Genomic DNA, 115,343 nt, shown 5'->3' on the forward strand with positions numbered 1-115,343 from the left:
TCACGGCCGAAATCCTTGCGGATGGCTTCTTTAAGCGACTCAAGGGTGTCCTGACCCAACTTCTTGGCGAGTTCATCGTCAATTTCAGCCGGTTTCTTTTCCTTGATTTCCTTCACGGTCACGTCGAACTCGGCGTCTTTGCCGGCCAGTTCGTCGGAACCATAATTTTCAGGGAAGGTCACCTTAACAACGGTTTCGTCGCCAGCATTGGCACCGGTCAGCTGATCTTCAAAACCTTCAATGAAGGTACCCGACCCAAGTTCCAGTTCGTAATCTTCAGCTTTACCGCCTTCAAAAGGCTCGCCGCCAACCTTGCCAAGAAAGTCAATGACAAGAACGTCACCAGACTTGGACTTGCGCTTGCGCTTCAGGGCTTCGGTGGTGCCCTGTGCAGCAGCGATACGATCCAGGGTTTCGGTAACCTTGGCATCGTCAAGCTCAACAACTTCACGGGTCAGGGTCAGCTTGGAGAAATCCATCGGCTCAATCGCCGGAATGACTTCAACAGAAATATCATATTCAAGGTCTTTGCCTTCATCAAAGGCAGTGACTTCGATTTTCGGCTGAACGGCCGGGCGCAATTCGTTGTCGGCCAGAACCTTGCTGGTGCTTTCGTTTACAGCAGCTTCAAGGACTTCACCCATAACGGATTTGCCATAACGCTGACGCAAAAGTTTAGCCGGAATTTTACCAGGGCGGAAACCCGGAAGCCGAACCTGGCTTTTGATTTCTTCCAGCTTGGCATTAACCTGCTCTTCGATTGTAGCGGCCGGCACAACGACCTTGAATTCGCGCGCCAGGCCTTCATTTTTGGTTTCTGTAACCTGCATGGATAACTCTTTTGCTTAGGTTCGAATAATGTCCGTTACGCGACGTCGTCCGGACGTCAGAAGTCAATATGACTTAACGAATAGCTTTGTTTATTTTCCGGTCTGCAATGGTACGGGCGAAGGGACTCGAACCCCCACGTCTTTCGACAATAGGACCTAAACCTATCGCGTCTACCAATTCCGCCACGCCCGCACAAATGCATACCTCCTGCACCGGTAAAACCGGTGTGGGTGCGCCTTAATACAAACTTCGATCCCCTCATGCAAGCGTCGCCTGATGTCTTAGGCGCAAAGCATGCAAATAAACCTGCTGTTCTTGCCCTAAAACAGGATCACAGCCCTGATTTACCCTGCGAGACGCCTGACATTGCCCGATGCGGCAATTTTTCCGGCACCAACATAATTTTCGTGATTTTTTTCAATCTCACCAGCCTGATACAAATAATTGACCATCAGACCGAACGATTGTTCCTGCCCCGCAGCCGAACTGTTGGCGTCAAGATTGATCCTTTCAACACGTGCTCCGTTGGTCAGATGAAAATGTGCCACCGGGTCCAGCGCGGTGTCCCGGCCGGGTCGCCGTTCATTTAGCAGATAATGTGCCGCAAGCCTTAACAAGGCCGTGCGCGATGCCATATCAATTGTGGCAACACCGCCCTTGGCCACGTCCTTGGCGGAACTTTGAACCACATCCGAGGAAACAAGTGGCGCGCAACATATAAGGTCTTCCCAAAGGGCATCGGGCAGGGAAACCGGCGGATTCATATCCGTATGCAGCGCAACCGCCTTGACGGCCCTGCCCGCCATGTCCTTGTCATTTGCCACAATCGCCTTGTCTTTGTCGTGCGTCTCGCTGTGAGGCAGCATATGCGACAGCCAGCGACGAAAACCGGGGATAGGCGACAGCGTGGCGAATTGCCGCAGATTAGGTAAATCCCGCTGTAATTCAGACACCACACGCTTGATCAGGAAATCGCCAAAACTAATCCCGGCCAAACCGGACTGGGCATTGGATATCGAATAGAAAATAGCCGTATCCGCCCGGGACGGGTCCGCCGTTTCGTCGTTTAAATCGCGGTCAATCAGCGTATCAATATTGTTGGCAATGCCTGATACCAATGCGACCTCAACAAAAATAAGCGGTTCATTGGGCATACCGGGATGAAAAAAAGCAAAGCAGCGCCGGTCCTGTGCCAGCCTGCTTTTTAAATCTTCCCAACTGCGAATCTGATGGACCGCCTCATAAGCGATCAGTTTTTCCAAAAGGGCCGCCGGAGAATTCCACGTAATCAGATGAAGTTCGAGAAAACCGATATCAAACCACCCAGCCAGGAGGGTTTTCAAATCCTGCTCCAGCAATGACAGGCCCGGGGCATCGCCGCGCCAGCGCAGTAAATCGGCCCTAAGATCAACCAGAAACTTCACACCTTGGGGCAGCGCATTGAATTCCTGTAATAATTTACGATATGGCGGCACCAGTTCCAAGCGCATCCTGCCTTCAAGCATGGTGCGTTCGGCCAAATCATCCGCCTGTTGCCAATCCGTCATCAGGGCTGCCAGCCTGCCGCGATCAACATCAAATTCGTTTAGCAACAAATGCAAAAACGCTTTGCGCCCATCGGCATCAAGGCGCAAAAAATCGTGGCCAAGTTCGGCCGCCCGCGACCGCGCCGACACCGCCCCGCCCCGATGCGCCAGACAATCGGCAACCTGTCGCCGCCAGTGTTCCTGACGGGCCGCCTCGTCATCAAGGCCAAAACTGCGAACAACAGAATTTTCACGTATATCGCGCCAAAGCTGGCGAATATTGTCAAAAGTCCGGTCAATGAAGGTCTGGTTCATTCAATTTCCGATCATGCATAAGTGCGGCGACAAGGTTTCACCAGCATCCCGCTAAAAATTGAAATCAAAAAGGCACCAGCAGGCAAGATAAAGGCCGTGTCGTTGCCGTGCGACAAATGCGGTTAACCTGCAATGCCTTGCTTGCCCGGTACACCACGCCATAACTGCGAAAGCAAGGCTGGTAACGCATCTGGTATGTCTTCGGCAATCAGGCCCGGGCCAAATTCATATCCCGACTGCCCATGCACCCAAACCGCCATTGATGCAGCCTCGAAGGCGGGCATGCCCTGTGCCAGCAACCCGATAATAATACCCGCCAAAACATCGCCACTGCCCGCTGTTGCCAGCCAAGGGGCAAAAACATCGTTAATCGCCACCCGCCCGTCCGGGGCTGCCACCACGGTATCTGCACCCTTTAACACAATTACGGCACCGCTTCGTTTGGCTGCGGCACGGGCACGGACCACCTTGTCGCCGGACATATCAGCAAACAGGCGGCTAAATTCGCCTTCATGCGGCGTCATCACCGTGGGTCCCTGGATGGCAAAAAACAGCGTACTTGGTTCATCGGCAAAGCTGGTCAAGGCATCGGCATCCAGCACACAGGCACGCGCGCAATGAAGCGCATAAACAACCCGCCGCCTTGTATCATCGCCGACACCGGCCCCCGGCCCGACCAGCACGCCATTGTGGCGGCAATCTTGCATCAGGTCTTCAAACCGGGCAATCGGGGCAACCATAACGCCCGGGGCATCCTGCGCATAAAGCGGCAAGGCAGCAGGTTCCGCCAGAACCGTTAGCAACCCGACCCCGGCCCGCCGTGCCGCCCGCGACGCCAGACGAATGGCACCTGTCGTTTGCGCCCCGCCCAATGCCAGCACATGTCCCCGGTTATATTTGTGGCCCGAAATGCCCGGCCACGGGATATGCCCCGCCCACAGATCGGGGTTATTGACGAACATATCAGGGTGCAGCGACGCAACAGTTTCGTCGCTAATCCCAATATCGGCAACAATCCGTTCACCACACATGCCACGACCGGGCAACAAATAATGGCCCGGTTTGGCACGGCAAAAGGTCACCGTCAGGTCCGCGTCAATCGCCACACCCCGCACAGCCCCCGATGCCCCGTCAACACCACTTGGCATATCCACGGCAACCACGCTGGCGGGGCTGTCATTTACGACCTGCACCAATTGAGCAATATCGCCCGTAATATCGCGCGACAGCCCTGCACCAAAAATACAATCCACAATCAGATCTGCGCCAACGATCAATGCCGGCGACAGAAGTTCGACCATGCCTTGCCATTTTTCGGCATTTAAGGCGGCATCGCCGGTTAAATCGGTAACATTGCCAAGCAGCCCCAAACGAACATTCCAGCCCTGAGCGCGCAACAGCCGGGCAATGACGAAACCATCGCCGCCATTATTGCCAGGTCCACACAAAACCGATACCGCACAGGGACGAAAGCGCGGCAAAATCGCATCGGCGACGGCCTGCCCGGCATTTTCCATTAAAACAGCACCCGCAAGCCCGTTTTCAATGGTGCGTTTGTCGGCGTCGTACATTTGCGCGATCGTCAGAATTTCGCTCATGAGAGCCCCGATTTTTTGAATTTTGCGACTTTGCCATAGGCAACATATAAGCCGGTTTTTAACAAGGCTGTTCCGCAGTGCCACCGGTAGCTATTTGTTTTCTCAATGCGTATATTGCCTCCGCGCATATGATTCTGCCATTCAAATCCACGCGAGCAAGGCAATTCCGGCATGCATGTTATTGTTTTGGGGGCGGGCGTCGTCGGGACGACCGCAGCCTACTATCTTTTGCAAAACGGCCATCAGGTAAGCGTTATTGATCGCCAGCCCATGGCAGCACAGGAAACCAGTTTCGCCAATGGCGGACAAATTTCCGCCTGTCATGCCCTGCCCTGGGCCAATCCGCAAACACCCTGGCAAAGCCTTAAATGGCTGGGCCGTGAAGATGCCCCACTGCTATTTCGATTGCGGTTTGATCCGCAATTATTTGCCTGGGGCCTGCGTTTTTTGCGCAATTGCGGCCCGGATCGCACCCGCAAAAATATCGAAAAATCCTTGCGTTTGGCTATTTACAGCCGTGACTGTATCAAGGAATTGCGCAAAAATCTTGGTCTTGAATATGACAATCTGTCAAAAGGCATTCTGCATATTTGCCGTGATAACAATGACATGAATAAAGTCGTCCAAACTTCTGAAATCATGCGAGAATTTGGACTGGAACGCCAGGTCGTCAGTGCGCGTGAATGCCTTGATATTGAACCGGCCCTGCGCCATGTTGCAAACCAGATTGTCGGCGGCAGCTTTTCGCCCGGCGATGAAAGCGGCGATGCGCAAAAATTCACGACAGAACTGGCAAAAACCTGTCGCGCGATGGGGGCTGTGTTTCATTATAACACCGCCATCCAGTCCATTGAAAAAGATGGACTCTCCATTGACCATATTCGTACCGACCAGGGGCCCGTACGGGGTGATCGCTATCTGGTTTGCCTTGGCAGTTTCAGCCCGCTTTTAACAAAACCGCTTGGTCTTCGTCTGCCCATTTATCCCTGCAAGGGGTATTCCATTACAATTGACACCAGCGGCCACGAAAACGATGCCCCGTCGGTCAGCCTGATTGATGACAGCGTGAAGATGGTATATTCGCGCCTTGGCAACCGATTACGAGCGGCAGGAACCGCCGAGCTGGACGGATATTCCTTGCGCATGTCACCACGACGCCAGAAAATGATCGCCGACAAAACCTTCGACCTTTTTCCATATTGTGGAAAACGCGAGGATATCAGCTTTTGGAGCGGTCTGCGGCCCGTTACGCCCGATTCTGCACCTGTGCTTGGCGCAACAAAATATGATAACCTTTATCTGAATACGGGGCACGGGACGCTCGGCTGGACCATGAGTTGCGGTTCCGGCAAAGCCATTGCCGATCTGATGTCCGACAAGACCCCGGAAATTTCATTGCACGGCCTGGAACTGGATCGTTTTTAATCTGAAATTTTTCGCCAACAGGGGTTTACGGTGAGCGCCAATAAATCGGAAAATTATTGCAGCACAGCCGGGGCAATCGCCAATATCCCCTTACTTGCAGCCCTGCCCTATGGTGCCGCCATTTGCCTGCGAGATGGCAAAATCATCCACTCCAATGGCGCACTAAGCCAAATTCTTGGCATCGGTGCAGAAGATTTGCGTCACCGCAAGGCATCGTTCCTGTCGCAGGGCATCGTTGACGACCTTGATCATATCTTTTCATCAGGACGTTTCTGGTCTGGCGATATTACCGTTTTAAATGCCACCCATCAAAACGTTCCCTGCCGACTGACGATTTCAGCACTGGAATGGATGACAGAGAACCAAAGTATTCCGGCGGTTTTGCTCACATTGATGGAAAATACCGAAAGCCGCATCGCCGAGCAGAACTTGCTAACACATCATCAGGACCGTAACGACGTTAACGCCACCAAAACCGATTTTTTGGCCAATATGGGTCATGAATTGCGGACGCCGTTAAATGCCATCATTGGCAATGCCGAACTGGTCGCCGAAGCCGTCCTGGGGGACCTGCCCTGCGCATATCGCGACTGTGGCCGCGACATTCACGACGCAGGAAGCCATCTGCTATCTTTGGTCAATGATGTTCTGGATTCCGCAAAAATGGCGGACGGCGCGATGACAATCAGGCGCGCGCCGCATGATATTGTCCCCATCGCACGCGAAACCATAAAAATGCTGGCCGACGACTATCAGCGTCGCGCGCATGTTTTGTCGGTGGATTTACCCGACCATGACGTCATTATCGATTGTGATCGCCTGAAATTAAAACAGATCCTGATCAATATCATGACCAATGCCGGAAAATTCACTCCGGACGGCGGTAAAATTTCACTGGTTCTGAAAACAACTTCGAATGAAGCCATTTTCATCGTGACAGATAACGGTGTTGGCATGGCCCCCCAGGATATTCCCCGTGCCTTGGCCCGGTTTTCCCAACTTCACCCTAAAGGGATCAAGGAAAGTACCGGTACGGGGCTGGGGCTGCCGCTGGCAAAAATGCTGACCGAACTGCACGGTGGCCGCTTTGTTATTGAAAGCGAACCGGGACGTGGCACATCTGTCAAAATATGCCTGCCAATGCGCCACGCCCGATAAAAACCCTGCCCCGCAATAGAGGCTACTCTTGGGCGTCTGCGGCCGCGTTCATTTGATCATTGCGCACGCGAATTTCGTCGGGCCAGCGGCTTTTGATATAGGAAAGAACGGCGACGATGTCATCATCAGACAAGGTTCCTTCAAACGCTGGCATCTCACTTTTATAGCCATTGCCCACCATTTTTGCCGGACCATATTTGGTCAGGGCAAACAGCATATCATCCGGATGATGCCATGTATGCCCGGTGGCATCATGGGGTGGTGCTGGCAAGACCCCATCCGGCCCGCGTTTTTGCCAATTTGCCTCGCCCTGTAATTTATTACCGTGGCAAGATGCGCAATTAACGTCATAAATTTTCTTGCCTGCCGCCACCAAATGCAAATCTGCGGCATCGATATTCACGGCTGGCGACGGCGGATGATCCGGTTTCAAAACCGCATATCCGACAACAGCAATTGCCACCACACCCAGCGCCCCGGCGCTGTAAACCAGTTTCTTGTTCAACGCTTATTTCTCTCTCTATTTAACCAACATCAGGCCTTAATGAGACCAACTCAGGCAGATCAGACGCGACAGCGCCGCTTGAATGTCAGGATACCGGGCGGGCCAGATCCTCGATAATCGGGCACTCGGGCCGGTCATCGCCGTGACATTGATGAACCAGCTGACGCAATGTCGTCTGAAGGCTTTTTAATTCCGCAATTTTCCGGTCAATATCGTCAAGATGAGCTTTGGCGATCTGGCGCACGTCGCCCGATGCCCGGTTATGGTCTTCGTATAACGACAACAGGGTGCGGCAATCCTCTATCGAAAAACCCAACCCGCGCGAACGTTGCAAAAACCGCAATTTATGAAGATCCTGCGCGTTGTAATCGCGGTATCCATTAGCAAGGCGCCCTGGCTGCACCAATCCGATTTCTTCGTAATACCGAATGGTTTTTGCTGGCAGGCCGCTATCTTGGGCGGCATCGGAAATATTCATTTTTGGGGTCCTTCCTTGCGCACATGCCAACGCCGCAACATCAGCGAATTGGTTACAACCGACACCGAACTTAGCGCCATGGCCGCACCGGCAATGGCCGGGCTTAAAATACCAAACGCCGCCAGTGGCACGCCGATCACGTTATAGCCAAACGCCCAAAACAGGTTTTGCGTAATCTTGCGCCGGGTGGCGATGGAAATATCAATTGCACCGGCAACCAATGCCGGGTCCGAGCGCATCAGGGTAATCCCTGCTGTTTCCATGGCAACATCAGTGCCGCCGCCCATGGCAATGCCAACGTCGGCCGCGGCGAGTGCTGGCGCATCATTAATGCCGTCACCCACCATCGCCACATGGCGGCCTTCCTTGCGCAGCTTTTCAACTTCACGGGCTTTGTCTTGCGGGCGAATGCGACCGCGCCAGCTTTCCATGCCAATCTTTTGGGCAACATATGCCGCCACATCTTGCGCATCGCCCGACAGCATGATGCTGGAAATTCCACGCTGTTTAAGATCCTTTACCGCCGCAATCGCACTGTCGCGGATTTTATCTTCCAGGGTCAGATAACCGGCAAAGTTGCTTTCCACAGCCACCAGCACAACCGTGCTGCCTTGCTGTTCTGCCGCCTCTATCGCTTTGGTCGTGGCATCATCGGGCAAGGTTGCGTCATTGTCGCGCAGCAAGGTTCGGGTGCCGATCAGAACCGACCGGCCTTCAACCGTACCGCCCACACCGGCCCCGGTCGTTCCTTTGAAATCATCCACATTGGCCAGTTTTATGCCATCATTCCGGGCGGCCTGCACCACGGCGTGGGCCAAGGGATGTTCGCTTGCCGCCTGAAGTGATGCTGCCAGACGCAACAATTCGGTTTTATCCCCAAATTGGGTCGCCACAACCACATCCTGAACGGTCGGCACACCTTCGGTCAGGGTACCGGTTTTATCGAAAACAACTGTATCAACATTGTGGGCCTGTTCCAGCGCGTCAAAATTCTTGATCAAAATACCGGCTTTTGCCGCAGCCCCTGTTCCGGCAACCAGTGCCGTTGGCGTTGCCAACCCCAATGCGCAGGGGCAGGCAATCACCAAAACCGATACAGCAGCAACAATTGCGGCTTCAATGCCAAACCCGGCGATCAGCCATCCCGAAAAGGTAATGATGGCGACCAGAATAATCACGGGGACAAAAATGGCGGCAACCTTGTCGACCATTTTTTGCACAGGTGCCTTACCGGTCTGGGCTTGCTCCACCAGCCGGATAATGCGTGACAATGTGGTGTCTTCGCCAACCGCATTCACCCGAATATCCAACCGCCCCGTCCCGTTAACCGCACCGCCAACAACCTCGTCACCGGTATGGCGCAAAACGGGCCGCGTTTCGCCCGTGATCAGCGATTCGTCAATCTCGCTTTCACCGGCAACCACTTCACCATCAATCGGCAATTTTTCACCAGGGCGCACGCGCACCACATCGTCAACATTCAAATCATCGACCGAAATTTCGGTTTCTTCACCTGTTTTTGCATCAAGGCGGCGGGCCGTACGCGGGCGCAACGCCATCAATTCCCGAATGGCGGCAGATGCCCCGCGCTTGGCGCGTTCTTCCATAATCTTGCCCCCCAGGATCAGGGTAATGATCGTGGCGGAGGCCTCGAAATAAAGATGCCCCTGGCCGCTAGCGCCGGGTTGCAACATGTTATAAAGGCTGAGGAAATAGGCTGCCGACGTGCCAAGTGCGACCAGCACATCCATATTGGCCGCCTTGTTGCGCAATGCCGACCACGCCCCGCGGTAAAACCGCCAGCCAATAATGAACTGCACTGGCGTCGCCAACGCCAGTTGAACCCAGGCAGGTATCTGGATATCAACGCCCAGATACATCCATATCATTTGGCCGATAAGCGGGGCGGACAATATGATCGAAGCGGCCAGCCACCACAGCGCATAGTCGCGTTTTTTGATCGGCTGATCGCCAGATGATGATTTTTGATTGCGCGAAACAGCATGATAACCAGCTTTTTCAATCGCTTTGATCACTTGACGATCAGTTACAGTGCCCGGAACGATAGAAATATCAGCACGTTCCATTGCCAAATTAACCGTGGCAGACGTAACACCATCAAGTTTTGCAAGTGCCTTTTCCACCCGCCCCGAACAACTGGCACAGGTCATACCATCAACATCATAGGAAAGGTTTTGTTCTGTAACACCGTAACCCGCGCTACGCACGGCAGAAACCACATCGCTGGCGGCAACTTTTCCATTTTCGCCAAAGCGAACATGCGCTGTATTCATCGCCAGGTTCACATCAACCTGCCCAATGCCATCAAGCTTGTTTATCGCCTTCTCAACACGCCCTGCACATGAAGCACAGCTCATGCCTTCAACCGTCAAAGTCAATTCACGGTCGTTTACACCTGACTTTGTGCCGGCGTCCGCCGGATGCTGTAATTTGGTAGCTGCTGTCATAGCGAATACCTCGCTTCCTTGATTATTCAGGACAGCATAGAGTTTCCAGTAACGGGAAGGTCAAGCATTCTATTTAGGTTATTTTTGCACAGACGACATAACACCCCGCCAAAATGAAAAGGGCCACCAAATCTGGCAGCCCTCTCTTGCGACACATACGATCTGGCAATTGGCCAGCCCGTATCACTGGCATGTTCCTTAACCGTGCGGGGTCGGTTCGCCCACGGCACGGAACTGGATGTAATTGGGAAGACCCATCATATCAATCAGACGAATTTGCTGTTCCAGCCAATGCGCGTGGTCTTCTTCGCTATCATCAAGAAGCTGTGTCAGGACATTACGCGTCTGATAATCGCCTTCAGCCTCGCTCAGCTTGATCGATTCTTTAAGATACTGGATAACCATATATTCGTGATCCAGGTCGTTCTTCATCATTTCAGGAACGGTCTGCCCGACATTGATCGGTGTCCGCGATGCCGTATCAGGCACCCCTTCCAGAAACAGAATACGTTCGATCAGCCGTTTGGCGTGATCAAGTTCTTCGTTTTTTTCATGATGCATGCGCTCGTAAAGAGCATGAAGCCCCCAATCGAGATACATCTCTGCATGCGTATTATACTGGTCCGCAGCGGACAATTCGGCGGTTAACTGCCGATTCAGAATATCAATAACCTTCTGGCTGCCTTTCATGGCGCACGCTCCTTAAATTGATTAATCGCCGTCGCCTGAACGGCTTTGAATATAATTCTGAACACCGACATTCGCGAGCTGCCACTGCTCGGTTTCGAGCCAGTCCACGTGTTCTTCCTGATCTTCAAGGAAGGAAACAAGCAAATCGCGCGTCACAAAGTCTTCTGCCTTTTCACAGGCCGAAACAGATTCTCGCAGCAAGGGCAACGCGGACAACTCGTACTTCATGTCGCATTCGACAATCTCGGCAACATTTTCGCCGATCAGCAATTTGTTGAGATTCTGCAAATTGGGCAAGCCATCAAGAAACAGAATACGCTCGATCAGATCGTCAGCGCGCTTCATTTCCTTGATTGAAAGTTTAAATTCATATTCGCCCATTTCCACGACACCCCAGTTTTTGAGCATCCGGGCGTGCAGAAAGTACTGATTAATCGCAGTCAACTGGTTGGTGAGGATGCGATTAAGGTAACCAATGATCTGCCGATCACCTTTCATATTGGGTCTCCTCCATTTGGCTGGGGCCTATTTTGGGAATTTCAACCAACTAATTCAAGGAAAAATGGCGTGATTGATTACCACTATCAATAACTTAGGCATTTTTTTCAAATTACGTCAAAGAAGTTGTCCAAGTAAAAATCAGTCTCAACAAATAACGTGCAAACAATTCTCGTTACGGTCATTCAAGTTCACTTTAACGCTAAAACAGCGCAACGAACACACCGAATCGGAAGTCGCTGCTTATCTACAGGCAGCAACAGGCAAGTGAGCCGCTATTTACATTGACCGGGAATATCGAGAAGCAGATACATTGCACTGTGAAAAGCACCCTTTTGGAAAACCAAAAGCCGCTGTGACGCACAGGTAAATAAAAGAAATATTGTTTAAGTGGCAGCATCCAGACATACAAAAAGCCGGGTCAAAATGGCCCGGCTTCTGCATACAGCAGCCTACTAGTTAGACGCTGTCGATGTTTTTCCGCTTGATTAGGCGATCGCGTCACGTGCCGCTTTGCGTGCAACGTCTTTGATCTGCCAGCGAGAAATCCCGACATCATCCAAATCACGGCTATCGAGATCGTAAAGTTCGTTCGCGACTGACCGTGCATAGGCCCAACGACGAACAGCAACGATGATACTGGACAAGAACATGTTGAACCTCCTGTGTTTCAAACTGATGAGCGCTCAAATCTCGGCTTCGTAATGTTGCCGGATGCGCTCTGCTCCGTTCTTCTGCATTGCAATATGACAAAATTGACCAAACATCTCAATCCACCAAGATTGCATATCATCTGTTCCATTTTGTCATAGTTGAATGGGTTCAACTTCGTTTTCAGCTATATTTCCGTCCATAAATACCCGGAAAATAAGTGTTTTCAGCCTTCAGGAACGCTATCGCACTGCACCCGCACCTTGCACAACCAATAACCAAACATGTTGAAATAACGACAATACACAGCCCACGGCCCTGTTCGGGAACCTTGTAAAACAGAAAACCTTCCATTTCCGGCTTGCGTTCGTCTCTAATGACAAACAGGCAATGGCTTGTACCGCTGGGCCGTGTGGAAATTCGTCACAAATGCCAAGAAACCTCGAATCTTTCCACAGGAAATGTTAGCGCTACCATTTTTTGTAACAATTTATTTCAGAATCGCATTTGGAAACGTTTCGTTACATCATTGGGGATGCAAAACCGCGCTGCCCGTCGCATGGTCGCTGCATTATAAAAATACGGGAGGAAAGAATGCATCCTATTCAATCACGATTTAGCACGAAAACACTTGGAACTGCTCTTTGCGCGACAGCGCTGGTTGCCTTTGCGCCAGCCATCGTCCAGGCCCAGCCGACAGTGGAAGTTTTGCACTACTGGACATCGGGCGGCGAAGCAAAGGCCGCCATTGCCCTTAAGAATGACTTTGAAGCCCATGGCGGCAAATGGATCGATAGCCCGGTTGCCGGGGGCGGCGGATCCGCCGCCATGACCGTGTTGCGCTCCCGGGTATTGTCGGGCGACGCCCCGACCGCCGTGCAATTAAAAAGCCCCTCGATCATGGAATGGGCCGAACAGGGCGCTCTTGCCAATCTCGACGATGTTGCCAAAAAAGAAAAGTGGGATGAAATCCTGCCCAAGCGCCTTAGCACCCTTATGAAATATGAAGGTCACTATGTCGCCGTGCCGGTCAATATTCACCGCACCGATATGATCTGGGCCAACCCCGACGTGCTGGCAAAAGCCGGGGCGTCCGAAGTACCGTCAAACTGGGATGACTTCAACAAACTGGCCGAAAAGCTGCAAGCTCAGGGCATCGTACCGCTAGCCCTTGGCGGGCAGCCATGGCAGGAAACCATTCTGTTTGAAAATGTGGTTCTGGGTATCGGTGGTACCGAGTTCTATCAAAAGGCCCTGATTGACCAGGACGAAGATGCCTTGAAATCGGACACCATGAAAAAAGTGTTTGACGAAATGCGCATTTTACGCGGATTTGTCGATGATGATTTTTCCGGTCGTGACTGGAACCTGGCAACGGCCATGGTCATGAATGGCAAAGCCGCCATGCAGATCATGGGCGACTGGGCAAAAGGCGAATTCATGGCCGCCGGGAAAGTCCCCGGCAAGGATTTTCTCTGCACGGCCACACCATCAAACCACGGTTATCTGTTTAATACAGACAGCTTTGCGATGTTTCATGTTGAAGGTGCCGACAAGGTCGAAGGTCAGAACCTGCTTGCAAGTTTGATTCTGGGCCAAAAATTCCAGGAAACCTTTAACCTGCTTAAAGGTTCCATCCCGGCCCGCCTTGGCGTCCCGATGGACAAGTTTGACGATTGCGCCCTGCAATCGGAAAAAGACATGCAGGCATCGCAGGCATCCGACGGTTTCTTGCCATCAATCGGCGTTGACATGGCCCTGCCCGGCAACCTGACCGGCGCTATCGTCGACACGGTCACAGCGCACTTTAATTCTAAAATGTCGTCGCAAGAGGCTATCGACAGACTGGTTCAGTCTCTTGAACTGGCAAAAGAATAAAGTTTGATACCGGTTCGCCGCAAGGGACCATAGCCTGTTCGTGGCACAAATCCCGACCGGCGAACCACCCTGTTTCACCGACAACGCTCTATCCCTGTCCTGCCCCGCATTTTTGCCGGAGGGATAAAGAAAGAGACGTTATCCTCCGCATTTATTCCACAGCGTATAAACAGCAATTCTGCAAAATGCTCTAATCAGACGGCTATATTTGCATTTAGATACAGATCATAATGTTATTATTGTAACAGTGTGTTTCAAACACTAGGTCTGGAAACGACCTGTTACAGTTTTATGGATGCAATATAGGCCCTCTCGCAGCATGGTGTCGCTGCAATTGGTTTAAAACCAGGGAGGAACCCTAAATGAAACTTAACAAATCCATTCTTGCTGCCGGTGTCGGTATTGCCGCACTTGCCTCTGCATCGCTGGCCCACGCCGAACCCACTGCCGAAGTTCTGCATTGGTGGACATCGGGTGGCGAAGCCAAAGCTGTTGCAGCCCTGAAAAAGGATTTTGAAGAACACGGCGGCAAATGGCAGGACAGCCCGGTTGCCGGTGGCGCGGGCGATGCCGCCATGACAGTTCTGCGTTCGCGCGTTCTTTCTGGCGATGCCCCCAGTGCCGTTCAGCTTAAAGGCCCTGCGATTCAGGAATGGGCTGAACAGGGTGCGCTGGCAAACCTTAATGATGTTGCCAAAAAAGAAAAATGGGATGAAGTCATTCCCAAGCGCATCCAGGACATCATGAAATACAAAGGCGATTATGTCGCCGTTCCGGTTAACATTCACCGTGTCAACTGGGTCTGGTCGAACCCCGAATTGCTGGCAAAGGTCGGCGCAACGCAAGGCCCGAAAACCTGGGCGGAATTCAATACCCTTGCCGACAAACTGAAAGCCGCCGGCATCACCCCGCTGGCACATGGTGGTCAGCCGTGGCAGGATGCAACGATTTTTGAAACTGTCGTTCTCGGTATGGGCGGCCCCGAATTCTATCAGAAATCCCTGATCGACCTTGACGAAGACGCACTGAAATCTGACACGATGAAAAATGTGTTCGACGAAATGCGCAAAATTCGCGGATATGTCGACCCGGACTTTTCTGGTCGTGACTGGAACCTTGCAACCGCAATGGTCATGAATGGCAAAGCCGCCATGCAGATCATGGGCGACTGGGCCAAGGGCGAATTCCTTGCTGCCGGTAAAGTTCCGGGCAAAGACTTCCTGTGCTCGGCCGCCCCGGCTGACAACGGCAACGGCTTCCTGTTTAACACCGACAGCTTTGCGATGTTCAAGGTTGATGGCGAAGACAAGATCGAAGGTCAGAAACTTCTGGCCGAGCTGATCGTTGGCAAGAAGTTCCAGAAAACCTTCAACTTGTTGAAGGGGTCGATTCCAGCCCGTACCGGCGTTTCGCTTGATGATTTCGACGAATGCGCAAAAAAATCGTCTGCCGATATGATTGCCGACGAAAAAACCGGTGGTTTCCTGCCGTCGATGGCGCATGGCATGGCATTGCCAGGTCATCTGTCGGGCGCCATTGTTGACGTCGTGACAGCGCACTTCAATTCCGACATGTCTTCTGACGAAGCGATGAACCGTCTTGTCGAAGCCATCGAACTGGCCAAAGACTGATCCTTCGTCACTCTGAATTGCCAGTCTGGCAATCATCACTGGCCCCGGAACACTGTTTCGGGGCCATCTTCCCTTATCTTTTAATTATTTTGAGGCAAAGGGCATGGGGGCTTCTTCAAGCACCGAAAGCAACCTGATGGCCAGCCTGCAACGTAATCTTTCCAAGATCGTTGTTGCTCCATCCTTTGCTGCGTCCCTGTTTTTCGTCTACGGTTTCATCATTTGGACCGCCTGGATGGCGTTTTCCAAATCCCGTATGATGCCGGTCTATGACTGGGCCGGGCTGCGGCAGTATGAACGCCTGTGGCAAATGGAACGCTGGCACGTTGCCATCGAAAATCTGCTGATCTTTGGTGGGCTTTTTATCGTTATCTGTCTTTTCCTCGGATGTTTGCTGGCCGTATTGCTCGACCAGCGTATTCGGGCAGAAGGCGTTCTTCGTACCGTTTTTCTGTATCCGATGGCCTTGTCGTTCATCGTTACGGGAACCGTATGGAAATGGATACTCAATCCCGGTCTTGGTCTTGAAAAAATGATGCACGACCTGGGATGGGCCAGTTTCAAATTTGACTGGCTGGTCAATTCCGATTTCGCAATTTATACGGTTGTGATTGCCGCCGTCTGGCAGGCATCAGGCTTTATCATGGCCATGTTCCTTGCCGCCCTGCGCGGTGTGGACCAGGACATTATCCGTGCCGCCTATATGGATGGCGCGAGCCTGCCGCGGATTTATTTCGGCATTATCATTCCCTCGATCCGGCCCGTCTTCCTGAGCGCGATTGTCGTTCTTGCCCACCTTGCGGTTAAAAGCTTTGACCTTGTCATCGCCCTTACCGGTGGCGGCCCCGGCTATTCATCCGACCTTCCGGCAACCTTCATGTACACGATGGCCTTCCAGCGCAACCAGCTGGGGATCAGTGCTGCCAGTGCCATGATGATGCTGGCAACCGTGATGGCGATCATTGTGCCGTATCTGTATTCCGAATTGCGCGGAGGCAAGAAAAATGGCTGATCTCCAAACCTACGGCCAGGATTCAGGGCTGAAACACACCCTCTTGCGTGGTCTGTTATATCTGGTTCTGATCCTGTTTTCGATCTATTACCTGTTTCCGCTCTTCGTGATGGTGACAACATCGCTGAAATCGCTCACGGAAATTCGTGAAGGATCGCTGATTTCACTGCCCCGCGTTGTCACCTTCGATGCCTGGAACTATGCCTGGAACGAAGCCTGTGTTGGTGTGGAATGCTCCGGCATTAAAACCTTCTTCTGGAACTCGGTCCGAATGGCCATTCCGGCAGTTGTGATCTCGACCATCCTTGGCGCGTTAAATGGCTATGCCCTGACCAAATTCCGGTTCAAGGGTGCCAATATCATTTTTGCCATGCTGCTGTTTGGCTGCTTTGTTCCGTTTCAGGTCGTGCTTTTGCCGATGTCTGTGACTTTGGGCAAACTTGGCATCGCCAATTCGACCACCGGCCTGGTTATGGTGCATGTGGTTTATGGCCTGTGCTTTACCACTTTGTTTTTCCGCAATTATTACGTTTCAATTCCGGATGAACTGGTGAAAGCCGCAACCATCGACGGTGCCGGGTTCTTTACTATTTTCTGGCGGATCATCCTGCCGATTTCAGGCCCGATCATTGTTGTTTCCGTCATCTGGCAGTTTACCCAGATCTGGAACGACTTCCTGTTCGGCGCTTCGTTTAGTTCCGGTGACAGCGCCCCGATGACTGTCGCCCTCAACAATATCGTCAACACCACGACCGGCGTTAAGCAATACAACGTTGATATGGCCTCCGCATTGCTGACCGGGCTTCCTACCCTGCTTGTTTATGTGCTGGCAGGTAAATATTTCGTCCGTGGCCTGACCGCCGGTTCGGTGAAGGGATAAAGAAATGGCATCACTCACCCTTGATAAAGTCCGCAAGACTTTCGGATCCGTCGAGGTTCTCAAAGAAATCAATCTGGCGATTGAAGACGGCGAGTTTCTCGTTCTTGTCGGTCCGTCTGGCTGTGGCAAATCGACCCTGCTTAACCTGATTGCCGGGCTGGAAACCTCGTCTGACGGGGAAATCCGCATTGGCGATCGCGTTATCAATAACGTGCATCCCAAGGATCGCAACATCGCCATGGTGTTCCAGTCCTATGCGCTTTATCCCAATATGACGGTTCGCAAAAACATTACCTTTGGCCTTGAAATTCGCGGTGTTTCGGCATCCGAACGCGACAAGGCCGTTGGTGATGTTGCCCGCCTGTTGCAAATTGAAAACCTGCTGGACCGCAAACCATCCCAGCTTTCCGGTGGTCAGCGCCAGCGCGTTGCCATGGGTCGTGCGCTGGTGCGTAATCCTGATATCTTCCTGTTTGACGAACCGCTTTCAAACCTTGATGCCAAGCTGCGTGTTGATATGCGCACCGAAATCAAAAAGCTGCATCACCGCCTTGGTTCCACGATTGTTTACGTGACCCATGACCAGATCGAAGCCATGACCCTGGCATCGCGCATCGCCGTGATGAAAGGGGGTATTCTGCAACAGTTCGATACGCCCCAGCATATCTATGAAAAACCCAACAACATGTTTGTTGCCGGTTTTATTGGCTCGCCGTCCATGAACTTCATCGAAGCCAAACTGGTAGATGAAAATGGCCGGATCGCCATAACATTCGACAATAACGGCCAAAAAGTTGTTTTGCCCCTGATCGAGGATAGCCCTGAAAGCTATAAGTCCTGGGTCGGCAAGGATGTTGTCTTTGGTATTCGCCCGGAAGGCTTGACCCACAAGCGGACCGGATCCGACACTCCTGGCAGCCAATATGTCAATTTCGACGCCAAGGTCGAAGTGATCGAACCCACCGGGGCGGACACCATGACGGTGATCAATCTGGGCGGTAAAGAAATTGTCGCCCGTGTCCGACCGGACCGGGCCACAAATCCCGGCGAGATGATGACATTCTCTGCGGATATGAATCAGATCAGTCTGTTTGATCCGACAACGGAACTTCGGATCTGATCTGAATGGCGGGTGGGTTCTGGGGGCCCTCCCGCCATTATTTTTTGAATGTTACGCCCTTAAAAAAAACCATCTGGCAGATCGTCTCCGCCAGATGGATCAAAGCACTTTATCTCAACATATAACGACCGTTTTCAGCTTGAACGAACCTTGGACAGAAAGCTGCTGACCGCTTTATTGAGCTCCTGGGCTTTACCAGACAGACTGGCGGCAAGATCATTCGCTTTATCAGACCGCTGACCATCGACAACCGCCCCTGTTGCTACGGCATCAATCGCAGAATTCACCTGCCCGACGCCGCGTGCGGCTTCATCAACATTGCGGGCAATTTCCTGGGTCGCAGCCCCTTGCTCTTCAACGGCGGCAGCTATGCGGCCTGTTGACGTATCAAGTTCCCGAATTGTCCCGGCGATATCCGCAATCGCATTAACCGAGCTTGTGGTCGCGGCCTGAATATCGTCAACCTGGCGACGAATATTATCCGTGGCACGGGCGGTTTGGGTCGCAAGGTTTTTCACTTCATTGGCAACAACAGCAAAGCCCTTACCCGCATCCCCCGCACGGGCCGCCTCGATTGTCGCGTTCAAGGCAAGAAGATTGGTCTGGTTGGCGATATCCGTAATAAGTGCGACAACCTCACCAATTTCCGACGCCGCATTCGCCAACTGCTCGATTTTTTTATGCGTCCCTTCAGATGCCTCAACGGCCTTGGCTGCAATGCCAGAGGATTGGGTAACCTGACTGCTGATTTCAGAAATTGAGGCGGATAACTGCTCGGCCGCGGCAGCAACCGTTTCAACATTTCGGGTTGCGTGCTGCGATACAGAAGAAACACCCTGAAGGCTGTCCCCGGCATTCTTGGCCGACGCCGAGATCATTTTAAGTCCGTCCTGCATCTCTGCTGACAACTGGAGCACATCGGCAAGAATCTGCCCGACTGATTCTTCAAAATCAATCGCCATCTGCTTAAGCGCGTGACGCCTGGATTCCTCAGATCTTTTTTCATTTTCGACCTGTTCACTGCGCATATGTGCGACCTCCAGGCTCCGATCCCGAAACATTTCCATGGTTCGAGCCAGATCACCGATTTCGCTTTCCTGCTCGGTATATTGAATCTCGATATCATGATCGCCCTGGGCGACAGAGTTCATGTTTCCAATAATCCGAGATAGCGGGCCGGTTATGCCTTTGCTGACAATGGTCGAGAAAAAGATAACCAAACCAATGACAACAAGAGCTATCGCACCTTGCACTGCCAGACTTTGGTAAAAAATATCGTCGATATCGTTGACATAGATCCCGGTACCGACGACCCATCCCCATGGTTGAAAATTCTTGACATAAGCAAGTTTCGGCCCGGTTTCCTTGCTATTTGGCAAGTAAAAATTGTAATTTACAAAGCCTTCGCCTTGTTTTTTAATCACTTTGTCAAAGGACCGGTAATAAAAATGCCCTGCCGTGTCCTTTGAATCGCTCATATCTTGACCAACAAGCTTGGGCACAACACCATGAACAAGCATAATTTGTTCTTTTGCGGTAAAAACCCAGAAATAGTTTCCACCATCGTATCGCAAGGAGCTAACCGCTTTTTTCGCAAGATTTTGCGCTTCGTTCACGCTTAATTCGCCAGCTTCCTGCTGCTTGTAATAGTAATCCAGCAAACTAATCGTGCTATTCACAAGATTACGTGTATTAGTTTTACGATCTTCAACCAGATTTCCGCGTAAGTCATAAAGCGCGAATACACCAATAATAAATGATGCCAGAATAGCACCGATCACAATCATGATCAGTCTTGTTCTGATTTTCATATTCGATATCCTGATCACATTAACCCCCTGCAATGTGCAGCACAATTTTACGTTAAAGTGCTTTAATTCAACAATATATCGGACATACCCCAATATAGGGTCTATAACTATGGCGTTTAGCGCCATTCAGGAATGCAAACTTTGCAGCCAAAATGTGTGACGCATCACAGGCACATGTTATTTTGATCGTAACTGTATTTATTTTTAAAATCGTCATTTCTTAAAACAGAAAAAATACGAAATCATCCCTAACAGTCTGAGAGTCCTTCAATGCGCAACCGAAAAATCAGATGATACCGTTGACGTTAAACCTTTCGCGGCAAACGCACCTGGACCTTCATCCCGCGCGTTGGCATATTTTGCAGCTCTATTTTCCCTTCATGAGCATCAATAACCGTTTTAACAATCGATAACCCCAGCCCGCTGCCGCCGGTACTGCGCGCGCGAGAACCCTCGACCCGATAAAATGGTAAAAATACCTTATCCTGCTCGTCTTCCGGAATCCCCGGTCCTTCATCGCGAACAATCACAATCACTTCGTCGGCCGTCGCATCCAGGCTGACAAAAGCGCGATGCCCATATTTAAGGGCATTGTTAATCAGGTTGGTGAAGGCCCGTTTTAATGTTCCCGCCCGGCAGGTCAGGCGAATGCTGCGTTTATCGCCAAAAGAATGTGCGACCTCGGTTTTGCTGCCAAACACCGTATTGACCAGGTTAAAGGTCAGGGGTTTGGGTCCTTCAAACGACACCGGGCGCCCCAAATCGGCATAGTCATCGCAAATGGCTTCAAGAACAGATATAAAATCGACAGTGCGCTCTTCTTCCTTGTGAATCCAGTCACCAAGAAAATCCAGCGCATCGCTGAGAAGCTCGTCCATCTCGTCAAGATCACGCAGAACAGTCTCGCGCAATTCATCACTATCGATAAATTCAGCCCGTAACCGCAGCCTCGTGCTGGGTGTGCGCAAATCGTGCGAAATGGCCGCAAGCATACGGGTGCGGTCCTCCAGCATACGGGCAATGCGATGACGCAGCGCGTTATAGGCTTCTGCCATCGAACGGGCTTCGATCGGGCCTCGTTCTTCAACCGGCGCGCCCTCAACTTCGTCACCATTTTTGCCAATAGCACCTGCCAGTGTTTTAAACGGCCCTGCCAGCAAATCTGCCAAGGCTGCAAACACCACCAACACGACGACCACGCCCACCACAAACATAATGAACACGACCGAGGGAGATGCATAATCACCCCACAACCGATCATGCGACAACATCATGCGGCGACCGGATGGCAAGGTCAGCTCAATTTGTGCTTTTAAGCCCAAGCGGGCAATTTCACGCGACAACTGGGCAAAAAACAGGCTGGGGCTTTTGGCCTGCTCAATCACATTTCGCTGTTCGGCACTGAGCCGCCCTCGGCGAAAATGCACCTTTACGGCCGTTGGCCAACCAGCATCGCCCAAACGCACGGGCATGGCAATATGCTGGGCCGGACGCGAATATAACAGCAGGCTTTCAACTTCCTGGGCGGGCAACAAATCTACATGAAGGCCGTCTAACGCCCCCACATTGCGCGCATTGCCACGCAATTCAGGGTTTTCTGCAATCAGCACCAGTTCGCGAATGGTAAAACCCAGCGTATAGGCGCGGCTGATCCGTTCGGAGCGGTCGATAACATAAATCGACGCCATGCTGGCAAGACCGGCAATAATCAGCCCGCCAACCATCATGATCAGAAAGATACGACCGCCCAACGTACGGGGTTTAAAACTGCGGGACTTTTCCAATACCCTTTGCCCCCTGCCCTTCGGCTTAAACCGGGGCCACGTCTGCACAAAACTGATAGCCAATGCCGCGCACGGTTTTGATCAGTTTCGGGTTCTTGGCATCTTTTTCAATTTTACGCCGCAGGCGGCTGATTTGAATATCAATGCTACGATCAAACGGGATCGAACTTTGCCCCCGCACGATATCGACCAACTGATCGCGCGACAACGGGCGTTTGTTATGTTTGACCAATGCACGCAACAACGAAAATTCGCCTGTCGATAAATGGACTACGACGTCATCGGTATCACGCAATTCACGCGATCCCAAATTCAGCACCCAAGTCCCAAAACGCACTTTTTCCAAACTGCTCTCAACGATTTCACTGGTGCCGGTTTCTGCACGGCGAAAAATGGCGCGGATACGCGCCAGTAACTCGCGCGGGTTAAACGGCTTGGTCAAATAATCGTCGGCCCCCAGTTCCAGCCCCAAAATGCGGTCGGTATCCTCGCCCACAGCAGTCAGCATAATAATCGGGACTTTCGATGTTCTGCGCACATCACGACACAAGGCAAAACCATCTTCACCCGGCAGCATGATATCGAGAATCAAAAGATCAATGTTCCAGTCCCGCAAAGCCTTACGCATTTCGGTTCCATCGGAAACCGTGGTCATGCGATATCCGTGCTGCATCAGAAACTTTTTCAAAAGCTTCTGGATCTCCTGGTCATCATCAACGACCAGAATATGAGGTTCACGACGGGAATTCAGGCTCTGTCTCCTGCAAAATCAATGGCTTTGACTGATCGCGGCGGAGTGTAATCGTTTTTTGTAACAATTTGAAGCATTCTGCTGCCACCCCCGTGACGATTTCAGATTACAAACAAAAATGACGGGCCGAAATATGCTCCGGCCCGCCATTTTACCACTCGTTCCGGTTTGGCACATATGCGCCAAACACGATTTTATTTCAGATCATAAACCTTGGTGCTGCCCGAAACTTCGGAGGCAATCACCAGCATGGCATGGCCCGTCGGGCTTTTTTCGGCATCAATAAACAACATGCCTTCAGGTGCCAATTCACCCGCACTGTCGTTTTTCGGATCACCAGCAAAATCACGGTCCGTATGATAAGTTACAAACTGCGGATTTGCCGGGTTGCTCAGGTCATAAACCATGAAACCGCCCTGGCGTTCCAAACCGATAAAGGCATAGGGCGTGCCATTAACATAACCGCTGGTCACCCCTTCCGGTTCCGGCCCCTTGTCATCGGAACGATCATCAAAGCTGCCATTCTCGCTGCTATCCGCATTAAAGTCCTTTGAAAGATTAACCGACAGATACTGCTCGAACTGATCGCCGCTATCAAAAATCATTGTCGCCTGATCATTCAACACAGAAAAGGACCGGCCCCCGAAACTGTAAATCTGGTCAAAATCGCCATCACCATCAATATCACCCTGTGCGGTGGTAACTTTCAACCGGCCGAGATTTTCCTTTTTCTGCAATTCCTGGGCATTAGGAAACGCCGTTGGGTCCAGTTTCAAATCGCCAATGCGCGCTTCTTCACTATAGCCGTCGTAATCACGGGAATCGCCTTCGTTGGCGATGATAAAATAATTTTTCCCGTCGATTTCAATACCATCAATGGTATCGGGCATATACATGCCAAAAATCGGCCACGGCTTGATGTTGATCGCACCATCCTTGTTACTGACATCAAGGGCATTTACCGAATGGTTTTTAAAACCAAGACCGACCACATCGGTCACGCGGGCGGTGGCAATATCAACGATCGCAATGGCATTGTTTTCTTGCAACGTCACATAGGCCTTGCTGTCATCTGAACTGATGGCAATATATTCCGGCTCTATATCCTGTGCGACGCTTGATGTGCCCGGGTTTGATGTGCGCATACCGGCAGGCAGGGCAACATTGTTCAGGCCCTCAAAAGTTGCAAATTTAACATCGGCATCGGTAATTTTGGTGATATCAGCCGGCACAGAAATGACGGAAACGCTGCCTTCGGGGTCGTTATCAAACGCGTTGTTCGGTTCACCTTCATTGGCAACCAGGACATGCTTGCCATCGTGGGTAAACTTGATCATATCGGGCAAGGCACCAACAGTCACTGCGGCCTTGAAATGACCATCAATGTCAAAAAACACGGCTTTGCCAGGTGCCTGTTTATCCGTATTTTCAACAGCGGCCACAACCAGACCATCGTGAACAGAAACACTGTTGGCGGCTTTGCCCCATTTCGCCAGTTTAATCGTCGCAATCTTGTTAACCTTCATCGGATCGGCCAGATCAAGGATATCGATCCCCTTATCACCACCATTGACAACAAAGGCGCGCTTGCTGGCCGCATCAAACGCAACAATCTCGGCACCGCCTTCATCAAACAGATGTGTCCGATATTCGCCCAACGGGGTAATTGCCAGTGGATGTGCGATAACATTAGAACCGCGCAGGGAAATATCCTGTTTCGTCTCCATGCTGTTGCCAGTACCCGCCGAGCACAATACAGAAATGGCAACCCCTGCCAGTAAGACCGAACAACGCATAACCTAACCCCCTTGTTTCAAAATGAAATTTGTTAATCTCACCACAATGGGACAAACGGGTGACTGTTTCGTGACTGTGATATGATGCTTTGATAAATATCGTTACAAATGATGTGCTCTGCCGCTGGTAAAGAAGCGTACAAGAGATAGAATAAAACCAACAGGAACCGCTTTTGTCATGCCTTCACAAAAAGTAGCCATTATTGGTGCCGGGATTGCCGGGCTAAATGCCGCTCATATTCTTCATCAGGCAGGCTTTAATGTTCATATTTTCGAGAAAAGCCGGGGACTTGGCGGTCGTCTTGCAACAAGGCGCACCGAATTTGGCCTGTTTAATCATGGTGCGCAGTTTGCGACCTCGCGATACCCTGATTTCATAAAATATCTGGAAGCCGCCACACGGCAGGGTTCTGCTGAACAGTGGTCTCCCATCTGTTGGCAGCCTTCCATCACGAACCAGCCACAGGCCACAATTTCAGGGTCCCTGGGTCGACAACACCCAAACCACGAACCCGCCAGATGGTTTCGTGGTTTTCCGGCAATGAACAAACTTGTCTCGCCGTTAATTTCCGACTTCAGCATTCACCGCTCAACCCGAATTGCATGCATTGAACCGCGCCCCAACAACCGCTTTGAGTTGCTTGGGCTTCCGACAACCGGCGAGGACGATACACCTGTTTCGCATGGCATATTTGACGGCATTATTGTTGCCGTTCCGGCACCGCAAAGTGCTGAGATCCTGATGCCGTTATCTGCCAGATTCGATGTAATTAATGATGTTAAAATGGCGCCATGCTGGGCTGTCATGATCGCCTTCCAAAACAGGATCAACATCGATTTCGACGTTATTGCAGACGCACATCTGGCAGTTTCATGGCTGGCGCGTAATTCAGGTGCGGTTGATGGCCCGGACACATCGGGTGTTTTTGACCGATGGACAATTCACGCATCCCCGACATGGTCGCAAGACCACGTTGACGAAACTGCCGATAATGTTGCGACGCAGATTAAATCGCACGTTTGGTCAATATTTGCCGATATGAACGTTACTGTGCCCGCGATAGTCATGTGTCAGGCACATCGGTGGCGCTTTGCCCGCACAACACAGCCGCTTGGACAAAGCCATATCGCCGCCTTTGACGGTCGTGTTGTCGCGGCGGGAGACTGGTGCATGGGTGCCCGAATTGAAGCGGCCTATCAAAGCGGGGAATCCGCTGCCCACACAATTATGGCGGCACTTTAACAAGGTGTTGCGCGACCGGGCACCGCATAAAGCATCGCCCTAAAAAAAGGCAGCGCCAAACCGCGCTGCCTTTGATTCAACATGTAAAACTGAAGACCCGCGAAACAATCAGGACTGTAACGCGCGCAGTTCCGCTATTAACCCTGCTGTTGATGTATCGCGCTGGTCGGCACTTTGGGCCCCCTGCACCATCGGCAACAATTCTTTTGCCAATTGTTTGCCAAGCTCGACCCCCCATTGATCATAGGAATTCACATTCCAGATCACTCCCTGAACAAAAATTTTATGTTCATACATGGCAATCAGGCGGCCCAGGGTAAAAGGATCCAGTGTGCGATACAGGATCATGGTGCTGGGTTTATTCCCGGCGAACACCTTGTGCGGTGCCAAAACGTCTATCTCGTCGGGTGCAATTCCCTGGGCTTCCAGTTCCTGGCGTACTTCAAGTTCGGTTTTGCCAACCATCAGGGCTTCGGCCTGGGCAAAGCAATTGGCAACCAGTTTGTCATGATGATTTTGCAAATCATGATGCGGTTTCGCCGCAACCAGAAAATCAACCGGGATCAGTTCCGTACCCTGATGGATCAACTGATAAAAAGCATGCTGCCCATTGGTTCCCGGTTCGCCCCAAATGACCGGGCCGGTTGCCAATTGCACCGGTTTACCGTCACGCGTAACCGATTTGCCATTACTTTCCATATCGGCCTGCTGCAAATAGGCAGGAAGACGCGACAAATGCTGATCGTAGGGTAAAATGGCATGGCTGGATGCGCCGAGAATATTACGATACCACACCCCGATCAGCCCTAACATAACCGGGATATTTTCCGCCAGCGGTGCCGATTTGAAATGCGCATCCATGGCAGCCCCGCCGCGCAGCATTTCTTCAAATCGATCATACCCAACGGCAAGAATGATGGGCAAGCCAATGGCCGACCAAAGGCTGTAACGCCCGCCAACCCAGTCCCAGAACCCAAAGGCATTTTCGGTATCAATGCCAAATTCCGCAACCTTGTCCAAGGCTGTCGAAACAGCGACAAAATGCTTGGCAACCGCACTTTCATCGCCCAACGCATTCACCAGCCACGACCGCGCAGAATAGGCATTGGTCAGGGTTTCGTCGGTGGTAAAGGTTTTCGATGCAATAACAAACAGCGTCGTTTCTGCACTAAGCCCCTTTAATGTATCAACAATATGGGCACCATCGACATTGGATACGAAATGGCAGGTTATGCCGTCAATATGATAGGGGCGCAGGGCTTCATTGACCATCACCGGGCCCAGATCGGACCCGCCAATACCAATATTGACCACATCGGTAATCTTTTTACCGGTATGCCCAAGCCATTGACCATTATGCACGCGGGCGGCAAAATCCTTCAGGCGTGCCAGAACATCCTTGATGCCCGGCATAATGTCTTCGCCGTCCACTTCAATGGCGTCACCCTCAAGGTTACGAAGGGCCGTATGCAAAACAGCGCGGTGTTCGGTAATGTTGATCCGTTCCCCGGCAAACATCCGGTCGCGCCAATCGGCAACCCCCACTTCCTTTGCCAGTTCAAGAAGACCATTTAAAACACTGTCGGTAATAAGGTTTTTAGAATAATCGACAAACAAGTCATCCAATGTCGAATGATAGCGCAAGAACCGTGCCGGATCTTCGGTAAAGGCTTCACGCAAGTTCAGATTGGCCGATACATCATCGCCAATCTTTTTCAGGTTTTCCCAACATTCGCTTAAACGTTCTGTCGACATGCTATCCTCGATTTCCGGTGCAATAGTCTAAAAGCATTATGGCGCAACGGCCCAGTATTATATGTTTTACGCAATTGGCAAAATCATGCAGCCGCCATAAAGGCTAAAACTTCTTTTTCCATTGGCAACGCGTTAATTGCACCACGCTTGGTTGCGGTTAAAGCCCCAACCGCATTTGCAAAACGACAGGCCGCCCCGATCTGTTCCGCCGAAGATAATAAATCGCCGTTTTTTAATAGTCGCGATAAAAATCCGGCGGTAAAACCATCCCCGGCCCCTGTGGCATCAACTGATGTCACACGAAATGGCTCGGCAAAGCCGCTCCATTGCGGGGTGTAGAACCGGCTGCCTTTTGATCCCATGGTCACGATGACCAGTTTCCAGTGATCGCACCACAACTGTTTGACACCGGCTTCAAAATCTTCTTCGCCCGTCAAAAACGTGACTTCGTCATCGGAAATTTTAACAATATCCGCCCTAGAAATCGCCAGACGCAAAATCTCGCGCGCCTTGTCCTCGCTGGGCCATAACGGCATCCGCAAATTGGGATCGCACGAAATAATCGCCCCGCCTTCGCGGGCAATTTCAATGGCACGCAATGTTGCGGCGCGCGGATTATCATCAATCATGCAAAGAGTACCGTAATGAAACAGCCCGCAATCGGTCAACATATCGGTATCAAGATCAGCCGGTGACAACAGCATATCGGCCGAGGGCGAGCGATAAAATGAAAATTCGCGTTCCCCATCGGCCCGCAAGGATACAAAGGCCAGCCCGGTCAGGGCTTCCTTGGTCAAAATTATGCCTGACGTATCCACATTATCGGCTTTCAGGGTATCAACCAGAAAATGACCAAATGCATCATCGCCCAACTTGCCAATAAAACCGGTTTCAATGCCCAGCCGCTGCAGCCCAACAGCCACATTGCCCGGCGCCCCACCAGCAGCCTTGGCAAAGGCTGGCGCATCGGCAAGACCTGTGCCGGTTACTGTCGGCACAAAATCAATCAACAACTCGCCAAGGCAAACTGCTTTTGCCGTCATCTGTATTCTCCACTGGTTTTGCCGATATATCACCGGCCTGTAACGTTTCAGGTGTGGGACTTCCTTCTTTTAATCGATTCAATCCATCGCGCAAAGAAAAAGCCGCTATCAGGAACAACGGCTTGTTCTCGCGGCATAATTTTAATCCGTCGCCATGTCGACTTCCCGTTTCCGGCCAATTTCAGTCATCCAGGTGGCAAAATGCGGGTCCCGTTTGATCTGCCGTCCGTAATGCCGACGCAAGGCCGCGCCAAAGCGGCCATCACGGCCCAATATCTCGTCAGCATAGTCAACCATTACCGAATTGGGCCAGGCCTGGGGGCGAATGGCAACAAGCCGCACAAACAGGTCATCTTCGCTAATTTCGGGCTGTGCCTGCGCCATCAACATGACCATGGACGCGGTTGAACGTGAAACACCCATATGGCAATGCACCAGCAAATGACCGTCTTCACGCAAATCACAGGATTTCGCCAGTTCATCGCCAAATGCCAGCACTTTTTCAACGTGGTCCCGCCGGGGCATTTCCATGCCCGGAAGGTCCTCGATGATGTCATGAAACCGCAAGATCGTACGTTCATGCGGGGCAAAGTCCCGAAAAGCTTCCGGGTCCGGGGTTTCCGGGTCCAGCACTGATAAAATATGGGTTACTTTGCGTTCAGCATGGCTGGGAAGTTCTTCAATACCGCAGATCGTCAGCAGCGAAATCGAAACCGATTGCATGGCATCATCCTGTTGTAGCGTAAAAAAGAAACGACCAGCATCCTACCCGGACGCTGGCCGTTTTTAAACGCATCAACACAAGGTTGGCGATTATTTCTTATTTGCCGCGTGCAAATTCAGCATTTCCCACGCCATTGTCGCCCCGGCAAGCGAGGTAATGTCGGAGACATCAAACGGCGGCGACACTTCAACCACATCACTGCCGATCAGATTAATGCCTTCAAGCCCGCGCAAAATCGACACCGCCTGATGGCTGGTTAACCCGCCAAGAACCGGCGTGCCGGTACCAGGCGCGTAACACGGATCAAGCCCGTCAATATCAAAGGTAATATAGGCCGGGCGGTCCCCGACCGTTTCCTTAATGCGGGTTACAATTTCGGCAATCGACATTGCCTGCACATCGGGCCCGTGCAAAATGTTGTATCCATGTGTCGATTCATTATGGGTACGGATACCAACCTGAATCGATTTTGACGGGTCAACAATGCCCTTTTGCGCGGCATGCCAGAACATGGTGCCGTGGTCGATCCGGTCGCCATCATCTTCCCAGGTGTCGGAATGGGCATCAAACTGAATCAGCGAAATGCCATCGCCATACTTTTCAGCATGGGCCTTCAGGATCGGATAGGTGATAAAATGATCCCCGCCAATCGTCAGCATTTTAGCACCCGATTTTACAATATCGCGCGCATGATCCTCGATCATTTCCGGCAATTTTTCCGGGTACCCCGGATCAATCACCATGTCACCGTAATCGATCACGGCCAGTTCGGCGAAAATATCGCGCCCCGAGGGAAAGTGCGGTGCCCATGCCAGATTGGCCGATGCACGACGCACCCCTTGCGGACCAAGGCGCGTGCCCGGGCGCGAGGACGTTGCCAGATCATAAGGCACCCCCGTCACCGCAACATCAATACCATTAAGGTCGCGGCTGTAACGGCGACGCATAAAAGACAACGCGCCGGAATACATCGGCTCGCTGGTGTTTTGATGCACCGATTTCGCGGTAAAGGCGTTGTCGCCGCCCTTGGTGTCAATAACGCCGGTACTGCTCATTTTAATCCTGCCCTTTCAAATCTCAGGCGTCGCCCAGTGCAATCCAGGTCGACTTGATTTCACAATATTTATCAAGCGCATGCAGCGACCGGTCGCGACCTGTGCCAGACTGTTTATAGCCGCCAAACGGCATGGTCATCGACCCGCCATCCCAGCAATTAATCCACACCAGCCCGGCGCGCAATTTACGTGCGGCCATATGCGCCTTGTTGATGTCGCTGGTCCAGACCGCAGCAGCAAGCCCGTAGGGCGTATCGTTGGCGGTTTTAACCGCTTCCTGCCAATCGGCAACAGAAATCACCGATAATACCGGGCCAAAGATTTCTTCGCGCGCAATCGTCATGCCGTTGTTAACGCCATCAAACACGGTTGGCTCAATATAGTAACCGCCGCTCTCGGTTCGCACCTGGCGACCGCCCATGCACAAGTCCGCCCCTTCGGACTGACCTTTTTCAATATAGCCCAAAACCCGGTTCATCTGGGTTTCATCAACAATGGCCCCCATTTCGCTGGCGGGGTCCAACGGGTCGCCCGGCTGCATGGCCTTGCCTGCGGCAATTACTTTTTCGATCAATTCGTCCTTGATCGATTCCTCAACAATCAAACGCGACCCTGCCGTGCAGACTTCACCCTGATTATAGAAAATGGCACTTGCCGCCTCGGCAGCCGCGACATCAAGATCCGGGCAATCGGCCAAAACAATGTTGGGGCTTTTACCCCCACATTCCAGCCACACCCGCTTCATGTTTGACTGGCCGGAATATTGCAAAAACAACTTGCCGACTTCACCCGACCCGGTAAAGGCAATGCAATCCACATCTTCATGCAGGCCAAGCGCCTTGCCTGCGGTCGGACCAAACCCCGGAACAACGTTCAAAACGCCCTCGGGCAAGCCAGCTTCAACCGCCAGCTCGGCCACGCGCAGCGCTGTCAGCGATGATTGCTCTGCCGGTTTAAGGATAATCGAATTCCCCATCGCCAATGCCGGGCCCAGCTTCCAGACCGCCATCATCAACGGAAAGTTCCACGGGACCACGGCGGCAACAACGCCCAGCGGTTCACGCGTGATCATGCCAATCGAACGCGGGTCCGACGGCGAAATTTCGTCGTAAATCTTGTCGATCGCTTCGGCGTACCAGCGAATACATTTATAAGAAAGCGGGATATCATCACGCACAGCCAGGGTAATCGGCTTGCCCATATCCAGACTTTCAAGCAAGGCCAGTTCGCTGGCGTGCTTTTCCATCAGGTCGGCAAATTTCATCATCACCGCTTTGCGTGTGCCCGGCGATGCTTCTGACCAACTGCCTTTTTCAAACACGGCCCGGGCAGCCGTAACGGCACGATCCACATCGGCGAGGTCACATTCGGCAATTTTGGTCAGGACCGAGCCATCCCGCGGGCTGATACAATCAAACGTCTTGCCCGACAGCGCATCAACGTAATCGCCATTGATAAACGCCTTGTTGCGAAAATCCAGGCTGTTGGCCTGCAATTTCAGGGCTTCAAAACTAAGGGAGGTTGTCATGGGATAACTCCTTTCGCGGGGCGGGCCTTTAATGTGCCCAACCTTGCTTGCGCATAATTGTGAATTCAGTATGACGGTGGTGTCGCAGCACTGACCACCTCGCATTCAACGTCGCCGGCATTGCGAAAACGATGCGGGATTTCGGCATTGAAATAATAGGCATCCCCGGCGCCAAGAACTTGCACTCTGTCGCCAACGATAACTTCCAGTTTGCCGCGGACCACAACACCGGCTTCCTCGCCCTTTTGCACGATCAGCTTGCTGCCCGTGTCGCCACCGACCGGGTAAATTTCGTGCAAAACGCGAAGCCGACGGTCCTTTCGGGTTGCCCCCACCAGACGCATCGACATTGTGCCATCCGACAGTTCAACCAGATCGTCGCCTTTGAAGAAAATTTCTTCACCATTTTCAATATCAATGGTGAAGAAATCTATCATCGTGATCGGTATGCCCTGCAACACTTTTGACAGCGAATCAACGGACGGGCTGACGCGGTTTTGCTCGATGGTGGAAATGGTACTGTTTGTCACTCCGGCCCTTCGTGCCAGTTCACGTTGTGACAAACCATACATATTCCGGATTGCCTTCAGACGATCTCCAACCTTCTGGCTCATCTTTTTATCCTTGGCACCGGTAATGATTGTGCTCAAACCGCGTCAAGATACCAGCGATGTTCAAGCGGTGTGACCTCGGAGAAGAACTCGTCATATTCCGCCCGGCGGCACACATCAAACACGTCGACAAACTCGTCGCCCAGATAGTCACGCATGATTTTGCCATTGATGAAATGGTCCAGTGCGGAAATCATGCTCCGGGGGACAATAAGCCCCTTATGTTGCTCATAACCATTGCCTTCAATCGGTTCACCCGGATCAAGTTTGTGCTTAAGGCCGTAATGAACCCCGGCCAGCACACAGGCCAGCACCAGATAGGGGTTGGCATCCGCGCCGGAAACCCGGTGCTCGACCCGGGCGGCCTTGGCATTCCCTGCCGGAACCCGCAAGGCAACGGTGCGGTTATTCAAACCCCAGTTCGGCGACATCGGCGCATAGGCCTTGTTCTGGAACCGGCGATAGGAATTCGGGTTCGGGGCAAAAATCGCCATGCTTTCGAACATGGATTTTTGCAACCCGCCAATGGCATTTTTCAAAAGGTCGGAAACTTCTTCATCGCCAACCGGGCTGAAAACATTGTTTCCTTCAGCGTCACGCAGGCTCACATGAATATGCAGTCCGTTGCCTGCCTGATCGGAATACGGCTTTGCCATAAAGGTTGCTGTCACCTTGTTATCCCAGGCAATGCCTTTGACAACACGTTTGAGCTGCATGGCATGATCGGCGGCCTGCATCGGATCACTGACATGGCCCAGATTAATCTCGAACTGGCCCGGGCCCGCTTCGGCCACAATCGTATCGGCGGGAATACCCTGCCGGTTCAATTCGCTGACGGCATCATGCAAAACCCGGTCAAAGTTTTCAATTTCCTGAAGACCATAAACCTGAATGCCATCAGATGCATAACTGCCATCAAGCGGTGCGGGCGGAATCGGTCGCCCGGTTTCATTCTGGTCTGCCAGATAAAATTCCAGTTCCAGCGCCACGGTGGGATAATACCCGTCGGCTGCCAACCGGTTTACAACCGATTGCAGCACATTGCGCGGGTCGGCGAAAAACGGCGTCCCGTCAAGATCGTACAGCGACATCATGACCTGCGCCAACGCCTGTTCCCCGTAAGGAACACGATGAAGCGTTCCGGGAATAGGTTTGGCAATGCTGTCACGGTCCCCGCTGGACCACAAAAGACCGGTTCCTTCCGGGTTATTCCCGGTAATATCGACCAGACAGAGCGACCCCGGCATGTTGATGCCTTCGGCATAGCTTTTCAGAAACTTGTTTTTGGTGACACGTTTGCCACGAAAAACACCATTGATATCGGGGAGCAATAACTCAAGTAGTTCGATATCCGGATTTGCCTCGAAAAAACGTTGGGCTTCCGCCCTACTGTCTTCGACGAACGACGTGTTCATCGTCTATTACTCCCTGCACGGCTGTTCATTTATATCATACCAATGTTATCGTGCCGCGCCGCATCAAAACGGTCAAGACCTCGTTCGATATATCGTTCAAGCAAACCAGGTTGGCGGGGCACACCTAATATTGGATCATACCCGATTTGCACCTCATATCCAACCACATCGGCAAAAACCCGCCAATAATTCTTCTGATGCTCAATCAAATTTATCACTTGCAAAGGTGTTCAAAAAAACGAACACTCCTGTCAAACGTTCGACATTTCGGACATCAATGGCCTGCTACGCCGTCAGGAGAAGTCATGAACCAGCTTGAAAAAACCGCCTATTGGCAAAATCTTGACCAACAACACCACATCCATCCCTTTACCGATACCGCCGATCTGAACAAGCGCGGCACCCGTGTGATCAAATCTGCATCCGGTGTCTTTATCGAAGACAGCGAAGGTAACAAATACCTTGATGGCATGGCGGGTCTGTGGTGCGTCAATATCGGCTATGGCCGCAAGGAACTTGCCGAAGCTGCATATAAACAGATGCTGGAACTGCCCTATTATAACAATTTTTTCCAGTGCGCCCATGAACCGGTCATCGAGCTTTCAAAAGTTCTGGCAGAAATCACCCCGGCGCATATGAACCATGTTTTTTATGCCAATTCAGGCTCGGAAGCGAATGACACGGTTGTTCGTATGGTCCGCCAGTTCTGGAACCTGAAAGGCAAGCCCGAGAAAAACTATATCGTCAGCCGCAAAAACGCCTATCACGGCTCGACCATTGCAGGGGCATCCCTTGGTGGCATGGCCGGGATGCACGCGCAAGGCGGGCCGATGTTGCCTAATGTGGTGCATATCGACCAGCCTTACTGGTACGGCGAAGGCGGCGATTACACGCCCGAAGAATTTGGCCTGATTGCGGCACAAAAGCTGGAAGCAAAAATCGAGGAACTGGGTGCAGATAAAGTTGGCGCCTTTATTGGTGAACCGCTCCAGGGTGCGGGGGGTGTTATTATTCCACCGTCAACCTACTGGCCGGAAATTCAGCGTATCTGCCAGAAATACGACATCTTGCTGATTACCGATGAAGTCATTTGCGGCTTTGGCCGTACCGGCAATTGGTTTGGATCAGATACTTTCAACATCAAACCGGACCTGATGCCAATGGCAAAAGGTATGTCGTCGGGCTATCTGCCGATTTCGGCTGTCATGGTTGGCGACCGCGTTGCCGATGTCCTGATCAATCAATGCGGCGAATTTACCCACGGCTTCACCTATTCCGGGCATCCGGTCGCCGCAGCCGTGGCGCTTGAAAATATTCGCATCATTCGCGATGAAAAAATGATCGAGCGCGTGCGTGATGACATTGGTCCGTATTTCCGCAAACAACTGGCAACACTTGAAGATCACCCGTTGGTCGGCGCGGTTGAAAGCATTGGCCTGATCGCCGGAATGCCGTTGGTGGCCGATAAAAAGACCCGCAAGGGCTTTGACAAACCCGGCACCGTTGGCACCATCTGCCGTGATTTCTGTGTTGAAAACAAGGTTATCATGCGCGCCTGTGGTGACCGTATGGTGTTGTCACCGCCGCTGATTATCAGCCATGACGAAGTTGATGAAGTTGTCAAACGCGCCCGTGCCGCCTTTGACGCCACCGCCAAAAAGATTGGCGTGATGTAAACTTTATTCATTGGCTTTCGCTTTAACACCCGGCACGATCGCGATTGTGCCGGGTGTTTTATTTTGCCACCCCGCCCCGGCTACCACACAGCGTCGCGCTTCCATTCGCCCCAGATAGGGATAAGAACCCGCCATGTCCCACATGTTGTCCCAGTCCTCATCGCCCTTACGCCGCCTGTATGAACCAGGTGCATATCAAACCGCCGAATTACCGCGTAGTTTTTGGGCGGACAGTGTCGGCACCCTCCCCGCCTGCCAGGCTTTACCGGCATCGGGGGACCTTAAAACCGATATTGCCATTATTGGCGGTGGCTATACCGGGCTGTCTGCGGCGTTGCGCCTGGCGCAATCCGGGCGATCTGTATCCGTCTTTGACGCAGGCCGCCCCGGTTGGGGCGCATCGGGCCGCAATGGCGGCTTTTGTTGTTTGGGCGGTTCGATGCTGTCATGGGGTAATCTGGCAAAACGGTTTGGCGATGATGCCAGCCGCCAGTTTGCCCGCCATCAACTTGCCGCCATTGACCTGGTTGACCACCGCATTGCCAACTGGCAGGCAGATGTTGACCGTCATTCTGATGGCGAAATGGTCTTGGCCCATAAAGCCGGACGCATCCGCGATTTGCACGAAGAAGCCCGCGAACTGACCCATTTTGCAGGCATAAAAAGTACCTTTCACACGGTGGAATCATTGCAGGAACAAGGCATGAATGCCAATGGCATTGCCGGTGGACTGCATGTAAAAGCAGGCTTTGGCCTGCATCCGTTCAAATATCTTGCCGCATTGCACAAGGCATGTCTTGCGGCAGGTGTTCAGATTTTCGAACAGGCGGAAATTCACCACATTGAGGAAAGTACGAATAATGTCACCTTAATCAGTGGTGACTGCCAAATTACTGCCGACCAAGCCATTCTTGCCACCAATGGATATAGTGCCGAAAACATGCCCCAATGGCTGGCCGGGAAGCTTTTGCCCGTTATATCGGGCATTCTGGTAACCCGCCCGTTAAATGACAGCGAGCAGCGCGAACAGGGGTGGACCAGCAACATGATGGCTTATGACACAAGGGTTCTGTTGCATTATTTTCGCAAACTGCCCGATGGCCGTTTCATGTTTGGCGGGCGCGGTGGCCTTGATGCCACGCCAGATGGCCAACAAAAAGCACGGGCCGTTTTAATTGATGAATTTCATGCCATGTTCCCGGCATGGCGCGATATTGACATCACCCATCACTGGAACGGCCTTGCCTGCCTGTCACAATCCTATCGGCCCTTTGTTGGGCAGGTTAACGGTTACCAGCGGCTATGGGCATCCATTGCCTATCACGGCAACGGTGTTGCCATGGCAAGCTATGCCGGAGACTTGCTGGCCCGCAAAATAACCGGTAATGTGACAATGTCCGACATTGGCCCGGTAATGGGGCTGCCCCCCAAAAGATTTCCGCTGTCCGGGTTGCGCCGCCAATATCGCTGGCTGGCCTATTGTGCCTACGGCTTTTACGACCGGTTCCTCTAAAACCGGATTTCACCAATCGCAGCCGACATCCGGCGTGACATAGTCTGCGGGCCAGATGTCGGCAAAGGCGCCTTGCCTTTTGCAGACCAAAAGGCATTTCACAGCCTTGCGAGGACCGTTTCGTGACATATGTCATTTCAAGGTGACACGCCCTATCGTATAAACAGCGCCATCCTCACTTTAAAATGAAAATGCCATTATGTCGGATCTGATCCATTCCATTGATGAAAATGACGGTCTTAGCCATCAAGAACGCCGCGAACGCGCGACGCGCAAAATCATGGATGAAACCGGTATTGATCAGCAGATGATCCATGATGTGGTTCATGGGTTTTACGACAAGATTCGTGCCGATGCGTTTCTGGGGCCGATTTTTGATGCCCGCATTGATGATTGGGACGCGCATTTGAAAAACATGTGCCAGTTCTGGTCATCGGTGGCGTTGGCCAGCGGTGCCTATTACGGGCGGCCCATGCAAAAACACATGCCCCTGCCCATCGACCGCCATCACTTTGATCAATGGCTGGCCCTGTTTGCGGAAACACTGGGCGAACTTTGCCCGCCCGTGGCAGCACGCCATTTCATGGAACGCGCCCTTCGAATTGCGCAAAGTTTTGAAGTTGGCATCGCCGCACATAACGGCACCATTCTTTCCAAGGGCGAACGCTATGACCCTGTTTCAAAATGGCAGCCCGAATAACCAACCTTCACTGCAAAGTTCGTTCCTCGGGGAACCCCGCCCCGCGAATTTCTGCAAAGCGTGAACGACTGACGGGCAACGTTGTGCCGTCATCAAGTTCAACAAACAGGTTGCGGCTTTTATTGACAAGCCGACGAATTGCCGAACGTGCGACCCAATGAGAACGGTGAATTTGCAGCCCGTCAGCACCGCCAAGTTCTTTAAGTGCATCCGAAAAGCGCAAAAGAACCAGCACATGCCCAAGCCGCGTATAAACCTCGACATAATGGTCGCTAGCAGAAAGACGGACAATGTCATGCCCCAGTTCAATCGGAAGACGACGCAGCAGATCGGGGCAGCGGGTGTTTTTGTCCGCCGGGATTTCATCGGTCATCTCAATATCGGCATTGCCGGTTCGACGGGCAGCGACCCCGACGATCATGGCAATCGCGGTTACCGTAACGACAACGTTTGCAAACATTGCCAGCAAGGTTTCACGGCCCGGTACCCTTAGATCGACAACAGTTGTTACAGCAACCACGGCCACAAACACTATCGGCGACGCAAAAGCCCCCGCCAGCACATAGCGTAATACCGGCGAAAAACGGCATCCCAAAATTTTCAACCAAACCAGGATGCCCAGTGACGCAACGCCTGCGCTCACACCGGCAACAAAGAATTGTCGCGCAAACAGATACAGGATCTCCGACACCGGGGTATGAAGTGAAAAACCATTCACCGCAGAGACAACCGAAACAGCCCCGACAATCGCCAGAAAAATCGGCGACTTTACCAGGATGCACCATTTACGAAGCGCAAATTGTACATCTGCGCGGCTCACGAAAGCCTGTTCTCTTTTCACGCAAAATACCTTGTTGATCGCAAGACAAACGCAAACATAGCCGTTCTCTTATCTCCACATCAAGTTAAGGACGGTTCAATTTGACCCTGTTTTCAATCCTCTCCGGCACGCCCGTCTGGGTTTGGCTGATGCTGGCATTTATTCTGTATCGCGGTTTAAAAGCGACCCGCCCCCGCCAGACCTCGCTTCATGCTCCGCTGTTAATGCCAGCCATCATGTTTATAAGCTCGCTCACGTCTCATGCCCGTCAATTTACGGACCCTGACTTATCTGGTCTGCTGTGGCTTGCGACCCTGGCAGTCGGCGGCATAATCGGGGGGATGCTGGCCTCTCGCCTCAAAATCAATGTTGATCCGGGGCCTCCTGTCATTCTTCATCGTCCGGGAAGCTGGATCAGTTTTCTCCTCATACTGGCGATTTTTCTGACCCAATATATTTTTGGCGTCATAAATGCCACTCAACCTTTACTTGCAAATTCCCCGACCACAATTTTGCTGCATACCATGCTTCTGGGCCTGTTCAACGGACTTTTTCTTGGTCGTGGTCTGGCGATATTCCATTTTGCCAAAAAACATCAACGGACCTTTTTATCGAGCAAAAAGCATACCGCATGATCAGCGCCAGCATGTCACCGGCAATGTCGTTTCACGGCTGCGTTTTGGTAAATATCCCTAACCGGAGCAGAGAATAAATACAGCGATCAATGATCTGGTCACGCTTGCCAACCAAAATCGCCATCCGGTTATTTCAATCCGGCAAACTTTTTCCGGCTGGTGCATAAACTTGCTGGTAAAGCGGTTCAATGAAGGGCTCGGGGTCCCTAAAACCGGTCGCGCAATGAAAACCATGTCATTGCCAGAACCAGCAGTGGGTATCGCAAGCTTTTACCGCCGGGAAACTCGGGTACGGGTACATTTGCCATCACATCAAACCGTTCCATGGTGCCTGAAACCGCTTCGGCCATGATCTGCCCGGCAAGGGTCGCCATGGCGACCCCGTGCCCGGAATATCCGCTGGCCGAAAACACCCTTTTTTCAACACGCCGAAAATACGGCATTCTGTTCATGGTGATGGCCAGGGTTCCACCCCAACCATAATCGATCCGGGCATCACGCAATTGCGGATAAACTTCAAGCATATAAGGCTGAACGAAACTTTTGATGTCTTTGGGGAAATGATAGCTATAGGTTTCACCACCGCCAAAAAGCATGCGGTTATCGGCACTTAGCCGATAATAATTGATAACAAATTTTGAATCAGCCACCGCAACATCATCGCGAATAAGCGCGCGGGCCATATCTTCGCCCAGCGGTTCGGTCGCAATGACAAAATTGTTAATCGGCATTACCCGTCGGGCAACACGGTCATCCAGCCCGTCAAGATACCCGTTACAACCCAAAATCAGCATTTGCCCGGTTACGGTGGTCCCGCCTTGCACCTTTACGGTAACATTTTCATCGGTGCTATATTCCGTCACCATGGCATTTTCGTAAATGCGCACACCGGCCTGGCGCGCCGCCACTGCCAAACCAAGGGCAAAGTTTAACGGGTGCAGGTGCCCGGCCCCCATATCAAGCGATCCGCCATGGTAAAATTCAGAACCCACCATGTCGCGCATTTCATCACGGTTAATATTGCGAATCTGATCATAACCATATTCGTCACGCAATTTGTCGGCATATTCGTGGGTGCCTTTCACAAACCGTTCGCGATGATCAGCATGTAAAATACCCGGCTTCCAGTCGCAGTTAATGCCGTGCTTTTTAATCAGGCTTTTAACAATGTCCTTGGATTGCTCGGCGATGTCCCACAATTTACGGGCATCGTCCACGCCCAGCATTTTTTCAAGTTCATCCTGTTCGCGCCGCTGACCGGACCCAACCTGCCCGCCATTGCGCCCCGACGCCCCCCAACCCACCTTGTGGGCTTCTAGCAACACCACATCATATCCCTGTTCAGCCAGATGCAATGCCGATGATAACCCGGTAAACCCGCCGCCAATCACCACGACATCACATGTGACATCCCCATCAAACGTATCAAAACCATAAATGGGATGGGCCGATGCCGCATAATAGGAATCCGGATAGGCACCGGTCTTGTCATTTGCAGTCAGAAAATTGGGGGTAAACACAATATACCTCGGTGTTATGGACTGGTCGAAGTGTGCGCCATTCCAAACAAAAGGCCAAGGGGGCAGATCGATTATTTGTTCATTCACCGCAGGTTAGCGGTTACTTCCTTAACCATTTTTTGTGCTGTTTTTGTCGCTGCACAGCCCCCGCGTGCGGTACAGCGTAAATCGGGGTGCATTAAATTGCCAATTTTAACAGTTTGATCCACCAGTTCGTCAAATCCCAACACGGCATCAAACCCGGCCATAATCGCCATTGCCGATGAATAGGCATGTGAAACACCCGCAACATTGCGCGCATGACAGGGAATTTCCACATCCCCGCCCACCGGGTCGCATACCAGCCCCAATGTATTCATCAGGCACATGCTGGCCGCATCAAAGCATTGCTGTGCCGTCCCGCCATAGGTCTGAACAACCCCGGCTGCCGCCATTGCCGCCGATGCCCCGGTTTCCACCGAACAGCCCCCGCATTCGGCGGCAAATGTTCCACGGGCGGCAAAAACCGCCCCGATTAACGCCATCACCTGAAGGGCATCGGTTGCACCATCCAAATCAATGCCATGGCGTACCAACCCGTAAAGGGTGCCAGGCACCACCCCGGCACTGCCTGCCGTTGGGGCCGCCACCACCAAACCCCGATTGGAATCGCGCTCCATCGCGGCAAGAGCCCCGGCAATCGCATCTTGCAAAACAGAACCACCCAGCCCGGCGGGCAAATTCGCATCGCGAACCCGGCGGGCGCGCAAGGTTAAAAACCGCATCACATTATCGGCCTCGCGGGCGGCAAAACCTTCTTCAACAATACGCAACATCAATTGCGCACGTTCAACAAACAATTGCCGGGTTTCATCACAGCCCAGGCCCAGTCGCCGCGCCTCCAGCGCCAATGCCGTGTCGGCCAACGACCCGTTATGGTCGTTTACAACATCCAGCACGCCATCAGTCGTTGAAAACAGATCATCCGTTGTACAAACCGGATATTGCGCCGCGTCCGCTGCCAAAACCTGGCTCACACCGGGCATATCACGCAACCGCGCCAGAACCGCGTTTTCAGGCACCCGCTGCAACGAAATTTCCAGACGTTCCCTCACCGTGCCATCCGCTGTAATCACGGTTGAAACATCGTGGCCCAAAAGCTGGTTGTTCTGTGCGGCCTGCATCACAAGGCCTTGTGCCTGCGTGCCAATTTCCGGCCCATATACAAAGACAATAGCGGTTTTTCCGGTCAGGTAAACGTCTTGCCCATTCATCTGATCAATGTAAAACATACCGCCGCCAACCGACGCGCCCTGATACAGATCGGTTCGCACAGTGCCATCAGCCTGTCTTACCACCAATGCCAGATCAACCCGGTTGGGATGATTGTTGCAGGTCAGTTCCGTGATCGAAACGCCAAAAGCAAAGCCTTCGCCCTTGCTGACCTTCCCCAGAACATCGCGAAAACCGGTATCCGTCAGGGCAACATCGGCAAGACCGGCGGCAAAATTCTCGTCCGAACTTTGCGCCTTGTAAACCGGTGCAAACGACCCGCGCGGATCAAAACGGATTTCCGCGCGGTCCAGCACTTCTCCATTGGCGGTTGAAAGCTGGCGCACCAGCCGCGCCATCATATAAGGGGCCGCACAATGCGAACTTGAAGGCCCGCGCATGACCGGCCCGATCACTGAATTTAACAGGCTGATTTCCTGCATGGTCCCTCACCCCGGATGATTGCATAAAATATTCGCAATCATCGCTGCAACAGTACGAAAAAGCAATGCAGGCGCTTATCTCCGACCGTGAAAAAAGCGCCAAAACGCAACAGGCCGGATATCCGCTATCGTGATACCCGGCCCGCATAATTATGAATTGCAGCAAGTATTATCGCTGCTGTTTTTCCCATTCGGGGTTTACCCAGAACGGTGCCTCAGACGGCGGCAGGGATTGCCCTCGAATGATATCGGCGGCCTTTTCACCAATCATAATCGTCGGCGCATTCAGGTTGCCCGATGCAATGGTCGGCATGATCGAACTGTCAACCACACGCAAACCTTCAATGCCATGCACCTTGGTATCGCCATCCACCACCGACATGTCATCGCTGCCCATTTTGCACGAACAGGACGGATGATAGGCACTCTCGGTGTGTCGGGCGACCCAGGCATCAATTTCAGCATCGGTTTGCACATCTTTACCTGGGGCAATTTCGCCACCCCGTAAATCATCAAACGCAGTCTGCGCAAAAATTTCGCGCGTCAGGCGCACCGATGCCCGCATTTCTTCCCAGTCTTCCGGGTGGCTCATGTAATTGGGGTCTATAATGGGCCGGTCTGCCGGGTTGGCCGATGCCAGGCGCACGGTTCCGCGCGATTTGGACCGCATCGGCCCAACATGGGCCTGAAAACCATCGTTTTTCGCCGCCCCCGAACCATTGTAATTCATGGCCGCTGGCAAGAAGTGATATTGAATATCGGGATGTTGCACCCCGGCACGCGACCGGATAAAGCCGCCAGCTTCAAAATGGTTTGTCGCCCCCAGCCCGGTTTTAAACAGATACCATTCCAGCCCGACCTTCAACTTGCCCCACGGGTTCAGGACCCGGTGCAGGCTGATCGGCTGGCTGCATTCCTGCTGCACGTAAAGCTCCAGATGGTCTTGCAGATTTTCGCCAACACCGGGTAAATCCTGCACCACCGCAATGTCATGTTCTTTCAAATGTGCCGCCGGACCAATCCCCGACAGCATTAACAGCTTGGGCGAATTAATAGACCCGCCCGAAACAATAACTTCGCGGTCCACCGTGGCACGTTTAAGGCCAGCTTCATGCTGATAATCCAGGCCAATGGCGCGCTTGCCGTCCAACACAATGCGCAACGCCAGGGCTTTGTGATGAACAGTCAGATTTGGCCGTTTCATTGCCGGGCGCAAATAGGCCCGGCTGGTTGACCAGCGGCGCCCCTTGTAAACCGTCATATCCATGGTGCCGACACCTTCCTGGCAATAGCCATTCTGGTCTGGCGTCACCGGGTAGCCGGCCTGCTCGCCTGCCTTGATCCACGCCTTGTAAAGCGGGTTCTTACACGCACCTGTCGTAACATGCTGTGGACCATCTCCACCGTGATAGTCATCGCCGTGGCGGTCTTCATTCCGGGTATTGGCCTTGCGAAAATAGGGCAGGCAATTTGCATAATCCCAGTTTGCCAATCCGGGGTCCGAAGCCCAACGGTTATAATCCAGCGCATGACCACGCACATAGGCCATGCCGTTAATTGAACTTGAGCCGCCATAAACCCGGCCACGGGGGGTTTCCATACGGCGGTTATTCAGGTTTTTCTGCGGTGTTGTCCAATAGGCCCAGTTATAGCGTTCGGACTGCATCGGATATGACAGGGCGGTTGGCATGTGAATGCGCCAATCCCACGCATGGTCAACCGGCCCGGCTTCAACAACCAGAACAGTCACATTGCGATCTTCGGTCAGGCGGTTGGCCAGCACGGCCCCTGCCGACCCGGACCCAACAATGACATAATCATAATTGGCGGTTGGTATGGTGTTCATTTTCAATCCTTGTGTCTGGCAATGACAAACGCGCATGTGGCGGGGCATGTGCCATCCTGCCCACCGGGCACGACAGCGTTGCCGCCTGACGCATCATGCTTAATAGGGCGCTTCCACATCGCCGGTTTCGACATAGACGGATTTAACCCGGGTATAATGATCAATCGCCGCCCGGCTGTTTTCGCGGCCCACACCCGATTTTTTAACGCCGCCAAACGGCATTTCAATCGGGGTGATGTTATAGGTATTGATCCAGCAGGTTCCCGCTTCAAGCTGCGCAACAACGCGGTGCCCGCGCGACAAATCACGGGTAAACACACCCGCGGCCAGCCCGTACGGGGTATCATTGGCACGCAGGATCACTTCTTCCTCGGTTTTGAAACTCAGAACCGACATGACCGGGCCAAAAATTTCCTCGCGTACGATGGTCATGTCATCGGTGCAATCAGCAAAGACGGTTGGGGCCACATAAAACCCGCCCTTGGGCATGTTTTCGCTAACGGCATCCCCGCCCAGAACAAGTTTTGCCCCTTCTTTTTTACCGATGTCGATATAGGACATGATCTTGTCAAACTGGCCTTTGGTCACAATCGGCCCCACCTGGGTTGACGGGTCTTCCGGGTCGCCCAGCACAAGGTTTTTGCTGCGCGCAATCAGTTTTTCCAAAAAAGCGTCCTTGATGCTTTCATGTACAAACACCCGCGTCCCGTTCGAGCAAATCTGCCCGGACGAATAAAAATTCGCCATTTGTGCGCCCGAAACCGCGTTATCAAGGTTGGCATCGGCAAACACGATCATGGGGGATTTCCCCCCCAGTTCCATGGTAACCGCCTTCATGCCACCTGCGGCAACCGCGGCAACCTTGGCCCCGGTTTGCGCTGAACCGGTCAGCGATACCTTGTCCACACCGGGATGTTCGACCAACGCGGCCCCGCATTCACGCGCGCCCTGCACCACGTTATAAACCCCGTCAGGCAAACCGGCTTCCTGCAAGGCCTGCGCCACGGCAATAGCCGATAACGGGGTGACTTCAGACGGTTTGTAAACAACCGCATTGCCACATGCCAATGCCGGTGCGGCTTTCCAGCACGCAATCTGGATCGGGTAATTCCATGCGCCGATGGCAGCACAAACGCCCACCGGCTCGCGCCGTGTATAGGCAAAATTCCCGGCAAGATCGATATGTTCGCCCGTGATGCTGCCTGCGACACCGGCGAAATATTCCAGGCATTCCACACCTGAAACCACATCGACAATTTCGGTTTCCTGAATGGCCCGGCCTGTGTCGCGGGTTTCAAGCAGCGCCAGTTCGTCGTTGCGGTCGCGCAAAATTTGCGCGGCCCGAAACAGCACCCTTGCGCGTTCGGCTGACGGGGTGTTCTTCCACACGGCAAGCCCTTTGCGCGCAGCCTTTACGGCGGCATCAACATCGCCCGCTGTACTTTCAAAACCCGATGCCAGAACGGTGTTGCTTGCCGGGTTCAGGGTTGTCATCTCGGCCCCGCTACCGGGCTGCAATTTACCATCGATGAAATTTCTAATCTGATAGAGGCTCATAGTCATAAACTCCTGCAAGCATTGCGACACGGCGCAACGCGCTTTGGGATCATTTCTGTGTTACGGGGCCGAGGCGGCATTTAATCGCAAGCGCAGCGTATCAAGCACCATCTTGCGGGCGGCTTCCACATTCGCCTGGCCCGGCGAAAGGCCTGACCGCACCCAAATGCCGTCAATCAATGCGGCAATCACACCAGCAATTTCATCGGCCTTTTCATCGCTGGTCAGGGCCCGCAATTCATGGCGCAAGTTTGATGCCAGCCTTCGGAAATAAACGGTATTTAACCGCCGAAGCGCATCGGAAAACGGCACCTGCGCCCAAAAAGACAACCACGCCACGGTCACCTGCGGGGTGAATTGTTCTTCATTGAAATTGGTATTCACAATGGCTTCAAGACGCTGCATCGGCGTTTTGCATTGGGCCACCCTTGCGAGAAAATCGGCGCGCAATTCCTGCATCAAAAACAACATGGTTGCTTCAAGCAGGGCATTTTTACCGCCGAAATAATGCGAGATAATTCCCGATGACATCCCGGCCGCACCGGCAATGCGACTGATTGTCGCATCAGCAAAACCATATTGGTGAATCGTCGTAATCGTCGCGTCTATCAACTGCCTGCGACGGACAGGCTGCATTCCAACCTTGGGCATTCCGGTATCCAAAACTTTGCGATCCGAAGAACCCGAAACCCGAATATCAGGTTTTTTGCCCTTCGCAATTGACCTGCCGTAAATATGCTGTACTTTAATTGAACATTCAATCAATAAAAAACAGGCAGGGCTGTCATCCGCATCACAGCGCAGTTTTGCGCCTTTTTCAGTATGTGTCTCTGTTTGTTTATATTTATTCCGGCCCGCAACACCGTGCCGTGTTGTGGTTCTGGACGAGTATTGGCGATCTAGACCGTTGATGTTCGTCTGGCTTCCGGAGCCGAGAGTCTGTTGCAACATTTTGCAACAGTAACCGTCAGGTCCACACAAGGGAGAACCAGAAGCATGACCCGTCATAAAACCATCAGCCGACTTCTTTGCAGCACCATGATCACCGGTGCCGTTTTGTTTGGCGCGTCCACAGCACAGGCCGACATTTCCGACGCCTGCAAAACCGTTACATTTTCAGATGTTGGCTGGACTGACATTACCGCAACCACGGCGACCGCATCGGTGATGCTTGATGCGCTGGGTTACAATGCAAAAATCGAACTTTTATCCGTCCCGGTCACCTATACCAGCCTTAAAAACGGCGATGTCGATGTGTTTTTAGGCAACTGGATGCCGACCATGTCCGCCGACATCAAACCTTATCTTGAAGATGGTTCGGTCGAAAAACTGAAAGCCAATCTTGAAGGGGCGAAATACACGCTGGCCGTCAGCCAGGCGGCCTATGATGCCGGTCTGAAAAGTTTTCAGGACATTGCCAAATTCAAGGATGAACTTGATGGCGAAATTTACGGCATCGAGCCGGGCAATGACGGCAACCGCCTGATCCAGGACATGATCGACAAAAACCAGTTTGACCTCGGTGGTTTCAAACTGGTTGAATCCTCTGAACAGGGCATGCTCGCACAGGTAAAGCGCATGACATCACGCGATAAATTCATTGTATTCCTTGGCTGGGAACCGCATCCAATGAACGCCAAATACGATATGGAATATCTTGATGGCGGCGATGATGTGTTTGGCCCCAATTATGGGGGTGCTACAGTTTACACCAATGTCCGCAAGGGTTTCCTTGCTGATTGCCCGAATGCGGGCAAATTCGTCGATAACCTGAAATTCAGCCTGCCAATGGAAAACCAGATTATGGATTCCATTCTAAATGACAACGAAGACCCGAAAAAAGCCGCCACGATATGGTTAAAAGCCAATGCCGACACTGCCTATGGCTGGCTGGACGGTGTTACCACAGTTGACGGTGGCGACGCCAAAGCTGCCCTGAAAAACAAACTTGGTCTTTAATCACGCTGATTGCACATAAAAAAACCTGCCCCGGCTTTGCTGCGGGCAGGGTTCGTGCCCAAGGTGCATGAACTGGCACACTTAACCGCCAATCTGCGCCGGTTTTTTCGACCCCCAATTTATAATTGATGGAATTAATCCTATGGAATGGCTTACGCAAGTCAAAATTCCGCTGGGAAGCTGGATTGCATCCCTGATGGATGCCCTTAATGAGCATGCCGACTTTGTTTTTTATGCCATCTCGGATGCGCTGGGCTTTGTTATTGACCATACAGTCGACGCCCTTGTCTGGCTGCACCCGCTGGTTATTATCGCGTTCTTCGCCGGTCTGGCGATCTGGTTGCATAAATCATGGAAACTCACGGCATTTACCGTGTTGTCCCTGCTTTTAGTGGTTAATCTTGGCTATTGGGAAGCCACCATGGAAACACTGGCAATGGTGTTTTACGCCACCCTGATTTGCATGGTCATCGGCATTCCGCTTGGCGTCGCATCGGCACACCGGCCATGGCTGTATCATGCTTTGCGCCCGGTGCTGGATCTGATGCAAACCATTCCCACATTTGTTTATCTGATCCCGACCCTGATCCTTTTTGGCTTGGGTGTGGTGCCAGGTCTTATTTCCACCGTCATTTTCTCTATCGCCGCCCCGGTCCGTCTCACCCAGCTTGGCATTGCCTCCACCCCCAAGGCCCTGATTGAAGCCGGACAAAGTTTTGGCTGCACACCGCGTCAGCTTTTATTCAAGGTCGAACTGCCCTCTGCCATGCCATCGATCATGGCCGGGCTCACCCAGTGCATCATGCTGTCGCTATCAATGGTGGTGATTTCCGCCCTTGTCGGTGCCGATGGCCTTGGCAAGCCGGTTGTCCGTGCCCTTAACACCGTTAACATCGCACAAGGTTTCGAAGCCGGTTTGGCGATTGTCATTCTTGCCATTGTGCTGGACCGCATTTGCCGCCGCGACAACAGTGAAAATACGGGGCAATAACATGACCAATGCCGTTGAATTCGATAATATCGACGTAATTTTTGGCGACCGCCAGGCCGAAGCCCTGTCCTTACTGGATCAGGGTAAAAACCGGTCGGAAATTCAGGCCGCAACCAACAATATCCTTGGTGTCGCCGATGTCAGCTTTAATGTACCGAAGGGTGAAATCTGCGTGCTAATGGGGCTTTCCGGGTCGGGAAAATCATCGTTGCTGCGCTGTGTAAACGGCCTGAACAAGGTCTCTCGCGGGTCGCTGCGGGTGCGTCATGGTGATGAAAACGACGTTACCGAGGTCACCCGTTGCGATGCCCAAACCCTGCGCACGCTGCGCCGCGAACATGTGGCAATGGTGTTTCAGCAATTCGCGCTGCTACCGTGGCGTACCGTTGCCGAGAATGTCGGTTTCGGGCTGGAATTGCGTGGCATGACGATCAAACAACGCAATGAAATCGTAAGCGAAAAACTCGCCCTTGTTGGTCTGGATGAATGGGCTTCAAAATACGCCCATGAACTGTCTGGCGGCATGCAGCAACGCGTAGGGTTGGCGCGCGCCTTTGCCACCGATGCGCCCATTTTGCTGATGGACGAACCATTTTCTGCCCTTGATCCCCTCATCCGTAACCGCTTGCAGGACGAGTTGCTGGATTTGCAGGAAAAGCTGAACAAAACCATTTTGTTTGTCAGCCATGATCTGGATGAAGCCATGAAGCTGGGCAATTCGATTGCCATCATGGAAGGCGGTTATGTGGTGCAACATGGCACGCCTGAAGACATCGCCCTGCGCCCCGCCAACGGATATGTCGCCGATTTTGTCGCCCATATGAACCCGGTTAACATTTTGCGGGGCCGTGCCATCATGCAACGTGCAAACAAGGAACAACGCCACGGCACCGGTGTTTACCCGATCGAGGATGAAGACATCGAAATTACAATGGAAAACGGGGTCGTCAAATCGGTTCAAAGCAATGAAAATGGCAATTTGAAACTGATCACCTATAATGGCACCCTGCCCGCCGATCTGGACCCGACGGATAATTCGATCATTTTTGTCACTGAGGATACAACCTTGCTGAAAAATCTGATCAAAATTCGCAAAATCACGCAAAACCCGGTAATTTTGACCCATGAAGGCCGCTTGTCTGGCACTTTGGGTCGCCGCGAATTTTTCGCCAGCCTGACCCAAAATGCCGCCGTCGCCGACTGATCGGCATCACCGGAGCGACGACAGAAAAGAAAAAAGGCGGCCCGGATATGCAGGTCGCCTTTTTCACGCTTTGAGCTTATCCACCTGTAACCGGCGGAAACACGGCAATTTCCTGTGTTTCGCCAATAACGGCATCGGGCTGGGCAAATTCCTGATCCAATGCAACACGGATCAACGCCGGATCTTGCAAAGCATTAGCATAATTGGCCCCGCGTGTTGGCAGCCATGCCAAAAAATCGGCAACGGTACGAATATCAACTGGCAGGTCCAGGGTTTCTTCGGCAATACCGATGCGGTCTTTGACCCAGGCAAAATAAACGATCTTCATGGTCTTCCCGGTGTTTTATAATGTTTGGCACATGCTGGCCCAAAGGACCGGCTGGCACAAGCCTGCAATCCTCACGAATAGATAAAAAAACCGTCAGGGGCACCTTCCAGCCGGGATGTCAGATTATCGATGAAAAAGCGTTCCGCCCGCCCCAATGACATGCGTGGATTAGTCACCAGATAAATATCAATTGCGGGAGGGGCATCATAGGGCGGCAATTGCCACAAAATACCACGATCGCGGGCATTTTTAACCACGTGAATTGGCAAAGGGCCAATCCCCAGCCCGGCATTGATCAAACGGCGCACTTCTTCCAGGTGCGGGCTAGTGGCAATGACCTTGCCTTTCATGCCTTCGCGCGCACGCAAAACAGCGACCGGTGCCAAGGCATCCGATAGCTGATCGGTGGAAAACGACACAAAGGCCTCGTGGCGCAAATCAGCCAGGGTTAAATCAGTGCGGCCAAACAAGTGGTGGGTTGGCCCGCAAAAAAAGCCGAAATGTTCGCGATAAAGCCGACGATATTCCAGTTTCGGGTGCTGTTCATTAACCAGACAAATGCCAAAGCTGGCCTGTTGCGACAAAACCTGGCTGACCACATGCGCCGATGTCGCAACATTAATTTCATATGTCACGCGTGGGTGGCCCCGATTAAATTCAAACAAAGCCTCGTCAAGCGGGGGAAACACCACATGGCTTGCCATCCACAAATGCAAATGGCCGGTCAGTTGCCCGCCACTATCTTGCATCACATCGGACAAACGGCCAATCGCACCGCAAATTTCCCGGCATTCGTGATAAAGTGCCAATCCCTGTTCGGTTACTTCAAACCGCCCGCGGTCCCGGTCTATCAAACGTGCACCGATCTGGTCTTCCAGCCGTTTTAACGCATTGCTGACACTGGGTTGGCGCAATAACAAGCGGTTAGCCGCCCCGGTAATCGATCTTTCTTCGACAATCACGGTGAAGGTGTGCAGTAAATTCCAGTCGAACCGGCGTTTTAAAATGTCGTCCATGCTGCCCCCCATAGCGAATGACTATGAGATATATTCTACTTATCTATTTGCGCTATAGGCAAGCATAAGGTGGAATGGATGAAACAGCCATAATCGGCAGCACAGGCTGCCCGGTTGAAACGGATAACAGGGCAACAACACATATCCGTAACAGCCGCAAAAACGGGAGGCCCATATGGCCGCAGATATCGCACGGGCGCAGCAACGCGCGCCATGGATACTGCTATCGCCGTCTTTGACGACGATCGGATTTCTGCTTGTGATCCCCATGATGTTTATCGTGGTGTATTCATTCTGGTTGCGCACCGCTACCGGGGCCGACCAGGTCGGGTTTTTTCTTGATAACTGGCAGGAAGTTCTCAGCGATGTTTTTTATCGCGACATTCTGTTTCAGACCCTGAAAATCGCCTTATACACCACGGTCATTTGCGCCTTTGTCGGCTATATTCCGGCCTATTTCGTTGCCAATACCAAAATGCGCTCCAAAACCCTGTTATTGTTGATGTTAATGCTGCCCTTCTGGATCAGCTATATCATCCGCACCATGTCGTGGATCAATATCCTTGGCACATCTGGTGCGCTAAACGGGCTTTTGTTATGGGCCGGTATCATCGATAGCCCGCTAAATATGCTTTATAACCAGACCACGGTTGTTCTGGGACTGGTGCATTATTTGCTGCCTTTCATGATCCTCAATGTTTATGTCAGCCTTGATGGCATCGACAAAAACCTGACCGAAGCTGCCCAAAGCCTTGGCTGCAACGGGTTTCAGGCCTTTTGCGAAGTTACCCTGCCCCTGTCTTTTCCCGGTTTGGCCGCAGGGTCACTTTTGTGTTTTGTTCTGGCGTCGGGCACCTATATCACCCCGCTAATTTTGGGCGGGCCGCGCGATGCGATGTTTGCCAATCTGGTCTATGAAGCCATCATTACGCAATTGAACTGGCCGCTGGGCTCGGCCCTGTCGATCGTCCTTCTGGCCTTGCTCGGGGCGCTGGTTGTTATTTACACCCGTTATCTTGGCGTTGATCAAATCGCCAAAAGTTTCCGGTAAGGGGGACATGATCATGATGACAACAGGCTGGTCCTGGATCCGCATTGCCACCATTCTGGTCTATCTGTTTTTGTTCGCCCCTGTGGCGGTCGTTATTTTACTGGCCTTTAACGCCAATCAGTTTGGCAGTTTCCCGATCGAAGGGTTTTCGCTGCGCTGGTTTAATTCACTTTTGCATAATGATGCCATTGTGCGGGCCTTTAAAACATCGCTGTTACTGGGCGCGCTCACCAGCGCCATTTCCACAACAATTGGCACCATGGCCGCTGTTGCCATGGTCCGCTATGACTTTCCCGGCAAAAAGGCCATTTCCAGCCTGCTGATCGCCCCCATTCTGATCCCCGAAGTGGTTCTGGCCGTGGCGTTGCTGCTGTTTTTACAGTTTTTGGCCCTGCCCAAAAGTTTTGGCCTGCTATTGATGGGTCATGTGGTTTTTACCTTGCCGTTTGTATTGCTGGTGGTGCAGGCCCGGCTGGTATCGATCCGCCGCGACGTTGAAGAAGCAGCCATGAGCCTGGGGGCAACACCAATACAAACATTTTTTGAAATTACCCTGCCGCTGATGCTGCCTGCAGTGATGGCGGGAATGCTGTTTTCCTTCACCATTTCGTTTGACGATATTACCGGCACCCTGTTTTGGAAACCGGGCGGTGTTGAAACCGTCCCAACCCAGATTTTCGCCATGCTACGCAATTCTATCAGCCCGGAAATCAATGCTTTAGGAGCGGTGATGGTGATTTTCACCGTGGCCCTGCCCCTTATTGCCACCGGCATTGCCCGGCATGTCTCGGCTGCACGCATGAAAGCAAAAACACAAAATTAACGAAACGGGAAAACCCGTCGCCACGTGACCAAACAAAATACAAAAACATCAAACCCTTTATCAGGAGGCTTGACCGATGGATGATACAAAACGTTATGAACGCCTGTTAACCCGTTTTAAAAACGGCGATATCAGCCGCCGCACATTTATGACCGTGCTGGGTGCTGCCGGAGCCACTGCTGGCATTATGGGCGGCCCAATGGGCATGCTTGTCAATTCGGCCAAGGCCGCAACACCTGAACAGGTCCGTTTCGATGGCTGGGGTGGCGTGGTTTCAGAAGCCTTTGAAAAATATGCGTTTGCCCCCTACACCAAAAAAACCGGCATCAATGTTGTTTCAGGCACATTTGGCGGGGCCGACGAATATCTGGCACGGGTTAAATCCAGCCAGCCAGGCGAATTTAACCTCGCCCATCTTTCCGGTGTGTTTGACTATGCCCGCTATCACAATATGGAGCTTAGCTCCGAGTTGAACGAAGATAACATTCCGAATTTGAAAACCGTAATCACCAATCTGATCACGCCGTTGCGCAAAATTTCAAACGGCAAACTTTCCGCCGTTCCCTACGACTATGGCACCACCGGCATTGCCTATAATCGCAAATATATCAGCGATGACGAGGCCAAAGCCAAAGGTGCCAAGCTGATGGTTGATGAGGCCTATAAAGGCAAAATCGGTGGCTGGGCCGAATGGAAAACCCGTATCTGGTACGGTGCCCTGCAATCAGATCAGGACCCCAACAACATTCAGGACATCGAAGCCGTTTGGGATATGATCCGAAAGCATCGCGACCTGGCCCTGAAATACTGGACATCAGGTGCCGAACTGATGAGCCTTTTGGCTGAAGAAGAAATCTATGTCACAGAAGGCTGGTCGGGCCGCATTCGTGCCCTGCAGGATCAGGGCCACGATATTGGCTATTACGATCCCAAAGGCGGGCTGGGCTGGCAGGAATGCATTTTTGTTCTTAAAGGAAGCCCGATGGCCGCCTGTGAGGAACTTTTGAACTTCATGCTTGAACCCGATGTCGCCATTGCTGTTGCCGAAGGGCAATCCTATCCGCCCGCATTGGACCCGCAAAAGGTTGAACTGGGCAAAATCATTCCCACCCTGCCCGCCTTTGACCCTAGCGGCACACTTGACGGGCTTAGCTTCTTTGATCCCGCCTATTGGAACAAAAACGAAGCCGACTGGTCCAAGAAATTTTCGCGGGTACAGCGCGGATATTAACACCGCACCGAACCTGTAAGGGCAACCCGGCACCGGTAGCCTCTGCGCATTGCGGGGCCGGGTTGTTTTAACTGCGATTGACGAAGCGAAGGTATGGAAGAATGGGCGAACGCCAGAATGCCGTTGAAATGCGCAATGTCGTTAAACGATACGGCGATTTCACTGCCGTAAAACGAATGGATTTAACCGTCCCCGACAACAGCTTTGTCACGTTTTTGGGGCCGTCGGGCTGTGGCAAAACCACCACGCTGCGCATGATTGCCGGGTTGACCGACATCACAGAAGGCGATCTTGTGATTCGCGATAAACGGGTCAATGAACTGCCCATTCACAAACGCAATCTGGGGTTGGTTTTTCAAAATTATGCCCTGTTTCCGCACAAAACCATTTTCGATAACATTGCCTTTGGCCTGAAATACCGCAAGGTCAGCAAAGCCGACATTGGCCATAAGGTCAAAAATGCGCTCGACCTTGTGCAATTGCCCCATGTGGGCGACCGCTATCCCAATCAGCTTTCGGGCGGGCAGCAACAACGCATTGCCCTGGCCCGCGCCATTGTCATCCAGCCCGATGTGTTGTTGCTGGACGAACCCTTATCCGCCCTTGATGCCAATCTGCGCGAAGAAATGCGCGTCGAACTAAAACGCATTCAACGCGAGCTGGGTGTCGCCACCGTTTTTGTTACCCATGACCAATCCGAAGCCCTGGCGATGTCGGACAAGCTGGTCGTGATGAACAATGGCATGGTCGAGCAGGAAGGTGCGCCAGAAGATGTTTATAACAACCCGGTTTCCGCCTTTGTTGCCGATTTTCTGGGGCATTCCAACATTATCGCCGGGGCGCTAAGCGGTGAGGGCAGTGACGTGATCCCGGTTGAATTGCACGGCGGACAAACCTTGCTGACCACCGCCCACCAGGTCAGCCGGGTAAATAACCAGCAACAGGTCCGCGCGGTTATCCGGGCCGAAAAAATTGCCTTATCGGATCAAAATAACAGCAGTGCTGATGTTGTTGCCATTCCCGGCAAGGTTAAAACCGTTGATTATCTGGGGCAAATGGCCCGCTATTTTGTGACCGCCGACGGGCGGGACTGGCAGGTTATCAACCCCATTGACCATCGCCCCTTTGGCGAAGGGGCCGATATTTTTATGCATATCGCCGCGCGTAATTGTGTGTTGTTACCCGGTCACACCGACTGATTGACCGGTTCAGGAAAGCCCCACCAGATGACGTCCAATATGACCCCAGAAAAAACAACAACCGGACATAACAGGGAGTCCCGCCTGTTTTATCAAAGCCGGTCCCGCCGCCCCCTGATTGACCACGCCAGGGGCGTTTACATGTGGGATGTGGATGGCAAACGTTATATCGATGCGTCGAGTGGCGCCATGGTCAGCAATATTGGCCATAGCGACCCGCGCGTGATTGCCGCCATGCAAGAACAAATGCAAAAGGCGACCTTCGCCTATCGCCTGCATTTTGAAAACGATGCCGCCGAAAACCTGGCCTGGCGTCTGGCAGAGCGCGCACCGGGCGATCTTGAACGGGTATTTTTTGTTTCTGGCGGGTCCGAAGCCGTTGAAAGCTGCCTGAAACTGGCCCGCCAATACGCCCTTGCCATTGGCGAGGCGCAGCGCTTCAAGGTTATTTCCCGCTTTCCCAGCTATCATGGCGCAACGCTGGGTGCGCTGGCCATTACCGGCTATACCCCCATGCACGCGCCCTTCGCCCCCATGATGGTTGATCAACCCAAAATCCCCGCGCCAACCTGCTATCTTGACCGTGATGATCTTAGCGATCACGACCGTGGCCTGAAATACGCCAACATGCTGGAAGCGGAAATTTTGCGTCAAGGCCCGGAAACGGTATTGGCCTTTATCATGGAACCGGTTGGTGGAGCCGCCACCGGGGCACTTGTGGCACCTGATCGTTATTATAGCCGCATTCGCGAAATTTGCGACCAATACGGCATTTTGCTGATTTATGATGAAGTCATGACCGGTGCCGGACGCACCGGCACCTATTTTGCCGCCGAACACTGGAACATCGTGCCCGATATTCTGGCCGTCTCCAAAGGGCTGGCGGCGGGCTATGTGCCACTTGGTGCCATGATCGCGCCCGACCGCATTGTCGGCCCGGTGCTGGATCATGGCGGGTTTATTCATGGCTATACCTATGCAGGCAACCCAATTGCCTGTGCGGCAGGCAATGCCGTACTTGACGTAATTGAACAAGATGACCTTTTGGCCAATGCCACACAAGCTGGCGCGGCATTAAAGGCGGCATTGCACAAACTGATGGCCCAACATGCCATGATTGGTGATGTGCGCGGCCTTGGCCTGATGCTGGCAATTGAACTGGTGGCCAATCGCAACACCATGGAACCGATTGCGCCCAGGCACATGGCCGCTGCCCGCCTGGTGGATATTGCCTATGACAAGGGATTAATCATTTATTGGCGGCGCACGCGGGGCGGTTATCGTGGCGACCATGTCATGATTTGCCCGCCCTTAACCATCACGCCCGACCAGTTTAACGATATCCTGATCCCGCTAAACGAGGCCTTGGCCGAACTGGCAGAAGAATTAAAACAGGCGGGAGGTCTCGACCATGGCTGATAAAGTTATCATCACCTGTGCGATTACCGGGTCGGTTCATACCCCGTCCATGAGCCCCTATCTGCCGGTAACTCCCGACGAAATTGCTGATCAGGCAATTGCCGCGGCCGATGCCGGGGCAGCAATTTTACATCTACATGCCCGGAACCCCCAAACAGGTTTCCCGGCACCCGACCCGACATTGTTCATGCAGTTTCTGCCGCGCATCAAAGATGCCACTAACGCCGTTATCAACATTTCAACGGGCGGCGGCATGACCATGACGGTTGCGCAACGCATACAGGCCGCACAACAAGCAGCGCCCGAAATGGCATCGCTTAACCTGGGCACCATGAATTTCGGCCTGTTCCCTGCCCTTAATCGCAAAACAGAATGGCAACATGCCTGGGAACCGGAATTTTTGGAAAGCAGCCGTGATTTCGTATTTAAAAATACGTTCTCGGATATCGAAATAATGCTGGCCCAATTGGGCGACGCCAACGGCACCCGTTTTGAATTTGAATGTTACGATGTTGGCCATCTTTATACGCTGGCCCATTATGTGGATCGCGGCTTGGTCAAAGGACCGATTTTTTTACAATTCGTGCTGGGTATTTTAGGTGGCATTGGTGCCGACCCTGAAAACCTGATCCACATGAAGGCCACTGCCGATCGGCTTTTTGGCGATCAATACCGGTTTTCCGTCCTGGGGGCCGGGCGCCATCAAATTCCATTTGCCACCATGTCGGCCAGTATGGGCGGGCATGTCCGCGTCGGGCTTGAGGATAATCTTTACATTCGCAAGGGCCAGTTGGCGCAAAACAATGCCGAACAGGTTTCTAAAATTCGCGATATCCTGACCGGATTGAACCTTGAAATTGCCACCCCGGATCAAGCCCGTGCCATGCTGGGCCTAAAGGGGGCGGATAACGTTTCGTTTTAACTTATCCGGTTCTGATCACTCCATAACGCCACCACCACCAGCAATGAAAGGGCGGCAGGATGATGCATGCCTATTTTTCACCCGATCAAATGTTGCACCACGGCCAGACTTTTATGGTGGGTGGCGAACGCAAGCCCATTCCCGAGGTGCCAGAACGCGCCGAAATCCTTAATTCGGCCCTGGCGAAACTGGCTATTACGCCACAAAACCCGGCCGATTTCGGGCTGGAACCGATAGCACAGGTTCATTCGCCGGAATATTTACGGTTTTTGGAAAACATTCATCGCAACTGGCGCGCCGCTGGCGGGGCGGAAATTGTTGTGCCCCATATTCACCCGTTTGACCGTACCGGCCCCTATCCGCAAACGCCCGCAGCACAGGCCGGTTTTCATTTGGGCGATACATCCTGCCCGGTTTCAGCCACCACATGGCAATCGGCGCGCAGCAGTGCAAATTGCGCCGTGGCTGCCGCCCGCCATGTGCGCGATGATGAGGCCAGTTGCGCCTATGCTCTGTGCCGCCCGCCGGGCCATCATGCCAGCCGCGATATTGCCGGGGGATTCTGTTATCTCAACAATTCGGCCATTGCCGCCCGGCAACTGCGCGAACGGTTTGGCCGCGTCGCCATCCTCGATATCGATCTGCATCATGGCAATGGCACCCAGCATATTTTTTATGATTGCGATGATGTTTTAACCGTGTCGATCCATGCCGACCCGGCCCAATTTTACCCGTTTTACTGGGGACATACCCATGAACGCGGAACGGGCCGGGGATTGGGATATAACCATAACTTCCCCCTGCCCCTTCGCAGCGGCGATGATGTGTTTTTATTGGCCCTGGATCGTGCAACCGACATCATAACTCATTATGCACCTGGTGCTTTGGTTCTGGCCTGCGGACTGGATGCCTCGCGCGATGATCCGTTTGGCGGGTTAACCGTCAGCACCGGCGGGTTTGGTAAAATCGCCCGTAAAATCAGCTTGATCGGCCTGCCCACCGTGATAGTTCAGGAAGGGGGCTATGTCAGCCCGACACTGGCTGATAATCTGGTGCAGTTTTTAGGAAGTTTTGCGGAGGCACGATCATGACCACAGCTGACATTATCATTATTGGTGGCGGTATTGCCGGAATGTCTGCGGCATATTTTTTGGCCCAAAAAGGTAAAAAGGTAATTGTGCTCGAACGCGAAGATCAACCCGGCTATCACAGCACAGGCCGATCTGCCGCACTATATAGTGAAACATACGGTCCCAAAATCATTCGCAAAATGTCAACCGCCAGCAAGGCCTTTTTTCTGTCCCCACCTGACGGTTTCACATCACACCCGATCCTGACGCCGCGCGGTGTTATTGTTACCGCAATGCCTGGTGAAGAAGCCGATCTTGACGAGCTTTTAACCGAAGGCCGTGCCAACGGAGCGAATGTAATAGCCCTTAGCCCCGAACAAATTGCCGAACTGGTGCCGATTGTTAAGCCGGAACTGTTGATCGGCGGGGCGCTTGAAATCGATGCCATGGATATTGATGTCCATGCCTTGCATTGGGGATTTATCGCCCAGTTTAAAAAAATGGGCGGCACCATTGTAACCCGGGCCGATGTGACCGGCATTGAAAAAAACGACAATCAATGGCAAGTAACAATTGGCAATGGCGACGTTTTTAACGGCTCCATTGTTGTCAATGCCGCAGGGGCATGGGCCGACGAAATTGCCAAACAGGCACAGGTCAAACCCCTTGGCCTGACGCCCAAACGCCGTACCGCCGTTATGGTTGACCTTCCCGCAGAAACTAAAGCCGATCACTGGCATATGGTTTCCAGCATTGGTGAAGGGCTGTATTTCAAACCCGATGCCGGGCGTTTGCTGGTATCGCCCGCCGATGCCACCCCCACCACCCCGCAAGATGCCCAGCCCGAAGAACTTGATATTGCCATTACAATTGACCGGCTGGTAACCGCCACCACCCTGACGGTAAATCGCCCCGGCGAAAGCTGGGCCGGGCTGCGCAGTTTCTTTGCCGATGGCGACCCGGTTTCAGGCTTTGCCCCGGAACATGCCGGTTTTTACTGGCTGGCGGGGCAAGGTGGATACGGCATTCAAACCGCACCGGCGATGGGCGAATATGCCGCGAGCATGATATGCGGCGAAGACGTTCCCGCCGCAATGCAGAAACTGGGCGTCACCCAGGCCGCATTATCGCCCACCCGGCCATCCCTGTCTTAGCGCAAAGGTTTCCAGCCATGTCACATTCCAAAGCCGACAGATCTGCCCTGCGCAAGGCCGTTCGCGCCCGGCAGGACCAAATCATTGCCGATATGTCGGAACTGGTGGCGTTGCCCAGCCTGCTTGGCCAGGAACAATCGGCACAAAGCTGGATGGCGAACAAATACCGCGCGATGGGGCTGGATGTTGAAACCGTTGCCATTGATATTGCCGCCCTGCGCGATAAACCGGGCTTTTCACCCCCGGTCATCGATACCTATGACGGGCGTGAAAATGTTGTTGGCATTCATACACCCACAACCGCAACAGGCCGCAGCCTGATCCTGAACGGGCATATCGATGTGGTGCCCACCGGCCCGGCAGATTTGTGGCAACAACCGCCCTTTACCGCGCATGTTATCGGTGACTGGCTATATGGCCGGGGGGCGGGCGACATGAAAGCCGGTCTCATTGCCAGTTGCCATGCCCTTTCCGCACTGCGCGATATTGGGCAGGAACCCGCCGCCCCGGTTATTTTACAATCCGTGGTCGAGGAAGAATGCACCGGCAACGGTGCCCTTGCCTGCCTTCATGCCGGGTATCGCGCCGATTGCGCCATCATCCCCGAACCGTTCAACCAAACCCTGATGACAGCCCAGCTTGGTGTGATGTGGTTTCAGCTTCATGTCACCGGCAGCCCCGCGCATGTCCTTGATACGTCAGCGGGCAGCAACGCAATTGAGGCCGCCTATGGCTTTTTTGAAACCCTAAAGGAAGTCGAAGACCTGTGGAACCATCCGGGGCACCGGCACGACGCCTATGGTGCACATAGCCACCCGGTTAATTTCAATCTGGGTAAGATTTCGGGCGGGGAATGGGCCTCCACTGTGCCGCCAACCTGTGAGGCCGATATTCGCATCGGGTTTTATCCCGGCATGGATATGGCCGAAATTCGTTCCATGATCAGCGACGTTGCAAATTCGGCGACGGATAATCATCCCGCCTGCAAGGGAGCCACATTTACCATCGACTATCGCGGCTTTCAGGCCGAAGGATGTGTGATGGATGAAAACCACCCGATGATGACAATGATCGGCGATTTGCACCGCGAAGTCACAGAAAACACAATAAAAAATTATGCATCGACGGCAACAACAGATGCACGTTTTTTCCAGATTTATGGCAATATCCCGGCCACATGTTACGGGCCAAAGGCAGAACACATTCATGGCATTGATGAACGGGTTTCAATTTCTTCGGTGATGGAAGTTACCGAAGTGTTGGCCCTGTTTATTGCCGACTGGTGCGGCACCAACCCGCGGCCTTAAATGTTACATCACCACTTTAAACCAAAGACGGAGCAAAAAATGAGCATCGAACGTTTCCATACCGGCCCGCGCATGAGCCAGGCCGTTGTCCATGGCGACACTGTTTATCTGGCGGGCCAGGTTGGCGAACCGGGCGCATCAGTTGCCGACCAAACCAAAAAATGCCTGGAACAGGTTGATGCCCTGCTGGCCGAATGCGGATCGAGCAAGGAACACATTCTGCAAGCCATTATCTGGTTGGCCGATATGAATGATTTTGCCGAAATGAACAGCGTTTGGGACGCCTGGGTTCCGCAGGGCCACACCCCGGCCCGCGCCTGCGGCGAAGCCAAACTGGCAACCCCGGAATACAAAGTCGAATTCATTATCACCGCTGCGAAATAATCAACGATCTTTCCGGGCGGCATTTAATGTCGCCCGGATCGACTTTGTTGGAACCCCGCCTTTGGCGTTATTGATCGCGGCTATCGCGGGTCACAATAACTGACGTACTTTCAAGTGTTCGATGAACCGGACATTTATTGGCAATTTCAATCAACCGCTGGCGCACATCCTCGTCCAAATCACCATGCAGGGTAATGACCCGTTCAAAGCGGTCAATTTTGGCATTCTTCTGGCGTTGCCCCTCGCTGCAGTTCGCACAATCGCTGGCATGAATTTTTTCATGTGTAACCTGCACCGAAATACCATCCAGCGCGATCTGTTTAAAATCGGCATACATGCGAATGGTCATTGACGTACACGCACCCAAAGCCGCCGATAAATATTCATAAGGCGACGGCCCACTGGCCAGACCGCCGGAACCCTGCGGCTCGTCGGCCAGCATTCGGTGCGGGCCAGCCACCAGCATCGTTTGAAATTTACCAAGGCCGGTTTCGCGGGCCAAAATGCCCTCTGCCGCATCGCCCGGTTCGGCGCTGTCTGATACCGCCCGATCCTTTGCCCCGACATAAGGCCGGGCCCAAGCCGCAATTACATTGGCGGCATAGGTTGCATCATCGGGGTCGCGCAACAAATGGTCTGCCTGGTCAAGCGACACATAGCTTTTCGGATGCCTGGCCGCCGTAAAAATACGATTGGCATTGTTGATACCAACAGTTTGATCCAGCGGGCCATGCAATACCAGCAATGCCTTGTGCAAGGATGCAGCCGATTTTTCAATATCATGCGCAGCCAAATCGTCGAGGAACTGTTTTTTAATCACAAACGGACGACCACTTAGCGATACATCGGCTTGCCCGGCTGCGCGAATTTCAGCCAGTTTATCGGCGAAATTTTCGGTTACATGGTCAATATCTGCCGGGGCGGCAATTGTTGCCACGGCCATTGCTTCGGGAATATCGCTGGCAACGGCCAAAACAGCCGCCCCGCCCAGTGAATGACCAATCAGCAATTTGGGAGCTTCAAACTCGGTCCGCATATAATTCGCAGCGCGGCGCAGATCCTCCAGATTGGAGGTAAAATTGGTCGAGGCGAAATCACCGCCCGACCCGCCAAGCCCGGTAAAATCGAACCGCAACACCGCAACACCCTGTTGATTTAGGGCCTGGGCAATTTTGCGCGCGGCAGTTAAATCCTTGGTGCAGGTAAAACAATGTGCAAACAGGGCATAGGCTAAAACCGGCCCCGCCGGCAAATCCAGCCGTGCCGCAAGAGATGCCCCCATCGCCCCTTCAAACCCAAGCCGGATCGGACGCACTGCCATGGTTTTCTCCGTTGCTGATGGAAAAATATACTTATATAAGGTGTTGTTACTTTACCAGCTTAACGGGTAATCTTGGCATGTTATTTACGCTTGAACACAGGCCTTTTACCAATGCTGCTGATTACAACGCCCCGCCTGATCCTGCGCCAGGCAACCCGTGAAGATGCAGAATTTATCCTGAAATTGTTAAACCAGCCCGACTGGATTCATTATATTGGCGATCGCAATATCGGCGATCTTGCATCTGCGGCGGTTTACATCAATGAACGGCTAATTGCGGCTTATGAACGCAATGGTTTTGGTCTGTACCCGGTTGATTTGCGCGCAACCGGGGAAACAATCGGCCTGTGTGGGTTGGTAAAACGCGACACCCTGCCAGACCCCGATATTGGCTTTGCGTTTCTCGATAAATGGCAGGGCCAAGGTTTTGCCCGCGAAGCCGCCAACGCCACCTTGAACCACGCCTATAATGATTTGGGGATCAGCCGGGTGGTTGGCTTTACCCTGCCCGGAAACAACCGTTCAATCCACTTGCTTGAAAGCATCGGCATGGTGTTTGATCGCACCGTCTTTGTCGATGGCGACCATCAAGCCTGCAACCTGTATGTTCCGGCAAACCAGCACCACCCCGCACCTTAAAGCACCAACACCACAAAGTTACGCGCGCCGAATACCAATTGTGCGGCCGACGCCCGAAGGCATCGGTAAATTGACCTGGGCCAGACGAATAGCATCGAGTGTTTTAAAAATATCATCGGGAAAGGGCGCAGACCGTCGTGTTTCCATGTTGATATGCATGGTGATAATTTCGTTGGTCGCGGCCAGCCAGCCTTCGTCGGCGTGGCGCATTTCATGATACATATGGATGCGCTTTGCATCACAATCGAGCACGCGGGTATGGAGTTCGAACGGTTCATGCACATGAATTTCTCGATCGTAGGTAGCATGCATTTCCAGCGCAAAGGTCGATCCGCCCCTCCGCGCCGGATAGGTCCGCCCCAGCCCGACGGCATCGAGAAAACCCAGTGACCCCAGATTAAACGCAACGATATAATAGCCAACATTGACGTGGCCGTTAAAATCAATCCATTCGGGAAGAACATTGCCCCGATAGCTGATCAGCATATCGGGGCCAAACAAATCGGTGCTGATCATTTATCAAGCGCCTCGACAACAGTGACGGCGGCGGCAAAGTCTTCCAGCGCATGGCCAACCGATTTAAACACTGTGCATTCCGCGTCGGACTGGCGGCCTTTAACATTGCCGCGTGTCAGATCAAACAGGTCGCCAACAATATCGTCTTTGCTGATCGCGCCAGATTGTATGGCTTGCACCACATCGCCGCCTTCGGCCGCGGCCCCATCCATACTATCAACATAGATGCGGCATTTTTTCATCACGGCATCGTCAGTTTCGCGCATGACGGGTTTAAACGCCCCAACCAGATCAACATGCACGCCATCGGACAGCCATGCCCCGCGCACCAGCGGCGCGGTGCTCAGCGTAGCACAGGAAATAATATCAGCAGTTTTGCACGCGACTTCCAAATCATCGGTGCCGGTCGCTTCAAACCCCAAAAGTTCAACTTCGCGCGCCAGAGTCACCGCCTTTTCCGGGCGGCGGTTCCAGATGGTTACTTTTTTAATCGGGCGGACCGATGCATGGGCTGCAATCAGGTTGGGGGCCATGGCCCCGGTGCCAACCATCACCAAATGGCTGGCATCCTTGCGCGCCAGATAATCCGCTGCCAGGGCCGAGGCCGCTGCAGTGCGCCGCGTGGTCAGCCGGGTACCATCCAGCACCGCCACAGGTTGCCCGGTTATGCTATCAAGCAATATATATATACCTGAAACGGCTGGCAGGTTCCGCGCGGAATTACCCGGCACAACAGCCGCCACCTTTACCCCGGCAGCCCCGTCTTTTTCCCACGATGGCATAATCAGCAAGGTTGCGTCGTCCTCGCTGGACCGTTCCATATTGAAATGACTGCGAAGCGGCGTTTCACAGCCCTTGGCAAACCATCTGCGCAGCGCTTCAACCATGTCACGCGGGGGAACAGAACGATCGATATCTTCGGCGGTAACGAAACGCATGGGGCCTACCTGTAAAGTTTGTGATTATTCAATTGGTAACGCATATTTACCTTATCATATCGGGCACTCGGCGTCACCGCATGTTGCCCCGAATATCACATGTAAAACAGGTGTTTTTGGCCGGTATCGCGCCTTTGTCAGCCGATAATCCGCTTAAGATTTCCGTACAAGGCTCCGTCACGAAGATAGAGCTGTTCCAGGACGGTAAAATGATTGGCACCCCAAGCCTGAAGCACCGGCACAACCAACCCGGACTTCGCACAATAGGCCGCATATGCCTGACTTTGGCGTAAAAATTCCGGTGTTTCAACGGCCCCTACCACCAGCATCATCTTTATCCCGTCCGGCACAGCATCCAGCAGCGGCGAATTATCTGCCGCACTGTCTTCGGTCAGGCCAATGTCACTGTTCATACTGGTGAAACGCAATGGTTCCAGATCAAACAGGCCCGAAACAGCCACTGCGGCAGTAAACGGTGTGGCATCGCCAATTTCGCTTTCCCAGTCATGGGCCGCCAACCGCGCAACAATTTGCCCGCCCGCCGAATGTCCGGAAATGCTGAGATGGTCCCGATCGCCGTTAAAATCGTCGATATGTTGGTAAACATATTTGATACAACGAACCGCCTGTGCCGTTATCTCGGCAACTGTTACACCGGGGCATAAATCGTAATTGGCACAAATAACGCTATAGCCATCCGCCACCAGGTCGCGCGCAACAAACGCATAATCCTTTTTGTCCTGGCTACGCCAATAACCCCCGTGAAAAAACACATGGATGGGCGCGTCAGGACTGCTTGCACGAAAAACGTCAAAGGTTTCTTTGGGTCCCGGGCCAAACCGGACATCAATCTGATGATCATATTTTGACCGCAAATCATCGGATGCCGCGACGAACCGAGCGAAATGATCGGCATAATCGGGCACCGTTTCGCGCGGATTATACTGCCATTCAACTTCTGCTTCTGTAAAACCGCCCCAGCCCATATATCTGTTCCCTGTTTAAAAAATACCCTTCATCAAATTCCAAGGTGATTTTTCTTTATTTCCGGGGCATTTGCAAATTGTTCAGAAGAACCAGTCCAAACTATTTGCCCTTTTTCCAAGACATAATGTCGATCACACACTGCCATTAACGCGTCCAGATTGCCATCAATGATCAAAACTGTTTGTGCCAAACCCCGCAATTTGCGAATGCAGGCCCAGATATCTGTCCGAATCACCGGGGCCAGCCCCTCGCTGGCCTCATCTAGAATCAGCAAATCCGGATTGGTCAAAAGCGCCCGGCCAATCGCCAGCATTTGCTGCTCGCCGCCGGATAACTGATTGCCCATGTTGTTTTGCCGTTCGGCCAGCCTGGGGAAAAGGTCGTAAATTTTTGCCAAATCCCATCCCCGCCCGCGTGCCGTTGCCACCAGGTTTTCCCGCACCGACAGGTTCGGAAAAATCTGCCGCCCCTCCGGAACCAGCCCAATCCCGGCCCGGGCAATCCGAAAAGACTTCTGCCGCGAAATATCCTGCCCTTTGAACAAAATGGTTCCAGCCTTGGCCGGGGTTAACCCCATAACCGAGCGAACTGTGGTGGTTTTACCCATGCCATTACGCCCCAAAAGACTTACTATTTCGCCCTTTCCAACTTGCATATTCACGCCAAACAATACCTGACTGCTGCCATAGCTGGTTTCGACATTCTGCAGTTCCAGCATCAGTACCCCTCCGCCAGATAGGCTTTTTGAACGTCTTCATTGTCGCGGATATCATCGACACTGCCCGACGCAATCATCGCCCCGTTGACCAGAACCGAAATCACATCGGCAAGCCGAAAAACAATATTCATATCGTGTTCAACCAGCAAAATTGCGAAATCGGGTTTCAGTTTTTCCAAAAGTTCGGCCAACTGGTTGCTTTCGGTCGGCCCCATACCGGCCATCGGTTCGTCTAACAACAAAACCTTTGGTTCCAGTGCCAGCGCCATGGCAATTTCCAACTGGCGTTTCTGCCCATGTGCCAAATCAGCCGCACGTCGGCTGGCAAAACCGGCCAGACCAACCTGATCAAGCAAAGAAGCGGTGCGCTGATTAATCGGCGCATCGTGCGACACCGCGCGCCAGAACGAAAAATGATGCCGGGTGCGCGATTGCACCGCCACAGCCACATTTTCAGCCACGGTAAAATCATCGAATATCGCCGTAATCTGAAAAGACCGCGCCACCCCCATCCGGGCCCGCCTGGGCATCGAAAAGCGGGTAATATCCTGGCCCTCAAACCACACCTGCCCGTCATCGGGGCGCAATTCGCCCGACAATTGCGACAGGGCCGTGGTTTTACCGGCACCATTGGGACCGATCAGGGCATGGATTTTGCCGACTTCAAGCTGGATCGACAAATCATCTGTCGCCCGTAAACCACCATAACTTTTATAAAGATTGCGGGCCTCAAATACCGGCTGGTTCTTTACTTCACCCACGATCACCCCCGGTTTTTGCCGTTGCTTTGCCCGGTCTCTTTAAAAAACCGACAATGCCGCCGCGGAAAAACACCACCACCAAAATCAAAACCGGTCCTAAAATGACCTGCCAGTGTTCGGTAAAGGATACCAGGCTTTCTTCCATTAAAAACAGGGTCAAGGCCCCGTATATTGGCCCAACAAGCGTGCCCAGACCGCCCAGAATAACGATAATCATTAATTCACCCGAACGCGACCAGTGTAACAACCCCGGACTGACAAATTCGGAATGATTGGCAATTAAGGCCCCGGCCAAGCCACCAATGGCAGCCGAAATGCAAAACGCCGTTAGCTTGTACAATAACGGATCATATCCAAGGGCGCGCATCCTGCGTTCGTTTTGTTTGCAACCGATAATAACGCGACCAAACCGCGACCCGACAAGGCGCGACAATAAAAACCAAACCGCCAGCAAAATTGCAAAACACAGATAATAGAATGTATCGCGATCATACAGATCAAGGCCCGGTATCGCGTTACGATCCCACAAAGACAGTCCGTCTTCGCCGCCATATTGCGACAGGGAAACAAAGAAAAAATAGAATAACTGCGCAAAAGCCAGCGTGATCATGATGAAATAAACGCCCGATGTGCGCAGGCTGATCAAACCGATGATCAATCCGAAAAAAGCCGCCACCAGCATCGCCAGCGGCCAGACAACAAAGGCGTCGTTGCTGCCCGTCCAGCCGAAAATAAAGTCGCTGCCATCAAAGGCATGGGTGCCCAAAATACCCGCTGTATAGGCGCCAATGCCAAAAAAGGCCGCGTGACCAAAACTGACCATGCCGCCAAACCCAATGATCAGGTCCAACCCCACAGCAGCCACGGCATAAATAACCGCGCGGTTAAACATCGTTATCAAAAACGAATTATCAAACGCATGTGCCACCGGTGGCACCACTGCCAGCAGCACAAAAATAGCCAGTGTCGCCCAGCTTTGTCGTGAAATGTTTTTAACCATGGGTCTGGAACAACCCCCGTGGACGGAAGGCCAGAACCACGGCCATTAAAATGTAAATCATCATCGATGCCAATGACGCGCCCGCACCATCCGCCACCGACGGCGGTAACCACAAACGCATCAGATCGGGGATATAAACCCGACCCAGCGTGTCGGTCAGGCCAATCAACAGTGCACCGGCAACCGCCCCGCGAATGGAACCAATGCCGCCAATTACGATGACAACAAAGGTCAGAATCAGGATGTTTTCCCCCATGCCGGACTGAACGGCACTGAACGGGGCCGCCATCACCCCGGCCAACCCGGCCAGCGCAGCGCCAAAACCAAACAGCAAGGTATAAAGCAGGGAAATATTAACCCCCAACGCGCCAATCATTTCGCGGTTGGATGCCCCGGCCCGTATCCACATACCGATGCGGGTTTTCATCACCAGAAAATACAAAAACCCGGTTACCAGAATACCGGTTGCAATGACGGCAAGGCGAAATGCCGGATACGGCGCACCGGGAATAAACTCAACCGTGCCCGATAAAAATTCCGGCGGGTCCATGGCAATGGGCTGGCGCCCCCAAAGGATGCTAACCATTTCATTAAAAAACAAAATAAGGCCAAAGGTTGCCAAAACCTGATCCAGATGATCGCGGCGATAAAGCCTGCGCATGATGACAAATTCCATCACCATGCCGGTCAGGGCAGCGGCCCCCACCCCGGCTAAAAGACCGAGAAAAAAACCCGAGCCATGGGCAATGGCCGTTGCCCCGACATAGGCGCCGACCATAAACAGTGACCCATGTGCCAGATTGATCAGGTTCATGATCCCGAAAATCAGGGTTAGCCCCGATGCCATCAAAAGCAGGGTCACACCAAATTGCAGCCCGTTCAAAAGCTGTTCTAGAAACAAAAGCATAATCATTTTCCGGTGCAAATGCGAAAACACAATGGCCGGTACCAGACCGGCCATTGGTCAGATTGCGCGGGGCAAAATTACATTTTGCACTCGGATGCGTAGGCATCGACGTGGTTTGAAAATACCTTGGTGACCAACTTGTTGGTAAAGCCGCCATCGGGATCGGCAACGACCTCGCGCACGTAGAAATCCTGGATCGGATGGTTGTTATTGCCAAATTTGAAGTTGCCCCGCACCGATGTGAAATCGGCTTTTTTCAAAGCAGCGCGGAAATCATCCTCTTTCGACATATCCCCGCCGACGGCGGCAATCGCACTGCCAATCAGATTGGCGGCATCATAGCCCTGTACCGAATACAGGCTGGGTTTGGCCCCATATTTGGCGACATACCCGGCGACAAACTTTTTCGAGGCATCGTTTTCCATGTCGGGCGACCAATGGGACGCGTTTTTCATGCCAACGGCGGCTTCGCCCACCGCATCAACCAAATGTTCATCGGCAGAAAAGGCCGGGCCAAACAATGGAATTTCATCTTTCAAACCCGCCTGGGCATATTGTTTGATAAAGTTAATGCCCATACCACCGGGATAAAAGAAAAACACGGCATCTGGCTTTGCCGCACGCAGGGATGCAATTTCGGCAGCATAGTCGGTTTGGCCCAGCTTGGTGTAAACTTCGTCAACGATATCGCCTTTGTAATACCGTTTAAAACCAGCCAGTGAATCCTTGCCTGCCGGGTAGTTTGGTGCCAGCAGATAAACCCGTTTAAAGCCCTGGTCTTGCACATACTGACCCATGGCTTCGTGGATGTTATCGTTCTGATAGGCGGCATTAAAATAATTGGCATCACATTTGGCACCGGCCAGCGCGCTGGGGCCGGCATTGGTGGAAACATAAATCATGCCGTCGCGCACCACCTTGGGCACCACCGCCATCGCGACGTTGGAAAAGATAATGCCGGTCATCAGATCAACATGTTCGCTTTCCATCATGCGGGTGGCAATCTGGCGCGCACTTTCGGGTTTCAAACCGTCATCCTCGACGATCAGATCAATGTCCGAGCCCCCCAGCTTGCCATCATGTTCGGCAATTGCCAGTTCAAACCCCTTGCGCATATCATCGCCCAGATATCCGGCACCGGTCGAAAGGGTCGTGATCATGCCAATTTTTACGGGCTCCGCGGCCTGTGCGGCCCCCGCAGCCACACAGGTGCCCATGATCATAGCTGCCGCCCCCAGCAATGCAGCCTTTTTGCCTTTTGCCAACATTGTAAAGTCTCCCTGAAACCTGATTATGAATAGTTTGTTGTGAATTGTTTTGTTGTCTTTCTATTCATCCCCAATTCGATCACCGTTGCAATAACCAGTTTGTTTAAGCTTAAAGTTTTTTATTCCTTCTACGTGTAATTACGTATTTTTTGCCAGTATTCCTGTCATTAGCCCCCGAAAAATGGCACAGTGCCCCGCTGAAAAATGTACCGCTACCAAAAACAGGGACCCATTATGACAGCCAACCAAACCTGCCCGTTTCCCACCAGAGACGCCGACCGCAATGCCATTTGGGATATGCTGGTTCCACGCGACATTACCGCATTTGTGCTGGCAGACTGGTCACTGGTGGAAAATGATTTTGCAGCAAACGGGTTTTATGCCATCGACGCCCACACATCGGCCAACCCCGATGACTGGACACTGGCTTTTCCCGACCTGTCCGCCTATCGCGATACATGGCTGTCCCAGGCCCGTGCCAGCCAGAATACAGAATATGCCGAGCCCCTTTTTGATGCCGTATTTGCGGCAACCAGACTTGAACATATCGAGCTGAATGGCGACCGCGCCCTTGCCCGCAAACATTTCAATGGCACAATCAAAAAGGCCGATGGCAGCGCGGATCGGCTGTTATGGAAAACGCATTATTATTGTCAGAAAGGTGCCGATCAAAAATGGCGCATCACCGGTTTTATCGGCTATTTGCCCAATAACGATGGCTGACAATGCAAAACGGCATTCCCGGTAAAACAGGAATGCCGTTTTCTTTTCAGGCACCGGTCATATCTTGATCGTGCGAACGAAATCAAACCACCTTGCCGCGCGCGGCAACAAAGGCCGGGTTTTCGAAAATTCCATTTCGGCACAATTGAACATAGTCAAACATATTGCTGACCACGCAGACATGGTTGGGAATAATCTGTACCCGCTGACCAATTTCAAAAGGGTGCGTTGCCGGATCAAATGTCAGAATGCCATGTTCTTCGCTCAGCGATTTTACCGTGACATCGGCATGACCAACGACATAGCCAAAATGTTCCAGCCCGAACAAATCCGATGTTAAAACCTTGGACCCGGCATCGATAATCGCCCGGCCTGGTGCCGGTAACGAAACAACCTCGGTCAGGACGCGCAAGGCACAATCTTCTTCCAGGCACCCCCCGCGCGCCATAACCGATTTGTCGTTATAAATATATGTACCAATCCGATATTCGGTAACCACCGGTGCCTTATGGGCCTGCCACATATCGGGGGTTCCGCCTGAACTGCGCACCGGGCATTCCAGCCCGAATTTTGCACATTCCGCCATGGCATCGCGGAAAAATGTCTCCACCTTTGCTGTTCCGCCACCCGGCGGATAGGTCATCAAGCCAACAAACTCAAGCCCCGGCAGTTCATTTGCGACCTTAGCCAACCAGGCAGCCTCTGCGGGCGATTGCACCCCGCAGCGCCCGGCACCAGTGTCACATTCCACCAATATCTCTATCGGTTTTTGCGCATCGGAAAATGCGGTTGAAAGGCCCTTTAACACGGTTTCGTTATCGGCAACGACACGTAACTGATCAATGCGCTCGGCCAATCGGCGCAACCGCGCCAATTTGCGCGCGCCGATAATGTTATAGGTGATCAGAATATCGCCAATACCCGCATCTGCCATAACCTCGGCTTCACCTATTTTCTGGCAGGTAATGCCCTTTGCCCCGATCGCGATTTGCTGCAAGGCGAAGTCGGTTATTTTATGGGTCTTGATATGCGGTCGCAATGCAATATTGTGTTCGTCGCAATATTCCTGAAAGGTGCGAAGATTGCGTTCAACACAATCAAGATCGACGATGGCGCAGGGTGTGTCGAGTTCGGCAAATTCGGTCATTCTCTACTCGATTTCATCATGATGCAGTCGCAAACGGATCATCTACAATTGGCCAGACCTTGCGCGTCAAATTTTTATAGCCGTTGGTTTTCGGATCTGACGGATAAGGCCCTTGCACATTAACATAGATAATTTCGCCCGCAATTTTAGCAAAGGCATCGTAGAAGTGATTGGTGGATTTGATAAACAGATAATTTTTTGTTGTAGGGTCAACGCCCATATTGGCAAAAAGATCCGGATCAAAACTTTGCGCCCGGTTGCTGTTTAAAATCACTTCGCCACCGTCAGGCAGTTCGATCAGGGCACAGTCGCCCAAGGGCACAATGCTGTCACCAAAGCTTTGCCAGGAATTGCGCCGCAATTTTTTCACCCGAACAACGGCATCAACCGGCGCACCACCGCGCGAAGACGTTTTACCGCCAAAACGCAACGGCAATACTCCGCCCTCGCCGGCTGAAAAACAGATCCGCACCGCCATCGGGTCCCATATTGTGCCAAAAGCGTAGTGTGAAATGCCGCTATTCATAACTTTGCGCAGTAAGATTGTGGAATCGCCCGGCACCCCCCCGCCGGGATTATCCCACACATCGGCAATAACTACCGGCGTTGCGATGGTATCGGGCAATTTTGCCATTGCCTGATCCGGGGTCACAAAATCGGGCCGGGTCGTCCCGCGAAACCCGAACAGCTCCATTCCCAGGTCATTTGCGGTTTGCGCCGCCAAGTCGGGTTTATTGTCGGTAATTACGATAACATGCACCCCAATGTCGGGCACATCGCCCGCCATGAAGCCATGAATGACCGACACGGACAAAATGCCGTCATGGCCTTCCATGGCCTTGATCCGATCAACAAAGGAGCGCATCGGCTCGCGCGAGGTAGGTAAAACCTCGATCATTTTGCAATCAAAAACCGCTTTAACCGGCTTTACTTCGCCGCGAAGGGTGCGCAAAACCAAATCAACGGTCGCCGCCCCGGCCTCGACAAAATCGGTATGGGGAAATTCCTTAAAGGCAACAACAATATCGGCTGCGTTAAAGCGTTTGGCACTCAGATGGCTGTGCGGGTCAAAGCTGGCACCGATAACAACATCGGGGCCAACAATATCGCGCACCGACTGCAGCAAATCGCCTTCGCAATCGAGGTAGTCCTGCGCCACCATCGCCCCGTGCAGCCCCAAAACAACACCGTCAACCGGCATCGCTGCTTTTAGTTGGGCCAGCACCTCGTCGCGCAAATATTCATAGGTATCGCGGTTCACAATGCCACCTGGCTCGGCCCAGGTTGCTGTACCTTCAACCAGTTCCCAGCCTTCTGCCCTAGCGCGCGCACGGGCCACTGTAAAAACAGCACTGCACAAAGTTGGCGTTTCAGGATGATCGCCAGGCCCCGCATAGAAACTTTCGCGGAAATCGGAAATATCGGTTCGCAGGGGCGAAAACGTGTTGGTTTCGGTCGCAATGGAGGCACAAAAAATGCGCATACCCGGGTCCTTCTTGGTCTTTGTTATGGGTAAATGGTTTAATGAAATAGAATAGAAAAATGATCCGGCGTCAGATTTGTCAAAAAAGGTGGCGGGAGGGAACCGGGAGGATGCCCCCTCCCCGCCAGACGGAAATTAATCCGTCAGGTATTGTTTTTCATTGGCTTTGTTAACTTCTGTCTTAAACAGGTCGAGCAATTTGACGCCATCTTCGCCAAGGGTTTCCTTGACATATTGTTCCATCACCGGCTGGGTGACTTTCTTGAACTGTTCGCGTTCTTCCGGGGTCAGGGCATCAATTTCCATTTTACCCATCAGGCCTTTAAGGCCACGATCGGATGCCTCGATCACGCGTGATACGCCACGGCTGGCAACCACACAGGACTGTGCAGCATAGCGTACAATGCGCTGCTGATCGGGGGTCAGATCGTCCCAGAATGCCTTGGACAGCATAAAGGTGTAGGGCGAAAACAAATGATTGGTCAGGGTCAGGTATTTCTGCACTTCGTTAAACTTGGCGAAGGTTACCGTCGGAACCGGGTTCATCTGGCCGTCGATCACGCCGGTCTGAAGGCCCGCATACACTTCACCCCAGGCCATCGGATATGCTTCTGCACCCAGCGCCTGCATGATTTTCTGATGTGACGGCAGCGCCATGGTACGAATGCGAACACCCTTGAAATCTTCCAGGTTTTTGATCGGATGTTGTGAATTGGTGACAGCAAAGAACCCGCCGGTATCGGGGAAACCCAGCACTTCAACATCGCCAAGGGTTGCTTCGATATCTTTGGCCAATGCCACGCCGAACGGGCCATCATACACGTCATAAGTTGCCGCATTGCTATCAAATGCAAATGGCAAGTTCAAAACGTCGATGCGCGGATAGTAAGATGCAATGGCCCCCGTCGAGGTCAAAGTTGCCTGAATAAGACCGTCACGCACCATCTGCACATGTTCGGCCGCTGAACCAAGCTGATTGGACGGGTAAACTTCAACCTTGATCGCGCCGTTGGTGTCGGCTTCAACGATATTGGCAAAAACTGCCGTGCAAGCCTGGGCCGGGTTGTCAAACGGGTCCAGTTTGTTGTCATGGGCGAATTTCAAAATTTTGGCTTCGGCATGGGCGGTTCCCATGGTGCCTGCCAGAATTGCGGTCGCGGCCATAGCGGCCCCGAAACGTTTGAATGTGTTCATAACACCTCTCCTGATTGAATTTATCATTGCACCCCAAAATCACCCTGTCCCCCAGGATGATCCGCCCCGGGCCAGAGCGGAAAACCGTAGCGTCGTTAGATCGGGGTTATCTGAACCCCAACAATCGTGGCACCAGCAGCGCCAGATCCGACCAGAAAGCAAACAGCAGCAGCACCCCGATTTCGGCAATCAGAAACGGCCACAGCTGTGCTGCAATTTTTTCAAGTTTTTCACCCGTCACCGATGCCAGGACAAACAGACAGGCCCCCACCGGTGGCGTCATAAGGGAAATATTAAGAGCCAGCACAAAGATGATCCCCGCGTGGATCGGGTCCATGCCGATCTGCACTGTTAGCGGCACCAGAACCGGGGCAAGAATGATCAGAATGGCGTTGATATCCATCACCATGCCAATCGCCATCAACAACCCGACAATCATTAAAATAACCATATAAGGATTGCTTGAAATGCCCAGTACCGCTGCGGCAACTTCCTGCGGAATGCGGTTAAAGCTAAGCCACCAGCCCAGGATCGAGGCAAAGGCGATGATGATGAAAATCACACCGGTAACCCGTGCGGTTCTGATCAGCATCTTGATGAAATCATTCACCGTCAGCGCCCGATAGACAAACACACCAATGAACAGGGCATAGGCCACGGCAACAGATGCCGCCTCGGTCGGGGTCACGATTCCGCCCAAAATACCGCCTAAAATGATCAAAGGCATGATCAGGGCTGAAATCGAGGATTTAAAGATTTTCCAGATTTCAAGCAGGCTGGCGCGACGTTCTTCCTTGGGCAGGTTTTTGCGGCGTGCGGTAACGGCAATCACCGTCATGCAGATCAAACAAATCATCAGGCCTGGCAAGATACCCGCAGCAAACAACCCACCAATCGAAACCCCCATCAGAGAGCCATAAACCACCATCAATCCCGATGGCGGGATCGTCGGCCCGATGATCGAACCCGCAGCCGTCACAGCACAGGCATAATCGCGGCGATACCCGCGTTCAACCATCGCTGGCACCAGTGTTTTGCCAAAAGCAGCGGCATCGGCGGTGGCCGCCCCGGTCAACCCGGCAAAAAACACGCTGGCCAGCATATTGGTATGGGCAAGCCCGCCCCGAAAATGCCCGACAAGGGACTGGGCAAATTTAACCAGCCGGCTGGTAATGCCGATATGGTTCATGATTTCGCCCGCCAGAATAAAAAACGGCATGGCAAGGAACGGAAACACATTAAGCCCGTTAAAAACCTTGCTGGGTCCCTGCACCAGAAACATACCGCCGCCCATGTCATACAGGCCCGCCACACCGGCAACCCCCAGAGCAAACCCGATCGGCATGCCCAAAACCATAAGAACGACAAAAATAATGGCGATGATCATTCTGCACCCTCTGTCAAATCAACCGGGATGTAACGCCCCTGATCGCGCAGGGCGACCAGCAACAGCTGAATGGCGGCAAGCAGGGCCGAAACGGGCACCGCTGCATAAGGAAGGGCCAGCGTCATGCCAAAAATCATGGCGTGGCGTTTCATGCCACCCACGGCAAAATCAAAACCGTAGACTGCCAGATAAATGAATGCCGCCAGTGCAATGATATCGACGGCAAACAAAACAGTACGCTGCAATACCGTCGGTAAATTCAGAACAAACAGACCAATGCCGATATGTTCGCGCCGGGCAATACCAGCCGAAACTGCCAGCAATGCCGCCCAGATCATTAAATATCGTGCGAGCTCTTCGGGCCAGTTCAGTTGCCAGTGAACAAGATAACGATCAACCACGCCCAGCCAGACATCCAGCACCAGAGCCAGCATCAAAACGGCGATTACCCGTTCCACAGCCCAGTTCAGTCCGTTGCCAAGCGTTCGGGCCGATGCCTCAACGCGCTGCAAACCCATTTTCTGTCTCCACTGATAAGTCGTTTGTACTTTTGCTACATCTTGATCACATAATTGTAGCTTGTCTACTTAATTCTGATGGAACTTTCGGCAAAAATAGCCCAAAATCAGCATATTCACCCCCGATACTAGTAGTTAAACTACTTTTCGGCGAAAAATATCCCGAAAAATCAAGGAGTTTCCATGCCCATCAAACATTTCGGCAATGAACGTAGCGGCGCTGGCGGACAAAAGCTGCCTTTCTCACCTGCCGTTCGCGCCGGTGATTTTGTCTATATATCGGGCCAGGTGGCGATGAAGGAAAATGGCGAAATCGACTATGGCGGCATCGAAGCACAGACACGGCGCACAATGGAGAACGTCAAATCCGCGCTGGCATTGGCCGATTGCACGCTAGATGATGTGTTTAAAATAACCGTCTGGCTGGACGATACCCGTGACTTCTGGACCTTCAACCGGGTCTATGGCGAATTTTTCCCAGGTGAACGCCCTGCCCGATCAACCGTGCAAGCAAAGCTGATGGTTGATGCCAAAATAGAAATCGAGGCTATCGCCTACAAACCTGAATAGTGGTAGCAATCAATCGGGTGCTTTTAAAGCACCCGATTGATTAAAAAGCGGGACCCTTCACATGCAACGCGCCACCGACATTATTAGCCAGCTTAACCGTGCGCCCGGTATTTTGCCTGCCCGCGAGCAACAAGTTGCCGACTATGTTGTGGAGCATCTTGAAGATGTTACGGCCATCGCTCTTTCCGATCTTGCCAAACAGGTCGGGGTCAGCGAGCCAACTGTTATCCGCTTTTGCCGGAGCCTTGGCTGTGAAGGTTTTCGCGATTTCAAAATAAAACTGGCGCAAAACCTTGCCGTAAGCATGCAGTACCTGGCCCCGGAACCCATTGAAGATCACATCACCGACCCGGCTGTTCTGGGCAGCCACGTTATTGGCACCATCATCGACAGTTTACGCCTTTTGCGTGAACAATTGGCGCAATCCGATATTGACGCTGCGGCCGATGCACTTGCGGGCGCCCGGCAAATTGGTTTTTTTGGTGTTGGTGGCGGGTCCAGCACCGTTGCGTTTGATGCAGCCAACCGTTTTTTCCGTCTGGGCATTCCGGCACAGTCCCAAAATGATGGTTACCTGCAACGTATGCTGGCCTCCACACTGGGCGAAGAGGATGTTATTGTTGCCATTTCCACCAGTGGACGCCCGACGGAACTGATCCACAGTGCCGCCATTGCCCGGCAATACGGGGCCACGGTTATTTCCCTGACCAAGCCCGACAGCCCCCTTGCCGCTGAAAGCGACATCGTGATCGGGCTGATCATGCCTGAAAGCCCCGATATTTATAAGCCAACTGCCACCCGGCATGTTTTTATGGCAACGATTGATGTGCTTGCCACCGCTGTTGCCCGTCGCAACCCTGTGCGCAGCAAAGAAAAGCTGCGGCGCATTCGCTCGTCCCTTTTAACATTGTTGCCAACCGTGGGCCGCCTGCCGATCGGCGATTGACGCGCGCAAAACTTCACGGCAAGTTGCGCACAGCCAAATTAAAACCGGGTGCTTGATATGAAGAACCCGCAAACAGGATTGTTTAAATGACCAAAACTGCCTTCATCGGTGAATGCATGATCGAAATTTCGGCGGCCAGCCACGGCAACAGCACCGAACCTTCATCCGCGTTTGGCCCCGCCAAGCTATCTTATGCGGGCGACACCCTGAATGCAGCGGTCTATATGGCGCGTGTTAGCAAACTGATTGCACTGCAAGGCAAAACAAAGCCTGAACTATCGGAGAACACCCAAAACGATGCCGCAATTTCATATGTAACGGCATTGGGCACAGACCCCTATAGCCAGGCGATGATGGTGGCCTGGCAAAACGATGGCCTTGATACCAGCCTTGTTCGCCAGATCGACGGGGAATTGCCCGGCCTTTATGCCATTCAAACCGATGCCAGCGGCGAACGCAGTTTTAGTTACTGGCGGCAGAATGCCGCTGCGCGCCAACTGTTCAAAAACGGCTATGAAGAAACGCTGGGGACCGAACTGGCCGGGTTTGGCATGGTTTATCTTTCGGGTATTTCGCTGGCTATTTTAGACACCGAAGATCGCGCCAAACTTTTTGTCCTGCTGGCATCCCTGCGCAAAAACGGCACACGGGTTTGTTTTGATAGCAACCACCGTCCGCGCCTGTGGGCAGATACCGCAACCGCGAAAAATGCCTATGCCAACATGGCCCCTCTTTGCGATATTTTAATGCCGACCTTCGACGATGAAGCCACCCTTTTTGGCGATGCCACACCATTGGATTGCGCCAAACGCTGGCGTGATGCCGGGGCGGGCGAAGTGATTGTTAAAAACGGCGCCCTGCCAACAACCTATGTCACACAAACCGGTGAAACCGGCACAGTAACGCCGCCCAAAATTGACCGTGTGATTGATACAACATCGGCCGGGGATTCGTTTAACGGCAGCTACCTTGCCGCGCGCAACCACGGCATCGACATTGAAAATGCTATTACGATTGCCCAGAAAGTGGCCGGTTGCGTTATCAGCGCACGCGGTGCGCTGGTTGATATTAACCATCTGGTTCTTTAACCCAACATCACCCTACCCTCAAAAACGGCCCCGGTTAATGTGATACCGGGGTCGTTTTTGTGTTGAGGACAATCAGTAATCCAATTTGAATTGAATACCGGCTTTGCTGTCAATTTCGCTGGTTTCACTGGTAATTTTGATATGCGGGGTCAGTTCAATTTCCACTTCCACCCCGCTAGATCCGGGTGTGGTTCCCTGTTTGGTGCCAACGTAAATATCATCGGTCAAATATTTACCGGCCTTAACTGTCGGCCCGTTCGCGCCCCCATCCACCCTGAGCACATCGGCCCCAATAAAATTGCGAATGGTGCCAATAACATCCAATCCACCGCCACCGCCCGTAAGCTGTGCTGCTGCATTCGCCAGTTGAACAGCTTCAACCGCACTCAGGCTGCCTTGCGATTTGCCAAACAACACCTGCGACAGAATTTCATCCTGCGGCAAAGCCGGTTCTGAACTTAAGGTCAGTTTAGGGTCGTTGGCCGGGCCAGACAAAGATGCCGTCACCGTTAAATCGTCGGCGGTATAAACACCGGCAATATCAAGCAGTGGCTCTGGCGGTTGCGCCCCGGAAAACGTAATTTTGGAATCCTTAATGACAAAAGTTTTGCCAATCAGGTCTAACTGACCACGCAGGGCGCGCAATTCACCAACAATTTTGGGGTTATCGGCCCGCCCGGTAATGTCAAGATGCCCCCCCCATTCAGAATCAAGGCCCTTGCCACGCACAAACAGGCGTGCCGGCACATCCACCCTGGCATTCAGGTTGGCAACAAAACCGCTTTGTTTGGTGCTATCATTTTTCTTATCGTTCGCCGCTGCCTTGGCAAGGTTTTGCACATCAAGTTCCGGCACCGAGGCGGGCAAAGCCACACTTAAATCAACCTCGCCCCGACGCAGGGTGGTGGTGCTTTGAATGTCGGCTTTGTTTTCATTACCCGTTACATCGACATCAATATCGGCCCATACCCGCAATTCATCCATGCGGGTCATTGCCATATTGCGCACGGTAACATTGGCGGTGTATTTCACCCCGTCGCCAAGTTTAACATCGGCCTTGCCCGTCATGGTGCCCTGCCCGCCATCATTGGCGGTGAGTTGGGTCAATTTAAAGCCGTCATTGTTAAAGGCCCCATCAAGGGTGATGTCCTGAATCAGGGTGCCATATTGCAAATGTTCATACCGACCATCACGCAATGATACTGTCCCCTTCCATTGCGGATGAGATACCGTTCCATCCACGCGGGCATCAAGATTAACCACCCCGGCAAGGGCATGGTCCGGCAGCGGAACATAGGGCCAGAACTGGCCGATTTCACCATCCATTTTCGCCGTTACCGACAGCGGCCCATCGGGCACCGCTGCAAACTGCCCGTTTAAAAACGAAACATTGACCGGTACTGTCGCCCTGGCGGTGATGATTTGCATATCGGATCGCCCCATATCAAGATCGGCCGAAAGCCCCCCATCGCGCAGGGACGCCGACAGGTTCAGTGCAAGCGGGGGTAATTGGGACGCCGCGGCAACACTGATATTGCTGATTTTACCATCGATATTGGCACTGGCGGGTTTGCCCGGTTTTTCGTGGGCCTCCGCCGTCAGGGTTAATGTCCCATCCAGACCGGGCACGTCAAACATCGCCCCCCACGGCCCCAGCACCAGCGATTTAATATCGGCTGTGGCATCAAAGGTTTTACCAGGCAAAAGATCCAGTTTTGCATCTAGCTTACCTTCGCCGATGGATAACATCGCATCGGCTGTCAGGCTGCCATTTGCCCCCTGGCGAAACACCAGCGGCTGGCGCAAAGCAATGTGCTGCGTCCCAATATCGGCATTCAGTCTGGTTGCCGTTACGGACGTATCACTGGCAATCGCAATGTCCGCGGCGGCATCAAGTTGCACCGGAATGCGGTTTTTTACGCTGCCCTGTGCCGTTACAGTTGTCTGTAATTTCGCCAGCATCCCTTTCAGTGTTGCCGTCATTTTCTCAATCCGGGCATCGGCACCCCCCATATTCGTCCCGGACAATTTTAAATCCAGCGCCGGATCAGCAAAGGCATTGTCGATATCACCCTCTATCGTAACACCCTCTATCCGGGCGGTTTCGCTGCCATCGGGGCCAACAATCCGCAGGCCCTTGGCCGACAGCCTTGCCGCAATATGCTGCGCAGCATTTTTGCCCGAAAAATCGGCATTAGCCGTGATGAGGCCGTTGGCGAATGGCACGCCAAAACCTTGTGCCATCACCGCATCCAACCGCGTTAAGGCTATGTTACCCCTCAGCGGTACGGCATTTCCCGGCAAGGAAATATTGCCGGTCATATCAATATGTTTTCCTGCCAGCTTGATATTGGAAACCTGAAGGCCGCTTGCGGGCAGGCCAATATCGGCATTCAGACGGTAAGGGTCATTTCGCCAGTCAAACTTGCCGGTATTTTGCAATTGTAAAACGACATTTTTCCCGGCCTTGTTTTGCTGCCAGGTCATATGGCTGAGCAGATTAACGTTTTTAAATGCTTCGCCAGACGTGGTAAGGGCAGGCACAATCAGGTTAATATCGCCCTGCGGCTCCGCCAAGGGGCCCCCCAGCTTTATGGTCAATCGGCCTGCCTGACCATTGAATGAAACCGGCACCGATGGCGGAACAATGCCCGCCGCCAGTGCCAAATCAGCATTAAGCGACAATTGATTAAAATCGTTGCTGATTGACAGTTTTGCCGTGCCATTGATGTTGGCGGTTTTCACATCATCAACATCCACCACAAGGACCATCTGCGGACTAAGGGTGACATTTGCGCCCAGGGCCGGGCTAGCGCCCACCACATGGTCAAGCTCGGCAATACCAAAACCGGCATCGCTGGTGCGCAGGGCAATTTTTGCGCCCCCCCCTTCCGTTTCATTCCAGGCAATATCGGAAATATCAAGCGTGCCTTGCCCGTGCAGGTCCATGCCCGACACTGCGGCGAAGGCGGCAAGATCGTTGATATCGGCATGAAACGATGCCTGATCAACATTGCCCTGCCCATCAACCACCGCCTGCCCGGTCGCGACCAGTTTTGGGGTTTTTATGGTTACATCATCGACAGTTATTTTTGAAAAATCGGCATTGGCACTGGCATTTAACGCAATATCCTGTTGCGCGCCAACCATTGCCGCAAGGCTTTGATCGTCAAATTGATGGCCATTGGCCTGCACAGTTGCCTTTAGGGCAAAGTCGCCATCCGCCGGTGTCAGCTTTGCGTTAAGCGCAAGGTTTTCAATATGCGATACCGGCGTTTTAATATTTTTCGCGGAGATTTCGGCATCGACATCGGGCAAAGCCAAATCACCACTTGCATGGGCCGTAACCGACAATCCCTGCCATGTTGCGGCATTGCCAATTAACGTGCTGGCAGCACCGTCAATGGTTGAGGTCAGATCGGCTTCTATCTGGCTTTGGGCGAAATCAATATTTGCGGTGCCGTTCAGGGCCAGCAATTTATCCTTGATCACGTTAAGCGATGTCAGCGCAAGTTTATCGGCTTTGCCGTCATATTGCCCAACGGCTTTAACCGACACATCCCCTTGCAACGGTTCAGGCAAGGAAGATGCCAGCTTGCCCAGTGTGGTTGCCGCCACATCCAGACCAAAGCCGATTTTGGTGTCATCCCCCACCTGCACATCAATCACCCCGCCCATGCGGGCAAGGTCGCTTGCTTCAAATGCCAAATCACCGTGCCAGTCATTGGCCGGGCCACTGCCTTTAAGCGATATAGTCACATCGGGCGCCTCATTGGGGCTTAACCCGGCCAGCGCCATGATCAACCCGGCCCGGTCAAACCGCCCGTCAATATCGGCCTGCAATTTTTGTGCTTTGGCATCAAAATCCAGATCGGCGCGGATATGGTCAACGCCCCCATCAAGCGGCTGCAAATTAATGCCAAGTACGGCGGAAAGATTTTGACTGGCCAAGGCATGGGCATCAAGCCGATAGGAAAAAATACGCCCGTCCGCCGGATTGGTAATCTGGATGTCAGGAATTTCCAGTTTGCCGAGTTTTACCGCCACCGGCAATGTGAACCCCACCCCGGTGGCATCCGGTGTTTCATCCGGCGTTTCCGGGCCTGCCTTGTTGGGTAGTGTGATCGCCAAACGCGATGCCGAAATGCGATCAATATCAACCTTTGCGCCCAACAGGGCCAAAGGCGACCATGACAGAACCAGATCATCACCCGCAACCGCCAAGCCGGTTTGCGGCATATCGAGCGTTAACCCGGATATGGAAAGCTGATCCCACAGGCTGCCTTCCACGCGACCTAACACAAATTTGCCGTTAATGGCATCAGATACGGTCTGATTGATCCAAGGTGTAAACTGGCGCAAAACCGGGCCTGTACCGGCAAGGGTAATGACTGCCACCAGCACAACAAACAGTGCCAGAACCGCCAACAAACCACGTTTCAGCCACCGCCACGCCGAGCGCTGCCGGGATGATGCAGGCGCAGAAATGTGGGGTGCACCGTTTGAATTTTTCCGCTCAGCCATTAAAATGCCTGACCCAGACTAAGATAGATTTGGAAATCGTCATCAATATTTTCACGTTTATCAAGCGGCACCGCAAAGTCAAACCGAACCGGGCCAATCGCTGTGTAATAGCGCAGCCCAAGGCCCGTCGCCCACATCAGGCTGAAATCTTCGGGTTTGACACCTTTATAAACATTGCCACCTTCCACAAAGGGAACAAGGCCAATGCTATCGGTGATGCGGGCGCGAAATTCCAGCCCGGCCTCTATCACGGACCGGCCACCAAGCGGGTCGCCATCCTGGTTTAGCGGGCCGACCGTCTGATATTCATACCCCCGCACCGAACCACCGCCACCAGAATAGAACCGTTTGTTGGCGGGCAAGGATGAACGATCATCGCCCACGATGCTGCCAATACGGCCACGGCCTGCCAAAACATAATGGCCCCGCTCGTCAAAGGCATAATATTGCGACCCGCTCAGCGAGAGGGCGGTGAATTGTGTGTTCGCCCCGGCAAGACTGACATAGGGTGAAACAGTAAGTTCCATCCTGTTGCCTGCCGTCGGATCAAGCTGATTGTTGGTGTTGTCATGGCGCAAAACACCCCGCAAACCCCCAAGATAAAATTCCTCGTTAGGGGAATCGGCACCGGTCAAATCAGAATATTCAACCGTCACACCATAAGTTGCCGACCAGTTTTCCCAGAATTCGCGCTCGATCCCGGTAAAAGCATTGGCAAGATTACCGTCATAGGCGTCGGTTGTGTAGCTTGTCAGCTCGCTTTCTGCGACAAGCGCCTGATGGCGACGCAAAAATTGCGGCTTGCGGAAACTGGCCGACCCGCCTTGCTGCAATTTCGATCCGTCCAGTTTCAGGCGCAGCTTTTCGCCTTTACCAAACAGGTTGCGATGCTCCCAAAAGGCATTGGCCCCCGGCCCATCCGCCGTTGAAAAATCAACCCCGCCGCCGATAGACCGGTGGTCACGTTCCTGCACCCGCATTTCAATGGGAATTTCACCATTCTCGTCAACCTGCCTTGCTGGTTTGACGATCACGGAATTAAACAGGTTGGACTCTGCAAGGTCGCGCCGGGTGGTCGTCACTTCCCGGGGGGAATAGGTTTGGCCCTTACCCCAACTGTGATAACCGCGAATAAAATCGGCATCGACATCTTTGGCACCCACAACATTAATTTTACCAAACCGTGCCTGCTGCCCGGTCATGACCTCATAGGTCACGTGAATGGTTTTTTCCGCAGTATCGGCCAGCACCTTTTTCTTGCCCGCCGTCACCAGCGGATAACCCTCATTGCGAAAAACATCCAGAACGCTTTGTTCGGCAAGAATAATCGGATCGGCCTCGGCCCGCATCCCGATGGAAAGATTTGCCGTTTGCAATTCGTCATCGCTCATGGGACGGGTTTCGCGACTGTCATCGGGATGAATGACTGTTATTTCCACATCAGACAGCAAATAAGGCGTTCCGGTATCAATGCGATATTCCAGAACAACCGGCTTTGGCGGTGCCTTGCTGGCAAGTGCCGGGGAATCGGGAGCTGCGGTTTGTTTATCCCCACGGCTTTGCGCACCGTCAGCGGGCGCAACGGGAGAGGCCGTTTCACCGTTTGCCGGTGCGGCATCCGCGTCGTGAATGTTATAATTCACCACCGCATCGTAAAACCCGAACGACCGTAAAACGCGAGAAAACCGTTCGACATCATCGTCTGCCCGGCGTTCAAGCCCGGCTTTTGTCGGTGTCGGGCGGTCCTGCAATCTTAACGCTGTGCTGTTTTCCTTTAGGGCTGCCAACAAGCGTTCTTCTTGCGGATCGAGGCCCTCATAGGTCACAAAATAGGGAATGGCGCGGCCAACATCCTGTGTCGCCGCCGAATCTGCCCCCTCGCCAAATGGCAGATTTTCCGTCAAGGAACATGCACCAAGCAATGATGCCCCGACCAAAACCGACAGCATCGCCCGTTTTTTGCTATGTCCGCCCGAAAACGGATCAGTTCTTTTTGGCAACGCCCCTGTCCCTTTTGTGCCTGTATCCGAAATTATGTTCCGGTATGCTATACGCTGCCCAGCCCAAAATGTTTCATTATGCCTTTATGCTTCAATGTGTATTTGCGATGCCTACTATTAAAAAATGGCAACCACATGACCATAAATTCAGCGTTATTATACGTAGCCTATACTCGAAAGACCGTCACTATTGCTGATGTTTAACATAGCAATGTGTTACAGGCTAACGGTCGGCAATATATAATCATTACAAATGTCGCGATCCGGGTTCACCCGCACCAAGACTGTCACTGTATCGGGCCAAAAGGTTTCTTTTATGCCACATTCACAAGCTACCCCGATTGTTGTACGTACCGCGCAAAAAGCCGATATTGACGGGCTTTGCGCCATCGAAGAGGCCGTTTTTACAACTGACCGCATGAAACGGGCGACGTTTTCGCGCTTTCTGCGCCAACCCACCGCCAGGGTGCTGGTGGCTGATGCCGGCGATGACGGTGTTGTTGGCTATGGTATGTTGTTATTGCGCGCCGGTAGCGGCACGGCACGTATCTATTCGCTTGCCATTTCTGAAGACTGGCGCGGCAAGGGATTGGGAACACAGCTTTTGGCCGGGCTGGAAAGTGTGGCGATCGAGGCGGGCAGCGACAAAATGCGCCTGGAAGTGCGCGACGACAATCATTCGGCGCGCGCCATTTACGAACGTCATGGCTATATCGATGTTGCCGTTTTGCCTGATTATTACGAAGACGGCGAAAATGGCAAACGCATGGAACGCCATCTTTTTGATGCAACGACGCAACTTTCACCGCCTGTTTCAACCGGCGCACCGCTTATTTTAGTGGATCATTTGCATGACCTGCCCTTTAGCGTTTCAGGCGCACGGGTGATGAAGGTCCGCGATTATCTGGCCCTGGATCACGGTATTCGCAATCGCCGGGTGATCAATCTGTGTCATTCCTATGAATATCTGTCGCGCGGGTATTATTGCAGCCTGCTCGCAGCTGCACGCAGCGAACGCGTCATCCCCGAAGCCGACGTATTGCTGGATTTGAACTGGAAAAGGCTGCAAAAAACCGCCCGGGCGCAAATTGGCCCCATGATTGCCGAAGCCCTCAATAAACCCGGCGCAGAGCGGCCTGAACATATTGACGTGTATTTTGGCCGCAGCACAGATAAACGCTTCCGCGACCTTGCCCAGCGCGCCTTTGATCAGTTTCGCTGCCCGATCCTGCGTTTGCATTTGAACGCGGGCGATAAAAAACTGCTGCGCGAAATCGAAGCCCCGTCGCTGCATCACCTTGATGCCAGCGAAATGCCCGCATTTGAAGCCGCTCTGAAGGCCTATTTGCGGGGCCGTGTGCGCAAACCGTCAAACGGGCGTGCGCCCACCGCCCTTATCGCCATTCTGTATGACCCGAACGACCCGCTGCCACCGTCAGACAGCGATGCATTGGCAAATTTTATCCAGGCCGCTGCCGATCTTGGTGCCCGGGCCGAACTGATCACGGCGAAGGACTTTCATCACCTGTCTGAATTTGATGCCTTGTTGATCCGCGAAACAACGGCACTGGACCATCACACCTACCGGTTTGCCAAACGGGCGCGCAAGGAAGGCATCCCCGTGATTGACGACCCGGAATCAATTTTGCGCTGTACCAACAAGGTGTATCTGGCCGAATTGCTGCGGAACCACCATATTCCGGCCCCGCGCAGTGCCATTTTTGACAAACGCCGTATTGATGAAATTGGCAATCAGTTCAACTTTCCCAGCGTGTTAAAAGTGCCCGACGGCTGTTTTTCACGCGGGGTGCGTAAGGTGACATCGCGCGAAAATTTGCACCAGATTGCCGGAGAAATGTTCAAAAATTCCGAATTGCTGGTTATTCAGGAATATGTCGAAACCACCTTTGACTGGCGCATCGGGGTGTTGGGCGGCGAACCGCTTTATGCCAGCCGCTATTTCATGGCACCGGGCCACTGGCAAATTGTTAAACACGAAGATGACGGTAAAAATTTCGAACAAGGCGGCTTTGAAACAGTCGCCGTTGAAGAAGCCCCTGTCGACATTGTCACAACAGCCCTTGCCGCTGCCCGGTTGATGGGAAATGGCCTTTATGGGGTAGACATTAAAGAAACGCCCTATGGCCCCATGATTATTGAAGTAAACGATAATCCCAGCATTGATGGTGGCGTAGAGGATGCCGTGATCGGCATGGATCTTTACCGCCGCATCATCGCCCATCTGCTGGGCCAGATCGCACAGCCCTGGACGATATAAACAAGATACAGCCGGGTAATAAAGCACTTTTCCTTTAATATGCCTGCCAGAACCGGTTACAAACCGGTTTTGGCAGGTTTTATTTAGGCATATCGATAAAAACAGCGGCCTGCAATTTTGACCTGCCATATCGCGCCATCAAATCAAATTCGTGGCGCAGGATCGGCACAGAAACACAATCGCTGCCATTATAGGGTTCGTCATCCTCGCCAATGTCGGGGTCGGTGACATAAACAAAGCGGTCGTCAAACCCCGAAACAACAACCCAATGCGGAATTTTATCACCGTAAATGCGATATTGGCTGATCAAAACCAGTGCCATTTGCCCATTACTGCTGTGGCGTTCAATTTCATCAATGCCAAACGCCCCTGCCGTTACCGTAATACCCGCCTGTGCGGCCTGATTGGCGAAATCATAATGCACCAGTTCAACCACCTTGCGGTTTTCAGCCTTGCGCACCGTATCAACAAATAACGGCCCTTCGCGCGATACCAGAACCTGTGCGCCAAACCCGCGCCGATACGCCGCCAGTGCCAACCCCAACGGCCCGCAGCCGCCATGCCCGGATGTCATGAAAATGGTGGTGGCTTCACGCCAGATGGCGATTTCGCTGCTGCGATCCATCTCGATGTCGGGGTTAAGCGCATTCATCGCCATCATCAATGATGCCGGGCCACAGGTGAACGGCAATGTCTGATGATAAAAATGCAGCGGTGATGGCCGGTGCATCAATTGCGGCACCAGAACCTTTTCCATGCGCAAGGCCGGGCTATGATCGGGGAAATAATCCGGGTACAGGGCAAATTCCTGATAGCCGTTTTTACGATACAACCTGATCGCCGCCTGGTTTTGCGGATGAACTTCAAGACGCAACATCGGCGCGCCAAAATCCAGCGTGCCTTCTTGCGCGCGTGCCAGCAATGCCTGGCCGATCCCTTGTCGCTGAAAGGCCGGGTCAACGGCCATACTATATAACCGGGCCAATGCCGTGTTGCAGCGAAAAATCACCAGAACATAGGCAATTACAGCATCATTGCGAACCATCACCCAAAAACCGGCGGTGGCACTGGCAATAAAGCGGCGCATGGTGCGGCGTGACATGCGATCCAGATCAAAACAGGCATTTTCAATTCGCACAAGGTCCGCAAGATCGGCATCCGTTGCCGGGCGCAAAACAGGCTCAGACATACACTTTAAACCCACATTCATCAGAGGTTTCACGCGGAAAAGGTAGCCACATTTCCCTTGTGAAACGTGGCATAGTGCCGCTGAAATCCAATGGTTGCAAAGTGCAATTTACGCAATACGGCACGGCGTTAGCGCCGATGGGTCCAAGGCTTGCAGGGCATCATATTGCGACAGAAAAACCTGACCGGCCAATTCACTCACAAAGCCGCTTGGCAACAGGCGGTCCATCACCGGGCCTTTGACCTCGGACAGATGAAACGTAACCCCGGCATCACGCAGACGGGCATTTATTTCACGCAGGCTTTCAAGGCCGCTGGCATCAATTTCGTTGATTGCCGAACACATTAACACAACATGCTTCAAACTGCCATTTTCCGCGATCAGGGCATAAATGCGATCTTCCAAAAACCGACAATTGGCGAAATACAGGCTTTCATCGGGGCGAACGGTCAACACCGACGTTCCCGTTGCCACATCGTGGCGCAACACATTGCGAAAATGCTCGGTCCCGGGCACCTGCCCGACCACGGCAATATGCGGACGGCTGGTGCGATGCAAATACAGCATCAACGACACCGCAACCCCGCCGACAATGCCAGGTTCGATCCCCCAAAACAGGGTCAGGGCAACGGTGACCATCATGGCGCCAAAATCAGCCCGGGAATAATGCCAGATATGGATAAAAGTTTTAACATCTACCAGGGTTAGCACCGCAACAATGATGGTTGCGGCCAAAGTGGCCTGGGGCAAATAATACAAAATCGGGGTTAAAAACAAAGTGGCCCCGGCAATGCCCACTGCCGTCATTAAACCGGCAGCAGGGGTTTGCGCCCCGGCATCAAAATTAACCATAGACCGGGCAAAGCCCCCGGTAACAGGCAACCCGCCTGCAACACTGGCCCCGAGATTGGCCATACCCAGCGCAATCAGTTCCTGATCGGGGCGAATACGCTGACGGCGTTTTGCCGCCAGTGTCTGTGCCACCGATATGGTTTCGACAAAGCCGATCACGCTGATTAAAAGGGCTGGCAAAGCCAGTTGACGCCATAGATCGGGGTCGAAAGACGGCAGGGAAAATGCCGGAAAACCTTGCGGAATTGTACCAACAATTTTAACCCCGTCCGCCGCCAGATCAAAATACCAGCTTGCCAGCGTTGTGATAATCACCGCCAGAACCGGCCCGGCCCGAACCACAAAAGTTGCCCAAACCCCGGTCAGACCCACACGGCGCAAAATGGCAGGCAGGCCGCTTCGCACCCAGAACAAAAATCCAAGGCACCCCAAACCCAGAACCGCCGTTAGCAGATTAATACTGCCAATATGCGACATCAAACCGGCCAGAATTTCAGCCAGATTTCCATCCGTTTTAGGTAAACCCAGCAAATGGCGCACCTGCCCCACGGCAATTAAAAGGCCCGATGCACTGACGAAACCCGAAATAACCGGGTGACTTAGGAAATTGGCAATAAACCCCAGCCGGAACAGACCCATCGCCAGCAAAATCGCGGCTGAAATGATTGCCAATGTCATCGCCGCCAAAACCGGGCTAACCCCGGCAGGCAAATGCAGGGCACCAATGATCGAGGCCGTCATCAGGGAAATCAGGGCAACGGGGCCAACAGCCAATGTTGCCGATGTGCCAAAAATGGCATAGGCCACCAACGGCAAAATGCTGGCATAAAGCCCAACTTCGGGTGGCAACCCCGCCAGCATCGCATAAGCCAGGCTTTGCGGCACCAACATGATGGAAACAATAACTGCCGCCACCAGATCATTGGCCGCAAGCTGACGGTTATAACGCCGTCCCCAATCCAGAATGGGGAAAAAACGGGAAAGCGGGCGCACATTCAATTCCTTTGTGATGGCGTTAACCTGCTGATCACTCTTTATCGCATTCTTCCCGCGTGGAACCAGTGGTTGTGCTGCGCAGAACGCACGACGCAACCCGAAAAAGGGTGCCTGTATAAAACGACACCCCGTTACGGATCAGGCCCGGTACCGGCATAAATGCCCGCCAGTCCAAGACACTGACATTGTTTTAGCGACGCGCGTCGATCCGCGGGGCCAAACCTGCCATATCGTACCCGGCATTGGCCGCAGCACTGATAATTTCAGACGTGGTCATGTTACCGGCATTGGCAAGCGACCATAAAATGGTGCAGCGCGTTCCGGTACGACAATAGGCGAAAACAGGTTTTCTGACAGTGGCAAGGGCCGCAATGAAAGCATCAACATCGGAATCCTGAACATTGCCGCTCACAACTGGCAAAAACACAGCTTCAAGATCGCACTCTTTGGCTTTTGCGCTTATTTCGTCAAAAGAAGGCTGATCGGGATCTTCCTGATCCGGGCGGTTGCATATAATCGTTTTAAAGCCCGCATCCGCAATGGCCGGAATGGCTTCAAGCGGAACTTGCGGCGATACGGTCAGATCATCACTCAGACGTTTCATTATATGGCATTCCTTTGTGTTATATCATTGTCGCAAATGTCCACAGGGCCAGAACCAGAGGTTACGGCCTAGAGAACATTCAGCGGCACCTTGATATAACGGATGCCATTATCTTCGGCTGGTGGCAACTCCCCGGCGCGCATATTTACCTGAACAGAGGGTAAAATAAGCCGAGGCATACCCAATGTGGCATCGCGATCTGTGCGCATGCTGACAAATTCATCTTCACTAACATCTTCATTTAGATGAATGTTATTTGAGCGTTCTTCGGCAACGGTGGTTTCCCAGCAATAATCATCGCGTCCCGGTGCCTTGTAATCGTGGCACATAAACATGCGGGTTTCGCCCGGCAATGCCAGCAACCGCCGGGCAGATTGATAGAGCATATGCGCATCACCACCGGGAAAGTCACAGCGTGCTGTGCCGTAATCGGGCATGAACAATGTGTCGCCCACAAACACGGCATCACCGATCAGATAAGACATGCAGGCCGGGGTATGGCCGGGCGTGTGGATAGCACGGCCCTGCAAGGCACCAATGTCAAATTGGTCACCGTCATTTAACAGCCTGTCAAACTGGCGACCATCGCGCGCAAATTCGGTTCCGGCATTGAATATTTTGCCAAACGTGTCCTGAACCACGGTAATATGCGCGCCAATTGCCATCTTCCCACCCAACTTTTGTTTTAGATACGGGGCGGCAGACAAATGATCGGCATGAACATGGGTTTCAAGGATCCACTCAACTGTCAGATGATTGTCGCGCACATAGGCAACAATCGCATCTGCCGATGTGTGGCTGGTCCGCCCCGCTGCCGGGTCGTAATCTAGCACACTATCGACAATGGCACATGCGGGCGATTGCGGATCGCGCACAACATAGCTGACGGTAAAGGTTGCAGGGTCAAAAAAGGCTTTCACAAGCGGAGCGCGTGACGCAATTTCGGCATCAGGCCTGGCTTCTCGAATTGTCATTTTACGGCCCCGGTCGATTTTGTATCACTGCCGATTTTGCAAGTACGGATACCAAATATCCAGTAAGCGGGGCAAAAACGGAAAATCGCGGTTGCGGCCAACACCACACCAACCAGCATCGACACCCAGGCAAAACCACCCATCGCGGCCATCACACCGGCCTCACCTGCCAGGAAAAACGGCACCACCAGCAACACAATCCCGACAACAAGCCTCAGGATCCGGTCCAGATTTCCAATGTTCGACATAGTACCCTCCAATAACTGACTGTGATATTTTTATATTAACAAATTATGTTTTACAAATGTTATTTTCTCACATTTCCGTGTAGAATTTTGAGAGGTTCCAATCTTCAAATTGTGAGATCAAGGTCACGCACCATTTTCATGCCGGTTGCGGGAACATTTCCCCCATGCTAGCCATATTACGGTATTGCATCTGGAGATTGGTCTATGTCTGGTTCTACACCTGCCGGTTCGTTCATGGATTGGCCCGAATGGCACGACGCAAACCCGAAACAGGGGTTTTCACAATGGCTGATGTCAACGGTTGCCGATGACTGGCACGCGGTTACCTGTCATCCCTTCACCGATGCCTGGGGGCAGGGCCAGGTTCCTACCGAAAACCTGCGCCGTTATCTGGTTCAGGACCACCGGTTTCTAGACCGTTTTGTGGCCCTTCTGGCCGGTGCCGTATCGCGTGCACCAACCCTTGCCGATCGTATTCCCGGTTGCCAGTTTCTGGCCCTGATCACGGGCAAGGAAAACACCTATTTTGAACGCTGTTTCACCGCCCTTGGCGTGCGCAACAATCAGCGTTTTGGCACACCGGACTGGGACGCGACCAAAGGTTTTAAAGACCTGATGGCCGACGCCCTGCAAAGTGCATCCTATGCCAATATGATTGCCGTTCTTGCGGTGGCCGAAGGCACCTATCTGGGCTGGGCAAGCCGGGTGGCAAAATCGGTTCCGACAAATCCGCCGTCTGATTTCTGGTTTTCGGAATGGATTGATCTGCATACCGGCGCATATTTTGAAAGCGTGGTTGCCTATTTAAACGGCCAGCTCGACACCATCGGTCCCGATTTAACCGACATCGAACGTGCGGCCTGCCAGGCCAGTTTTGCCAAGGCCACCAAACTGGAAATGGACTTTTTTGATACCGCACAGGCCGGTGAATAAACCGCCCCTGTAAAGACCGCTCCATTGAAACAAAGGGCGGGTTGCGTTTGTAACCCGCCCTGCCCCAAATATTTGAGCCTTTGCCCGGTAACAGGCAGTTTCGCGCGATGACTATCCGCTTTCGGCCAATGCGCGCTGGGCCACGCCAATAACGCGGTCGATATAATGATTGCTCATGCCGACATAATTGGCCGGGTCACGAACATGGTCCCAATCAACCGGTGCATCGGTTAATTTCGGCAATTCATCAAACATGTTGCTGTGATTGTGCTGCGATTGGGCAATAGCCTGTTTAACCAGCTGATCAGCACCATCGCGCGCCATATGATTGACAAGGGCAAAGGTGGCGGCTTCGGCCAGCATGGCACCGTGCGAAATTTCCATATTTTCACGCATTTTTGCGGCATTGATGTGCAAAGACGGCACCAGTTCCACCGCCAGCGCCAGTGATTTACCACTTGCCATAACAATTTCCGGCAAGCTGAGCCATTCTAACAACCAGGCCGTACCGCTACGTTCATGTTCGTGAATTTGCGAATGATACATATGCGACATCTGGGTCGCGCTGAACCGTGCCAGTGTGACCAGCATTTCGGCAGCAATCGGGTTTGACTTATGCGGCATGGTCGATGACCCACCGCCGCCTGCCGGTGTAACCTCGGCAATTTCGGACTGTGCCAGCAAAACCAGATCCTGGCCAATTTTACCCAACGCCCCGGTTAACATCGTTAACTTTGATGCCAGTTCAATCACAACATCGCGCTGGCTGTGCCACGGCATTTCGGTCGTCCCCAAACCCAGTTCATTGGCCAGATAACGTTCCACACTGGCCCCGTCAACGCCCAGAGAAGCCAATGTTCCCGATGCGCCGCCAAAGGACAACCGCAAGAATTGCCGTGAGGCCACCACCAGTTGATGATCCAGCCGCACCAGTGGCAACAGCCACCCTGCGGCCTTTAAACCAAAGGTTGTCGGCACCGCCTGCTGGCTGCGGGTACGCCCGGCCATAACGGTTTGGCGATGATCCTGCGAGATGACCATCAGTGATTTGATGACCTTGCGCAGGCGCTGCCGCAATAGCGCAATCACATCGCGCATCCGCAGCACCAATGCCGTGTCCACAACATCCTGGCTGGTGGCACCAAAATGTACATAGCGGGCATCATCGCCGCCAATTTCGGCCTTTAACGCCTTGACCAGGCCTGGCACAGGCACCCCGGTGCTAGCCGTTGAGGCGGCAAGCGATGCCGGATCGGGGGTAAAATCGCGGCAAACATCGCCAATGCGTTTTGCCGCTGTTTCGGGGATGATCCCGGCCTGCGCCTGCGCACTGGCAAGGGCAGCTTCAAACAGCACCATCGCGGCAATAACGGACTCATCGCAAAAATAAGCCGCGATTTCCGCATCGGCAAAAAGGGGGCCAAGCAGGGCGGAATCAAAAGGTGACAGGCTCATGATCTTCCCCGTTACAAAAATGCAAACACCATCATACCGGCAAAACCAGCATGATGGTGATGTTAATTCAATCAAGGCGTCTGACGCGGGTTTGCATCGCAGCACGGCACACCAAAAAAGGTTATACCGCTTCGATTGCAATGGCGATGCCCTGCCCGACCCCGATGCACATGGTTGCCAGCCCATATGTGCCACCCGCCCGTTTTAACTGGCGTGCGGCGGTGCCGGTAATGCGTGCGCCCGACATGCCCAACGGGTGCCCCAGGGCAATGGCCCCGCCATTGGGGTTCACACGGGCATCATCATCGGCAATGCCCAAATCGCGCAATGTCGCCAAGCCTTGGGATGCAAAGGCTTCGTTTAGTTCAATGACATCAAACTGATCAATCGCCATCCCGTAACGTGCCATCAGTTTTTTGCTGGCCGGTGCCGGGCCAAACCCCATAATGCGCGGCGGCACCCCGGCCGTGGCCCCGCCAATAATACGGGCAATCGGGGTCAGCCCATATTTTTTGATGGCCGCTTCGGAGGCAATAATCAAGGCTGCCGCCCCGTCATTAACCCCCGATGCATTGCCCGCTGTCACCGAACCGCCTTCGCGAAACGGGGTGGGCAGTTTTGCCAGTTTTTCGGCCGTGGTGCCCGGGCGTGGATGTTCATCGCGATCAATAATAATGGTATCGCCCTTGCGCTGGCGAATACTTACCGCAACAATTTCCTCAGCCAGGGTGCCATTTTCCTGTGCGGCAACCGCCTTGTCTTGCGAACGGGCAGCAAAGGCATCCTGATCGGTGCGTGAAATGCCGAAATCCTCGGCCACGTTTTCGCCAGTTTCGGGCATTGATTCAACGCCGTATTGCTTTTTCATCACCGGGTTAACAAAGCGCCAGCCAATGGTGGTATCGTAAATTTCGGCATTGCGCGAAAAGGCCGAACCGGCCTTTGGCATCACAAACGGGGCGCGTGACATGCTTTCAACACCGCCCGCAATCAACATATCGGCTTCGCCCGCCTTGATCGCGCGGGCCGCCATCATAATGGCATCCATGCCTGACCCGCATAAACGGTTTACCGTGGTGCCGGTCACATTTTCAGGCAAGCCGGCCAGCAACACAGCCATCCGGGCAACGTTGCGGTTATCCTCGCCCGCCTGATTGGCACAGCCAAAAATAACATCGTCAATCGCGGCAAAATCAACATTGGGGTTACGTTCGCACAAGGCCCGCAAGGGGATGGCCGCCAGATCGTCGGCGCGCACCGATGACAGCACCCCGCCGAACCGGCCAATCGGGGTGCGGATATAATCGCAAATATAGGCTTCGGTCATTCTTTATTGCCCCTCGTGTGCGGCGTTGGTGCGTGCATGCAGGTCGCGCAAAATTTGCAGTTCATGGTCAGACGGCACCAGCGTTTGGGCAATTTCATCGGCAAACTCCACCTGCCAGCCGGTTGCGGCGATAATATCGTCGCGGCTGATACCCGGATGGATTGATGTAACGATAAAATGCTTGTCGTTCGGATGCGGTTCCATGATGCACAAATCGGTAATCAGGCGCGAAGGCCCTTTGGTTGTTACACCATAACTTGCCCGATCATCGCCGCCCTTGCCATAGCCAAGCGAGGTTACAAAATCGATTTTTTCAACAAAGCCGCGTTTGCTTTGTTTCATCACCAAAAATATCTCGCCGCAACTGGTCGCAATTTCAGGCGCCCCTCCGCCACCCGGCAACCGAACCTTGGGTTTATCGTAATCGCCAATTACGGTGGTGTTGATATTGCCGTATTTATCAAGCTGGGCTGCGCCTAAAAACCCGACCGAGATTTTACCGCCCTGTAACCAATAACGAAACATTTCGGTAACCGGCACAGTATTGACCGCCGTTTCGCACAATTCGCCATCGCCAATCGACAGAGGCAAAATATCGGGTTTTGTGCCAATGGTACCGCTTTCATATATCAGGGTAATTTCGGGTGCATGGGTTAAACGTGCCAGATTGCAGGCAGCAGAGGGCATGCCGATACCAACAAAACACACATCTTCATTGGTCAATGCCCGGGCGGCGGTAACGGTCATCATTTCGGTGGAGGTATAATGGGTCATGATCAGGCCTCTGCCTTGGCGTTTTGCATTTTCAGGCGTGTTGCAAAATCTTCCGGTCCGCCGTTCATAACGTGCTGATCCATCCAGTTGGCAAAGCTGTCACGATCATTGGCAATGTTGTCCCATGCCTTGTAAAAGGCATTGTCGCGTTTGTAATAGCCTTGCGCATAAGATGGATGCGCGCCACCGGGCACATGCACAATTGTTGAAATCGCCCAGTTCGGCAACATCACGGCATTAAACGGAATATCGGCAAAATCATCGACAATTTCCTCGACCGTAATGATCGACTTTTTCGCCGCCAGCACCGCTTCCTTTTGCACACCCACAATACCTTCAAACAAAACATCGCCTCTTTTGTTGGCCTTTTGCGCATGAACCACGGCAACATCGGGGCGAATGGCGGGCACTGCCGCCAGGCTTTCACCAGTAAACGGGCATTTTATAAATTTGATGTTCGGATTTACCCGTGGCAATTCCGCACCGCGATAGCCCTTAAACACAGCACAGGGCAAACCGGCCGCCCCGGCATCATAGGCATTGGCCATGGCCGCGTGGCTGTGTTCCTCGATCTCCAGCTTGCGCGGCCAGCCATTTTCAATGGCATCGCGCAACCGGTGCAAAGACCCGACACCGGGATTTCCGCCCCATGAAAATATCAGCTTTTTGGCACATCCCGCCCCGATCAGCTGATCATAGATCATATCGGGTGTCATGCGGATCAGGGTCAGGTCGCGTTTGCCCTGGCGAATAATTTCGTGCCCCGCCGCATGGGGAATAAGATGGGTAAAACCTTCCATCGCTATGGTGTCGCCATCCTGCACACAACTGGCGACGGCATCTTTTAACGACATGAATTGCGCAACCACAGAATATTTCTCCCCGGTTCATGAGACAGATTTTTACCGCGCGGCACGGCGCAAAGCCGGTATGCGCGCACAAACCTGCCGATACGTTTGAAATAAAAACAATGCCAACCGGCATTGCAAAAACAGGCGGGGTCAGATGTCGAAAAACACGGTTTCGCACTCACCCTGCATATGAATATCAAACCGGTATTCCGGGCCGGTCGGGGTATCAACCCGCTGCGCAATCAATGTGTCACGCCGATCCTGGGGCACGGCCTGCAACACCGGGCAGCCTGCATTGGCATTTGCTTCGTCGGCAAAATAAAGCCGGGTAAAGGCATGGGTCAGCATACCGCGCATAAACACCGTCACATTAACAAAGGGTGCAGCCGCATCAGCAACGCAGCCCGGCTTTATGGTGTGAAAAATGAAACGATTATCGCCATCTGTGCCAGTACCGCAACGGCCCAGCCCGCGAAAACCGGCATTGTCCATACGAACCGGTTCGCTGGTGTAATGGCCCGCATGATCCGCCTGCCAGATTTCAATCATGGCATCGCCGACCAGCGCATTGTTGCCATCAAAAACCTGCCCGACAATACGAATATGCTCGCCCGTGGCTTCGGGCCCGGCAACAACATGATTGGCAAGATCGGTAAAGTCATAACCATACTGAACCGGGGTCAGTCCATAGGCAAAATAGGGGCCGACGGTTTGTGACGGGGTTTCTCCATACGACATGGTTTAGTCCTCCATCGGGGTGGCGAAACGTCCACGCAGGACAATGTTAAACTGATAACCCAGGGCGAAACCTTCTTCGGTTTTGTCGATGGAAAATTTCGCGACCAGCCGGTTACGTGCTTCTGCGTCGGGTGTGCCCAAAAAGATCGGGTCAAGGTCCAGCAACGGATCGCCGGGGAAATACATTTGCGTTACCAGCCGTGTGGCAAAGCCCGGCCCAAACAGCGACAAATGAATGTGGTTGGGCCGCCACGCATTAAAATGGTTTCCCCACGGATAGGCACCGGGTTTAATGGTATAGAAAACATAATGACCATTTTCATCAGACATGCAGCGACCAGACCCGCGAAAATTGGGGTCCAGCGGGGCGTTGTGCTGGTCAATTTTATGAACATACCGTCCCGACGCATTGGCCTGCCACACCTCGATCACGGTATTGGGCACCGGGCGACCATCGCCGTCAATCACTCGGCCATGCACCACAATACGTTCCCCAATCGGCGCGCCGTTCACACATCCGTTTTGGGTCAAATCCCAGTCAAGATCGCGTATCGCTGCCCGGGCAAATACCGGGCCACTGCCCTCGGATAAACCGGGTTTTATGGCAACAAGCGGCTTGGTAGGACCACGCAAAATGGTCGATTTATACCCCGGCGCGATATAGGGGGCATGACTGTTCCAGTCACGCGGTTTAAACCCCGTCATGGTTGTGTTTCTCCCTTGGTTGCTTTTTTATTATCGATTTCGGCAAAAACCTGTTTGGCAATGCGAAAGGCCGTATTCCCCGCCGGGACGCCTGCGTAAATTGCCACATGCATTAAAACTTCCCGAATGTCATCGCGGCTGGCCCCGGTATTAATGGTGGCGCGCAAATGCATTGCCAGTTCTTCTTCATGGCCCAGTGCCGCCATCAGGGAAATTGTCACAATGGAGCGTTCCCGTTTGGAAAGAACCGGGTTTTCCCACACGGTGCCCCAAACATTTTCGGTAATGTAACGCTGGAAAAAATCGTCAAATTCGGTAATTCCAGCGGATGCACGATCCACATGGGCGTCCCCCAAAACCGACCGACGGGTTTTCATGCCTTGCTCAAACCGGTTCTCAGACAAGGGAATTCTCCTTGATAAATCCATCAATCAACCGGCAAAGTTCTTGCGGGGCTTCAATCGGGGGCAAATGCCCAACACCGTCAATCAGGGCAAAGCCCGCACCAGGAATGCCATCTGCCATCGCCCGGACCAATTCGGGCGGGGTAGATTGATCCACAGACCCGCCAACACATAAAACCGGGATGGTCAGTGCCGATGTGGTTGTGGTCAGATCAGCATCACGCAGGGCCGCACAGGTGCCGCCATATCCGGCAACCGGGGTGCGAACCAGCATCGCCCGATAAAGCGCAGACATCGCGGGATGACCGGTGCGATAATTTTCTGAAAGCCAGCGTTCAATAACAGCGTCGCCGATAACATCCATGCCGCCTTTGGTGATGGCATCAATCCGGGCGTTCCAGCCCGTGGCATCGCCAATTTTAGGTGCGGTATCACATAATATCAGGCCGCGCACCCGTGCGGGTGCAATCGCAGCCAGATGCTGCGCAATCAGCCCGCCAACTGAAAGCCCGCACACAATGGCACTGTGGACCCCAAGATGATCCAGCAAAGCAACAAGATCGCGGGTGTGAAGGTCGATGCTGTATGGTTCATCGCCAATGCCCGACAGGCCATGCCCGCGTTTATCATAGGTGATAACGCGAAAGGTCGGGGCGAATATGGCAACAACATCATCCCAGATCCGAAGGTCTGTGCCCAATGAATTGGAAAAAACCAGAACTGGCGCATCCTGGCGGCCCTGATCGGCATAATGCAGGTGCGTTCCGTTTAAATCGGCAACTTTTAATGTCATTTGTTTCCACCCTGATATGTTGATGCCACTTTGTCAGGGAGTTTTGGTTATGTAAAATGAGCATTTGCGCTTTTTGCATAACCATTTAACTATGATTATCGTCAAAACCCCGACATCCGAGGCGCAATATGCTGGATCACCGTATTAAATTTCGCCACCTGACCTGCTTTTTGGAGGTTGCGCGCCAACGCAGTGTCGTCAAGGCCGCCGACACGCTGGCCATTACCCAGCCAGCCATTTCCAAAACACTTCGCGAACTTGAAGAACATCTTGATGCGCGGCTGTTTGACCGCTCCAAACGGGGGGTAACCCTGACCGATTATGGCAAGGTTTTTTTGCGATATGCCGGTGCCAGTGTAACGGCCCTGCGCCAGGGGGTGGACAGCATCAGCCAGGTGCGCGCACAAGGCGGGTTAACAATTACACTTGGTGTATTACCAACTGTTGCCGCCACCGTGATGCCCGCCGCACTTAAACGGTTTAAATCACTGGGCACCAACACCACCCTGCGAGTCATTACCGGGCCCAACACCGTGTTAATGGGGCAATTGCGGGTGGGCGAAATGGACCTCATGATCGGTCGTCTGGCCGAACCTGATCAAATGTCGGGGCTATCGTTCATTCATTTATATTCCGAACATATTTCGCTGGTGGTCCGCCCTGGCCACCCGTTATTGGCAGATGCACACCTGGACCTGACCAAAATTCGCGATTACACCGTGCTGGTGCCACCACCCAATGCGATCATCCGCACGGTGGTGGACCGCATGTTGATTACCTATGGCATTGGTGCCCTGCCCGACCGCATCGAAACGGTTTCAACATCGTTTGGCCGTGCCTTTACCCGCGAAACAGACGCGATCTGGATTATTTCGAACGGCGCGGTTGCCATCGATATTGCCGATGGCGTGCTGGTTGAACTGCCGATTGATACCAGCGATACATTTGGCCCGGTTGGCCTGACAACCAGGGTCGATGCCCCAACATCGCCCCCTGTCGAAATGCTGATCAATGTTATCCGCGAAGAAGCAGCCCGCCATCATGCGGCACATTCAACCCCAAAAACATAATCATTTGGTTATGAATAACAGCTTCAATATCATTATACATAACCGTTACGATGATATTAGAGTCGCTTAACATTCATTGGGGCAGCCGCCTGTATGGCTGCGATCAACAATAAAAAAAGCCCGTAAAAAAAACTCCCGGAAAACAGAGTTTATCAGCGGAACCAGCCATTTAACGGATTGGCGGCGACGTTTAGGAGGAAACATGAAACACGTCACGAAATTGCTTGCGGGGGCGGCAATTGCAACCCTGATGTCCTTTGGGGCACAGGCGCAGGAAGTCACCCTGACCATTCAACATTTTTTAGGCCCCAAAGCCCCGATCCAGAAAGATTTGCTGGAGCCATGGACCCAAAAAATCGAAAAAGAATCCGGCGGGCGGATCAAATTTGAAATTTTTCCCTCGATGTCGATGGGCGGTAACCCGCCAGAACTTTATCGACAGGTGCGCGATGGCGTTGCCGATATCGTCTGGACCCTGCCAGGTTATACCCCTGGCGTTTTTCCGCGAACCGAAGTATTCGAACTCCCCGGTGTTCACCTGGGCGACGCGCGCGCCACCAACCTTGCCATTTATGACATGATGGACGAACTGGCCCCGGACCTTAAAGACATTCATCCGTTGCTGGTGCATGTCCATGCCGGTCAGGCCATTCATACCACGCAAAAAGAAATCCATACCGTTGCCGACGTTAAGGGGCTGAAATTACGCACCCCGACCCGCACCGGTAGCTGGGTTATCGAAAGCTGGGGCGCCGAACCTGTTGGCATGCCGGTTCCGGCATTAACCCAGGCACTGTCGCTAGGTGTTGTCGATGGCGGGCTGGTGCCGTTTGAAGTTGTCGGGCCGCTTAAACTGAACGAACTGGTTTCCTATTCCGTCGAAGGGCAAGGGGCAAATTCACGGTTTGGCACCAGTGTTTTCCTGCTGGCAATGAACAAGGACCGGTATGAAAGCCTGCCTGACGACCTGAAAAAGATCCTTGATGACAATACCGGGCGCGATTTTTACGCCCACGCTGGTGATGTCTGGAACGATGTCGAGGAAGCTGGCAAACAGCTGATCCGAAATGGCAAGGGCGAAATCATTGAACTGACCCCGGAACAAAAGAAAACTTTTGATGATGCATCCGCCGGTGTAACCGATCGCTGGATCGAGGAAGCCAATTCTGAAGGGATCGCCAATGCGGCCAGCCTGGTGGAAGAAGCCAAAGCGGCTGTTCTGAAACATACCAAAGAATAAAACAGACCGCCGGGACCATGTATGGCCGTCATGCGTGGTCCCCTTTTTTACCGAGCGTTTGTTTCCAGCAAGATTGTCCAGAGATATGAAACGCCTGTTATATCAATCTGCATCGGGGCTGGCCGTTCTTGGCGGGGTCCTGGCCTTGCTGATTGCCGTGGTAACAATTGTCAATGTGGGTGGCTTTGCCATCGACAAGGTTGCCCGCCTGTTTGGCAGCCATTTCCCGGCCATTCTCGGTTACGAGGATTTCGTTGGCCTCACCGTCAGCTCTGCTGCTTTGATGATGTTCCCCTATTGCCAAACCCGTTACGGCCATGTCGCCGTTGATGTTTTTATGAATTTGTTTCCGTCATGGTTCGGGCGCGTTGTTGACGTTGTATCGTCGACGCTGATGACCGTTCTGGCCGTTTTTCTGGGCTATATGATGGTGCGCGGGTTGCTGGAAGTCCAAAGCGACAATGCGATGTCGGCCATTTTGGGCTGGCAGCTTTGGCCTTTTTACATTCCCGGTATTATTTCGATGTTCCTGTGGGCGCTGATTTGCATGACCCAGATTTTTGAAAGAGAAGCCCATGTCTGAACGCGAACTGATCGGCATTGGCGGACTGGGTGTTTTGTTTTTCCTGCTAGCCCTGCGCATTCCAGTTGGTTTGGCAATGATCGGCGTTGGCATTGGCGGCAACTTTGTGCTCAGCATCTTTTTTCCGTTTTTGCGCTTCGAACCATATTTACAACAATTTAAATCTTTGCTTTGGGGCATTGTTTCTAACTATGAATTGTCCGTTGTACCGCTTTTTGTGCTGATGGGGTATCTTGCCAGCCAGGCCAACCTGTCGCGCGATCTGTTTCAGGGGGTAAATGCCATTCTGGGCCGGTTCCGGGGCGGTGTTGCCATGGCAGCGATTGGGGCCTGTGCCGGTTTTGGCGCTGTTTGCGGATCATCGCTGGCAACGGCATCCACCATGGGCCGGGTGGCGCTGCCCGAATTGCGGCGGTTAAATTATTCACCCCGCCTGGCAACCGGGACACTGGCCGCAGGCGGCACATTGGGCATTCTCATCCCCCCGTCCGTTGCACTGGTCATTTACGCCGTCACGGTCGAAGCATCGATCATTCAGATGTTTCAGGCCGCCATCATCCCTGGCCTGATCGCAGTTGTGTTTTTCATGCTGGTGATTGCCATTCAGGTCCGTTTAAAGCCCGAACTGGCCCCGATTGCGGCCCCAATGCCCCCAGCCGAGCGCAAACAGGCCCTGTTGCGCCTGATCCCGGTCATGTCAATTTTCGGGGCGATTATTTTAGGGCTGGGTGCGGGCTTATTTACCCCGACACCCGCCGCTGGCGTCGGTGTTTTTGCCATTCTGGCCTATGGCTTGTTCATGCATTGGCGTGGCAAAGAAGGGCTTAGCCTGACCGGGTTAAAACAGGCGCTGCGCGATACGTCTGTCACCAGTTCGATGATTTTTTTCATCCTGCTGGGGGCCGAAGTTCTGAAAGGTTTTTTCAGCCGTGCCGGCCTGCCCGCCTTCATGGCCGATGCCGCCGCCCATAGCGGGCTGGACCCGTGGCTGGTCATGGTGCTGATGCTGTTCGCCCTGATTGTGCTGGGCTGCTTCATGGAAAGCCTTTCCATGATTGTGGTGGTTATTCCGTTTTTCTGGCCGGCACTGGTTAACATCAATGGCGGCGATTTTGCCACAGCGGCCACCGCCGCCTATGGCATGGGGGCAGAAGACCTTAAAATCTGGTTCGGTATTTTGGCCCTGATTGTCGTGGAACTGGGCCTGATCACGCCGCCGGTGGGGTTAAATGTGTTTATCATTAACGCACTGGCCGATGGTGTGCCCATGAGTCAGACTTTCCGGGGGGTGATGCCGTTTTTTGCCGCCGAAATCGTGCGGATTAGCCTGATTATCTTTATTCCGGCGCTAACATTGCTGGTTCCCACACTGTTAGGTGGGTAAACAGCTAAAAATGCGAAGCTGAATGAACAATGATTGCAACGCGAGAAACAATTCCGGTTTATCGGCTTTATGGCGAAAACATCGCCATGAATGGCAATGCGATACAGGAACCGGAGTTTTTCCATCTGGAATCCATTCCGTCGCGCTCGCGCCTGCATGACATGCATATTCAGCCCCACCGCCACGCCAACCTGTTTCAGTTGCTTTATATTACCCGGGGACAGGCCGGGATCGAATTTGACGACCGGCAATTCACCATCGGCCCGCAAACCATGCTAACCGTGCCCCCCGGCACCGTACATGGCTTTCGCTTTAGCCGCGATATTGATGGTTGGGTTATTTCCTTAACCGATGATCATGTGCGCGAAATTCTGGCAATGGTGCCTCGGCTAAACAGTTGCCTGGATGTGCCGCTATGCGTGCCAATTACCCAGCCGAGTACCCATTCACCACAGGGCACCAACCAACCCGATCCTCTTCACCTGGCGCATATGACCGACCCGCCCCGTGCCGATTTTCTGATCCGCCAACTGGTGGCCGAATATCACGGGCATTCCATTGGCAGACTGTTTGCATTGCGCAATATTATCGGATTGTTATTGCTTGAATTTGGCCGCCATGGCGACCTTCACCGCGACGGGCGCCTGTCGCGACAAGAGCAGAAAAACGCCAAATTTCGCAAGTTTCAAAACCAGCTTGAAACCCAGTACCGCCAGCATCGTCCGCTGGATTATTACGCCCGCGATCTTGGCATAACAACAACCCAGCTTAACCGCATCAGCAAGGATGTTGTCGAAATGACCGCGATTGAAGTGGTTCATAACCGACTGGTGTTAGAGGCCAAACGCATCCTGATTTACACCGATATCCATATTCAGCAAATCGCCGACGAATTGGGCTATCAGGATGCCGGATATTTTTCGCGGTTTTTTACCAAAAAGGCGGGGATGTCCCCCGCCCGTTTTCGCGCGCTTTACCGCTAGGTTTTTAGCGCAAATGCCAAGGGCGCTCACGTCACCGCCAGCCCAGCAACCATTTATCCAACCGCCCCAACAGCCACGATATTGTAAGCCCGAATACCGACAGCACCACCACACCGGCAATCAACTGGTCGGTCTGGTATAAGCTGCCTGCGGAGAGGATCAGCGCGCCAATACCATATTGCGCCCCGATCATTTCAGCCGCGACCAGCAAAATAATGGCGATGGACGATGAAATGCGAAAGCCCGACAGGATGGTAGGTAACGCGCCGGGCAAAATGATTTTGCGCACAATCGACCAGGTCGACAGATCAAAACTTTGCCCCATACGGATCAAATTGCGCGCCACATTATCAACCCCGCCAAAGGTATTGATCACGGTGGGGAAAAACACCCCAAAACCAATGGTGGCAAATTTGGATGGCTCGCCAATGCCAAACCAGATGATAAACAGCGGTAATAACGCAATTTTGGGGATAGGAAACAGGGCCGAAACCAGCGCCACACCGGGCGACCGCGCCCAGGAAAACATACCCACCAAAAACCCAACCACAAGCCCGGCCACCGTGCCCAGCACCCAGCCCACCGCCAGACGCTGACCCGAGGCGGCCAAATGCACCCACAATTCACCACTGACAATTAACTGCCACAGCGATTTGCTGACCGCAACCGGGCTGGGCATGGCAAGTTCGCTGATAAACCCGGTACTGCACCCGATTTGCCACAAAATGATCAGCACCACGAAACTGCCCCACGCCGCAAGCGGATGGGACCGCGGGTTAAAGCCAACAGCGCGAAACCGAACCGGCTGTTTTTCCATTTCCATATCGGATTTTGCAGCAGACAATTGATCAGACGACATTTTCAAGTTCCTTGTCAGCGGCAATGGCTTCATCGCGGATCAGTTCCCAAAGCGATGTTTCATGCGCCACCATTAACGGATCACCTTCATGGCGCTGGTCTATCGGCACATCAATGGTGTGAATTTCCTTGATTGTGCCGGGGCGACGGCGCAGTGCCACCACCCGGTGCGCCAGCCGGACGGCCTCGTTCAAATTGTGGGTCACATAAACTGCTGTCATGCCGGTACGGGCAAACAGGGCCGAAAATTCATCTAACAGCAAAATGCGGATCTGGGCATCAAGGGCAGATAACGGCTCGTCCATCAGCAAAACAGCCGGGCGCACCGCAAGGGCACGGGCAATGCCAACGCGCTGTTTCATCCCGCCGGAAAGTTGCTTGGGATAGGCATTGCGAAAATCGCTCAGGCCGGTTTGCTCTAACACTTCATCAATGCGGGCGGTGCGTTCGGCCTTGCTTAATTTATGGTCTTCCAGCACCAGGCTGATATTGCCTGCCACACTGCGCCACGGCAACAAGGCGAAATCCTGAAACACATAGGTCAGCGGGTTCAAACATCCGTCTGGCACCAGGCCACTGGCGGTAATTTGCCCTTTTCCGGGTTGTAATAAACCGCCAATAATGCTCAGCAAGGTTGACTTGCCACAGCCCGACGGCCCGATCAGGGCAACAATTTCGCCCGGCTCAATCGTCAGGTTTATATCGCGCAAGGCTTCGACCTGGTCGTAGCAATGGCTCACACCGGAAATTTCCAGCCGCATAACCGGCCCTCTTTTATCTGATCGTAAAATGAAAAATAAATAGACCGGCCCGATAATCGAACCGGTCTAAAATCACGCCAAGGCAACCTTATTTTACCTCAAGCGGCGGAATAAAGCTGGTATCGATGAAATCATCCGGGTTGGCATCTTTCGATACATAGCCCCGGTCCTGATACCATTTGACCTGCTTTTTTACGTCAGCAACATCCAGTCTGGCATCTTCGGTAATAAACATCGCGCCATTGCGAATTTTCGGAAATGCTTTTTCTTCCGGGTCTTCGGCATAGACATATTTATGAACGATTTTCAAAATTTCGTCGGTGGTATCAGACTTCACCAGTTTGCCATTGTCATCGGTCGCCAGCAAAGCGGCCCGGTAATCGGCAACGCCTTTTTGATAGGCGGCAACAAAATGCGCCACCACATCACGGCGTTCTTCAACATTGCGCGCCGATGTAAACAAGCCGCCAACCTGATAAGGCACATAATCATTCACCCAGCCAATGATATGCGCGGCACCGGCATTGGCCAGCGGCTTGGCAATATGGGGCACAATGATCATGCTGTCGACCTGCCCGGTTTTTAACGCGCCAATCATGTTTGGCACCGCCTGAAGCGGCTTTAATTCCATGCTGGCAAGGTCAAACCCGGCCTTTTCGGCGACATTGCCAATCATGTAATGAAAGCTCGACCCCACCTGGCTGAGGGCAAAGCTGTGCCCGGCAAGCTGTTCAACCTTGGTCAAACCGGCATCATAGGCCTTGTTTGAAACCAGAATGGCCGACCCGTCATATCCCGGCTCTTCATGCAATTGCGCGCCAATAACCTTAAGTGCCCCTTTGGCTGCCAGGTTAAAAAACCCGCCGGTAAAGGCAGTAACGCCAAAATCGGCATCGCCCGATGCAATGGCAACCGAAACCGGCTGGGCCGCGCGGAAAAATGTCAGTTCCGCATCCAGCCCTTCATCGGCGAAATAGCCCTTCTCCTTGGCAATAAACAACGGCGCGCTTGACACAAAGGCCAGCGTGGCGATGTTGATTTTTTCCGCTGCATGGGCAATGCCAACAAGGGCTGTTGACAGGGTGGCAACCGTGGCAACCGCCATGGCCCCACGGACAACACGGCTGATCCGGGATGTGAACATTTTTTCCTCCGCATATGTTTTTTGATTAATGGGTCGTTTGTTTCCGCCAGTCCCCGCCGGAAATACCCCAAGCCCCATAAAATACCAAATTGAATTGCCGAACTGGCACTGGAATTTTGTTATACGAATTAGCCTCGAATTGCCAATGTTTGGCGCATTATGGCGCAAATTTAATGGTTTCCACCCACCCAGGCGCGATCAGGGAAGGTGGCTACATGACGTCAGGGTGGTATTGCCCGGCCTGCTTTGCGTGCGATCAATTGCCAAACCGGCACGAAACCGTCATAACCGCCCAAGGTTTCTTCATCGCCCAAAGGCTTGTTAAATGCCCCATATCACCACAGCCGATACAAACGCCCCCACCACCGCCAAAACCGCCATCGTTATTGGTGCCGGTCCTGCCGGGTTGATGGCGGCAGAAAGGCTGGCCGGTGCCGGGCATAACATCATAATTTACGAAGCCATGCCCAGTGCCGGGCGCAAGTTTTTAATGGCCGGTAAATCCGGCCTTAACATCACCCACAGTGAAGACATGGAAACGTTTTTGTCACGCTATGGCACATCGCGCGCCCGGCTGGGACCGCATTTGCGCGCATTTGGCCCCGCCGAAATTCGGGCTTGGTGCGAAGGGCTGGGTGTTGAAACCTTTGTCGGCTCCAGCGGCCGGGTTTTTCCAAAAGTCATGAAAGCCAGCCCGCTTTTGCGCGCCTGGCTGCGTCGTTTGGCCGATCTTGGCTGCACCATTCATTACCGCCACAAATGGACCGGCTGGGATGTCAATGACCATGCTGTTTTCAGCACGCCAGATGGCACCGTCACCACAAAGGCCGACATCACCATATTGGCCCTTGGCGGTGGTAGCTGGAAAAAGCTGGGCTCAAACGGCGCATGGATGAAAATCCTGACTGATGCCGGTATTGCCTGCAACCCGTTCAAACCGGCCAATTGCGGGTTTGACGTGCGCTGGACCGATCATTTAATTGAAAAATGCGCCGGTAGCCCGGTAAAAGCCGTGACGCTAACCTGCGAGGGTCAAACCGTACGCGGCGAATTTGTTATTGCCAAAACCGGGATCGAAGGCAGTGCCGTTTATGCGGTTTCCGCCACACTGCGCGATACCTGGCTGCAAACCGGCAGCGCAACTCTAACACTGGACCTCACCCCGGACCGCGACCTTGCCGACGTCACCGCCCGCCTTGCCAAACCGCGCGGCAAAAATTCGCTGGGCAACCATTTGCGCAAAGCCCTGGGGCTGGACGCCACCAAAATCGCCCTGATCTTTGAAGTCACCCCGCGCGAGGTTCTGAACGACCCGGCCAAACTGGCAAGCGCCATAAAATCCCTGCCCCTCCCCATCGCCCGCCCCCGCCCGCTCGACGAAGCAATTAGCACCGCTGGCGGTGTGGCGTGGAAAGAACTGGACGACAATTTACAGCTTGTCAAACGCCCCGGCACCTATTGCCTCGGCGAAATGGTCGATTGGGAAGCACCGACGGGGGGATATTTGTTGAGTGGGTGTTTGAGCGTAAACACCCTGTAAACTTGCTGGTCACAAACCGGGAAACCGGCCTTACAAACAAAAACGGCTGGCAAAGCCGATTGTGAGAGGCAAAACGCCCCACAAACCGGCCTTGCCAGCCATCCTAAATTCAGGTCTTAACCTTCCACAGGAATACCGTGGATATAGCCAACGCCACCGGCAAAACGGCCGCGGTAATTGGCGTCAATTAACGGCGCAAGTTCGGCTTTAACCTTGTCATGCAGGCCTTTTTCCCAGTCACCTGGGTGCTGGAAGTTGCTCATGATGTAGGCAAAGCCGTTCATGTCATCAACCGCGTGCAAACCGGTTGATTCCGCACCGGCCGGGCACGACAGGATACGCGACAGTTTTTTGGTGTCGACGTTATAGGCCCACAGGAAGTTATTGACATGGTTGCCGCTGTCTTCACCGACAAACAAGGTCCGCATTTTTTCGGAGAATTTGATGTTGTCGGGGTTAGCGATGAAGTTGACATCGGCGGTGTTGCCGATGGCATCGGGGGTGGCAAGATCGTGGCCCACCAGTTCAGGCACGGCGGCCATGTGAACCGGCACCCAGTCACTGTCAATTGCGTTGCCGTCGGTATCAACCTGGCCGCCGGTCATCGGCCAGGCGTAAACTGCACCGGCTTTGATCTGGTCAACCTTGATCGGGTTTTTGCCGTCGCTCATGGATTTATAGATATAGGACATGGCCGAATAACCGATTTTGTCCTTGGCGTTAACCGTGGTGCCTTCCATTTTGGTGAAAGCAAGCGTTCCGCCCATAAGCGGGGCATAACGGTGCGTTTCAAGGTAAGCTGCGGCTTTTTCCATACCCGGTTTGATGCGAACCCATTCTTCCTTGCCACTGATACGAATTTTATGGAAGGTTTCATCTTTCGGGTCTTCACGGGCAACATCAAGGATGTCGGCGTGGGTCAGCTTGTCGGCCAGGGCCTTGATTTCGTCGCTGGTTGCATGGCCCAGCAAAACCCATTTCAGGTCAAACTTGCCGCCTTTATCAAGGTCAACACCTTCGCGCTGCGCCACATTGGCAACGTAAAGTTTACCTGACGACAGATCGGTCGGTTTATCGGCGATGAACATGAACAAGCCGCTATTGGTGGCATCATCGCCCATCAGGGTCGTGCGCTGGTCGGGCATGACCTGTACCAGTTCGTGCGAAATACGGCCAAGGCAGAAATGCTTTTTGATTTCACCTGAACCATCAGCCTTTACCACCACTTCAGGCAGGTGCCCGTAGTGATAGGGATTGGCTTTTTTCGGGTCGCCATACAGGCTTTGGCTATAGGCCTGAAATTCTTCGGACGATGCTGCCGTGGTGGCATCGGGTTCGTATTCTTCGCTCGACAAATGGGTGTTCCACGGCGACAGGCTGGCGGCACAGGTAATCCACAGGCCATGCACCTTGCTGGTATTGACCGGATGATAATGAACCAGGCTCAATTCGCCGGTTTTCGGGTTCTGGTCAAAGGTCAGAACGGCAATCGGCGATGGCAGTTTGCCATACATGTCGGTGCCATCAAAAGCGCGCGAGGTATATTCAAACTGAACCACGGCAAAAACAGTATTGCCCTTAACACCCGGCACTTTGGCGCCATCAAGTTTGATCAGGCTGTAACCATCGGGGCAATCTGAAAAGAACTGGCGTTTGTCTGGCGAGGACTGATCAATAATCGGTTTGTTATTGATGTCGCGGTAGCCCCCGGCAACAATCTTTCCACCCTTGCCATCCGAAACTTCATCACCGGTAATGAATAGCGGCTTGTATGCCAGCTTGAAGGCTTGTGTTGCACCATTTTCATAGGTTGCAACAATGCCGGATTTTACGGTGGTGGTTGCACGTTCTGCGTCACTCATCGGCGCGTCCATGCCAACAAATTCAACAGATTTAACGCGATTATTGCTGGTGGCGGCGAATGCGCTTGTGCCACCAATCATTGTCAAAGCCGATGTTTCAAGCAATGGCAGCAATGGTGCGCCCGCAAGAAGACCAAGCAACGAACGGCGGGAAATGCCGGTTGGGCTATTCATGTCTGTAATCCTTGAATAACGAACTGAAGAGTGTGCCGAGAAGATAAAACCGGGAAGATAAAGACCCCGAAAAACCACCCGAGAAGCCCCAGAACAGGGACAGGCAGTGAGCAGAGTTTACCGGCACCCTATGACCGTTTGATAAAACTTTAATGTCATTCCAAAGAACAATAAGGCTAAGCGGTTCGGATGCGCAGACGACGCGTCGTGGTGGCAAGGCCCGACCAGCCCCAAAATGGTATCGGCCGATGCAAGTTGCGCCGATCAGCGAAGGGGAACTCCACCACGCTTTCTCGTCGCTGGCCACCCGGCTGGATGTTACCGTGCCGCCCCTCACCATCTTGCATGGCCTGCCGCGCGAAACCGATTTTAAAAGGCGCCGAATTCGCATCGAAACCAGCGATTAACTATACCGGCGGGCGGACAGAAAATGACGGGCCTCGGTGCTATAAAACACATAAAATAGTCGCCCCCTTGCGGCGGATCGTCTAATGCTGTCCCATATAAGACAGAATTCATTTTGGCGGTGCGACAATCCAGGTCCCCGTCACAAGAACCAAAGGACAGTGCAATGGACCATTCCCAACTTTCGAAATGCATTCTTGCCGGTCAGGGCAAGGTCCCGGCGGATATTGTTATTCGCAATGTTGGTTTGCTTGATGTCATGACCGGGGCGGTAACCGTTACCGATATCGCTATTGTCGGTGACCGCATTGTCGGTACTCACGCATCTTACCGCGGGGATATCGAAATTGATGGCAGCGGGCGTTTTGCCGCACCGGGCTTTATCGACACCCATTTGCATATCGAAAGCTCGCTGGTCACCCCACTGGAATTTGACCGCTGCGTGTTGCCGCACGGCGTCACCACCGTTTTGTGCGACCCGCACGAAATTGCCAATGTGCTTGGCGCGCCGGGCATCAAATATTTTCTGGATAGTGCCGAACGCGCGATTATGGATATTCGCGTGAACCTGTCGTCCTGCGTGCCAGCCACATCCTTTGAAACATCCGGCGCGCAGCTTGAAATTGATGATCTGTTGCCGTTTCGCAGCCACTCCAAAGTGGTCGGTCTGGCCGAGGTGATGAATTATCCCGGCGTGCTTAATCTGGACCCCGGAATCATGGCAAAGCTTTTGGCTTTTCAAGACGGGCATATGGATGGTCATGCGCCGTTGGTGCGCGGCACGGCCCTTAACGGTTATATGGCGGCCGGTATTCGCACCGATCACGAAGCCACTTCTGCCGACGAAGCCCGTGAAAAACTGGCAAAAGGCATGGCCATCCTGATCCGCGAGGGCTCAGTCTCCAAGGATCTGGACGCCTTGGCCGAAATTCTCGATGAAAACACGTCAAGCTTCGTCGCCCTGTGCACCGACGACCGTAACCCGCTTGATATCGCCGAGGAAGGCCATCTTGATGCCCTGATCCGCCGCCTGATCGCCAAGGGGCGGCCTTTGCACCATGTCTATCGGGCGGCATCGCATTCAGCGGCGCGCATTTTCGGCCTTAAGGATCGCGGCTTGATCGGCCCGGGCTGGCGGGCAGATATTGTTTTGCTTGATAGCCTGGAAGAGTGCACCGTTAGCGACGTTTTCGCCGGTGGCAAACGGGTCACACCCGAATTATTCGCCGCCCGCGAGCTCGTCCCCGCCGTGGGGCTGACGTCAATGAAGGCAAAGCCGGTAACGGCGGATGCCTTTATCTGTGCGCCCAAACCGGGCCAGAACCAAACCCCGGTGATTGGCGTTAAACCCGGCCTGATCCTGACCTTCCGCGAAGAAGCGACA

Annotated in this window: 101 protein-coding genes and 1 tRNA gene (2 of these 102 cut by a window edge); 40 read left to right on the plus strand and 62 right to left on the minus strand. The window is 53.0% G+C overall.

Going from position 1 to position 115,343, the window contains the following annotated elements; genetic code table 11:
- The 4 genes from tig to AAC086_RS12395 all read right to left on the minus strand — a co-directional run.
- A protein-coding gene (tig, locus tag AAC086_RS12380; protein ID WP_339778978.1) for a trigger factor crosses the window boundary here: on the minus strand, positions 1-830 show its 5' portion. The gene continues 595 nt to the left of window position 1, outside the view; the window shows 830 of its 1,425 coding nt (coding positions 1-830); its start codon is at positions 828-830; the stop codon falls past the left edge of the window.
- A gap of 108 nt (positions 831-938) precedes the next feature.
- Positions 939-1,023 (minus strand) — tRNA-Leu (locus AAC086_RS12385).
- Positions 1,024-1,175: 152 nt separating this feature from the next.
- A complete protein-coding gene (locus AAC086_RS12390; RefSeq protein WP_339778979.1) occupies positions 1,176-2,672 on the minus strand; it encodes a malonyl-CoA decarboxylase in 1,497 nt (498 codons plus the stop codon).
- Between the two features lie 122 nt (positions 2,673-2,794).
- Positions 2,795-4,270 carry an NAD(P)H-hydrate dehydratase gene (locus tag AAC086_RS12395; RefSeq protein WP_339778980.1) on the minus strand — a complete coding sequence of 492 codons (1,476 nt, stop codon included), beginning with the start codon at positions 4,268-4,270 and terminating at the stop codon, positions 2,795-2,797.
- Positions 4,271-4,441: 171 nt separating this feature from the next.
- Here AAC086_RS12395 and AAC086_RS12400 point away from each other — a divergent pair, with 171 nt between their 5' ends.
- Entirely contained in the window at positions 4,442-5,695 is a 1,254-nt protein-coding gene (locus AAC086_RS12400; RefSeq protein WP_339778981.1) for a D-amino acid dehydrogenase, read from the plus strand.
- A 30-nt stretch (positions 5,696-5,725) separates the two neighbouring features.
- Positions 5,726-6,853 (plus strand): PAS domain-containing sensor histidine kinase, encoded by a 1,128-nt coding sequence (locus tag AAC086_RS12405; protein ID WP_339778982.1) that lies wholly within the window; start codon positions 5,726-5,728, stop codon positions 6,851-6,853.
- A gap of 22 nt (positions 6,854-6,875) precedes the next feature.
- On the opposite strand, the gene AAC086_RS12410 is transcribed toward AAC086_RS12405, so the two are convergent.
- From AAC086_RS12410 to AAC086_RS12435, 6 genes are all read right to left on the minus strand, one after another.
- Positions 6,876-7,358: a c-type cytochrome gene (locus AAC086_RS12410; RefSeq protein ID WP_339778983.1), complete on the minus strand. Its 483-nt coding sequence runs from the start codon at positions 7,356-7,358 to the stop codon at positions 6,876-6,878.
- Positions 7,359-7,443: 85 nt separating this feature from the next.
- Entirely contained in the window at positions 7,444-7,836 is a 393-nt protein-coding gene (gene cueR / locus AAC086_RS12415) for a Cu(I)-responsive transcriptional regulator (RefSeq protein WP_339778984.1), read from the minus strand.
- Positions 7,833-10,235, minus strand: a complete 2,403-nt coding sequence (locus AAC086_RS12420; protein WP_339779117.1) for a heavy metal translocating P-type ATPase — start codon at positions 10,233-10,235, stop codon at positions 7,833-7,835. Before AAC086_RS12420 ends, cueR begins: the two co-directional genes overlap by 4 nt.
- A 267-nt stretch (positions 10,236-10,502) precedes the next feature.
- Entirely contained in the window at positions 10,503-10,994 is a 492-nt protein-coding gene (bfr, locus tag AAC086_RS12425; RefSeq protein WP_339778985.1) for a bacterioferritin, read from the minus strand.
- Between the two features lie 21 nt (positions 10,995-11,015).
- Positions 11,016-11,492 (minus strand): bacterioferritin, encoded by a 477-nt coding sequence (gene bfr, locus AAC086_RS12430; RefSeq protein WP_339778986.1) that lies wholly within the window; start codon positions 11,490-11,492, stop codon positions 11,016-11,018.
- 488 nt (positions 11,493-11,980) lie between these two features.
- Positions 11,981-12,145, minus strand: coding sequence for a DUF1127 domain-containing protein (locus tag AAC086_RS12435; RefSeq protein ID WP_085592048.1), 165 nt, complete (start codon positions 12,143-12,145; stop codon positions 11,981-11,983).
- A gap of 592 nt (positions 12,146-12,737) precedes the next feature.
- Between AAC086_RS12435 and AAC086_RS12440 the strand changes: the two genes are divergently transcribed.
- From AAC086_RS12440 to ugpC, 5 genes are all read left to right on the plus strand, one after another.
- Positions 12,738-14,021, plus strand: coding sequence for an ABC transporter substrate-binding protein (locus AAC086_RS12440; protein WP_339778987.1), 1,284 nt, complete (start codon positions 12,738-12,740; stop codon positions 14,019-14,021).
- Positions 14,022-14,383: 362 nt separating this feature from the next.
- Positions 14,384-15,652 carry an ABC transporter substrate-binding protein gene (locus tag AAC086_RS12445; protein ID WP_339778988.1) on the plus strand — a complete coding sequence of 423 codons (1,269 nt, stop codon included), beginning with the start codon at positions 14,384-14,386 and terminating at the stop codon, positions 15,650-15,652.
- Positions 15,653-15,755: 103 nt separating this feature from the next.
- Positions 15,756-16,664 (plus strand): sugar ABC transporter permease, encoded by a 909-nt coding sequence (locus AAC086_RS12450; protein ID WP_339778989.1) that lies wholly within the window; start codon positions 15,756-15,758, stop codon positions 16,662-16,664.
- Entirely contained in the window at positions 16,657-17,544 is an 888-nt protein-coding gene (locus AAC086_RS12455) for a carbohydrate ABC transporter permease (protein WP_339778990.1), read from the plus strand. The genes AAC086_RS12450 and AAC086_RS12455 overlap by 8 nt, the downstream gene beginning before the upstream one ends.
- Before the next feature lie 4 nt (positions 17,545-17,548).
- The gene (gene ugpC / locus AAC086_RS12460; protein ID WP_339778991.1) at positions 17,549-18,664 is read left to right on the plus strand and encodes a sn-glycerol-3-phosphate ABC transporter ATP-binding protein UgpC; all 1,116 of its coding nucleotides are present in this window, start codon (positions 17,549-17,551) and stop codon (positions 18,662-18,664) included.
- A 134-nt stretch (positions 18,665-18,798) separates the two neighbouring features.
- Here the strand turns inward: ugpC and AAC086_RS12465 are convergent, their stop codons facing one another.
- The 4 genes from AAC086_RS12465 to AAC086_RS12480 form a co-directional block, all read right to left on the minus strand.
- The gene (locus AAC086_RS12465) at positions 18,799-20,475 is read right to left on the minus strand and encodes a cache domain-containing protein (RefSeq protein ID WP_339778992.1); all 1,677 of its coding nucleotides are present in this window, start codon (positions 20,473-20,475) and stop codon (positions 18,799-18,801) included.
- A 305-nt stretch (positions 20,476-20,780) separates the two neighbouring features.
- Complete coding sequence (locus AAC086_RS12470; RefSeq protein WP_339778993.1) at positions 20,781-22,259, minus strand: ATP-binding protein; 1,479 nt, start codon at positions 22,257-22,259, stop codon at positions 20,781-20,783.
- 25 nt (positions 22,260-22,284) lie between these two features.
- Entirely contained in the window at positions 22,285-23,010 is a 726-nt protein-coding gene (locus tag AAC086_RS12475) for a response regulator (RefSeq protein WP_339779118.1), read from the minus strand.
- A 194-nt stretch (positions 23,011-23,204) separates the two neighbouring features.
- A complete protein-coding gene (locus AAC086_RS12480; RefSeq protein ID WP_339778994.1) occupies positions 23,205-24,806 on the minus strand; it encodes a choice-of-anchor I family protein in 1,602 nt (533 codons plus the stop codon).
- A 178-nt stretch (positions 24,807-24,984) separates the two neighbouring features.
- On the opposite strand from AAC086_RS12480, the gene AAC086_RS12485 reads away from it, so the two are divergent.
- Positions 24,985-26,049, plus strand: a complete 1,065-nt coding sequence (locus AAC086_RS12485) for an FAD-dependent oxidoreductase (RefSeq protein WP_339778995.1) — start codon at positions 24,985-24,987, stop codon at positions 26,047-26,049.
- Between the two features lie 108 nt (positions 26,050-26,157).
- On the opposite strand, the gene pgi is transcribed toward AAC086_RS12485, so the two are convergent.
- The 7 genes from pgi to AAC086_RS12520 all read right to left on the minus strand — a co-directional run bounded on the left by pgi (position 26,158) and on the right by AAC086_RS12520 (position 34,180).
- On the minus strand, positions 26,158-27,804 hold the full coding sequence (pgi, locus tag AAC086_RS12490) for a glucose-6-phosphate isomerase (RefSeq protein WP_339778996.1): 1,647 nt from the start codon (positions 27,802-27,804) through the stop codon (positions 26,158-26,160).
- Positions 27,805-27,887: 83 nt separating this feature from the next.
- Positions 27,888-28,847: a PfkB family carbohydrate kinase gene (locus tag AAC086_RS12495; protein ID WP_339778997.1), complete on the minus strand. Its 960-nt coding sequence runs from the start codon at positions 28,845-28,847 to the stop codon at positions 27,888-27,890.
- Positions 28,848-28,988: 141 nt separating this feature from the next.
- Positions 28,989-29,570 carry a protein-tyrosine-phosphatase gene (locus AAC086_RS12500; RefSeq protein WP_339778998.1) on the minus strand — a complete coding sequence of 194 codons (582 nt, stop codon included), beginning with the start codon at positions 29,568-29,570 and terminating at the stop codon, positions 28,989-28,991.
- A gap of 90 nt (positions 29,571-29,660) precedes the next feature.
- Positions 29,661-30,626 carry an agmatinase gene (gene speB, locus AAC086_RS12505; protein WP_339778999.1) on the minus strand — a complete coding sequence of 322 codons (966 nt, stop codon included), beginning with the start codon at positions 30,624-30,626 and terminating at the stop codon, positions 29,661-29,663.
- 22 nt (positions 30,627-30,648) lie between these two features.
- Complete coding sequence (locus tag AAC086_RS12510; RefSeq protein ID WP_339779000.1) at positions 30,649-32,154, minus strand: aldehyde dehydrogenase; 1,506 nt, start codon at positions 32,152-32,154, stop codon at positions 30,649-30,651.
- A gap of 65 nt (positions 32,155-32,219) precedes the next feature.
- Entirely contained in the window at positions 32,220-32,768 is a 549-nt protein-coding gene (locus AAC086_RS12515) for a cupin domain-containing protein (protein ID WP_339779001.1), read from the minus strand.
- Between the two features lie 32 nt (positions 32,769-32,800).
- Entirely contained in the window at positions 32,801-34,180 is a 1,380-nt protein-coding gene (locus AAC086_RS12520) for a glutamine synthetase family protein (protein WP_339779002.1), read from the minus strand.
- Positions 34,181-34,485: 305 nt separating this feature from the next.
- Between AAC086_RS12520 and AAC086_RS12525 the strand changes: the two genes are divergently transcribed.
- The 3 genes from AAC086_RS12525 to AAC086_RS12535 all read left to right on the plus strand — a co-directional run bounded on the left by AAC086_RS12525 (position 34,486) and on the right by AAC086_RS12535 (position 38,069).
- Positions 34,486-35,856 (plus strand): aspartate aminotransferase family protein, encoded by a 1,371-nt coding sequence (locus AAC086_RS12525; RefSeq protein WP_339779003.1) that lies wholly within the window; start codon positions 34,486-34,488, stop codon positions 35,854-35,856.
- A gap of 133 nt (positions 35,857-35,989) precedes the next feature.
- On the plus strand, positions 35,990-37,369 hold the full coding sequence (locus AAC086_RS12530; RefSeq protein ID WP_339779004.1) for an FAD-dependent oxidoreductase: 1,380 nt from the start codon (positions 35,990-35,992) through the stop codon (positions 37,367-37,369).
- Between the two features lie 199 nt (positions 37,370-37,568).
- Positions 37,569-38,069: a group III truncated hemoglobin gene (locus AAC086_RS12535; RefSeq protein ID WP_339779005.1), complete on the plus strand. Its 501-nt coding sequence runs from the start codon at positions 37,569-37,571 to the stop codon at positions 38,067-38,069.
- A gap of 7 nt (positions 38,070-38,076) precedes the next feature.
- On the opposite strand, the gene AAC086_RS12540 is transcribed toward AAC086_RS12535, so the two are convergent.
- A complete protein-coding gene (locus tag AAC086_RS12540) occupies positions 38,077-38,889 on the minus strand; it encodes a LytTR family DNA-binding domain-containing protein (RefSeq protein WP_339779006.1) in 813 nt (270 codons plus the stop codon).
- 101 nt (positions 38,890-38,990) lie between these two features.
- Between AAC086_RS12540 and AAC086_RS12545 the strand changes: the two genes are divergently transcribed.
- Positions 38,991-39,524 (plus strand): DUF6622 family protein, encoded by a 534-nt coding sequence (locus AAC086_RS12545; protein WP_339779007.1) that lies wholly within the window; start codon positions 38,991-38,993, stop codon positions 39,522-39,524.
- Between the two features lie 206 nt (positions 39,525-39,730).
- On the opposite strand, the gene AAC086_RS12550 is transcribed toward AAC086_RS12545, so the two are convergent.
- The 5 genes from AAC086_RS12550 to betI all read right to left on the minus strand — a co-directional run bounded on the left by AAC086_RS12550 (position 39,731) and on the right by betI (position 46,792).
- Positions 39,731-41,044 carry an FAD-binding oxidoreductase gene (locus AAC086_RS12550; protein ID WP_339779008.1) on the minus strand — a complete coding sequence of 438 codons (1,314 nt, stop codon included), beginning with the start codon at positions 41,042-41,044 and terminating at the stop codon, positions 39,731-39,733.
- Positions 41,045-41,127: 83 nt separating this feature from the next.
- The gene (locus AAC086_RS12555; protein WP_339779009.1) at positions 41,128-42,738 is read right to left on the minus strand and encodes an L-serine ammonia-lyase, iron-sulfur-dependent, subunit alpha; all 1,611 of its coding nucleotides are present in this window, start codon (positions 42,736-42,738) and stop codon (positions 41,128-41,130) included.
- A 169-nt stretch (positions 42,739-42,907) separates the two neighbouring features.
- Positions 42,908-44,584, minus strand: coding sequence for a choline dehydrogenase (betA, locus tag AAC086_RS12560; RefSeq protein ID WP_339779010.1), 1,677 nt, complete (start codon positions 44,582-44,584; stop codon positions 42,908-42,910).
- Between the two features lie 99 nt (positions 44,585-44,683).
- Complete coding sequence (gene betB / locus AAC086_RS12565) at positions 44,684-46,141, minus strand: betaine-aldehyde dehydrogenase (protein WP_339779011.1); 1,458 nt, start codon at positions 46,139-46,141, stop codon at positions 44,684-44,686.
- 60 nt (positions 46,142-46,201) lie between these two features.
- Positions 46,202-46,792, minus strand: coding sequence for a transcriptional regulator BetI (betI, locus tag AAC086_RS12570; protein WP_339779012.1), 591 nt, complete (start codon positions 46,790-46,792; stop codon positions 46,202-46,204).
- 345 nt (positions 46,793-47,137) lie between these two features.
- Here betI and AAC086_RS12575 point away from each other — a divergent pair, with 345 nt between their 5' ends.
- The 3 genes from AAC086_RS12575 to choV all read left to right on the plus strand — a co-directional run bounded on the left by AAC086_RS12575 (position 47,138) and on the right by choV (position 50,295).
- Complete coding sequence (locus tag AAC086_RS12575) at positions 47,138-48,100, plus strand: choline ABC transporter substrate-binding protein (protein ID WP_339779014.1); 963 nt, start codon at positions 47,138-47,140, stop codon at positions 48,098-48,100.
- 142 nt (positions 48,101-48,242) lie between these two features.
- The gene (gene choW / locus AAC086_RS12580) at positions 48,243-49,091 is read left to right on the plus strand and encodes a choline ABC transporter permease subunit (RefSeq protein ID WP_339779016.1); all 849 of its coding nucleotides are present in this window, start codon (positions 48,243-48,245) and stop codon (positions 49,089-49,091) included.
- A 1-nt stretch (position 49,092) separates the two neighbouring features.
- Positions 49,093-50,295: a choline ABC transporter ATP-binding protein gene (gene choV, locus AAC086_RS12585; RefSeq protein WP_339779017.1), complete on the plus strand. Its 1,203-nt coding sequence runs from the start codon at positions 49,093-49,095 to the stop codon at positions 50,293-50,295.
- Positions 50,296-50,371: 76 nt separating this feature from the next.
- Here choV and moaD read toward each other — a convergent pair whose 3' ends face one another.
- Together moaD and AAC086_RS12595 are read right to left on the minus strand one after the other, a co-directional pair.
- Complete coding sequence (gene moaD / locus AAC086_RS12590; RefSeq protein WP_339779018.1) at positions 50,372-50,623, minus strand: molybdopterin converting factor subunit 1; 252 nt, start codon at positions 50,621-50,623, stop codon at positions 50,372-50,374.
- A 71-nt stretch (positions 50,624-50,694) separates the two neighbouring features.
- The gene (locus AAC086_RS12595) at positions 50,695-51,639 is read right to left on the minus strand and encodes a LysR family transcriptional regulator (protein WP_339779020.1); all 945 of its coding nucleotides are present in this window, start codon (positions 51,637-51,639) and stop codon (positions 50,695-50,697) included.
- Between the two features lie 175 nt (positions 51,640-51,814).
- Here AAC086_RS12595 and AAC086_RS12600 point away from each other — a divergent pair, with 175 nt between their 5' ends.
- From AAC086_RS12600 to AAC086_RS12645, 10 genes are all read left to right on the plus strand, one after another.
- On the plus strand, positions 51,815-52,690 hold the full coding sequence (locus AAC086_RS12600; RefSeq protein ID WP_339779022.1) for an ABC transporter permease: 876 nt from the start codon (positions 51,815-51,817) through the stop codon (positions 52,688-52,690).
- Positions 52,691-52,703: 13 nt separating this feature from the next.
- A complete protein-coding gene (locus AAC086_RS12605) occupies positions 52,704-53,513 on the plus strand; it encodes an ABC transporter permease (protein WP_339779024.1) in 810 nt (269 codons plus the stop codon).
- A 76-nt stretch (positions 53,514-53,589) separates the two neighbouring features.
- Positions 53,590-54,744, plus strand: coding sequence for an extracellular solute-binding protein (locus AAC086_RS12610; protein WP_339779026.1), 1,155 nt, complete (start codon positions 53,590-53,592; stop codon positions 54,742-54,744).
- 101 nt (positions 54,745-54,845) lie between these two features.
- Entirely contained in the window at positions 54,846-55,943 is a 1,098-nt protein-coding gene (locus AAC086_RS12615) for an ABC transporter ATP-binding protein (RefSeq protein WP_339779028.1), read from the plus strand.
- A gap of 27 nt (positions 55,944-55,970) precedes the next feature.
- Positions 55,971-57,362 carry an aspartate aminotransferase family protein gene (locus AAC086_RS12620; protein ID WP_339779029.1) on the plus strand — a complete coding sequence of 464 codons (1,392 nt, stop codon included), beginning with the start codon at positions 55,971-55,973 and terminating at the stop codon, positions 57,360-57,362.
- Positions 57,355-58,284: a 3-keto-5-aminohexanoate cleavage protein gene (locus tag AAC086_RS12625; RefSeq protein ID WP_339779031.1), complete on the plus strand. Its 930-nt coding sequence runs from the start codon at positions 57,355-57,357 to the stop codon at positions 58,282-58,284. The genes AAC086_RS12620 and AAC086_RS12625 overlap by 8 nt, the downstream gene beginning before the upstream one ends.
- Positions 58,285-58,343: 59 nt before the next feature.
- Positions 58,344-59,375, plus strand: a complete 1,032-nt coding sequence (locus AAC086_RS12630) for a histone deacetylase family protein (protein ID WP_339779033.1) — start codon at positions 58,344-58,346, stop codon at positions 59,373-59,375.
- On the plus strand, positions 59,372-60,508 hold the full coding sequence (locus tag AAC086_RS12635; RefSeq protein WP_339779035.1) for an FAD-binding oxidoreductase: 1,137 nt from the start codon (positions 59,372-59,374) through the stop codon (positions 60,506-60,508). The genes AAC086_RS12630 and AAC086_RS12635 overlap by 4 nt, the downstream gene beginning before the upstream one ends.
- 17 nt (positions 60,509-60,525) lie before the next feature.
- On the plus strand, positions 60,526-61,815 hold the full coding sequence (locus tag AAC086_RS12640; protein WP_339779036.1) for an ArgE/DapE family deacylase: 1,290 nt from the start codon (positions 60,526-60,528) through the stop codon (positions 61,813-61,815).
- Between the two features lie 39 nt (positions 61,816-61,854).
- Positions 61,855-62,199, plus strand: a complete 345-nt coding sequence (locus tag AAC086_RS12645; protein ID WP_339779038.1) for a RidA family protein — start codon at positions 61,855-61,857, stop codon at positions 62,197-62,199.
- 67 nt (positions 62,200-62,266) lie between these two features.
- Here the strand turns inward: AAC086_RS12645 and AAC086_RS12650 are convergent, their stop codons facing one another.
- A complete protein-coding gene (locus tag AAC086_RS12650; protein ID WP_339779039.1) occupies positions 62,267-63,520 on the minus strand; it encodes an alpha/beta fold hydrolase in 1,254 nt (417 codons plus the stop codon).
- A 111-nt stretch (positions 63,521-63,631) separates the two neighbouring features.
- Here AAC086_RS12650 and AAC086_RS12655 point away from each other — a divergent pair, with 111 nt between their 5' ends.
- On the plus strand, positions 63,632-64,159 hold the full coding sequence (locus tag AAC086_RS12655) for a GNAT family N-acetyltransferase (protein ID WP_339779040.1): 528 nt from the start codon (positions 63,632-63,634) through the stop codon (positions 64,157-64,159).
- 18 nt (positions 64,160-64,177) lie between these two features.
- Here the strand turns inward: AAC086_RS12655 and AAC086_RS12660 are convergent, their stop codons facing one another.
- The 8 genes from AAC086_RS12660 to AAC086_RS12695 form a co-directional block, all read right to left on the minus strand.
- Positions 64,178-64,675, minus strand: coding sequence for a thioesterase family protein (locus AAC086_RS12660; RefSeq protein ID WP_339779041.1), 498 nt, complete (start codon positions 64,673-64,675; stop codon positions 64,178-64,180).
- Entirely contained in the window at positions 64,672-65,613 is a 942-nt protein-coding gene (locus AAC086_RS12665; protein WP_339779042.1) for an ornithine cyclodeaminase family protein, read from the minus strand. Before AAC086_RS12665 ends, AAC086_RS12660 begins: the two co-directional genes overlap by 4 nt.
- Before the next feature lie 137 nt (positions 65,614-65,750).
- Positions 65,751-66,599 (minus strand): alpha/beta hydrolase, encoded by an 849-nt coding sequence (locus AAC086_RS12670; RefSeq protein WP_339779044.1) that lies wholly within the window; start codon positions 66,597-66,599, stop codon positions 65,751-65,753.
- A 32-nt stretch (positions 66,600-66,631) separates the two neighbouring features.
- Positions 66,632-67,318: an ABC transporter ATP-binding protein gene (locus AAC086_RS12675; RefSeq protein ID WP_339779046.1), complete on the minus strand. Its 687-nt coding sequence runs from the start codon at positions 67,316-67,318 to the stop codon at positions 66,632-66,634.
- On the minus strand, positions 67,318-68,079 hold the full coding sequence (locus AAC086_RS12680) for an ABC transporter ATP-binding protein (RefSeq protein ID WP_339779047.1): 762 nt from the start codon (positions 68,077-68,079) through the stop codon (positions 67,318-67,320). The genes AAC086_RS12675 and AAC086_RS12680 overlap by 1 nt, the downstream gene beginning before the upstream one ends.
- Positions 68,072-69,079, minus strand: coding sequence for a branched-chain amino acid ABC transporter permease (locus AAC086_RS12685; protein ID WP_339779048.1), 1,008 nt, complete (start codon positions 69,077-69,079; stop codon positions 68,072-68,074). Before AAC086_RS12685 ends, AAC086_RS12680 begins: the two co-directional genes overlap by 8 nt.
- Complete coding sequence (locus tag AAC086_RS12690) at positions 69,072-69,992, minus strand: branched-chain amino acid ABC transporter permease (RefSeq protein WP_339779120.1); 921 nt, start codon at positions 69,990-69,992, stop codon at positions 69,072-69,074. The genes AAC086_RS12685 and AAC086_RS12690 overlap by 8 nt, the downstream gene beginning before the upstream one ends.
- Positions 69,993-70,063: 71 nt before the next feature.
- Positions 70,064-71,254 carry an ABC transporter substrate-binding protein gene (locus AAC086_RS12695; RefSeq protein ID WP_339779049.1) on the minus strand — a complete coding sequence of 397 codons (1,191 nt, stop codon included), beginning with the start codon at positions 71,252-71,254 and terminating at the stop codon, positions 70,064-70,066.
- A 234-nt stretch (positions 71,255-71,488) separates the two neighbouring features.
- Here AAC086_RS12695 and AAC086_RS12700 point away from each other — a divergent pair, with 234 nt between their 5' ends.
- Positions 71,489-71,977 carry a hypothetical protein gene (locus AAC086_RS12700; protein ID WP_339779050.1) on the plus strand — a complete coding sequence of 163 codons (489 nt, stop codon included), beginning with the start codon at positions 71,489-71,491 and terminating at the stop codon, positions 71,975-71,977.
- Between the two features lie 82 nt (positions 71,978-72,059).
- Here AAC086_RS12700 and AAC086_RS12705 read toward each other — a convergent pair whose 3' ends face one another.
- The 5 genes from AAC086_RS12705 to AAC086_RS12725 form a co-directional block, all read right to left on the minus strand.
- Positions 72,060-73,124 carry an alanine racemase gene (locus AAC086_RS12705; protein ID WP_339779051.1) on the minus strand — a complete coding sequence of 355 codons (1,065 nt, stop codon included), beginning with the start codon at positions 73,122-73,124 and terminating at the stop codon, positions 72,060-72,062.
- 16 nt (positions 73,125-73,140) lie between these two features.
- Positions 73,141-74,607 (minus strand): M81 family metallopeptidase, encoded by a 1,467-nt coding sequence (locus AAC086_RS12710; RefSeq protein WP_339779052.1) that lies wholly within the window; start codon positions 74,605-74,607, stop codon positions 73,141-73,143.
- Positions 74,608-74,742: 135 nt separating this feature from the next.
- Positions 74,743-75,801, minus strand: a complete 1,059-nt coding sequence (locus tag AAC086_RS12715) for a DctP family TRAP transporter solute-binding subunit (protein WP_339779053.1) — start codon at positions 75,799-75,801, stop codon at positions 74,743-74,745.
- A gap of 106 nt (positions 75,802-75,907) precedes the next feature.
- Positions 75,908-77,188: a TRAP transporter large permease gene (locus AAC086_RS12720; RefSeq protein ID WP_339779054.1), complete on the minus strand. Its 1,281-nt coding sequence runs from the start codon at positions 77,186-77,188 to the stop codon at positions 75,908-75,910.
- Positions 77,185-77,706, minus strand: a complete 522-nt coding sequence (locus AAC086_RS12725) for a TRAP transporter small permease (protein WP_339779055.1) — start codon at positions 77,704-77,706, stop codon at positions 77,185-77,187. Before AAC086_RS12725 ends, AAC086_RS12720 begins: the two co-directional genes overlap by 4 nt.
- Positions 77,707-77,889: 183 nt before the next feature.
- Between AAC086_RS12725 and AAC086_RS12730 the strand changes: the two genes are divergently transcribed.
- From AAC086_RS12730 to AAC086_RS12740, 3 genes are all read left to right on the plus strand, one after another.
- On the plus strand, positions 77,890-78,276 hold the full coding sequence (locus AAC086_RS12730; RefSeq protein ID WP_339779057.1) for a RidA family protein: 387 nt from the start codon (positions 77,890-77,892) through the stop codon (positions 78,274-78,276).
- A gap of 61 nt (positions 78,277-78,337) precedes the next feature.
- The gene (locus tag AAC086_RS12735; protein WP_339779058.1) at positions 78,338-79,222 is read left to right on the plus strand and encodes a MurR/RpiR family transcriptional regulator; all 885 of its coding nucleotides are present in this window, start codon (positions 78,338-78,340) and stop codon (positions 79,220-79,222) included.
- Positions 79,223-79,308: 86 nt separating this feature from the next.
- Positions 79,309-80,310, plus strand: coding sequence for a sugar kinase (locus AAC086_RS12740; RefSeq protein WP_339779059.1), 1,002 nt, complete (start codon positions 79,309-79,311; stop codon positions 80,308-80,310).
- 72 nt (positions 80,311-80,382) lie between these two features.
- On the opposite strand, the gene AAC086_RS12745 is transcribed toward AAC086_RS12740, so the two are convergent.
- Complete coding sequence (locus AAC086_RS12745; RefSeq protein ID WP_339779060.1) at positions 80,383-84,834, minus strand: translocation/assembly module TamB domain-containing protein; 4,452 nt, start codon at positions 84,832-84,834, stop codon at positions 80,383-80,385.
- Positions 84,834-86,834, minus strand: coding sequence for an autotransporter assembly complex family protein (locus AAC086_RS12750; RefSeq protein WP_339779062.1), 2,001 nt, complete (start codon positions 86,832-86,834; stop codon positions 84,834-84,836). Before AAC086_RS12750 ends, AAC086_RS12745 begins: the two co-directional genes overlap by 1 nt.
- A 316-nt stretch (positions 86,835-87,150) precedes the next feature.
- Here AAC086_RS12750 and AAC086_RS12755 point away from each other — a divergent pair, with 316 nt between their 5' ends.
- Positions 87,151-89,112, plus strand: coding sequence for a GNAT family N-acetyltransferase (locus AAC086_RS12755; protein ID WP_339779064.1), 1,962 nt, complete (start codon positions 87,151-87,153; stop codon positions 89,110-89,112).
- 79 nt (positions 89,113-89,191) lie between these two features.
- Here AAC086_RS12755 and AAC086_RS12760 read toward each other — a convergent pair whose 3' ends face one another.
- The 5 genes from AAC086_RS12760 to AAC086_RS12780 all read right to left on the minus strand — a co-directional run bounded on the left by AAC086_RS12760 (position 89,192) and on the right by AAC086_RS12780 (position 93,975).
- Positions 89,192-90,301, minus strand: a complete 1,110-nt coding sequence (locus AAC086_RS12760) for a GNAT family N-acetyltransferase/peptidase C39 family protein (RefSeq protein WP_339779066.1) — start codon at positions 90,299-90,301, stop codon at positions 89,192-89,194.
- A 108-nt stretch (positions 90,302-90,409) separates the two neighbouring features.
- Positions 90,410-92,146, minus strand: coding sequence for a sulfate permease (gene sulP, locus AAC086_RS12765; protein ID WP_339779067.1), 1,737 nt, complete (start codon positions 92,144-92,146; stop codon positions 90,410-90,412).
- Positions 92,147-92,339: 193 nt separating this feature from the next.
- Positions 92,340-92,753 carry a TIGR01244 family sulfur transferase gene (locus AAC086_RS12770; protein ID WP_339779068.1) on the minus strand — a complete coding sequence of 138 codons (414 nt, stop codon included), beginning with the start codon at positions 92,751-92,753 and terminating at the stop codon, positions 92,340-92,342.
- Between the two features lie 68 nt (positions 92,754-92,821).
- On the minus strand, positions 92,822-93,727 hold the full coding sequence (locus AAC086_RS12775) for an MBL fold metallo-hydrolase (RefSeq protein ID WP_339779070.1): 906 nt from the start codon (positions 93,725-93,727) through the stop codon (positions 92,822-92,824).
- Positions 93,724-93,975, minus strand: coding sequence for a DUF2892 domain-containing protein (locus tag AAC086_RS12780; RefSeq protein WP_339779071.1), 252 nt, complete (start codon positions 93,973-93,975; stop codon positions 93,724-93,726). The genes AAC086_RS12775 and AAC086_RS12780 overlap by 4 nt, the downstream gene beginning before the upstream one ends.
- A gap of 204 nt (positions 93,976-94,179) precedes the next feature.
- Between AAC086_RS12780 and AAC086_RS12785 the strand changes: the two genes are divergently transcribed.
- The gene (locus AAC086_RS12785; RefSeq protein WP_339779072.1) at positions 94,180-94,908 is read left to right on the plus strand and encodes a TenA family protein; all 729 of its coding nucleotides are present in this window, start codon (positions 94,180-94,182) and stop codon (positions 94,906-94,908) included.
- Between the two features lie 111 nt (positions 94,909-95,019).
- On the opposite strand, the gene AAC086_RS12790 is transcribed toward AAC086_RS12785, so the two are convergent.
- The 8 genes from AAC086_RS12790 to pcaD form a co-directional block, all read right to left on the minus strand.
- On the minus strand, positions 95,020-96,363 hold the full coding sequence (locus tag AAC086_RS12790; protein WP_339779073.1) for a 3-carboxy-cis,cis-muconate cycloisomerase: 1,344 nt from the start codon (positions 96,361-96,363) through the stop codon (positions 95,020-95,022).
- A gap of 121 nt (positions 96,364-96,484) precedes the next feature.
- Positions 96,485-97,690, minus strand: a complete 1,206-nt coding sequence (gene pcaF / locus AAC086_RS12795; protein WP_339779075.1) for a 3-oxoadipyl-CoA thiolase — start codon at positions 97,688-97,690, stop codon at positions 96,485-96,487.
- A 3-nt stretch (positions 97,691-97,693) separates the two neighbouring features.
- Positions 97,694-98,464, minus strand: coding sequence for a CoA-transferase subunit beta (locus AAC086_RS12800; protein WP_339779076.1), 771 nt, complete (start codon positions 98,462-98,464; stop codon positions 97,694-97,696).
- A 2-nt stretch (positions 98,465-98,466) separates the two neighbouring features.
- Complete coding sequence (locus AAC086_RS12805) at positions 98,467-99,333, minus strand: CoA-transferase (RefSeq protein ID WP_339779077.1); 867 nt, start codon at positions 99,331-99,333, stop codon at positions 98,467-98,469.
- Positions 99,334-99,465: 132 nt separating this feature from the next.
- Entirely contained in the window at positions 99,466-100,053 is a 588-nt protein-coding gene (pcaG, locus tag AAC086_RS12810; protein WP_339779078.1) for a protocatechuate 3,4-dioxygenase subunit alpha, read from the minus strand.
- A 3-nt stretch (positions 100,054-100,056) separates the two neighbouring features.
- The gene (pcaH, locus tag AAC086_RS12815; protein ID WP_339779079.1) at positions 100,057-100,758 is read right to left on the minus strand and encodes a protocatechuate 3,4-dioxygenase subunit beta; all 702 of its coding nucleotides are present in this window, start codon (positions 100,756-100,758) and stop codon (positions 100,057-100,059) included.
- Complete coding sequence (pcaC, locus tag AAC086_RS12820) at positions 100,755-101,162, minus strand: 4-carboxymuconolactone decarboxylase (RefSeq protein ID WP_339779080.1); 408 nt, start codon at positions 101,160-101,162, stop codon at positions 100,755-100,757. The genes pcaH and pcaC overlap by 4 nt, the downstream gene beginning before the upstream one ends.
- Positions 101,155-101,955 carry a 3-oxoadipate enol-lactonase gene (gene pcaD / locus AAC086_RS12825; RefSeq protein WP_339779083.1) on the minus strand — a complete coding sequence of 267 codons (801 nt, stop codon included), beginning with the start codon at positions 101,953-101,955 and terminating at the stop codon, positions 101,155-101,157. The genes pcaC and pcaD overlap by 8 nt, the downstream gene beginning before the upstream one ends.
- Positions 101,956-102,083: 128 nt before the next feature.
- Between pcaD and pcaQ the strand changes: the two genes are divergently transcribed.
- The 5 genes from pcaQ (at position 102,084) to AAC086_RS12850 (ending at position 107,215) form a co-directional block, all read left to right on the plus strand.
- Positions 102,084-103,025 (plus strand): pca operon transcription factor PcaQ, encoded by a 942-nt coding sequence (gene pcaQ / locus AAC086_RS12830; RefSeq protein ID WP_339779085.1) that lies wholly within the window; start codon positions 102,084-102,086, stop codon positions 103,023-103,025.
- Between the two features lie 202 nt (positions 103,026-103,227).
- Entirely contained in the window at positions 103,228-104,265 is a 1,038-nt protein-coding gene (locus AAC086_RS12835; RefSeq protein ID WP_339779087.1) for a TRAP transporter substrate-binding protein, read from the plus strand.
- 85 nt (positions 104,266-104,350) lie between these two features.
- Positions 104,351-104,848 carry a TRAP transporter small permease gene (locus AAC086_RS12840; protein ID WP_339779089.1) on the plus strand — a complete coding sequence of 166 codons (498 nt, stop codon included), beginning with the start codon at positions 104,351-104,353 and terminating at the stop codon, positions 104,846-104,848.
- Entirely contained in the window at positions 104,841-106,232 is a 1,392-nt protein-coding gene (locus AAC086_RS12845) for a TRAP transporter large permease (protein ID WP_339779091.1), read from the plus strand. Before AAC086_RS12840 ends, AAC086_RS12845 begins: the two co-directional genes overlap by 8 nt.
- A 29-nt stretch (positions 106,233-106,261) precedes the next feature.
- Positions 106,262-107,215, plus strand: a complete 954-nt coding sequence (locus AAC086_RS12850; protein WP_339779092.1) for a helix-turn-helix domain-containing protein — start codon at positions 106,262-106,264, stop codon at positions 107,213-107,215.
- A gap of 31 nt (positions 107,216-107,246) precedes the next feature.
- Here the strand turns inward: AAC086_RS12850 and AAC086_RS12855 are convergent, their stop codons facing one another.
- The 3 genes from AAC086_RS12855 to AAC086_RS12865 all read right to left on the minus strand — a co-directional run bounded on the left by AAC086_RS12855 (position 107,247) and on the right by AAC086_RS12865 (position 109,978).
- A complete protein-coding gene (locus tag AAC086_RS12855) occupies positions 107,247-108,074 on the minus strand; it encodes an ABC transporter permease (RefSeq protein WP_339779094.1) in 828 nt (275 codons plus the stop codon).
- Complete coding sequence (locus AAC086_RS12860; RefSeq protein WP_339779095.1) at positions 108,064-108,834, minus strand: ABC transporter ATP-binding protein; 771 nt, start codon at positions 108,832-108,834, stop codon at positions 108,064-108,066. Before AAC086_RS12860 ends, AAC086_RS12855 begins: the two co-directional genes overlap by 11 nt.
- 88 nt (positions 108,835-108,922) lie before the next feature.
- Positions 108,923-109,978 (minus strand): ABC transporter substrate-binding protein, encoded by a 1,056-nt coding sequence (locus AAC086_RS12865; protein ID WP_339779096.1) that lies wholly within the window; start codon positions 109,976-109,978, stop codon positions 108,923-108,925.
- A 325-nt stretch (positions 109,979-110,303) separates the two neighbouring features.
- On the opposite strand from AAC086_RS12865, the gene AAC086_RS12870 reads away from it, so the two are divergent.
- Positions 110,304-111,518, plus strand: a complete 1,215-nt coding sequence (locus AAC086_RS12870) for a TIGR03862 family flavoprotein (protein ID WP_339779098.1) — start codon at positions 110,304-110,306, stop codon at positions 111,516-111,518.
- Between the two features lie 116 nt (positions 111,519-111,634).
- Here AAC086_RS12870 and AAC086_RS12875 read toward each other — a convergent pair whose 3' ends face one another.
- A complete protein-coding gene (locus AAC086_RS12875) occupies positions 111,635-113,554 on the minus strand; it encodes an alkaline phosphatase PhoX (protein ID WP_339779099.1) in 1,920 nt (639 codons plus the stop codon).
- A 248-nt stretch (positions 113,555-113,802) separates the two neighbouring features.
- Here AAC086_RS12875 and AAC086_RS12880 point away from each other — a divergent pair, with 248 nt between their 5' ends.
- Positions 113,803-113,961 (plus strand): hypothetical protein, encoded by a 159-nt coding sequence (locus AAC086_RS12880; protein ID WP_339779101.1) that lies wholly within the window; start codon positions 113,803-113,805, stop codon positions 113,959-113,961.
- Between the two features lie 164 nt (positions 113,962-114,125).
- A protein-coding gene (ade, locus tag AAC086_RS12885; RefSeq protein ID WP_339779102.1) for an adenine deaminase crosses the window boundary here: on the plus strand, positions 114,126-115,343 show its 5' portion. 489 nt of this gene lie beyond the right edge of the window; the window shows 1,218 of its 1,707 coding nt (coding positions 1-1,218); its start codon is at positions 114,126-114,128; its stop codon lies off the right edge, out of view.

Origin of the sequence: uncultured Thalassospira sp., assembly GCF_963976115.1 — a bacterium.
Classification (GTDB): Bacteria; Pseudomonadota; Alphaproteobacteria; order Rhodospirillales; family Thalassospiraceae; genus Thalassospira.

What these genes read in the sequence shown, in the direction of transcription:
- AAC086_RS12390 (WP_339778979.1), bottom strand. Translation starts at nt 2,672, where the DNA reads ATGAACCAGACCTTCATTGACCGGACTTTTGACAATATTCGCCAGCTT.
- AAC086_RS12395 (WP_339778980.1), bottom strand. Translation starts at nt 4,270, where the DNA reads ATGAGCGAAATTCTGACGATCGCGCAAATGTACGACGCCGACAAACGC.
- AAC086_RS12400 (WP_339778981.1), top strand. Translation starts at nt 4,442, where the DNA reads ATGCATGTTATTGTTTTGGGGGCGGGCGTCGTCGGGACGACCGCAGCC.
- cueR (WP_339778984.1), bottom strand. Translation starts at nt 7,836, where the DNA reads ATGAATATTTCCGATGCCGCCCAAGATAGCGGCCTGCCAGCAAAAACC.
- bfr (WP_339778985.1), bottom strand. Translation starts at nt 10,994, where the DNA reads ATGAAAGGCAGCCAGAAGGTTATTGATATTCTGAATCGGCAGTTAACC.
- bfr (WP_339778986.1), bottom strand. Translation starts at nt 11,492, where the DNA reads ATGAAAGGTGATCGGCAGATCATTGGTTACCTTAATCGCATCCTCACC.
- AAC086_RS12435 (WP_085592048.1), bottom strand. Translation starts at nt 12,145, where the DNA reads ATGTTCTTGTCCAGTATCATCGTTGCTGTTCGTCGTTGGGCCTATGCA.
- AAC086_RS12440 (WP_339778987.1), top strand. Translation starts at nt 12,738, where the DNA reads ATGCATCCTATTCAATCACGATTTAGCACGAAAACACTTGGAACTGCT.
- AAC086_RS12445 (WP_339778988.1), top strand. Translation starts at nt 14,384, where the DNA reads ATGAAACTTAACAAATCCATTCTTGCTGCCGGTGTCGGTATTGCCGCA.
- AAC086_RS12450 (WP_339778989.1), top strand. Translation starts at nt 15,756, where the DNA reads ATGGGGGCTTCTTCAAGCACCGAAAGCAACCTGATGGCCAGCCTGCAA.
- AAC086_RS12455 (WP_339778990.1), top strand. Translation starts at nt 16,657, where the DNA reads ATGGCTGATCTCCAAACCTACGGCCAGGATTCAGGGCTGAAACACACC.
- ugpC (WP_339778991.1), top strand. Translation starts at nt 17,549, where the DNA reads ATGGCATCACTCACCCTTGATAAAGTCCGCAAGACTTTCGGATCCGTC.
- AAC086_RS12465 (WP_339778992.1), bottom strand. Translation starts at nt 20,475, where the DNA reads ATGAAAATCAGAACAAGACTGATCATGATTGTGATCGGTGCTATTCTG.
- AAC086_RS12480 (WP_339778994.1), bottom strand. Translation starts at nt 24,806, where the DNA reads ATGCGTTGTTCGGTCTTACTGGCAGGGGTTGCCATTTCTGTATTGTGC.
- AAC086_RS12485 (WP_339778995.1), top strand. Translation starts at nt 24,985, where the DNA reads ATGCCTTCACAAAAAGTAGCCATTATTGGTGCCGGGATTGCCGGGCTA.
- pgi (WP_339778996.1), bottom strand. Translation starts at nt 27,804, where the DNA reads ATGTCGACAGAACGTTTAAGCGAATGTTGGGAAAACCTGAAAAAGATT.
- AAC086_RS12495 (WP_339778997.1), bottom strand. Translation starts at nt 28,847, where the DNA reads ATGACGGCAAAAGCAGTTTGCCTTGGCGAGTTGTTGATTGATTTTGTG.
- AAC086_RS12500 (WP_339778998.1), bottom strand. Translation starts at nt 29,570, where the DNA reads ATGCAATCGGTTTCGATTTCGCTGCTGACGATCTGCGGTATTGAAGAA.
- speB (WP_339778999.1), bottom strand. Translation starts at nt 30,626, where the DNA reads ATGAGCAGTACCGGCGTTATTGACACCAAGGGCGGCGACAACGCCTTT.
- AAC086_RS12510 (WP_339779000.1), bottom strand. Translation starts at nt 32,154, where the DNA reads ATGACAACCTCCCTTAGTTTTGAAGCCCTGAAATTGCAGGCCAACAGC.
- AAC086_RS12515 (WP_339779001.1), bottom strand. Translation starts at nt 32,768, where the DNA reads ATGAGCCAGAAGGTTGGAGATCGTCTGAAGGCAATCCGGAATATGTAT.
- AAC086_RS12520 (WP_339779002.1), bottom strand. Translation starts at nt 34,180, where the DNA reads ATGAACACGTCGTTCGTCGAAGACAGTAGGGCGGAAGCCCAACGTTTT.
- AAC086_RS12525 (WP_339779003.1), top strand. Translation starts at nt 34,486, where the DNA reads ATGAACCAGCTTGAAAAAACCGCCTATTGGCAAAATCTTGACCAACAA.
- AAC086_RS12530 (WP_339779004.1), top strand. Translation starts at nt 35,990, where the DNA reads ATGTCCCACATGTTGTCCCAGTCCTCATCGCCCTTACGCCGCCTGTAT.
- AAC086_RS12535 (WP_339779005.1), top strand. Translation starts at nt 37,569, where the DNA reads ATGTCGGATCTGATCCATTCCATTGATGAAAATGACGGTCTTAGCCAT.
- AAC086_RS12555 (WP_339779009.1), bottom strand. Translation starts at nt 42,738, where the DNA reads ATGCAGGAAATCAGCCTGTTAAATTCAGTGATCGGGCCGGTCATGCGC.
- betA (WP_339779010.1), bottom strand. Translation starts at nt 44,584, where the DNA reads ATGAACACCATACCAACCGCCAATTATGATTATGTCATTGTTGGGTCC.
- betB (WP_339779011.1), bottom strand. Translation starts at nt 46,141, where the DNA reads ATGAGCCTCTATCAGATTAGAAATTTCATCGATGGTAAATTGCAGCCC.
- betI (WP_339779012.1), bottom strand. Translation starts at nt 46,792, where the DNA reads ATGCCCAAGGTTGGAATGCAGCCTGTCCGTCGCAGGCAGTTGATAGAC.
- AAC086_RS12575 (WP_339779014.1), top strand. Translation starts at nt 47,138, where the DNA reads ATGACCCGTCATAAAACCATCAGCCGACTTCTTTGCAGCACCATGATC.
- choW (WP_339779016.1), top strand. Translation starts at nt 48,243, where the DNA reads ATGGAATGGCTTACGCAAGTCAAAATTCCGCTGGGAAGCTGGATTGCA.
- choV (WP_339779017.1), top strand. Translation starts at nt 49,093, where the DNA reads ATGACCAATGCCGTTGAATTCGATAATATCGACGTAATTTTTGGCGAC.
- moaD (WP_339779018.1), bottom strand. Translation starts at nt 50,623, where the DNA reads ATGAAGATCGTTTATTTTGCCTGGGTCAAAGACCGCATCGGTATTGCC.
- AAC086_RS12595 (WP_339779020.1), bottom strand. Translation starts at nt 51,639, where the DNA reads ATGGACGACATTTTAAAACGCCGGTTCGACTGGAATTTACTGCACACC.
- AAC086_RS12600 (WP_339779022.1), top strand. Translation starts at nt 51,815, where the DNA reads ATGGCCGCAGATATCGCACGGGCGCAGCAACGCGCGCCATGGATACTG.
- AAC086_RS12605 (WP_339779024.1), top strand. Translation starts at nt 52,704, where the DNA reads ATGATGACAACAGGCTGGTCCTGGATCCGCATTGCCACCATTCTGGTC.
- AAC086_RS12610 (WP_339779026.1), top strand. Translation starts at nt 53,590, where the DNA reads ATGGATGATACAAAACGTTATGAACGCCTGTTAACCCGTTTTAAAAAC.
- AAC086_RS12615 (WP_339779028.1), top strand. Translation starts at nt 54,846, where the DNA reads ATGGGCGAACGCCAGAATGCCGTTGAAATGCGCAATGTCGTTAAACGA.
- AAC086_RS12620 (WP_339779029.1), top strand. Translation starts at nt 55,971, where the DNA reads ATGACGTCCAATATGACCCCAGAAAAAACAACAACCGGACATAACAGG.
- AAC086_RS12625 (WP_339779031.1), top strand. Translation starts at nt 57,355, where the DNA reads ATGGCTGATAAAGTTATCATCACCTGTGCGATTACCGGGTCGGTTCAT.
- AAC086_RS12630 (WP_339779033.1), top strand. Translation starts at nt 58,344, where the DNA reads ATGATGCATGCCTATTTTTCACCCGATCAAATGTTGCACCACGGCCAG.
- AAC086_RS12635 (WP_339779035.1), top strand. Translation starts at nt 59,372, where the DNA reads ATGACCACAGCTGACATTATCATTATTGGTGGCGGTATTGCCGGAATG.
- AAC086_RS12640 (WP_339779036.1), top strand. Translation starts at nt 60,526, where the DNA reads ATGTCACATTCCAAAGCCGACAGATCTGCCCTGCGCAAGGCCGTTCGC.
- AAC086_RS12645 (WP_339779038.1), top strand. Translation starts at nt 61,855, where the DNA reads ATGAGCATCGAACGTTTCCATACCGGCCCGCGCATGAGCCAGGCCGTT.
- AAC086_RS12650 (WP_339779039.1), bottom strand. Translation starts at nt 63,520, where the DNA reads ATGGCAGTGCGTCCGATCCGGCTTGGGTTTGAAGGGGCGATGGGGGCA.
- AAC086_RS12655 (WP_339779040.1), top strand. Translation starts at nt 63,632, where the DNA reads ATGCTGCTGATTACAACGCCCCGCCTGATCCTGCGCCAGGCAACCCGT.
- AAC086_RS12660 (WP_339779041.1), bottom strand. Translation starts at nt 64,675, where the DNA reads ATGATCAGCACCGATTTGTTTGGCCCCGATATGCTGATCAGCTATCGG.
- AAC086_RS12665 (WP_339779042.1), bottom strand. Translation starts at nt 65,613, where the DNA reads ATGCGTTTCGTTACCGCCGAAGATATCGATCGTTCTGTTCCCCCGCGT.
- AAC086_RS12670 (WP_339779044.1), bottom strand. Translation starts at nt 66,599, where the DNA reads ATGGGCTGGGGCGGTTTTACAGAAGCAGAAGTTGAATGGCAGTATAAT.
- AAC086_RS12675 (WP_339779046.1), bottom strand. Translation starts at nt 67,318, where the DNA reads ATGCTGGAACTGCAGAATGTCGAAACCAGCTATGGCAGCAGTCAGGTA.
- AAC086_RS12685 (WP_339779048.1), bottom strand. Translation starts at nt 69,079, where the DNA reads ATGGTTAAAAACATTTCACGACAAAGCTGGGCGACACTGGCTATTTTT.
- AAC086_RS12690 (WP_339779120.1), bottom strand. Translation starts at nt 69,992, where the DNA reads ATGATTATGCTTTTGTTTCTAGAACAGCTTTTGAACGGGCTGCAATTT.
- AAC086_RS12695 (WP_339779049.1), bottom strand. Translation starts at nt 71,254, where the DNA reads ATGTTGGCAAAAGGCAAAAAGGCTGCATTGCTGGGGGCGGCAGCTATG.
- AAC086_RS12700 (WP_339779050.1), top strand. Translation starts at nt 71,489, where the DNA reads ATGACAGCCAACCAAACCTGCCCGTTTCCCACCAGAGACGCCGACCGC.
- AAC086_RS12705 (WP_339779051.1), bottom strand. Translation starts at nt 73,124, where the DNA reads ATGACCGAATTTGCCGAACTCGACACACCCTGCGCCATCGTCGATCTT.
- AAC086_RS12710 (WP_339779052.1), bottom strand. Translation starts at nt 74,607, where the DNA reads ATGCGCATTTTTTGTGCCTCCATTGCGACCGAAACCAACACGTTTTCG.
- AAC086_RS12715 (WP_339779053.1), bottom strand. Translation starts at nt 75,801, where the DNA reads ATGAACACATTCAAACGTTTCGGGGCCGCTATGGCCGCGACCGCAATT.
- AAC086_RS12720 (WP_339779054.1), bottom strand. Translation starts at nt 77,188, where the DNA reads ATGATCATCGCCATTATTTTTGTCGTTCTTATGGTTTTGGGCATGCCG.
- AAC086_RS12725 (WP_339779055.1), bottom strand. Translation starts at nt 77,706, where the DNA reads ATGGGTTTGCAGCGCGTTGAGGCATCGGCCCGAACGCTTGGCAACGGA.
- AAC086_RS12730 (WP_339779057.1), top strand. Translation starts at nt 77,890, where the DNA reads ATGCCCATCAAACATTTCGGCAATGAACGTAGCGGCGCTGGCGGACAA.
- AAC086_RS12735 (WP_339779058.1), top strand. Translation starts at nt 78,338, where the DNA reads ATGCAACGCGCCACCGACATTATTAGCCAGCTTAACCGTGCGCCCGGT.
- AAC086_RS12740 (WP_339779059.1), top strand. Translation starts at nt 79,309, where the DNA reads ATGACCAAAACTGCCTTCATCGGTGAATGCATGATCGAAATTTCGGCG.
- AAC086_RS12745 (WP_339779060.1), bottom strand. Translation starts at nt 84,834, where the DNA reads ATGGCTGAGCGGAAAAATTCAAACGGTGCACCCCACATTTCTGCGCCT.
- AAC086_RS12755 (WP_339779064.1), top strand. Translation starts at nt 87,151, where the DNA reads ATGCCACATTCACAAGCTACCCCGATTGTTGTACGTACCGCGCAAAAA.
- AAC086_RS12760 (WP_339779066.1), bottom strand. Translation starts at nt 90,301, where the DNA reads ATGTCTGAGCCTGTTTTGCGCCCGGCAACGGATGCCGATCTTGCGGAC.
- AAC086_RS12770 (WP_339779068.1), bottom strand. Translation starts at nt 92,753, where the DNA reads ATGAAACGTCTGAGTGATGATCTGACCGTATCGCCGCAAGTTCCGCTT.
- AAC086_RS12775 (WP_339779070.1), bottom strand. Translation starts at nt 93,727, where the DNA reads ATGACAATTCGAGAAGCCAGGCCTGATGCCGAAATTGCGTCACGCGCT.
- AAC086_RS12780 (WP_339779071.1), bottom strand. Translation starts at nt 93,975, where the DNA reads ATGTCGAACATTGGAAATCTGGACCGGATCCTGAGGCTTGTTGTCGGG.
- AAC086_RS12785 (WP_339779072.1), top strand. Translation starts at nt 94,180, where the DNA reads ATGTCTGGTTCTACACCTGCCGGTTCGTTCATGGATTGGCCCGAATGG.
- AAC086_RS12790 (WP_339779073.1), bottom strand. Translation starts at nt 96,363, where the DNA reads ATGAGCCTGTCACCTTTTGATTCCGCCCTGCTTGGCCCCCTTTTTGCC.
- pcaF (WP_339779075.1), bottom strand. Translation starts at nt 97,690, where the DNA reads ATGACCGAAGCCTATATTTGCGATTATATCCGCACCCCGATTGGCCGG.
- AAC086_RS12800 (WP_339779076.1), bottom strand. Translation starts at nt 98,464, where the DNA reads ATGACCCATTATACCTCCACCGAAATGATGACCGTTACCGCCGCCCGG.
- pcaG (WP_339779078.1), bottom strand. Translation starts at nt 100,053, where the DNA reads ATGTCGTATGGAGAAACCCCGTCACAAACCGTCGGCCCCTATTTTGCC.
- pcaH (WP_339779079.1), bottom strand. Translation starts at nt 100,758, where the DNA reads ATGACGGGGTTTAAACCGCGTGACTGGAACAGTCATGCCCCCTATATC.
- pcaD (WP_339779083.1), bottom strand. Translation starts at nt 101,955, where the DNA reads ATGACATTAAAAGTTGCCGATTTAAACGGAACGCACCTGCATTATGCC.
- pcaQ (WP_339779085.1), top strand. Translation starts at nt 102,084, where the DNA reads ATGCTGGATCACCGTATTAAATTTCGCCACCTGACCTGCTTTTTGGAG.
- AAC086_RS12835 (WP_339779087.1), top strand. Translation starts at nt 103,228, where the DNA reads ATGAAACACGTCACGAAATTGCTTGCGGGGGCGGCAATTGCAACCCTG.
- AAC086_RS12840 (WP_339779089.1), top strand. Translation starts at nt 104,351, where the DNA reads ATGAAACGCCTGTTATATCAATCTGCATCGGGGCTGGCCGTTCTTGGC.
- AAC086_RS12845 (WP_339779091.1), top strand. Translation starts at nt 104,841, where the DNA reads ATGTCTGAACGCGAACTGATCGGCATTGGCGGACTGGGTGTTTTGTTT.
- AAC086_RS12850 (WP_339779092.1), top strand. Translation starts at nt 106,262, where the DNA reads ATGATTGCAACGCGAGAAACAATTCCGGTTTATCGGCTTTATGGCGAA.
- AAC086_RS12855 (WP_339779094.1), bottom strand. Translation starts at nt 108,074, where the DNA reads ATGTCGTCTGATCAATTGTCTGCTGCAAAATCCGATATGGAAATGGAA.
- AAC086_RS12860 (WP_339779095.1), bottom strand. Translation starts at nt 108,834, where the DNA reads ATGCGGCTGGAAATTTCCGGTGTGAGCCATTGCTACGACCAGGTCGAA.
- AAC086_RS12865 (WP_339779096.1), bottom strand. Translation starts at nt 109,978, where the DNA reads ATGTTCACATCCCGGATCAGCCGTGTTGTCCGTGGGGCCATGGCGGTT.
- AAC086_RS12870 (WP_339779098.1), top strand. Translation starts at nt 110,304, where the DNA reads ATGCCCCATATCACCACAGCCGATACAAACGCCCCCACCACCGCCAAA.
- AAC086_RS12875 (WP_339779099.1), bottom strand. Translation starts at nt 113,554, where the DNA reads ATGAATAGCCCAACCGGCATTTCCCGCCGTTCGTTGCTTGGTCTTCTT.
- AAC086_RS12880 (WP_339779101.1), top strand. Translation starts at nt 113,803, where the DNA reads ATGCAAGTTGCGCCGATCAGCGAAGGGGAACTCCACCACGCTTTCTCG.